The 115,343-nt window shown below is 60.3% G+C and carries 85 protein-coding genes and 2 pseudogenes (2 of these 87 cut by a window edge); 69 read left to right on the plus strand and 18 right to left on the minus strand.

Annotated features, from left to right (window positions below; genetic code table 11):
• The 4 genes from JQ566_RS22265 to fhuB all read left to right on the plus strand — a co-directional run.
• A protein-coding gene (locus JQ566_RS22265) for a non-ribosomal peptide synthetase (RefSeq protein ID WP_249139724.1) crosses the window boundary here: on the plus strand, positions 1 to 9,432 show its 3' portion. The gene continues 1,110 nt to the left of window position 1, outside the view; the window shows 9,432 of its 10,542 coding nt (coding positions 1,111-10,542); its start codon lies beyond the left edge, outside the window; its stop codon occupies positions 9,430 to 9,432.
• A 4-nt stretch (positions 9,433 to 9,436) separates the two neighbouring features.
• A complete protein-coding gene (locus JQ566_RS22270; protein ID WP_212375545.1) occupies positions 9,437 to 10,417 on the plus strand; it encodes an alpha/beta hydrolase in 981 nt (326 codons plus the stop codon).
• A gap of 84 nt (positions 10,418 to 10,501) precedes the next feature.
• A complete protein-coding gene (locus JQ566_RS22275) occupies positions 10,502 to 11,428 on the plus strand; it encodes an ABC transporter substrate-binding protein (protein ID WP_212375547.1) in 927 nt (308 codons plus the stop codon).
• The gene (gene fhuB / locus JQ566_RS22280) at positions 11,415 to 13,421 is read left to right on the plus strand and encodes a Fe(3+)-hydroxamate ABC transporter permease FhuB (RefSeq protein ID WP_249139725.1); all 2,007 of its coding nucleotides are present in this window, start codon (positions 11,415 to 11,417) and stop codon (positions 13,419 to 13,421) included. Before JQ566_RS22275 ends, fhuB begins: the two co-directional genes overlap by 14 nt.
• 6 nt (positions 13,422 to 13,427) lie before the next feature.
• Here fhuB and JQ566_RS22285 read toward each other — a convergent pair whose 3' ends face one another.
• Both JQ566_RS22285 and JQ566_RS22290 read right to left on the minus strand, forming a co-directional pair.
• A complete protein-coding gene (locus JQ566_RS22285) occupies positions 13,428 to 14,282 on the minus strand; it encodes an ATP-binding cassette domain-containing protein (RefSeq protein ID WP_212375549.1) in 855 nt (284 codons plus the stop codon).
• Positions 14,279 to 15,346, minus strand: a complete 1,068-nt coding sequence (locus tag JQ566_RS22290; RefSeq protein WP_212375551.1) for a siderophore-interacting protein — start codon at positions 15,344 to 15,346, stop codon at positions 14,279 to 14,281. Before JQ566_RS22290 ends, JQ566_RS22285 begins: the two co-directional genes overlap by 4 nt.
• Before the next feature lie 289 nt (positions 15,347 to 15,635).
• On the opposite strand from JQ566_RS22290, the gene JQ566_RS22295 reads away from it, so the two are divergent.
• The 4 genes from JQ566_RS22295 to JQ566_RS22310 all read left to right on the plus strand — a co-directional run bounded on the left by JQ566_RS22295 (position 15,636) and on the right by JQ566_RS22310 (position 21,158).
• Positions 15,636 to 17,333 (plus strand): cyclic peptide export ABC transporter, encoded by a 1,698-nt coding sequence (locus JQ566_RS22295; protein ID WP_212375553.1) that lies wholly within the window; start codon positions 15,636 to 15,638, stop codon positions 17,331 to 17,333.
• Positions 17,334 to 17,512: 179 nt separating this feature from the next.
• Complete coding sequence (locus JQ566_RS22300) at positions 17,513 to 18,574, plus strand: GNAT family N-acetyltransferase (protein ID WP_212375555.1); 1,062 nt, start codon at positions 17,513 to 17,515, stop codon at positions 18,572 to 18,574.
• 22 nt (positions 18,575 to 18,596) lie between these two features.
• Positions 18,597 to 19,895 (plus strand): lysine N(6)-hydroxylase/L-ornithine N(5)-oxygenase family protein, encoded by a 1,299-nt coding sequence (locus JQ566_RS22305; protein WP_212375557.1) that lies wholly within the window; start codon positions 18,597 to 18,599, stop codon positions 19,893 to 19,895.
• A 69-nt stretch (positions 19,896 to 19,964) separates the two neighbouring features.
• Positions 19,965 to 21,158, plus strand: a complete 1,194-nt coding sequence (locus JQ566_RS22310) for an MFS transporter (protein WP_212375559.1) — start codon at positions 19,965 to 19,967, stop codon at positions 21,156 to 21,158.
• A 42-nt stretch (positions 21,159 to 21,200) separates the two neighbouring features.
• Here JQ566_RS22310 and JQ566_RS22315 read toward each other — a convergent pair whose 3' ends face one another.
• Positions 21,201 to 21,995: a 4'-phosphopantetheinyl transferase family protein gene (locus JQ566_RS22315; RefSeq protein WP_249139743.1), complete on the minus strand. Its 795-nt coding sequence runs from the start codon at positions 21,993 to 21,995 to the stop codon at positions 21,201 to 21,203.
• A gap of 807 nt (positions 21,996 to 22,802) precedes the next feature.
• Between JQ566_RS22315 and JQ566_RS22320 the strand changes: the two genes are divergently transcribed.
• The 11 genes from JQ566_RS22320 to JQ566_RS22370 all read left to right on the plus strand — a co-directional run bounded on the left by JQ566_RS22320 (position 22,803) and on the right by JQ566_RS22370 (position 34,511).
• Entirely contained in the window at positions 22,803 to 23,147 is a 345-nt protein-coding gene (locus JQ566_RS22320) for an acyl-CoA dehydrogenase family protein (protein WP_212375563.1), read from the plus strand.
• Between the two features lie 243 nt (positions 23,148 to 23,390).
• Positions 23,391 to 24,677 carry a 3-oxo-tetronate kinase gene (gene otnK / locus JQ566_RS22325; RefSeq protein WP_212375565.1) on the plus strand — a complete coding sequence of 429 codons (1,287 nt, stop codon included), beginning with the start codon at positions 23,391 to 23,393 and terminating at the stop codon, positions 24,675 to 24,677.
• Positions 24,678 to 24,700: 23 nt separating this feature from the next.
• The gene (locus JQ566_RS22330; RefSeq protein ID WP_212375825.1) at positions 24,701 to 25,321 is read left to right on the plus strand and encodes a class II aldolase/adducin family protein; all 621 of its coding nucleotides are present in this window, start codon (positions 24,701 to 24,703) and stop codon (positions 25,319 to 25,321) included.
• A 13-nt stretch (positions 25,322 to 25,334) separates the two neighbouring features.
• Positions 25,335 to 26,123: a shikimate dehydrogenase family protein gene (locus JQ566_RS22335; RefSeq protein WP_212375567.1), complete on the plus strand. Its 789-nt coding sequence runs from the start codon at positions 25,335 to 25,337 to the stop codon at positions 26,121 to 26,123.
• 106 nt (positions 26,124 to 26,229) lie between these two features.
• Positions 26,230 to 27,339 carry an ABC transporter ATP-binding protein gene (locus JQ566_RS22340; RefSeq protein WP_212375828.1) on the plus strand — a complete coding sequence of 370 codons (1,110 nt, stop codon included), beginning with the start codon at positions 26,230 to 26,232 and terminating at the stop codon, positions 27,337 to 27,339.
• Positions 27,336 to 28,214, plus strand: a complete 879-nt coding sequence (locus JQ566_RS22345; protein ID WP_212375569.1) for an ABC transporter permease — start codon at positions 27,336 to 27,338, stop codon at positions 28,212 to 28,214. The genes JQ566_RS22340 and JQ566_RS22345 overlap by 4 nt, the downstream gene beginning before the upstream one ends.
• The gene (locus JQ566_RS22350; protein ID WP_212375571.1) at positions 28,211 to 29,002 is read left to right on the plus strand and encodes an ABC transporter permease; all 792 of its coding nucleotides are present in this window, start codon (positions 28,211 to 28,213) and stop codon (positions 29,000 to 29,002) included. The genes JQ566_RS22345 and JQ566_RS22350 overlap by 4 nt, the downstream gene beginning before the upstream one ends.
• Before the next feature lie 33 nt (positions 29,003 to 29,035).
• Entirely contained in the window at positions 29,036 to 30,103 is a 1,068-nt protein-coding gene (locus JQ566_RS22355; RefSeq protein WP_212375573.1) for an extracellular solute-binding protein, read from the plus strand.
• Between the two features lie 49 nt (positions 30,104 to 30,152).
• Positions 30,153 to 30,503, plus strand: a complete 351-nt coding sequence (locus JQ566_RS22360) for a N,N-dimethylformamidase alpha subunit family protein (protein ID WP_212375575.1) — start codon at positions 30,153 to 30,155, stop codon at positions 30,501 to 30,503.
• Positions 30,493 to 32,754 carry a N,N-dimethylformamidase beta subunit family domain-containing protein gene (locus JQ566_RS22365; protein ID WP_212375577.1) on the plus strand — a complete coding sequence of 754 codons (2,262 nt, stop codon included), beginning with the start codon at positions 30,493 to 30,495 and terminating at the stop codon, positions 32,752 to 32,754. The genes JQ566_RS22360 and JQ566_RS22365 overlap by 11 nt, the downstream gene beginning before the upstream one ends.
• A gap of 80 nt (positions 32,755 to 32,834) precedes the next feature.
• Positions 32,835 to 34,511 (plus strand): N,N-dimethylformamidase beta subunit family domain-containing protein, encoded by a 1,677-nt coding sequence (locus tag JQ566_RS22370; protein ID WP_212375578.1) that lies wholly within the window; start codon positions 32,835 to 32,837, stop codon positions 34,509 to 34,511.
• A gap of 109 nt (positions 34,512 to 34,620) precedes the next feature.
• Here JQ566_RS22370 and JQ566_RS22375 read toward each other — a convergent pair.
• Positions 34,621 to 35,325, minus strand: a pseudogene (locus JQ566_RS22375) (GntR family transcriptional regulator); the annotation flags it as partial.
• Positions 35,326 to 35,601: 276 nt separating this feature from the next.
• Between JQ566_RS22375 and JQ566_RS22380 the strand changes: the two are divergent.
• From JQ566_RS22380 to JQ566_RS22450, 15 genes are all read left to right on the plus strand, one after another.
• Positions 35,602 to 36,828: an aminotransferase class III-fold pyridoxal phosphate-dependent enzyme gene (locus JQ566_RS22380; RefSeq protein ID WP_212375580.1), complete on the plus strand. Its 1,227-nt coding sequence runs from the start codon at positions 35,602 to 35,604 to the stop codon at positions 36,826 to 36,828.
• 856 nt (positions 36,829 to 37,684) lie between these two features.
• Positions 37,685 to 37,894, plus strand: a complete 210-nt coding sequence (locus JQ566_RS22385; RefSeq protein ID WP_212375582.1) for a hypothetical protein — start codon at positions 37,685 to 37,687, stop codon at positions 37,892 to 37,894.
• Between the two features lie 98 nt (positions 37,895 to 37,992).
• Positions 37,993 to 38,499 carry an A24 family peptidase gene (locus JQ566_RS22390; RefSeq protein ID WP_212375584.1) on the plus strand — a complete coding sequence of 169 codons (507 nt, stop codon included), beginning with the start codon at positions 37,993 to 37,995 and terminating at the stop codon, positions 38,497 to 38,499.
• A 1-nt stretch (position 38,500) separates the two neighbouring features.
• Positions 38,501 to 39,469, plus strand: coding sequence for a Flp pilus assembly protein CpaB (gene cpaB / locus JQ566_RS22395; protein ID WP_212375586.1), 969 nt, complete (start codon positions 38,501 to 38,503; stop codon positions 39,467 to 39,469).
• On the plus strand, positions 39,469 to 40,671 hold the full coding sequence (locus tag JQ566_RS22400; protein ID WP_212375588.1) for a CpaE/TadZ family protein: 1,203 nt from the start codon (positions 39,469 to 39,471) through the stop codon (positions 40,669 to 40,671). Before cpaB ends, JQ566_RS22400 begins: the two co-directional genes overlap by 1 nt.
• Complete coding sequence (locus tag JQ566_RS22405; RefSeq protein WP_212375590.1) at positions 40,668 to 42,050, plus strand: TadA family conjugal transfer-associated ATPase; 1,383 nt, start codon at positions 40,668 to 40,670, stop codon at positions 42,048 to 42,050. The genes JQ566_RS22400 and JQ566_RS22405 overlap by 4 nt, the downstream gene beginning before the upstream one ends.
• Positions 42,047 to 42,979, plus strand: a complete 933-nt coding sequence (locus JQ566_RS22410; RefSeq protein WP_212375592.1) for a type II secretion system F family protein — start codon at positions 42,047 to 42,049, stop codon at positions 42,977 to 42,979. Before JQ566_RS22405 ends, JQ566_RS22410 begins: the two co-directional genes overlap by 4 nt.
• Complete coding sequence (locus tag JQ566_RS22415) at positions 42,976 to 43,884, plus strand: type II secretion system F family protein (RefSeq protein ID WP_212375594.1); 909 nt, start codon at positions 42,976 to 42,978, stop codon at positions 43,882 to 43,884. The genes JQ566_RS22410 and JQ566_RS22415 overlap by 4 nt, the downstream gene beginning before the upstream one ends.
• 2 nt (positions 43,885 to 43,886) lie before the next feature.
• A complete protein-coding gene (locus JQ566_RS22420) occupies positions 43,887 to 44,534 on the plus strand; it encodes a methyltransferase family protein (protein ID WP_212375596.1) in 648 nt (215 codons plus the stop codon).
• A 6-nt stretch (positions 44,535 to 44,540) separates the two neighbouring features.
• Positions 44,541 to 45,059 (plus strand): hypothetical protein, encoded by a 519-nt coding sequence (locus JQ566_RS22425; protein ID WP_249139726.1) that lies wholly within the window; start codon positions 44,541 to 44,543, stop codon positions 45,057 to 45,059.
• An 8-nt stretch (positions 45,060 to 45,067) separates the two neighbouring features.
• Positions 45,068 to 46,441 carry a pilus assembly protein TadG-related protein gene (locus JQ566_RS22430; RefSeq protein WP_212375605.1) on the plus strand — a complete coding sequence of 458 codons (1,374 nt, stop codon included), beginning with the start codon at positions 45,068 to 45,070 and terminating at the stop codon, positions 46,439 to 46,441.
• Positions 46,441 to 46,860 carry a TadE/TadG family type IV pilus assembly protein gene (locus tag JQ566_RS22435; protein ID WP_249139727.1) on the plus strand — a complete coding sequence of 140 codons (420 nt, stop codon included), beginning with the start codon at positions 46,441 to 46,443 and terminating at the stop codon, positions 46,858 to 46,860. Before JQ566_RS22430 ends, JQ566_RS22435 begins: the two co-directional genes overlap by 1 nt.
• 576 nt (positions 46,861 to 47,436) lie before the next feature.
• Positions 47,437 to 49,095 carry a type II and III secretion system protein family protein gene (locus tag JQ566_RS22440; RefSeq protein WP_212375609.1) on the plus strand — a complete coding sequence of 553 codons (1,659 nt, stop codon included), beginning with the start codon at positions 47,437 to 47,439 and terminating at the stop codon, positions 49,093 to 49,095.
• 20 nt (positions 49,096 to 49,115) lie between these two features.
• Entirely contained in the window at positions 49,116 to 49,508 is a 393-nt protein-coding gene (locus JQ566_RS22445; RefSeq protein ID WP_434057835.1) for a hypothetical protein, read from the plus strand.
• Between the two features lie 170 nt (positions 49,509 to 49,678).
• Positions 49,679 to 50,128 (plus strand): tetratricopeptide repeat protein, encoded by a 450-nt coding sequence (locus tag JQ566_RS22450; RefSeq protein WP_349643350.1) that lies wholly within the window; start codon positions 49,679 to 49,681, stop codon positions 50,126 to 50,128.
• Positions 50,129 to 50,227: 99 nt separating this feature from the next.
• Here the strand turns inward: JQ566_RS22450 and JQ566_RS22455 are convergent, their stop codons facing one another.
• On the minus strand, positions 50,228 to 50,974 hold the full coding sequence (locus tag JQ566_RS22455) for a hypothetical protein (protein ID WP_212375615.1): 747 nt from the start codon (positions 50,972 to 50,974) through the stop codon (positions 50,228 to 50,230).
• Positions 50,975 to 51,523: 549 nt separating this feature from the next.
• Between JQ566_RS22455 and JQ566_RS22460 the strand changes: the two genes are divergently transcribed.
• The 3 genes from JQ566_RS22460 (at position 51,524) to JQ566_RS34655 (ending at position 55,447) form a co-directional block, all read left to right on the plus strand.
• Positions 51,524 to 52,804 carry an HlyD family secretion protein gene (locus JQ566_RS22460; protein WP_349643351.1) on the plus strand — a complete coding sequence of 427 codons (1,281 nt, stop codon included), beginning with the start codon at positions 51,524 to 51,526 and terminating at the stop codon, positions 52,802 to 52,804.
• A gap of 12 nt (positions 52,805 to 52,816) precedes the next feature.
• Positions 52,817 to 54,967: a glycosyltransferase gene (locus JQ566_RS22465; RefSeq protein ID WP_212375617.1), complete on the plus strand. Its 2,151-nt coding sequence runs from the start codon at positions 52,817 to 52,819 to the stop codon at positions 54,965 to 54,967.
• 117 nt (positions 54,968 to 55,084) lie between these two features.
• Positions 55,085 to 55,447, plus strand: a complete 363-nt coding sequence (locus JQ566_RS34655) for a PAS domain-containing protein (protein ID WP_249139728.1) — start codon at positions 55,085 to 55,087, stop codon at positions 55,445 to 55,447.
• A gap of 829 nt (positions 55,448 to 56,276) precedes the next feature.
• Here the strand turns inward: JQ566_RS34655 and JQ566_RS22475 are convergent.
• A complete protein-coding gene (locus JQ566_RS22475) occupies positions 56,277 to 56,492 on the minus strand; it encodes a hypothetical protein (RefSeq protein WP_212375618.1) in 216 nt (71 codons plus the stop codon).
• Positions 56,493 to 57,187: 695 nt separating this feature from the next.
• Between JQ566_RS22475 and JQ566_RS22480 the strand changes: the two genes are divergently transcribed.
• The 3 genes from JQ566_RS22480 (at position 57,188) to JQ566_RS22490 (ending at position 59,821) form a co-directional block, all read left to right on the plus strand.
• Positions 57,188 to 57,433, plus strand: coding sequence for a hypothetical protein (locus JQ566_RS22480; RefSeq protein ID WP_212375620.1), 246 nt, complete (start codon positions 57,188 to 57,190; stop codon positions 57,431 to 57,433).
• A gap of 185 nt (positions 57,434 to 57,618) precedes the next feature.
• Positions 57,619 to 58,758: a serine/threonine protein kinase gene (locus JQ566_RS22485; RefSeq protein WP_249139729.1), complete on the plus strand. Its 1,140-nt coding sequence runs from the start codon at positions 57,619 to 57,621 to the stop codon at positions 58,756 to 58,758.
• Positions 58,745 to 59,821 (plus strand): nucleotidyltransferase family protein, encoded by a 1,077-nt coding sequence (locus JQ566_RS22490; RefSeq protein WP_249139730.1) that lies wholly within the window; start codon positions 58,745 to 58,747, stop codon positions 59,819 to 59,821. Before JQ566_RS22485 ends, JQ566_RS22490 begins: the two co-directional genes overlap by 14 nt.
• Before the next feature lie 137 nt (positions 59,822 to 59,958).
• On the opposite strand, the gene JQ566_RS22495 is transcribed toward JQ566_RS22490, so the two are convergent.
• Positions 59,959 to 60,342 (minus strand): H-NS histone family protein, encoded by a 384-nt coding sequence (locus JQ566_RS22495; RefSeq protein WP_212375622.1) that lies wholly within the window; start codon positions 60,340 to 60,342, stop codon positions 59,959 to 59,961.
• 726 nt (positions 60,343 to 61,068) lie between these two features.
• On the opposite strand from JQ566_RS22495, the gene JQ566_RS22500 reads away from it, so the two are divergent.
• On the plus strand, positions 61,069 to 61,437 hold the full coding sequence (locus JQ566_RS22500) for an H-NS histone family protein (RefSeq protein WP_212375624.1): 369 nt from the start codon (positions 61,069 to 61,071) through the stop codon (positions 61,435 to 61,437).
• Positions 61,438 to 61,500: 63 nt separating this feature from the next.
• On the opposite strand, the gene JQ566_RS22505 is transcribed toward JQ566_RS22500, so the two are convergent.
• The 3 genes from JQ566_RS22505 to JQ566_RS22515 form a co-directional block, all read right to left on the minus strand.
• Positions 61,501 to 62,967, minus strand: a complete 1,467-nt coding sequence (locus JQ566_RS22505) for an exopolysaccharide biosynthesis polyprenyl glycosylphosphotransferase (RefSeq protein ID WP_212375627.1) — start codon at positions 62,965 to 62,967, stop codon at positions 61,501 to 61,503.
• 175 nt (positions 62,968 to 63,142) lie between these two features.
• The gene (locus JQ566_RS22510; RefSeq protein ID WP_212375630.1) at positions 63,143 to 65,161 is read right to left on the minus strand and encodes a hypothetical protein; all 2,019 of its coding nucleotides are present in this window, start codon (positions 65,159 to 65,161) and stop codon (positions 63,143 to 63,145) included.
• Between the two features lie 96 nt (positions 65,162 to 65,257).
• Entirely contained in the window at positions 65,258 to 67,582 is a 2,325-nt protein-coding gene (locus tag JQ566_RS22515) for a polysaccharide biosynthesis tyrosine autokinase (protein ID WP_212375633.1), read from the minus strand.
• Positions 67,583 to 68,101: 519 nt separating this feature from the next.
• On the opposite strand from JQ566_RS22515, the gene rfbC (JQ566_RS22520) reads away from it, so the two are divergent.
• Genes rfbC (JQ566_RS22520) through JQ566_RS22540 form a run of 5 tightly spaced genes read left to right on the plus strand, consistent with a single transcriptional unit; the run spans position 68,102 to position 72,735 of the window.
• On the plus strand, positions 68,102 to 68,659 hold the full coding sequence (gene rfbC, locus JQ566_RS22520) for a dTDP-4-dehydrorhamnose 3,5-epimerase (RefSeq protein WP_212375636.1): 558 nt from the start codon (positions 68,102 to 68,104) through the stop codon (positions 68,657 to 68,659).
• Positions 68,660 to 68,673: 14 nt separating this feature from the next.
• Positions 68,674 to 69,732, plus strand: a complete 1,059-nt coding sequence (gene rfbB, locus JQ566_RS22525; RefSeq protein WP_212375639.1) for a dTDP-glucose 4,6-dehydratase — start codon at positions 68,674 to 68,676, stop codon at positions 69,730 to 69,732.
• Between the two features lie 8 nt (positions 69,733 to 69,740).
• Positions 69,741 to 70,727, plus strand: a complete 987-nt coding sequence (rfbD, locus tag JQ566_RS22530) for a dTDP-4-dehydrorhamnose reductase (RefSeq protein ID WP_212375642.1) — start codon at positions 69,741 to 69,743, stop codon at positions 70,725 to 70,727.
• Complete coding sequence (gene rfbA, locus JQ566_RS22535; protein WP_212375645.1) at positions 70,636 to 71,511, plus strand: glucose-1-phosphate thymidylyltransferase RfbA; 876 nt, start codon at positions 70,636 to 70,638, stop codon at positions 71,509 to 71,511. The genes rfbD and rfbA overlap by 92 nt, the downstream gene beginning before the upstream one ends.
• Positions 71,512 to 71,565: 54 nt before the next feature.
• Positions 71,566 to 72,735, plus strand: coding sequence for a hypothetical protein (locus JQ566_RS22540; RefSeq protein ID WP_249139731.1), 1,170 nt, complete (start codon positions 71,566 to 71,568; stop codon positions 72,733 to 72,735).
• A gap of 23 nt (positions 72,736 to 72,758) precedes the next feature.
• Here the strand turns inward: JQ566_RS22540 and JQ566_RS22545 are convergent, their stop codons facing one another.
• The gene (locus tag JQ566_RS22545) at positions 72,759 to 73,664 is read right to left on the minus strand and encodes a glycosyltransferase family 2 protein (RefSeq protein WP_212375648.1); all 906 of its coding nucleotides are present in this window, start codon (positions 73,662 to 73,664) and stop codon (positions 72,759 to 72,761) included.
• Between the two features lie 190 nt (positions 73,665 to 73,854).
• On the opposite strand from JQ566_RS22545, the gene JQ566_RS22550 reads away from it, so the two are divergent.
• From JQ566_RS22550 to JQ566_RS22580, 7 genes are all read left to right on the plus strand, one after another.
• Positions 73,855 to 74,649, plus strand: a complete 795-nt coding sequence (locus tag JQ566_RS22550; RefSeq protein WP_212375651.1) for a WecB/TagA/CpsF family glycosyltransferase — start codon at positions 73,855 to 73,857, stop codon at positions 74,647 to 74,649.
• Positions 74,650 to 74,652: 3 nt separating this feature from the next.
• Positions 74,653 to 75,777 (plus strand): non-hydrolyzing UDP-N-acetylglucosamine 2-epimerase, encoded by a 1,125-nt coding sequence (gene wecB, locus JQ566_RS22555; RefSeq protein ID WP_212375654.1) that lies wholly within the window; start codon positions 74,653 to 74,655, stop codon positions 75,775 to 75,777.
• A complete protein-coding gene (wecC, locus tag JQ566_RS22560; RefSeq protein ID WP_212375657.1) occupies positions 75,770 to 77,032 on the plus strand; it encodes a UDP-N-acetyl-D-mannosamine dehydrogenase in 1,263 nt (420 codons plus the stop codon). Before wecB ends, wecC begins: the two co-directional genes overlap by 8 nt.
• Before the next feature lie 34 nt (positions 77,033 to 77,066).
• The gene (locus tag JQ566_RS22565; protein WP_212375660.1) at positions 77,067 to 78,233 is read left to right on the plus strand and encodes a DegT/DnrJ/EryC1/StrS family aminotransferase; all 1,167 of its coding nucleotides are present in this window, start codon (positions 77,067 to 77,069) and stop codon (positions 78,231 to 78,233) included.
• Positions 78,234 to 78,252: 19 nt separating this feature from the next.
• The gene (locus JQ566_RS22570; protein WP_212375663.1) at positions 78,253 to 79,251 is read left to right on the plus strand and encodes an NAD-dependent epimerase/dehydratase family protein; all 999 of its coding nucleotides are present in this window, start codon (positions 78,253 to 78,255) and stop codon (positions 79,249 to 79,251) included.
• Between the two features lie 179 nt (positions 79,252 to 79,430).
• Complete coding sequence (locus tag JQ566_RS22575; RefSeq protein WP_212375666.1) at positions 79,431 to 80,483, plus strand: NAD-dependent epimerase/dehydratase family protein; 1,053 nt, start codon at positions 79,431 to 79,433, stop codon at positions 80,481 to 80,483.
• A gap of 391 nt (positions 80,484 to 80,874) precedes the next feature.
• Positions 80,875 to 81,498 (plus strand): acyltransferase family protein, encoded by a 624-nt coding sequence (locus JQ566_RS22580; protein ID WP_212375668.1) that lies wholly within the window; start codon positions 80,875 to 80,877, stop codon positions 81,496 to 81,498.
• Between the two features lie 113 nt (positions 81,499 to 81,611).
• Here the strand turns inward: JQ566_RS22580 and JQ566_RS22585 are convergent, their stop codons facing one another.
• Positions 81,612 to 82,955 carry an NAD(P)H-dependent oxidoreductase gene (locus JQ566_RS22585; RefSeq protein WP_212375671.1) on the minus strand — a complete coding sequence of 448 codons (1,344 nt, stop codon included), beginning with the start codon at positions 82,953 to 82,955 and terminating at the stop codon, positions 81,612 to 81,614.
• 58 nt (positions 82,956 to 83,013) lie between these two features.
• Complete coding sequence (gene rfbC / locus JQ566_RS22590; RefSeq protein ID WP_212375674.1) at positions 83,014 to 83,592, minus strand: dTDP-4-dehydrorhamnose 3,5-epimerase; 579 nt, start codon at positions 83,590 to 83,592, stop codon at positions 83,014 to 83,016.
• Between the two features lie 239 nt (positions 83,593 to 83,831).
• Here rfbC (JQ566_RS22590) and JQ566_RS22595 point away from each other — a divergent pair, with 239 nt between their 5' ends.
• The 5 genes from JQ566_RS22595 (at position 83,832) to JQ566_RS22615 (ending at position 89,175) form a co-directional block, all read left to right on the plus strand.
• Positions 83,832 to 84,629, plus strand: coding sequence for a sugar phosphate nucleotidyltransferase (locus JQ566_RS22595; RefSeq protein ID WP_212375677.1), 798 nt, complete (start codon positions 83,832 to 83,834; stop codon positions 84,627 to 84,629).
• Positions 84,626 to 85,279: a PIG-L deacetylase family protein gene (locus JQ566_RS22600; RefSeq protein ID WP_212375680.1), complete on the plus strand. Its 654-nt coding sequence runs from the start codon at positions 84,626 to 84,628 to the stop codon at positions 85,277 to 85,279. Before JQ566_RS22595 ends, JQ566_RS22600 begins: the two co-directional genes overlap by 4 nt.
• Positions 85,280 to 85,341: 62 nt before the next feature.
• Entirely contained in the window at positions 85,342 to 86,820 is a 1,479-nt protein-coding gene (locus tag JQ566_RS22605; protein ID WP_212375683.1) for a lipopolysaccharide biosynthesis protein, read from the plus strand.
• Between the two features lie 41 nt (positions 86,821 to 86,861).
• Entirely contained in the window at positions 86,862 to 88,022 is a 1,161-nt protein-coding gene (locus JQ566_RS22610) for a hypothetical protein (RefSeq protein WP_212375686.1), read from the plus strand.
• Positions 88,023 to 88,050: 28 nt separating this feature from the next.
• The gene (locus tag JQ566_RS22615) at positions 88,051 to 89,175 is read left to right on the plus strand and encodes a glycosyltransferase family 2 protein (RefSeq protein WP_212375688.1); all 1,125 of its coding nucleotides are present in this window, start codon (positions 88,051 to 88,053) and stop codon (positions 89,173 to 89,175) included.
• Between the two features lie 16 nt (positions 89,176 to 89,191).
• Here JQ566_RS22615 and JQ566_RS22620 read toward each other — a convergent pair whose 3' ends face one another.
• Both JQ566_RS22620 and JQ566_RS22625 read right to left on the minus strand, forming a co-directional pair.
• Positions 89,192 to 90,271: a hypothetical protein gene (locus JQ566_RS22620; protein WP_212375691.1), complete on the minus strand. Its 1,080-nt coding sequence runs from the start codon at positions 90,269 to 90,271 to the stop codon at positions 89,192 to 89,194.
• A 33-nt stretch (positions 90,272 to 90,304) separates the two neighbouring features.
• Positions 90,305 to 91,675 (minus strand): O-antigen ligase family protein, encoded by a 1,371-nt coding sequence (locus JQ566_RS22625; RefSeq protein ID WP_212375694.1) that lies wholly within the window; start codon positions 91,673 to 91,675, stop codon positions 90,305 to 90,307.
• A 140-nt stretch (positions 91,676 to 91,815) separates the two neighbouring features.
• Between JQ566_RS22625 and JQ566_RS22630 the strand changes: the two genes are divergently transcribed.
• The 7 genes from JQ566_RS22630 to JQ566_RS22660 all read left to right on the plus strand — a co-directional run bounded on the left by JQ566_RS22630 (position 91,816) and on the right by JQ566_RS22660 (position 98,779).
• Positions 91,816 to 92,622, plus strand: coding sequence for a hypothetical protein (locus JQ566_RS22630; protein ID WP_212375697.1), 807 nt, complete (start codon positions 91,816 to 91,818; stop codon positions 92,620 to 92,622).
• Between the two features lie 47 nt (positions 92,623 to 92,669).
• Positions 92,670 to 93,662 carry a glycosyltransferase family protein gene (locus tag JQ566_RS22635; RefSeq protein WP_212375700.1) on the plus strand — a complete coding sequence of 331 codons (993 nt, stop codon included), beginning with the start codon at positions 92,670 to 92,672 and terminating at the stop codon, positions 93,660 to 93,662.
• A gap of 109 nt (positions 93,663 to 93,771) precedes the next feature.
• Positions 93,772 to 94,740 (plus strand): class I SAM-dependent methyltransferase, encoded by a 969-nt coding sequence (locus JQ566_RS22640; RefSeq protein WP_212375703.1) that lies wholly within the window; start codon positions 93,772 to 93,774, stop codon positions 94,738 to 94,740.
• A 105-nt stretch (positions 94,741 to 94,845) separates the two neighbouring features.
• The gene (locus JQ566_RS22645; protein WP_249139732.1) at positions 94,846 to 95,601 is read left to right on the plus strand and encodes a class I SAM-dependent methyltransferase; all 756 of its coding nucleotides are present in this window, start codon (positions 94,846 to 94,848) and stop codon (positions 95,599 to 95,601) included.
• A 163-nt stretch (positions 95,602 to 95,764) separates the two neighbouring features.
• On the plus strand, positions 95,765 to 96,580 hold the full coding sequence (locus tag JQ566_RS22650) for an FkbM family methyltransferase (RefSeq protein WP_212375706.1): 816 nt from the start codon (positions 95,765 to 95,767) through the stop codon (positions 96,578 to 96,580).
• 23 nt (positions 96,581 to 96,603) lie between these two features.
• Positions 96,604 to 97,752 carry a glycosyltransferase family 4 protein gene (locus tag JQ566_RS22655; RefSeq protein WP_212375709.1) on the plus strand — a complete coding sequence of 383 codons (1,149 nt, stop codon included), beginning with the start codon at positions 96,604 to 96,606 and terminating at the stop codon, positions 97,750 to 97,752.
• On the plus strand, positions 97,742 to 98,779 hold the full coding sequence (locus tag JQ566_RS22660; protein ID WP_212375712.1) for a glycosyltransferase family 2 protein: 1,038 nt from the start codon (positions 97,742 to 97,744) through the stop codon (positions 98,777 to 98,779). The genes JQ566_RS22655 and JQ566_RS22660 overlap by 11 nt, the downstream gene beginning before the upstream one ends.
• A 264-nt stretch (positions 98,780 to 99,043) precedes the next feature.
• On the opposite strand, the gene JQ566_RS22665 is transcribed toward JQ566_RS22660, so the two are convergent.
• Complete coding sequence (locus tag JQ566_RS22665; protein WP_249139733.1) at positions 99,044 to 99,802, minus strand: phosphatase PAP2 family protein; 759 nt, start codon at positions 99,800 to 99,802, stop codon at positions 99,044 to 99,046.
• Between the two features lie 491 nt (positions 99,803 to 100,293).
• Here JQ566_RS22665 and JQ566_RS22670 point away from each other — a divergent pair.
• The 4 genes and pseudogenes from JQ566_RS22670 to JQ566_RS22685 all read left to right on the plus strand — a co-directional run.
• Positions 100,294 to 100,580 (plus strand): annotated as a pseudogene (locus JQ566_RS22670) (transposase domain-containing protein); the annotation flags it as partial.
• Positions 100,581 to 101,096: 516 nt separating this feature from the next.
• Positions 101,097 to 103,811 (plus strand): Ig-like domain-containing protein, encoded by a 2,715-nt coding sequence (locus tag JQ566_RS22675; protein WP_212375715.1) that lies wholly within the window; start codon positions 101,097 to 101,099, stop codon positions 103,809 to 103,811.
• Positions 103,812 to 104,696: 885 nt separating this feature from the next.
• Complete coding sequence (locus tag JQ566_RS22680; protein ID WP_249139734.1) at positions 104,697 to 106,631, plus strand: type I secretion system permease/ATPase; 1,935 nt, start codon at positions 104,697 to 104,699, stop codon at positions 106,629 to 106,631.
• Positions 106,628 to 107,941, plus strand: a complete 1,314-nt coding sequence (locus JQ566_RS22685) for an HlyD family type I secretion periplasmic adaptor subunit (protein WP_212375717.1) — start codon at positions 106,628 to 106,630, stop codon at positions 107,939 to 107,941. Before JQ566_RS22680 ends, JQ566_RS22685 begins: the two co-directional genes overlap by 4 nt.
• 1,047 nt (positions 107,942 to 108,988) lie before the next feature.
• On the opposite strand, the gene JQ566_RS22690 is transcribed toward JQ566_RS22685, so the two are convergent.
• Entirely contained in the window at positions 108,989 to 109,843 is an 855-nt protein-coding gene (locus JQ566_RS22690) for a hypothetical protein (RefSeq protein ID WP_212375720.1), read from the minus strand.
• Positions 109,844 to 110,101: 258 nt separating this feature from the next.
• A protein-coding gene (locus JQ566_RS22695) for a LamG-like jellyroll fold domain-containing protein (RefSeq protein ID WP_212375723.1) crosses the window boundary here: on the minus strand, positions 110,102 to 115,343 show its 3' portion. The gene runs 452 nt beyond the window's last position; only the last 5,242 of its 5,694 coding nucleotides appear in the window; its start codon lies off the right edge, out of view — the gene reads right to left on this strand; it ends in the stop codon at positions 110,102 to 110,104.

The following is a 115,343-nucleotide window of genomic DNA, read 5'->3' on the forward strand; positions in this document are numbered from 1 at the left end:
GAGCATACGCCGCTCTTTCAAGTCGTGTTCGCCTGGCAGAGCAACGAGGCTGGGACCCTCGAGCTGCCCGGCCTCAAGGCTGAGGCCGCCGATATCCCGCTCCAGCAGGTCAGGTTCGATCTAGAGCTTGGTCTCGGCGAGATGGACGGACGTATCGTCGGGTCCCTGAACTATGCGACGGCGCTGTTCGACGAGGCGACGATCAGGCGCCACCGGGACTATCTGCTGTCCTTGCTACGGGCCATGGTTGCTGACCCGGAGCAGGTGGTCGATCGGATCGGCATTGTTGGTGCGGAGGAGCGCAGGCGCGTTCTCGACACGTGGAACGAGACCACCACACCGTTTCCGTCCGAAAGCTGCATTCACGAATTGTTTGCGGAGCAGGTGAGAAAGGCGCCTGACGCCATCGCGCTGGTGTTTGAGGATGTTCGTCTGAGCTATGGCGAACTCGATGCCAAAGCGAGCCGGCTTGCGCGGCGCTTGACGACCTTGGGTTTGGTGCCGGACCAGCCCGTCGCAATCTGCCTGCCGCGCGGTCTCGCCATGGTGGTGAGCCTGCTGGCGGTGCTGAAGGCGGGCGGTGCCTATCTGCCGCTTGACCCCGCCTATCCGGCGGAGCGGCTGCGTCAGATTGTCGACGATGCCAAGCCGAAGGTGCTGATCGCCGACGGGGCGGGAAGCGCGATATTCCCGCGTGTGACCTGCGAGATCGTCGATCCCGACGCGGACGCATCGGTCGTTGTAGGGCAGGCGACGTCGGATCCGACCGACTGCGTCAAAGGACTGACCTCGCGGAGCCTCGCTTACATCATCTACACGTCCGGCTCGACGGGCCGGCCGAAGGGGGTGATGGTCGAGCATCGTGGCCTGGTGAATCTGGCGTTGGCGCAGCGGGCGCTGTTCGAGGTCTCGTCGCACAGTCGCGTCGTGCAGTTTGCCTCGTTCAGCTTCGATGCCAGCATTTGGGAAATCGTCATGGCGCTGTGCTCGGGCGCCGCGCTGTTTCTGGCCGGCTCGCGAGAGCATCAGGACACCTCGGAATTGCTCGGCTATCTCGCGGACAACGCGATCACGCATGCGACCTTGCCGCCGGCGATGCTGCACGGGCGTACCGATCTCGACCGGCTGGCCTCGCTGCGGGTCCTCGTCCTTGCCGGTGAATTGCCCAAGGCCGAGCTGATCAAGGGAGTGCCTGCCGGCGTTGCCGTCTTCAACGGTTACGGGCCGACGGAGGCAACAGTCTGCGCCACGAGCTGGGTGCGGCCACCGGACTTTGAGGGCGATGCTGCCCCGATCGGTCGCCCGCTGCCGAATGTGCGGATCTACCTGCTGGATCGATTTGGTGCGCCCGTTCCGCTCGGCGCGGTCGGTGAAATCTACATTGGCGGAGTCGGGGTTGCGCGCGGCTATCTCAATCGCGCCGACCTGACGGCGGAACGCTTCGTGCGTGATCCCTTCCATGGCGATGCTGCCGCGCGCATGTACCGCACCGGCGATCTCGGGCGCTATCTGCCGGACGGCAATATCGCGTTTCTCGGCCGCAATGACCACCAGGTCAAGATCCGCGGTTTCCGCATCGAGCTCGGCGAGATCGAGTTTCGGATCAACGAGCATGCCGACGTGACCGATTCAGTCGTGCTGATGCACCGGGATCACGGTGGCGACACGCGGCTGGTCGCCTATGTGGCCGCGCGTCGCGGCGACGGCGCGGGGGGCGACGCCGGTGAGTTTGCCGGCGCGATGCGCGATCACCTGCGTGCGTGCTTGCCGGACTACATGGTGCCGTCAGCCTTCGTGCGCCTCGATGCGCTGCCGCTCACCCCGAACGGCAAGGTCGACCGCAAGGCGCTGCCGGAGCCGGAGGACGATGCGTATGCGCGAGGCCGCTTCGAGCCGCCGCAAGGCGATGTCGAGCAGATCGTCGCGAAGGTCTGGGCCGAGCTTTTGGGCGTCGACCAGATTGGGCGTAGCGACCACTTCTTTGAGCTCGGCGGCCACTCGCTGCTCGCGGTCCGCATGCTGGAGCGGTTGCAGCGGTATGCACTGAGAACGGACGCGCGTACGTTGTTCGCAAAGCCGGTGTTGGCGGACTTTGCTGCCAGCCTCGATGGCGGTAGTGAAGTCGACGTTCCGGTCAACGGGATCGCCCGGCAGACGACGGCGATCACGCCCGAATTGTTGCCGCTGATCGCGTTGACGCAGTCAGACATCGACAGCATCGTGGCCGGAGTTCCCGGCGGCGTCGCCAACATCCAGGACATCTACGGCCTGTCGCCGCTTCAGGATGGTATCCTGTTTCACCACCTGCTGTCGAAGGAGGGCGATCCATATCTGCTGGTCGGCCGGATGGCATTTGCCAGTCGCGACCTGCTCGATCGCTATCTCGACGCGGTCCGGCAGGTGGTCGATCGCCACGACATTCTGCGAACGTCCATCGTGTGGAACGGCCTGTCCACGCCGGCACAGGTGGTTTGGCGGCAGGCGCCCCTGGTTGTCAGCGAGGTCGTGCTGGACGGCGACGGCCCCGCGGATGAGCAGCTCGCGCGACGATTCGATCCGCGTTGCCATCGGATCGATCTCGGTCAACCGCCGCTGCTGCAATTTGCAGTTGCCGCCGATCCCAAGGGAGAGCGCTGGCTGCTCCTTGTCCTGCTGCATCACCTGATCGGCGACCACTCCACGCTGGAGGTGATGAACGACGAGGTCGGGAAGATCTTGTCCGGGCTGGGGCAGGAGTTGCCGCCGCCATATCCGTTCCGGAAACTGGTGGCGCAGTCGCGCGCATCGGCGGCGACCGCGGATCATGAACGCTTCTTCCGCGCCATGCTCGCCGACATCGACGAGCCGACCACGCCGTTTGGGCTGGACCGGGTGCACGGGGACGGCGGCGGCATTGTGGAAGCCCGGCGGACCCTGCCCGAAGGCTTGAACGCAAGGCTTCGTGCGCAGGCGCGGCGGCTGGGCGTCAGCCTCGCCAGCCTTTGCCATCTCGCCTGGGGGCAGGTGGTGGCGCGAACCAGCGGGCGCGAGCGCGTCGTGTTCGGGACCGTCCTGTTCGGTCGCATGCAGGCCGGCGCTGGCGGCGATCGCACCATGGGCCTGTTCATCAACACCTTGCCGCTGCGGTTCGATCTCGACGACACCGCGGTCGAGGACAGTGTTCGCGATGCGCATAGGCGGCTGACCGAACTGATGGCGCACGAGCACGCCTCGCTGGCGCTTGCGCAGCGATGCAGCGGTGTCGCGGCGCCGGCGCCTCTGTTCAGCGCGATCCTGAACTATCGACACAATGCAATGCCAGCCGATCTGGCCTCCGATAGGGACGGCTCCGGCATCGAATGGCTTGGTGGCGAAGAACGCACCAATTATCCGCTGATGCTGGCCGTCGAGGATTATGGTCAGGCGCTTGGCCTGACCGCTCAGATCGTCCGTCCGCTCTCGGCCGATCACATCTGCGCCTTGATGCAGCAGGCGCTCGATCAATTGGCCGAGATGCTGGAACACGCGCCGCGCGTGCCGGTCCGGCAGCTCGACATTCTGCCGCCCGAGGAGCGCCAGCTCTTGCTCGAGGCGTGGAATCGGACGCAGGCGCATTATCTGCAGGACCAGTCGTTCGTCGCGCAGTTCGAGGCGCAGGTCCGGAAGTCGCCCGAAGCGATCGCGCTGGTGTTCGGCGAGACGGAGCTGAGTTACGCGGCACTGAACGCGCGTGCCAACCGGCTGGCGCGGCGATTGCGGGATCGCGGCGTCGGGACCGAAATCGTGGTCGGGCTGGCGCTCGAGCGGGGCGTCGGGATGCTGGTCGCACTGCTGGCCGTGCTGAAGGCCGGCGGGGCCTATCTGCCGCTCGATCCGGATTACCCGCCGGAGCGGCTGGCGCACATGCTGCGCGACAGCGGCGCAGCGCTGGTGCTGACGCAGACGGCGCTGCGCGATCAGTTCTCCGCCGCGCTGGAGGAGACCGGGGCCGAGGTTTGGCTGCTCGACGGAGAGGACGGCGAGGGCGGCGATGCCGGCAATCTCGACGTCGCCGTTCACGGCGAGAGCCTCGCCTATGTGATCTACACCTCGGGCTCGACCGGCCTGCCCAAGGGCGTGATGGTCCGCCACGATGCCGTGACGAACTTTCGGGCGACCATGGCGGAGCAGCCCGGCATGACGGCCGCCGACCGCGTGCTCGGGCTGACCTCGCTGTCCTTCGACATCGCGGTGCTGGAACTGTGGCTGCCGCTGACGATCGGCGCCCGCGTGGTGCTGGCGGATCGCGCGGCCGCGCACGATCCTCTCAGGCTCAAGGCGATCGTGGAGCGGCACGGCGTGTCCCTGATCCAGGCGACGCCATCGACCTGGCGGATGCTGCTCGATCACGAAGGTCCTTCGCTGCCGGCAAGCTGCCGGGTGCTGTGCGGCGGCGAGGCGCTGCCGCCGGATCTGGCGCGGCGGCTGGTGGCGCAGGCCGGCGAAGTCTGGAACCTGTACGGCCCGACCGAGACCACGGTGTGGTCGGCCCGCCATCGGCTCGATGCGATGGACGATCGTCCGCTGCTGGGCGGCCCGATCGGCAACACCACGCTGCACATTCTCGGTCGTGACCTCAACCTCGCGCCGGTTGGCGTCGCCGGCGAGCTCTATATCGGCGGGAGCGGGCTGGCGCGCGGCTATTGGCGGCGCGGCGCGCTGACCGCGGAGCGCTTCATCCCGGATCCGTTCGGTCCGCCGGGCGCGCGGCTCTATCGCACCGGCGACGTGGCGCGGTGGCGCTCGGACGGCGTGCTCGACTATGTCGGCCGAGCCGACCACCAGGTGAAGATTCGCGGCTTCCGCATCGAGCTCGGCGAGATCGAGGCGCGGCTGCTGGCACAGGATGGCGTCCGCACGGCCGTGGTGGTGGCGCACGAAGCCGGCGCCGGCCGCCAGCTGGTCGGCTATGTCAGCGGCGAAGCGTTGGATGGGGTTGTGCTGAGGGTGGCCTTGTCGTCGGTGCTGCCGGACTACATGGTCCCGGCGCGGATCGTGGTGCTGGAGCGTCTGCCGCTGACGCCGAACGGCAAGGTCGACCGCAAGGCGCTGCCGGCGCCGGATCAGCTCACGGCCTCCGCCGAGCATGTCGCGCCGCGCACGCCGGCGGAAGCCGCGTTGGCCGCGATCTGGGCCGATCTGCTGCGCCAGCCCAACATCGGCGTCACCGACAATTTCTTCGAGCTCGGCGGCGATTCGATCATCTCGCTGCAGATGGTGAGCCGCGCGCGGCGCCAAGGCGTGCTCATCGAGCCACGTGACGTGTTCCGGCATCAGACCATCGAGGCGCTGGCCGCGTCGTCCCGCGATATCGACTCCGGCAAGGGCGGTCCGGCATCGGAGCGCGGCTCGCTGGCGGGGCTCTCCAGTGAGCAGCTCGAACGGCTTGGTCTGGACTGGAGCCGCATCGAGGACGTCTATCCGCTCTCGCCGATGCAGCAGGGCATGCTGTTTCACAGCCTGCGCGATGCCGGCAGCGGCGTCTATGTCAACCAGGTCAGCGTCGAGATCCGGGGCCTCGATCCGGAACGCCTCGGAAGAGCGTGGCGCGAGGTGAGCGCGCGTCATCAGATAATGCGGACCGGCTTCCTGTGGCGCGAGCTCTCAGGCTCTCCGCTGCAAGTCGTCTATCGCGACGCCGTCGTGCCGTTCGCGCAGGACGACTGGCGCGGGCAGACGACCGACGACGAACGGATTGCGGTGGCCCTTGCCGATGAGCGCACCGCCGAGTTCGATCTCCAGGCGCCGCCGCTCCAGCGGGTGCGGCTGTTGCGCCTCCAGGACGACTTCTGTCGGCTGATCTGGACCTATCATCACATCCTCATGGACGGCTGGAGCTCGGCGAGGTTCGTCGGAGAGGTCCTGGAGTGCTACTACGGTGGCACGCTTGCTGCGAACGCGACGCGCTACCGCGACTACATCGCCTGGCTGATGGCACAGGACGCCAGGGCCGCCGAGGCCTTCTGGCGCGAGCAACTCGGGAGATTCGACCAGCCGACGCAGCTGGCCGATGCCTTCGGCGCGCACCGCCATCAGGCGTCCGGCCACGAACGCTGCTACACGCGTCTCGGTGAGACGGCGACCGCGGAGCTGAAGGCGTTCGCGCGCCGCGAACGGATCACGCTGAACACCATCGTCCAGGGCGTGTGGGCGCTGCTGCTGCAGCGCTATACGGGCCAGAACACCGTGACGTTCGGCGTGACGGTGGCCGGTCGTCCGGCCGGCCTCGATGGATCGCAGCAGATGCTCGGGCTCTTCATCAACACGCTGCCCGTGATCGAAACGCTCTCGCCCGCCAGCACCATCGGAGAATGGCTCCGCGCGCTGCAGGACCGGAATTCGGCGATGCGGGACTACGAGCACACGCCGCTCTATGACATCCAGGGCTGGGCCGGCCGCGCCGGCCAGACCATGTTCGACAGCATCATCGTGTTCGAGAACTATCCGATCGAACGCAGCATGCACCGCGGCGCAGGCGCGTTGCAGTTCAGCGGACTGAAGAATGTCGACGTGACGAACTATCCGATGGACCTGTCGGTGCTCGTCGAAGACACGCTTCAGGTCGAATACACCTATATGCCGAGCCATTTCACGGCAGCGCAGGCGGCGCAGATCAAGGTGCAGTTCGAGCATTTGCTGACGGCGCTGACGCGGGACGCCACGGCCCTGCTTGGCAGCATCGATCCTGTCACGGAGCTCGACGCTGCACTCGCAGATCGCTGCAATCGTAATGCCACGCCGAGCGTTCCGCTGCCGCCGGTGCACGAAGCGATCGCCAGCCACGCGCGGCGTCATCCGGAGCGGACGGCGCTGACCATCGGCAGCACGGTGCTCTCGTTCGGAGACCTCGAGCGCAGGGCCAACCGTCTGGCGCATCACCTGATCTCCCGTGGGCTCAAACCCGAGCAGCGCGTCGGCGTGGTGGTCGGGCGAACCGCAGTCACGATGATCGCGCTACTGGCCGTGCTCAAAGCGGGCGGAGCCTACGTTCCACTCGATCCCGAGTTGCCGTCGGAACGCCGCGCATTCGTCATGCGCGATGCCGCAATCGCGTTTCTATTGACCGGACGGCTCGAGATCGATGGCAGCCCGGATGGTGTCGAAACAATCTCGCTGTCCACGTTCGATTTCGACGAGGGAGCCGACCATCCGCCGCAACCTGAACTGCATCCGGAAAACCTCGCCTATCTGATCTACACCTCGGGCTCGACGGGGGTGCCGAAGGGCGTGGCCGTCGCCCACGGACCGCTGGCGATGCACTGTCACGTCACGGGCAGCCTCTACGAGATCGACGAAAGCTCCTGCGAGCTGCATTTCCTGTCGCTGGCCTTCGACGGCGCCCATGAGCGCTGGCTCACGGTTCTGTCGCATGGCGCGCGGCTGTTGATGCGTGACGCCGAGTTGTGGACGCCGGAGCAGACGGTCGAGAACCTGCACGCTCATGGCGTCAGCCATATCGGATTGCCGCCGGCCTACCTCCAGCAGGTCGCCGAATGTGTCGAGCAGAATGGCAATCCGCCGCCGGTCAAGCTCTACTCCTTCGGTGGCGAGGCGATGCCGAAGGCAGGCTTCGACAAGGTCAGGCGCGTTCTCAAGCCCCGCATTCTGATCAATGGTTATGGCCCGACCGAGACCGTCGTCACACCGCTGGTCTGGAAGGTCGATGGCGCGTCCGAATGCGACACACCCTATGCGCCCATTGGCGTGCCGGTCGGAGACCGCCGCGCCTACATTCTCGATGCCGCGCTCGACATCATTCCTGCCGGCGTCGCCGGCGAGCTCTATCTCGGAGGCTTTGGGCTGGCGCGGGGCTATCACGGCAAGGCCGGCATGACCGCAGAGCGCTTCGTGCCTGACCCGTTCTCGTCTGTGCCGGGAGCGCGGCTCTACCGCACTGGCGATCTGGCGCGGTGGCGCGAGGATGGCACCGTCGAATATCTCGGCCGCAGCGACGACCAGGTCAAGGTCAACGGCTTCCGCATCGAACTCGGGGAGATCCAGACCTCGCTGCTCCGTCACGAGGCGGTCGCGCAGGCGGCGGTGGTGGCAATGCCGAGCGCAGCCGGAAATCAGCTCATCGCCTATGTTGCACCGAAGGCGGCAGCTGACGCCGCGCCGGTCTCGGCCGAGGCGCTGGTCGAGCGTCTGACCGGCTTCCTGAAGCGGATCCTGCCGGCCTATATGGTGCCGGCTCGAATCGTGATGCTGGAGCGGTTGCCGACATTGTCGAGCGGCAAGATCGACCGGCGTGCATTGCCGGCGCCCGATGCGTCGATGCGGAGCTTCGTCGCGCCGCAAGGGTCGGCAGAGATCGCGTTGGCGCGTCTGTGGTCCGACATCCTGAAAGTGCCGCAGGTCGGCGTCACCGACAATTTCTTCGAGCTCGGCGGCAATTCGATCCTGTGCCTGAGGGTCGTGGCGCGGGTCCGCCAGGACAAGACATTCGGGATCGAGATCAAGCTGCGCGATCTGCTCCAGAAGCCGACGATCCGCGCCTTGCTCGCCGGCAGCGCGACCACTGCGTCTGCCGTCGCGCCATCGGCGCTGTTGCCGCTGAATGCCGCGGTTCGCGGCGTGAACCCGGTGTTTTGCGTGCATGGCGGCTTCGGCACGGTCTTCGACTACGGGCCGCTGGCGCGCCGCCTCGAAGGGCGCCGGCAGGTGATCGGCCTGCAATCGAGAATGCTGGTCGATCCGGCGTGGACCGACGCCTCCCTCGAGGCCATGGCCGTGGACTATGCGGCCGAGATCAGGCGGATGCAGCCGCGCGGTCCCTACAGCCTGGTCGGTTGGTCGCTGGGAGGGTTTTTGGTCAGTCTCGTCGCGGCTGAGCTCGAACGCGCCGGTGAGCGCGTCGATCGTCTCGTCATGGTCGACAGCTTCGTGCCGCGGCAGCCTGACGGATCGGGCCGGCAGGAGGCGATCGCCTACTGGGCCGATGATCTCGCCGGATTGCTGTCGGCCGTTCTTCCTAGCGCTACGGCCTCTCGCATCAAGGCGCAGGTCGACGCAGCGAAACGCGCGGACCTGCCCGAGACGCCGCAGAGCATCCGCGATCTGGTCGCCTCCGTTGTGGAGCAGGGCAGGAGCGTGAGTGCGGACGACGCCTCGCTCGGCGCGGACGATCTGTCCGCCGCCTTCGCAGTCGGACGGCATCTCAACAGGCTGGCGCAGCATACCGCGCTGCCGCGGGGCCTGGAAGCTGCGCCGCTCTGCTGGTGGACGTCGGTTCGTCTGGCGCAGCGCGATCGGCTGGAGACGCAGTTGCCGAAAGCGGTCGATCGCGGCCTCGTCGGCGACAACCATTTCAGGATCCTGAAGGATGCCGGCCTGCTCAATGAGATCTGCGGTCTGCTCATGCCGGAAGCGGCGTCGATGATCGCGCAGGATACGGTTCCGGAACCGGCGGAGTGAACCTTTGAGTCTTGATCCAGACATCGCAGCATTGCTCGAGATGGTGCAGGCCGGCACCGAAAGCGGCGCACGCATTCCGTTTCCGCAATTAACTGCCGCGCAAGCGCGGGCCGATTTCGATGCGTCCTCGCCGCTGCTCGACGTCGATCCGCCGGCGCTTGCCTACGAGCGACGTCTCGCGCTGCCGACGCGGGATGGCGCGATGATCGAGGCGCGGCTCTATGCGAGCGTGGCGCCCAGCGATCGCAATTCTCTTCCGGTTCTTCTCTACATGCACGGCGGCGGCTTCGTCGTCGGCAGCCTCGACTCGCACCAGCCGTTGTGCCGCGGTCTTGCCGAGGATTGTGGTGCGGCCGTGCTGTCGGTCGGCTACAGGCTCGCACCGGAGCACAAGTTTCCGACGGCCTTCGAGGACGCGGTCGATGCGCTGGCCTGGATCGGCCGCGAGGGCCGCGCGATTGGGCTCGATCCGTGCCGCGTTGCCGTCGGCGGCGACAGCGCCGGCGGGACGCTCGCCGCCGCTCTCGCGATCGAAGCGAGGACGAACGCGAGCCTTCCGCAGCCTGTGCTTCAGGTTCTCGCCTATCCAGGCCTCAGCTCGCGGCAGACCTCCGCGTCCTATGAACGATACGGTACCGGTCATCTCCTGGAGCACAGCACTGTCGATTGGTTCTTCCGGCAATATCTCCGTAACGAGTCAGATCGTGACGATTGGCGCTTTGCACCGCTTGTCGCGGATGATTTGTCGGGCTTGACTCCCGCCATCATCGTCCTAGCCGAGTTCGATCCCCTGGTGGATGAGGGGCGCGATTATGCGGCACGGTTAGTGGCCGCCGGCGTTCCCGTCGATCTGCAGGTCTATCCCGGCATGATCCATGAATTTCTGCGCATGGGGAATGTCGTGACCGATGCCCTGCAGGCGAGGGCAGCGATCGGGCAGGCGCTGGCCAGGGCCTTTCTTGCCGCTGGCGAAAAGGCGGCCTGATATGGAAATGCGGCGTGAACGAGGGTATGTCATGACCATCATTGTCCCGCGGCCTCTCTGCAAGGGCCTCCCGAACCGAATCCCATGAGCGCGTTCGTCCCAGACCACAGGCTATCCCGCCGCGCGCTCCTCGGCGCGGCGATCGGCGGCACGGCGCTTGCGGGTACATGGCCGATGGCATTTGCCCAAACCGGTGGATCGCGATCTGGGCCCCGCGTCGCCGCGCTCGGCTGGGCCTGCGCTCAGACGATATTGGCGCTCGGCGTCGTGCCGTTGGTGATTCCGGAGATCGAGCGCTATGGCCGGCTCGTCGTCGAGCCGGCTGTCCCATCCGGCGTGCAGGAGATCGGTCTGCGGTCGGAGCCAAATCTCGAGCTGCTACAGAGCTTCGCGCCCGATATCATCGTCATCGATCCCAGCATCGCGGCCGCCGTACCTCGGCTCAAGCTGATCGCGCCGGTCGAAATGTTCACGATCTTCAGACCCGGCCGGCATCCTCTCGACACGGCACGCCGCTCGACGATGGAGCTTGCCAAGCGCCTCGGGGTGCAGTCGGCGTGCGAAGCCTATTTCGCCCGCTTCGATGTCGCCATGGCCGGCTACCGTGAGCGGCTCCGCGACCGCGGCGGCAAGCCGCTTTATCTCGTCAGCGAGATCGCGCGCAACCGCGCGCTCGTGTTCGGTCCGAACAGCCTCTATCAGGAGGTGCTCGATCAGTGCGGATTGAGGAATGCCTGGACCGGACAGAGCGGCCCATGGGGCTATACCAGTGTTGGGCTCGAAGTGCTCGCTGCGGTTCCGGACGCGCGGCTGGTGCTGATGACCTCGCGGGTCGCCGACGTCGAGGCCTTGCTGAAGGCAAGCCCGGTGCTCCGGACCCTGCCGTCGCTTCGATCGCACCGGCTGACGATTCTGGACAATCAGTTCTTCTATGGCGGCGTGCCGGCGGCCGAACGTTTCGCCCGCCTTCTCGCCGAACGTCTGCCGCGGGAAAGCCATGAGCAAGGTTGAGGCGCTGCCGGCCCGGTCCGGCTTCGACATGCACCCGGCGGTGCTGATCGGGTTGCTGGTGGCGGCCGCGGCTGCGCTCACCTGGCGCAATCTGTCCGGATATCTCCCCGCCAGCGCATGGTTGCCGGTGTTGTGGCAGCCGGAGGTCACTGATCCGCAGCAGATGCTGGTGCATTACACCGTGTTTCCGCGCATTGCGGTGGCGCTGCTGGCCGGCGCCGCCCTCGGCCTTGCCGGCACTGTGTCTCAGCAGGTGTTGCGCAATCCGCTTGCGGAGCCGAGCACCATTGGCGTCTTGAACGGCGCCTATCTCGCGCTGGCCGTGACGACCCTGTGGGCGCCGTCGCTGCTGGCCTTCGGCCGCGAGTGGATTGCGCTGTTCGGCGGCTTCGCCGCGTTCCTTTGCGTGTTCGGGCTGACATGGAAGCGCGCGTTATCGCCCGTCGTCCTGGTGCTCGCCGGATTGATCGTCAGCTACTACTGCGCGGTGACAACTCAGGCGTTGGTGCTGCTGAACCACGAATATCTGATTGGTCTGTTCATCTGGGGCGCCGGCTTTCTCAATCAGCAGGACTGGAGCAACGTCACCTTCCTGGCGCCGCGGCTGCTGATTTCGATCGTCCTGATCGCGGCGATGGTTCGTCCGCTGACCTTGCTCGGGTTCGACGACGAGACCGCGCGCAATTTGGGCCTCGGATTGACGAGGGCCCGGGTCTTCGCGCTCGTCATCGCGATCGCGCTCAGCGCGTCGGTCGTCAGCGTGGTCGGCGTCATGGGATTTGTCGGTTTGTCCGCGCCGGCGATCGTCATGCTCTCGGGTGCGCGCCGCTTCCGCGACCGGCTGATCTGGGCACCTCTTTGCGGCGCTCTGCTGCTGTGGCTGACGGACCAGCTCGTGTTGTTGGTCCCGCCCGGTTATCGCGAAATGCCGGCCGGCGCAGTGACAGCCCTGATCGGTGCGCCGATGTTGCTGCTGTTGCTCCCACGGCTGCGGGCTGCCATGCCGATGGTAAACCTCACACCATCCGTTCCGCCACGTCTCGATCACCCCTGGCGCGTGATCCTGTTCGCTCTCGTCTTGCTGCTCCTCGCCGTCTGGATTGCACTCGCCCTCGGCGTCGGCTCCGACGGCTGGCGCTGGAGCGGTCTGTCCGGGCTGCAGGAATTCTGGCCGTGGCGCTGGCCGCGCGTGGTGTCGGCGCTGGCAGCAGGCGCCACGCTGGCGGTCGCCGGCACGCTGTTGCAACGGATGACCGGAAATCCGATGGCTGCGCCGGAGGTCATGGGCATCAGCTATGGCGCCGCGATGGGCGTGATCGTTCTGCTTTACCTCTTTCCTGCTCACACGCGGCTGGCACAGATTGCGGCGGCCGGAATTGGCGCCTTTATCGTGCTGGCGCTGGTGCTGCTGTTCAGCCGGCGGTCCGAGTTCAGTCCGGAGCGCGTGCTGCTGGCCGGCGTCGCCATGAGCGCGGCATTCGGTGCGATCATCGCGATGGCGCTGGCGACCGGTGATCCCCGCATCGGCACGCTGCTGTCGCTGCTGACAGGGTCGCTCTATCAGATCGGTCCGACCGAGGCCGCAATCCTCGCCGCCGCGGCGCTCGTTCTGCTGATCATGGTGCCGATGCTGTCCCGTTGGCTCGATATCCTGCCGCTGGGACCTGCGACCTCGCGTTCGATCGGCATCTCACTGGCGCGGAGCCGCGTCATCATCATGCTGCTGACGGCGTTGCTGACGGCCACGGCCACGCTGATGGTTGGTCTTCTGAGCCTGGTCGGCTTCATCGCGCCGCATATGGCACGGATGATGGGGGCGCATCGCGCGCTGCATCAGGCGGCGCTGGCCGCCTTGATCGGGGCGATCCTGATGGTCACGGCGGATTGGGCCGGACGTATGGTGATCTTTCCGTTCCAGATGCCCGCCGGCATCTTCGCCATGATGCTTGCCGGGCCTTATCTCATCTGGCTGTTGCGGCCGCAGCGCGGCTGACGTCGCTCACCGCGCGAAGCTGATGAGATGACCGTGATCCGGCGACGGCATCACGCCCATGGGGATGCCGTAGATGATTTCGAGCTCGACAGGCGTCATGATCTTGTCCGGCGTGCCGCGGGCGATCAGCTTCCCGGAATGCAGCGCGATGATCTCGTCGCAGAAACGGGCGGCCATGTTGACGTCGTGGAGCACGACGACTACGCCGAGGTTGCGCTCGCGGGCAAGCTGCTTGACCAGCGAGAGCACCTCGATCTGATGAGCGATGTCCAGCGCCGAGGTCGGCTCGTCGAGCAGCAGGCACTCGGCATCTTGCGCAACCAGCATGGCGATCCAGACCCGTTGGCGCTCGCCGCCGGACAACGTATCGACTAGGCGGTCCGCGAACGGCTCGATATGGGTCAACGCCATGGCGTTTGCGACCTTATCGCGGTCGATGTCGCCGAACCGTCCGAGCGCACCGTGCCAGGGATAGCGGCCGAGTGCGACCAACTCCTTGACCAGCATGCCGGCGGCGGGTGGTGTCTGCTGCGGCAGGTAGGCGACCTTGCGGGCATAGTCGCGATCGCTCCACGCCCGTAGCGCGCGGCCCTCGAAACGAATCGTTCCCGACGAGCTTGGCTGCTGGCGCGACAATAATTTCAGCAAGGTCGATTTGCCGGAGCCGTTATGCCCGATCAGCCCGACGACGCTGCGCGCGGGAAGGGACAAGGTTAGCGGCTCGAGTAGCGCGCGTCCCGCCACCGTGAAGCCGACCTGGTCGAGCTCGAACAAGGAGGCGGGCACGTCGGGCGAGGCCTGCGTGATGCTGGTTGGCAAGGCGAGCGTCCCTTCGCCCGTCTGCGCGTGTTGGAACGTCATGGTTGCCGCAGGCTCCAATAGGCGACGGCCAGATGCTGATCGCGGGAGAGCTTTCGCTCGTCGCGCAAATGGTTTCGCAGGGCCTTCAGCGCCTGCGCCTCACACGCGACCCAGGCGAAGACCTCCCGATGGTCGGGCCATCGCATCGCCTTGACGGCATCGACCAGGAGCTGCGTCGTCCCGGCCGGACGGCCCGCGCGATGCAGCCAGCGGATCGCCACACCGCTCGGCGCGACCAGCGGAACCTCCTCGCACCGATCGGCAACCTCGATGAAGGCCTCGCCCGTTGCCGTCGCCGGTAGCGTCTCGAGAATTCGTGCGATGGCGGGCAGGGCGGTTTCGTCGCCCGCCAGCAGCAACCAGCGTGCCGGACGAATGCCGCGGCCGAGCGGGCCGGCCATGCCGCAGATGGCGCCGGCCTTCGCGTTCACTGCGAATGCCGAACCCGGTCCGGCGTGATCATGGACCACGAAATCGATATCGATTTCGCGGGTCTGCAGGTCGATGCGGCGGATCGTGTAATAGCGGGTGACGGGTCTGCGGTCGGGCTCCGGCCACAGGATACGTCCGTCCGAGGCGGGCCACGGCCATTCGGGTTGGGCGATGCCTTCGGGTGGGAAGTACAGCCGCACGTGCAGGTCGTCGTCGTTCACGAAACGGGCGATATCGTCGCCGGTGAAGGTCAGCCGCCGCATGTGCGGCGTCAGGGTGATCGCGGCCTTCAGCCGCACCTCGCGGAAGTTGGCCAGCATGCCGCCGTCGGATTCATGACCGGACCAAACGATGGTCGGGGCCATGTCGCCCGCGAACTCGATCACATGCGAGGCGACGACCGAGCGCAGCATTTCCAGATTGCCCTTGTCGTTGGCCTCGACGCGGATCTTGAGCGCTTCGGCCTCGACGGCGAGGGAACTGGTGCCGAACGGCAGTTTCGCCACCATGAGACCGTCCCGGTCCTCGAAGGCGATGTCATGCTCGGCCAGATGATCGATCATCCGCGCGGCGAGGCCGGCGGCGTCGGGAAGCGCGATGCGGGTTTCGGAGATCAGCAAGTCCAAAGTCATTCTCCACCGGCCCTGTCCGATGCCGGCGCTGCAAGCGCTTCGATGTCCGGATGTCGCGGCCTGGCACGGCTCTGGATCATAAATCCTGCTCGCTCGCCGGCTGCGATGCAAAAGCGATACTACCCGCATCATATTAGAGGCATTGCCGATCCCAAATTAGAATCCATCGAAAGAGCAGCGAAAATAAGCGCTGGAGTTGCGGCGCCGCCATCATGTATTCGCATCACTTCGGCACGGCTTGTCCGTCCATATAGGTTCGCTTCAGGTCTCCTCCAGCGCGGCTCTCATCATGAACTCACGAAGCGGCCTGACGACGCAGATCCTGCAGCTCCTGCGGCCTTACTGGCCGCTCGTGCTCGGCGGCAGCGTTCTGGGAGTGGTCGGCGGCGCCAGCGTCGCGGCGTTGCTCGCGGTCGTGAATCACGGGCTTTATGCCACGCAGGCCGACGTGGTAACGCTGTTTTTCGCCTTCGCTGGCCTGTGCCTTCTGATCCTGATCGGTTCCATTGGCGCTGACATCAGCGCCAATTATGTCGGACAGCGGATCATCGCCGAGCTTCGCAAGTCGCTCGCCGCCAAAATCCTGGCCGCGCCGATCGATCAGCTCGAAATCTACCGGACGCATCGCCTGATCCCGGTTCTCACGCAGGACGTCGACACGATCAGCGATTTCGCATTCTTCTTTTCGTCCTTTTTCGTGTCACTCGTGATCGCGCTCGGCTGCATGGTTTACCTGGCGGTGCTGTCTTGGCCACTCTTCCTGATCACGGGAGCCGTCATCGTGCTGGGATCGCTGGCGCATGGATATGCGAGGACGCGCGGCGTTCGCGGCTTCAGCGCCGCGCGAGAGTCCGAAGACCAGCTGCACAAGCAGTATCGCGCGATCGCCGAAGGTGCCAAGGAGCTGCGCCTCAATCGCGTGCGCCGTCGGCGCGTCTATGTCGAGCAGCTCCAGCAGACCGTCGACCGGATCAGCTCGGTGCAGATCAGATCGATCAATCTGTTCGTGACGGCGCGGGCGTTCGGCACGATGCTGTTCTTTGTCGTGATCGGCGTGGCGCTGACCTTGCGTCCGTTCCTGTGGCCCGACAGCCCTGCCGCGGTGTCCAGTGGCTTTGTACTGGTGTTGCTCTATATGCGCGGCCCCATCGACCAGGTCATCGGTATCCTGCCGGCGCTTGGCCGCGCCCAGGTCGCGATGCGCCGCATTGCGGAACTCTCGGAGCAGTTCTCGAGCCCCGAGCACGAACTGCTGACCAGTGCGCCCGCTGCACCCGGCAAGACCGCCATCGAATCCATCGAGCTCCGCGGCGTAACCTATGCATTTCGCGCCGTGCCGGGCAGCGATCCCTTTGTCCTCGGGCCGGTTGATCTGCTCGTTCGGCACGGCGACATCGTCTTCATCGTGGGGCAGAACGGCAGCGGAAAGACGACCCTGATCAAGTTGTTGCTGGGCCTTTATGCTCCGCATGGCGGCGCCGTCCTGCGCGACGGTTCGCCGGTCCTGACGGAGACACGCGACGATTACCGCCAGCTCTTCACGACCATCTTCTCCGACTATTATCTGTTTGAGGATCTCATTCGTGGAGAAGGCGTGGTTCCTGATGTCGCGGAGCGCTACCTCCAGCGGTTGGAGGTTGCGCACAAGGTCTCCGTCGAGAACGGCGTGTTCACGACGACGGACCTGTCGACTGGACAGCGCAAGCGATTGGCCCTGATGAATGCATGGCTCGAGGAAAGACCCGTTCTCGTGTTCGACGAATGGGCCGCGGATCAGGATCCGGCGTTCCGGCACATCTTCTATACGGAGCTGCTGCCCGATCTGAAGCGTCTCGGAAAGACCATCATCGTGATTTCACACGATGATCGCTATTTCGGGATTGCGGATCATCTGGTGCGGCTGCGCGACGGCAAGATCGTCGCAAGCGAGGCAAAGGCCAGCAACGTCGCTGGGGCTTCCGCAGTTCCGACCGATGCACCGCTTTAGACACATTGTAGCGAGCCGCTGGTGCTATTTGTCGCACGCAAACGACAGCGTGCGATCCCGTTTTGCGACAGGCCGTCAGATTTGTAGAGAATCTAATCTGCGTGTGCGCGCATTCCTTGTCAGCCTGTAGGCGAGTGATCTACACCACGCGTCAGCGATGATCGAGATGCGAGGGCCGGATGAACAAGGCTTCGGATTCCGGGACCGGACCTCGTGCGTTTCCGGTCGGCCCATATTCCGCTCTGACCGTTTACCAGGAGGGCGATTGCCTCCGGGTCGTTGCCGACGACGTGACGGCATTGGAACTGCGTGTTCGGGAGCGGGGCGATTACCTCCAGGTCCTGAACGTATCGGGCGACCGTGAGCTTGCGACACGTGCCGTATCGGCGTCGGCCGAGGCGTTGCTTGGCTGGCGGCCGAGGACTGATCGGCTCGTTCTGGATTTCGCGGGTGAAGCATCGCTTGCACGGCAGCTGATGGAGGGTGGCCTCGCCACCATGTCCGAGGGCCAACTGGTGCTGCTGCCCGAACTGGTCATGCAGCGGCCCGACAATTGGCTGGTGAACCCCGGGCGACCGCCATGGCCGCAACTCCACGTCATGACGGACGGCAAGCGCCATCCGCGGCGCGCCGCAAAACCGGCGGGCAAGGTGTATGGCCGGTTCATTCCCTGGCTGTCGGAAGTCATCTCGTTTCGCGTGGCCGATCTCGAGAATGATCTCCATTTGTTGCACCGCTGGATGAACGACCCTCGCGTCGATGCATTCTGGAACGAGGCGGGCGGTCTCGACAAGCATCGGCGATATCTGGCCGGCATCCTGGCCGATCCTCATATGCTGCCGTTGATAGGCTGCTTCGGCGAGGAGCCGTTCGGCTATTTCGAGCTCTATTGGGCCAAGGAAAATCGCATCGCGCCGTTCTACGACGCCGACGACTATGACCGGGGATGGCACGTGGTCGTGGGCGAGGACGCTTTTCGCGGCGGTCGTTACGTCAGCGCGTGGCTGCCCTCGCTGATGCACTACATGTTCCTCGACGATTGCCGTACGCAGCGGATCGTTGGGGAGCCGGCGGCGGCGCACTCCCAGCAGATTCGCAATCTCGATCGCTCGGGGTTTGCGAAGATCAAGAATTTCGACTTTCCCCATAAGCGCGCGACCCTGGTCATGCTGTTGCGCGAGCGCTTCTTCGGCGATCGGCTCTGGCTTCCGGCAGCCGCCGGCCCGGCGGTCCCATCCTAGAGCGCGAGCGGAGCGCAGCTTCATGTCTCATCAACTTGCGATCGAGCACGACGTCATCGGCGTCGGATTCGGGCCCTCCAACCTCGCGCTTGCCATCGCATTGGACGAATGCGCGAAGCGATCGCGCCTGAAATGCGCGCCGTTGTTCGTTGAGAAGCAGCCGCACTTCACCTGGCACGGCGGCATGCTGCTTCCGGGCAGCGACATGCAGATATCGTTTCTCAAGGATCTGGTCTCCTTGCGCGATCCGACCAGTCCATTCACCTTCGTGAACTATCTGCACAAGCGCGGCCGCTTGCTGGACTTCATCAACTGCCGGACGTTCCATCCGAGCCGTGTCGAGTTCAATGATTACCTCCAGTGGGTGGCGAGCCATTTCCAGTCGCAGGCCGCTTACGGTGAAACCATCGTCGCGATCGAGCCGGTGGCCGCCGGGCAGACGGTGACGTCGTTGCGGGTGCATTCACGATCGCTCGCCGGCGGAGAGACTGTGCGCCTCGCACGAAATCTCGTTGTCGCGGTGGGAGGCCAGCCTTATGTCCCTCAGGTGTTTGCCAAGGCGGCTGATGATCGCAGGCTGCTGCATTCCAGCCGCTATCTCGACCTCATCGAGCAAATCGTCCCGCGCGGTCGGGCCGTGCGCGTGGCCGTCATCGGCGGCGGACAGAGCGCGACCGAGGTGACGGTCGATCTCCACGGCAGATGTTCAGAGGCGCACATCGATCTGATCTTTCGCGGCCATGCCCTGAAGCCATCCGACAGCAGCCCCTTCGTCAACGAGATCTTCAATCCGGACTATACCGACTTTGTCTACGCGCAGCCTAGCGAGCGGCGGGACGCGATCGTCCGCAACTTCCGGAATACGAACTATGCCGTGGTCGATTCCGACCTGCTGGACCAATTGTACCGGCTGCTCTACCAGCAGCGTGTCGGCGGCGACGAAAGGATCGTGTTGCGTCCGCGCAGCGAGATTACGAATGTGGACGCGGGACCGGACGGTATCGAAATCGGCCTGATCGACAAGTTCGGAAGCGGACACCGCCAGTCTGCCTACGATGCCGTCGTCTTGGCGACCGGATACGACAGGGAAGCGCCGCACGCGTTTCTCGAACCGATCCGCCGCTACATTCGCGATGCCGCACTGGATCGCAATTACAGGCTCGTCACCAGCCCAGCCTTCCGACCGCAAATTCATCTCCAGGGATATTCGGAAGCCTCGCATGGCTTGAGCGACACGCTGCTTTCGGTCCTTGCCACGCGCTCGCAGGAGATCGCTGAGTCCCTGCTTTCGACCATTTCGCGCCGGGAGCTCATCGCCTAGGCTCGGCTCTTCCAATCAAAGGGCAAGAAGCAAAAGAGTTGCCGCGAGCACATCTCCGGAAATTGACACATGAGCGCGTCGGTCGTTACCAACCGTCCAAACATTCCAGCGACCGTTTGGATGCTGGGCTTCGTCAGCCTACTGATGGACGTGTCCTCCGAGATGATCCAGACTTTGCTGCCCCTCTACCTTGCGGGCGGTCTTGGTGCCTCGGCTTTGGCAATCGGATTCATCGAGGGGCTGTCCGTGGCGATCGCCACCGCGACCAAGTTCGTTTCTGGCGCACTCGCCGACTGGACCCGGCACAGCAAGCCGCTTGCTGTTCTCGGGTACGGACTCGGTGCTCTATCGCGTCTGATTTTTCCTCTGGCGGCGACCGTCGATCAGATCGTACTCGCGAAGGCCATGGACCGGGTGGGGAAGGGGATCCGCGGCACGCCGCGCGATGCGATTGTCGCTGCGGTGACGCCGCCCGAGATCAGGGGAGCAAGCTTCGGGCTCCGGAAGTCGCTCGACACGGTGGGCGGCTTTCTGGGACCATTGGTCGCGGTGCTGGTGATGATCGTCACGGCTGGAGACATCGTGGCGGTGTTCTGGTTGGCGGCTATTCCGGCAGCGCTTGCCATGGTGGTGCTCATCCTCGGCGTTCGGGAGCCGGCCGGCAATCGCGCCACGAAACGCTCCGACTTCCAGTTGTCGCAGGCCTTCCGCCTTAACCCGGCTGTCTGGAGAGTCATCGGTTTAGCCGCGATCATCATGCTCGCGCGGTTCAGCGAGGCGTTTGTGCTGCTGAAGGCGCTGGAGGCGGGCTTCTCGCCGACATGGGTGCCGCTCTCGATGGTGATCATGCATGCAATCTATGGGCTTTCGGCGTATCCGGTCGGAAGGCTCTCTGACCGTATCGGGAGCAATGGACTTCTGCTCTGGAGTCTCGCCTTCCTGATTGCCGCGCATGTTACTCTCTCGTCCGCCGCGACGGTCTGGATCTACGTCCTCGGTACGGTTCTTTGGGGCCTGCATATGGGCTTTTCGCAGGGGCTTTTGGGTACGATGATTGCGACAGCCTCGCCGGATGCGCTGAAAGGCAGTGCCTTTGGCACGTTCAATCTGGTGACGGGCATTGTAGTGCTGATTGGCAACACCGCCGCGGGCTGGGCCTGGCAGCATCTCGGCTCAAAGATGCCGTTTCTGATTGGAGCAGGACTGTCTCTTCTGGCTATGCTGTTGCTCGCTCTTGGGATGCGCTGGAGAAGCAGAACCTGATGTTTGGGTTGGCCTGCGAGCGATGTGCCGTGCTTTGGGATTTCAGTTCGCCGAGGCGATCACGTGCCATTGCGCCGCGGATCCTAGTGCGGCTGGCACGGAGAGCACGGCAGCAGACGGGCCTGCATCGACGATCAATGTATTCGGCGGAATCGTGAAACCGACCCCGGCTGCCTTGAGGACGGCCTCCTTGATCGTCCAGTAGCGAAGAAAGAGGTGGGACTGCAGAGCAACGGCAGTTTTCGCCAGCACCCGACGCTCTTCTGACGCCAGGGCGATTTCACTCATCTCGTCTATATCGGCAATTGGCCGCAAGGGCTCGATATCCACCCCGATCGGCATGTACGCCGCTGCGACGGCGACCGCGCCTCTCGCGTGGCTCAGGCTGAAGTCGAGGCCTGGCGGTGCGTCAATGAGCACGGGTTTGCCTAACGCGGATCGTTCAAATTGCAACGCGTCGACCGGCCGCCCCGTGATGGCTCCCAGCAGGAGTCGCGCGCCAGCATGTGCAGCAAGATAGCTCAGTCGATCTTCCACATGGAGAAAACGCACAAGACGATTGGATTCTTCGGCGTCGAGCAGCATTGCGGCTTGTTCGACATTGAGTGTCTGATCGTCGTGGAATGTGTTGCTCCGAGCGTTAGGCGTTGCGCCGACCCACAGGAGAACTTCTTCCGGATCGCGGAATTCGGTTGCCTCGCGACTGCACCGACCGGGCAGGTGTCGCACGCGCAACCGATAATGCGGGGCCTTGCACTTGACGGCGATCGACCAAGCAAGGGTCCTGCTCACCAGTTCAAACGATCGCGAGCTCGCAAAGAATCCGTATCCGGGCATTTTCTGCACCGTTTCTGCTCATTCATGATCAACGGTGGAGTCAATCTGGACTGTGTGTCAACGTCGGTTTGCAGATCACCCGACCTAGAACCTGTCTAATGTATATCAACCAAAGCGTGTATTTTTACGACAAGACTGTGCGGCTCTGATAGAGCTGTTCTTAGAACAGTTTTGACATGTTGGCAGGTTCGAGGTGAAGCGGACCGTGAGGAAAGACGTCGCTCTCAAGCAAAGCGTCGGCCATTTGCCGGAGCGCATTGCAACCATATTGGTTCGGAGTTCACATGCGGCGCTCGTTAGCAGAGAGCCATCGACGCGGATGGACTATCTCCTCGAAATAGCGTCGCTACACACCAAGGCCGAACTACTTGGGCAGCCGGGCCTGGGACGTTCGGGTGTGCGCCGGATTGAGAAGTGGGTGGCCCTTCACGGCCGCCGCATTCGCGACGTGGATGAGAGTCTCGATAGCGTGATTTGCCATTTCGCGTTCCACCGCTCTTCAGTCCGGAAGGGCGCCCGTCGTTCCATTCCGTCGTCGGCGGTTCCGCCTCAGCGCCGGGAAAGGGTCTTGCGTGAAACGGCTCTGTAACGCCAGTGCATCCAAATCGACGGCTGCAATAGCCTTCCTTCGGAGTAGGTAATTGAGCGATTGTCTTGTCGGTGAGAGAAATTCGATGGGTATCCTCAGCCACGGACTGGAATCGCGAGGGCGCCGACGTCCTGTGCGTCGTGTGCCGAACCGACTCCGCAGCACCCCCTGGTGAAGCGATCTCGACCATTGCTGTCGAGGGACCGGTCAAGGGCCTTGTGTTCGAGCGCGCCATCGACACGATCGGCCATCGCAGGCATCTCGTGCCGCAGTTCGGCTTGCAGAATGTCGTGGCACCGCACCACAATCTGCTGGGCCAGGAAGGGGCGGGGCTCGCCCTGACAGCGGCCGCCTTCACGGGGACCGCGGCGCTCGTCGGCATCTTCGGCGTGGCGTTGATGCGCGCGGCCTTCGAGTTCGCGCTGCATTTTGCCCGGACCGAAAAACGCGGCGGCGTTCACCCGATCATCGAGCATCAGGCGGTCGGATACGCCCTGGCCGATGCCAAGACCACGATCGAAGCCGCACGCTTGCGCCTGATACTTTGCAGTCTGGCTGCATAGGCGGCATGTTCTCGTCGCCCATGGCGACGCATCCGACGGTCGGCGCGATCAAACCCAACTCATTTCGCGCGGGATTCGACCCGTTGGCTGTGGCCCGTCCCGATCTATTCGCTATGCGGGATTCAGATGTGGCGGACCTCCACGCAGGCTTCGGAGACCCCGAAAGTTGGCGGGCGGTATTGCAAATATTTGATATATCATGTATCGGAGTTCGCGAGTATTTGCACGAGATCTGCGGGACGCATGACGAAGCCCATCTTTGGAGTGGTGGCGGACGATCTGACGGGCGGCATGGAAACGGCCGCGATGCTGGTCGCTGCCGGGATCGAATGCGGATTTGTCACCGACCCCGATCTCGTCGGCAGCTGCGGCGATGTGCCGGCAATCGTGATCGCGCAGAAGACGCGGGTGATCCCCGCAAGCGAAGCCGTCAGCATGACGGCGAAGGCGGCACGGGCGCTGCTTGCGCGGGGCGCGAGGCAAATCTTCTTCAAATATTGTGCGACGTTCGATTCCACCGACCGGGGGAATATCGGCCCGGTCTCCGACCTGCTGATGCAGCTGACCGGCGCCGAATACACCGCCTTTTGCCCGGCTTCTCCTGCCCTTCGAAGGACCGTCTATAACGGTCATCTGTTTCTCGGCACCGAGCTGATCTCGGACTCGCCGAAACGCAATGATCCGCTGACACCGATGACTGATCCCGATCTGGTCCGGGTACTGCAGCGTCAAACGCGGGCCAGGGTCGGCCTTCTGGCGCATTCGCAGATCAATGCAGGCGCGGACTCGGCCGGTCGCGCGATCGCGGAAGCGGCGGCTCGGGGGATCCGCTACTTCATTGCGGACACGATCTACGATCGGGATCTCGATACGCTTGCCACGCTCACCTGCGATTGGAAGCTGATGACGGGCAATGCGACGATCGTACAGCACTATCCGGAAATCTGGAGGGCGCGGGGGCTCATCCCCACGGCCAGCAGACCACCCGGCTTGCGCGCGGTTGGCGGCGGCGGCGTCGTTCTCGCCGGGAGTTGCGCCGAGCGGACGTTGGAGCAAGTCGCTGAATTCGAGAAGATTCATCCAGTGCTTCGCATCAATCTCCTGCATGCTGAAGATGTGGCGGCGACGGTCGGCGACGCGCTCGATTGGGCGCGGCCGCGGCTGCGGAATGGTCCCGTCGGCTTCGCCACTTCGGACGCGCCCGAGGCCGTCAAGATGGCTCAGGAGCGATATGGCCGTGAAGGCGCGGCGCAACTCGCCGAAACCATTCTTGGTCGGCTCGCCGTCTCTCTTCGCAGCATCGGCGTGCGGCGCTTCGTCGTGGCCGGTGGCGAGACGTCCGGTGCGATCGTCGAGAACCTCGGCATTCGAGGTTTGCGGGTCGGTCCCTATGGCGGACCCGGCATCGGCACTGCGGTGACCGAAGACGAGGATCCGGTGGCCATTTGTCTGAAGTCCGGCAAGCTGGGCCCTGTCGACCTGTTCGCGACGACGCTCGAAGCAATGTTGAATCCGGAGGGAGTCAATTGAACGAACGCGAACTTAGGCAATCCATGCTGGAGACCGTAGCGCGCCTGGAAGCCAAGGGCTTCAACCACGGCAGCAGCGGAAATGTCAGCGCTCGCATCGGAGAAGACATTCTCATCACGCCGACCGGCGGCAATAGCGGCAACACGACCATCGACGGTCTCGTCCATTTGAAGCGCGACGGAACAGTGGTTCGAGGCGGCTTGCCCTCCAGCGAATGGCACATGCATCTGGCGATCCTCAACGCCTATCCGCATGTGAACGCGGTGGTGCACACCCATGCCGACTGCTGCGTCGCGCTGTCCTGCCTGGCAAAGCCAATTCCAGCATTCCACTACATGGTCGCCAGTTTTGGTGGAAACGATGTGCCTTGTGCACCCTACGCCACATTCGGCACCAGGGCTCTCGCCGATGGCGCCGTCGCGGCGCTGAAACAGCGCAAGGCCTGCCTGCTCGCGAACCACGGGATGATTGCCGTCGGCAAAGGGCTGCAGGCGGCCTTCGACCTCACCGTGAGGCTCGAAATCCTAGCCCGGCAGTATCTGCTCGCCTGTCAGGCCGGCGCACCCGCGATCCTTGCCGACGACGAAATGGCGCGGGTGGTCGAGCGCTATGGCAGTTACGGCCGCGCTGCCCTGCCGGCCTGAGAAGGACAGCTCCATGGAGATCACCGGGAAGACCAAGATCATGTTTGTGCTCGCCGACCCGGTCGATCATGTGCGGGCGAGTGCGGTCATGAATGCCTATTTCGGATCGATCGGCGACGATCTGGCGGTGTCGCCGATCCATGTCCTGCCCGGCGATCTCGGCCGGGTCGTCGCAAGCATCAGGCTCATGCGCAACGTCTTCGGCTTCGGCGTCACGATCCCGCACAAGACGTGCGTGATCGAGCATCTGGATGAGATTACGCCGACGGCGCGGCTGATTGGCGCGGTCAATTTCGTGAAGCGGACGGCGGAAGGGCGCCTCGTTGGCGACAATCTGGATGCGAGGGGATTTATCGCCAGCCTCGCGCAGCATGACGTTGCGGTGCGCGATCGGAAGGTGCTCCAGGTCGGTGCTGGTGGCGCGGGACGCGCCACTGCATTCGGCCTGGCGGAGGCCGGCGCACGCGAACTCACGATCATGAACCGGGATAACGAGAAAGCCCGCGCGCTTGCGGCTGCCGTGGCGGCGCATTATCCCGCCACGAAGGTCAGCGCCGGCCGCGCGGAGGCGCGCGCATTCGATCTCATCGTCAACACGACCTCGCTCGGCATGAAACCGGATGATCCGTTTCCGCTGGACATCGAAGGTGTCGGTCCCGGCGCCACCGTCAGCGACATTGTCGTCAATCCTGCAGTGACCCGGCTTCTTGCAAGGGCGGCTGCGCAGGGCGCAAAGGTCGTCGGCGGAAAGCCTATGCTTGATGCGCAGATGGCCCTTGTTGCCCGGTTCATCGCGCGATAGCCTGATATATCAAATATTATATCGAAGTCGGTGGTGGCGGCTTTGGATCGGGTGCAAGGGCCGCCCGCATCGAAGGCAGACGGAAGGGAAGCGAGGCTCCGTGAATATTGCATCGGCCAGGCAATCGGCGTCGGGCGCATCGATCCGCATCAGTCGCTTGGAGAAGCGCTTCGGTGCCGTCTCCGCCGTCGATGGCGTCGATATCGATATTGCTGCCGGTGAGTTTATCGCCCTGCTCGGACCAAGCGGCTCCGGAAAGACAACGATCCTGATGAGTGTTGCAGGATTCGAATTCCCGACCAGCGGCACCATTCACGTCGATTCCGAAGACCTGACCTATGTTCCCTCGAACAGGCGCAACCTCGGAATGGTGTTCCAGAACTATACGCTGTTCCCGCACATGTCGATTCTCGACAATGTCGCCTTTCCCTTGAAGATGCGCGGTCTCCGGACGGCTGAACGTCACGCGCGCGCCGAAGCCGCGCTCGCGACCGTGCGTCTGGCGGGCTATGGCCACCGTCGTCCGAATGAGCTTTCCGGCGGTCAGCAGCAGCGTGTGGCGCTCGCGCGTGCGATCGTCTATCAGCCGCGCGTCCTCCTGATGGACGAGCCGCTGAGTGCGCTCGACAAGAATCTGCGCGAAGACATGCAGCTCGAGATCAAGCGATTGCATGCCGAGCTTGGCATCACCGTCATCTTCGTCACCCACGATCAGAGCGAGGCGTTGACCATGGCCGATCGGATCGCCGTCCTGAGGGATGGCAAGATCCAGCAGATCGGGCCGGCGCGCCAGCTTTATGAAAGGCCCGCGAATCTCTTTACTGCCGGCTTCATCGGCGAGATGAATTTCGTCGACGTTCGGGACGAAAGCGTCGGCGACGACGTCGCGGTGGCGTTGCCATGGGGTGAAACATGGCGCCTGCCAGCCACAGCAGCGGTCGAGCCCCCTGCAGCCGGCGAGACAGCGGTGCTGGCCGTGAGGCCCGAGCGGCTGCAACTCGGCGCCAGCTCCCCCGGGCATGTCATCACTGTGACTCTGAGCGACATTGTCTATGCCGGGGCAGCCCTGCTCCTGATCGGACGTCTGCCTGACGGCACCGAGATGCGCGCGCGCATCCCCGGCGCCTCGCAGCTCAGCTCCTTGGCCCCGGGCGACGTCGCGTCCTTCACCATTCCGGCGGACGCGATGCTGCTCTACCGAGGGAAGCGACGATGATGAAGACGGGGCGGTCGCAGTTCTGGCATTCCGACGGCCGCCGGCTGAGCGGCCTGTCGACACTGCTGCTGCTCCTGCCATTCTTCGCCATCATCGCCTTCGTCTTCGTCTATCCGATCCTGCAGCTCCTGGTGATCAGCGTCCTCGAGCCGCATCCGAGCTTGGACAACTACGCGCGCGTCGTCGAAAATCCGGTTCACACACGCGTCCTGATGCGAACGCTCTGGATCGCCACGCTGGTGACGGCCCTGTCGGTGGTCCTCGGCTTCCCGGTGGCCTATTACATGAGCCGGGCCAAGGGGACAGTCGCCGCCCTTGTCGCAGTCTGCGTCATCCTGCCGCTCTGGTCGAGCGTCCTGGTCCGCACCGCGGCCTGGTCCTTCCTGTTCCAGCGCAACGGCCTGATCAATTCGGCGTTGATGGCTCTCGGTCTGACTTCAGAGCCGTTCAAGCTGCTCTATACCCAGAGCGCCGTGGTCATCGCCATGACCCACGTGCTTCTGCCATTCATGATCCTGCCGATCTATGGCGCATTGCGCAGCATTCCGAACGACTATGGACGAGCGGCCGCCGTGCTCGGCGCAACGCGCCTGCGGACCTTTCTGGAGGTGATCCTCCCCCTGAGCCTGCCGGGCGTCGTTTCCGGTTCGCTGCTCGTATTCCTCACGGCGCTCGGCTTTTTCATTACGCCCGCGTTGCTCGGCTCGCCGCAGGAGATGATGATCTCGACGCTCGTCTCGAAGCAGATCCGTGAGGTCCTCGATTGGCCCTTTGCTGCGGCGCTGGTCGGGGTGCTGACCGTATTCGTCACGTTGCTGGCGATCATCTTCAGCAAGACGCTTCGCTTCGACCGGCTGATGGGGAATGCCTCGTGAAACCGCCGACCGACCGATCGCTTGCGCTGGGGGCCTATGTCTATGCCGTGCTGGCCTTCATCATCGTGCCGTTGGTCATCGTCATTCCAATGTCGTTCAGCCAGAACGATTATCTGGCATTTCCGCCGTCCGGCTTCACGCTGAAATGGTACTCCGAATATTTTGACAGCAGGCAATGGCGCGCCGCCACCTGGCTCAGCGTACAGGTGGCCTTGCTGACCGCTCTTTTCGCGTCGGTCATCGGCACGGCCGCGACCTATGCAATGATCCGCGGCCGCAGCCGACTCGTAACCGCTTTCCAGATCCTTTTGATCGGGCCGATCATTGTGCCGCATATCGCGCTCGCCGTCGGCCTCTATCTGTTCTTTCAGACGATCGGTCTCTCCGGCACCATTCCGGGCTTCGTGCTGGCGCATACGGTGCTCACCTTGCCGTTCGTCGTTTTCACGATGGCCGCCGCCTTGGGAAAGGTCGATCCCAATCTGGAGGCGGCGGCCATGAGCTGCGGTGCGACGCGCTTCCAAGCCTTTCGCCTGGTCACGCTGCCGCTCGTTCTGCCGAGTCTCGCCAGCAGTGCGCTGTTCGCCTTCATCATCTCCTTCGACGAGCCGGTGGTGTCGTTCTTTCTGTCCGGTGTGCGCCAGAAGACGCTGCCGCGCCGAATGTTCGAGGACATCGAGCAGAACCTGACGCCGGTGATTCCCGCGATCGCGACACTGCTGATCGTCTTGTCCATTTTGATTCTGCTGGGGGCCCATGTCCTCAGATCCCGCAGCGTCACCCGGTAGCGAGCCAGTGAGAAGCCAGAGAGGAGATCGTCGATGCTGAAAACAGGTTGGATGGGGAACTCGGCAGCTGTCGTGCTTGCTTCGGTTCTTTGTGGAGCGCTGCCGGCTGCCGCTGAAAAACTGGAAGACCAATTGGTGATTGCAACGACCGGTGGCCTGATGGGCAACACCCTCGCGAAATATTTCTACGATCCCTTCAACAAGGCCAAGAATGTCGAAATCGTCCCGGTCGCGATCGAGGTCCCCGATCAGTGGGCGCGCGCCAAGGCGATGCAGCGAACCGGCAAGGTGGAGTTCGACATCGTCACGGCAACCGGTCCCGACCTCGTCGGGCGCACCGACATGCTCCAGAAGATCGACTGTGCGAAACTGCCCAGCGTCCAGAAGTTCGGTGTCTCCGACGCCTGTCAGCCCTACGGCGTCGCCCGGACGACCGGCGGCATGCTGATCACCTACAATACCGAAACGTTCAAGAACAAGGCGCCCAAGACATGGGCGGATTTTTGGGACGTCAAGCAGTTTCCCGGGCCGCGGGGGCTGCCCGACACCGGCGACAGCGATTGGTGGGTGCCGGTAGCCGCGCTCCTCGCCGACGGCGTCAAGCCGGAGCAGCTTTTCCCGCTGGACATCAATCGCGCCTACAAGAAGCTGGACGAGATCCGTCCCAATGTCGCGGTGTGGTGGAAGACCGGCGACCAGGTGCAGCAGATCATGCGCAGCCGCGAGGTCGTCATGGCCATGAGCTACTCAGGCCGCGCACTCGCCGTGGTGAAGGAGGGCGTACCGGTTGCCATGTCCTGGGACCAAGCGATTCGCGACACCGGTTACATGGCTGTCCTCAAGGGCGCACCTGATCTCAATGCCGCCATGGCCTATCTCGATTTCTTCTATGCGAGCTCCGACGCGCATGTGCCGTTCATGCGCGCCGTCAACTATGCGACGGCCAGCAAGTCGGCCATCGAGTTGTTGAAGCCGGAGGAGCGCAATCTCTACGCGACCTCGCCGGAGAACTACGAAAAGCTGGTCAAGCCCGATTTCGCCTGGATCGGCGAACATCGTAACGAGCTGCGTGAGCGGTGGATGGCCTGGCTGACCCGCTAAGCCGCATTAGCTTCTCCCGCCATTTCGCGCTTGTAAGAGAGGACCGACCATGGATCACACCAGTGACCCCGGCGCGCTGCGCTACGTGATCGATCCCGGAAGGCTCGATCTCGTGGAGGAGTTCCGCGCAAGTCCGCTCGGCGTGCATAGTCCGGAACTGCGCAAGCTGCTGGCGCGGATGCGATGGGGCAAGCCGGAAGGGCGATTGGTCCTGATCGTGCTTGAGCCCGGCAAGGCCTGGCGGCTGTCGCGCATCCCCAAGCGTCGGGGCGATCCCATGCCTTTCGTCGATGATCGCGTCTTCACATCTCTTGTTGAAGCGGAGTGGCATGTCTTCAAGCTGCGCTGGCAAGAGATGACGGGAACGACGCTGCCTGCGGAGGTTTCCGGTGATCTATAAGACCAACGAGTATCTCGGCTATCCGGATCGCATCAGCGTCCCGGCAGGCGAGGCCGTCAGATTCCAGCTCAGCAGCACGCGGCCGAGCGTGAAGGTCGAGGTGCTCAGGCTGCGCTGCGGCGATGTCGATACCAACGGCCCGGGCTTCAAATATGAGGTGATGACGAGCCCCATTGACGGTGAGCATGCCTGCCTCGATCAACCGATCCGCCCGGGATCCAACGCCGTCATTGACCACGACGGTGCACTGGTCCCGACCGGCGGGCACTGGTGTTTCGGAGCCTACGTATATCCGACGCGGATCGCGGATAATGCCAGGGCCGTGATGGGAAATTGGTGCGAGCGCTCGGCGCGTGGCTATGCGCTCGAGCTCGACGACGAGGGAAATCTGGTGCTGGTGCTGGGCCAGGCGAGCAAGACGCCAGCCCGCTTTGCCCTCGACGTCAAGCTGCGCCCGCGCGTCTGGGCGTTCGTATCGTGTGCGCTTGACCTTGCGCGGGGATCGGCCTCGTTGTCGCTGATCGTTCCGGCAGACGGCGTTCGGCCGGCCGCTGCCCATTCGAAATCGTTCGCCCTGCCGCAAGCGCCTGCGCTCGATTCCGGCCTGCCGTTCCTGATCGCGGCCCATCATGCGAATGGTGATCGCCAATATACCTCGCACTTCGACGGCAAGATCGAAGCTCCGCGCGTCTTTTCGTGTCCGTTGGACGCAGAGGCGCTGCGGGTATTCGACGGCCGGCTGCGAACGGGAGCAAGCGATGCAGGGCTTGTCGCCTTCTGGGATTTCTCGGATGGAATCTCGTCGCTGTCGATCAAGGACGTTTCGCCGAACAGCCTGCATGGCAGCCTCCGCCAGTTGCCCCGCAGGGGCGTGACCGGCTTTCATTGGTCTGGATCCGTCCACGACTGGCGGCTGTCGCCGGAGGAATATGCGGCGATTCATTTCCACAGCGACGACATCTACGATTGCGGGTGGCAGACAACTTGCACGCTCGATGTGCCGGCCCACTGGCGATCAGGCGTCTACGCGCTCCGGCTGACCTCGGGAGGCGACAATCCAGACAGGGACTGCGAAAGCTACGTCACTTTTTTCGTGACGCCCGGCAAGGCGTCCCGGCGGGCGGATCTGGTCGTGGTCGCTTCAGTTGCGACATATCTGGCTTATGCCAACAGCGCGTTGCGTCTCTATCAGGTTCACTTCGAAACGCTGATGGAGCACGTTCTGTGGTTGCCGCAAGATGACGTCTTCATGCAGGAGAACCCGGAGATCGGCCAGTCGACCTATGATTGCCATGTCGACGGCTCGGGGCGAGCGTACAGCTCCTGGCTGCGGCCCGTCCTCAACATGCGTCCGCGCGGCTACTGGTTCAATTTGATCAACGACACCCATATCCTCGACTGGCTCGAGGAGAAGGGGATCGCCTACGATCTGATCACCGATGTCGAGCTTGATCGGGAAGGAGCGCGGGCGCTTGCCCCTTACCGGGTCCTGATGACGCCGACCCATCCCGAGTATTATAGCTTCAGCATGATGAACGCGATCATGGCGTATCAGAACGCCGGCGGGCGGCACATCTCGATGGGAGGCAATGCATTCTACTGGCGCTGCGGCTTTCACCCGGCCGCGCCCGCCGCGCTGGAGGTTCGCCGCGGCATGGCAGGAACGCGCACCTGGGAATCGGAGCCGGGCGAAGTGCATCTTGCCGGCACCGGCGAGCCGGGCTCGCTGTGGCGGCATTCGGGCTTTGCGCCGCAGAAGCTGGTCGGCGTCGGGTTCTCGGCCATGATCAACGATACCTGCGGCTACTATCTGCGCACCGCCGAAAGCGAGGATGCGCGCGTCGCGTTTATCTTCGAGGGCACAGGCCGTCACGAAAAATTCGGTGATTTTGGATTTCGCTACAACGGTGCCGTCGGCAGCGAGATCGACCGGTACGATCTCGAGCTCGGAACGCCGCCGCATGCGCTGCGGATCGCGACGTCCGAAGGATTGGGCGCGGGCGCGCTGCCCACGCCGGAGGAGTTCCGCACCGTGGTCGACGGACTCGACGGCACACAGAATGCGCTGGTGCGCGCCGACATGGTGTTCTTCGAGGCGGCCCATGGCGGCGCCGTCTTTGCGACGGGATCGATCACCTACGGCATGTCGTTGGGTCACAACAACTACGACAACAACATCAGCACCATCACGTTGAACGTCGTGAATCGGTTTCTCGACCCAAGGCCGTTCGTCATGCCTGCCAAGACCTAGACTGCGGCCTCGATCTCCGCCCAACATGCAAAATCGCCATCTCGTCGCCAGAGATGGCTTCTCGAACCAGGGAGGCTGTCATGTCGGACATGCCTGAGTTTCAACCCCCGGAATTGGGGTCCGTCAACGTCGCTCCCCGCAAGGCGCGCCCGATGCATGCGGACGAGCACTGGGCCAGCCAGCCCTGGTATGAGGTTCCGCGCGGCGATCCCGCAATCGCGGAGGTCTACACCTATACCGACGCGATGTCTTACGACCCGGGAGACGAAGTTGTCTTTCGCTCCTCCGCGACCGCAAAGGCCTGGCGGTTGCAGATCTATCGCGACGGTCTCGAGCCCGAGATGGTGCATGAGGTCGATGCGCTTGATGGCGTGTTCGCGGCTACGCCGTCCGATGCCTATCGCAATGGCTGCAACTGGCCCGTCGCTCATCGCTGGACGTTGCCGCCGGATCTGCGCTCAGGCTTTTTTCGCGTGGTCTCGTCGTGCGAGCGAGCGAATGGGGCCCGCTTCATCCAGCATCATTTCTTCGTCGTGCGGCCGACGGAGAAAACGCGGCGCGCGAAGATACTGATGATCCTGCCGACGGGCACCTGGACCGCCTACAATGATTTTGGCGGTGCCAATCATTATTTCGGCGTCGAAGGTCCGAACCGCGACGAGCCGTCACCGGTATTGTCGCTGCAGCGGCCATGGACGCGCGGCGTGGTCTGGCTGCCGTCCGGCGCACCGCGCATCTGCGCCGATCCCGCGCCCGAGATGGGCGACGCGCCCCGCTATCAGATGAAGGAGTGGGCGTTCTCCAACGGCTTTGGCCAGTATTACGCGGCAGCGGGCTGGGCCCAGTTCGATCGGCATTTCGTGCTCTGGGCGCAGAAGGAAGGCTACGCCCTCGACATGATCACCCAGACTGATCTCCACTACCGGCCCGAGCTGCTCGACGCCTACCCTTGCGTCACCATCATCGGCCATGACGAGTACTGGACATGGGAGATGCGCGAGGCAATCGAGCGCTATGTGGAGGGCGGCGGGCGGCTCGCGCGCTTCGGCGCGAACTTCCTGTGGCAGATCCGGCTCGAGGAGGAGGGCAGGCGCCAAGTCTGCTACAAGTTCAAGGCCATCCACAAGGACCCCTTCGTCGGCACGGACCGCGCGCGTCTGATGACATCAGCCTGGGAAGATCGCAATGTCCGTTGGCCCGGCGCCTCGACGGTCGGCGTGAACGGTGCGCACGGCCTCTACGCGTCCTGGGGCGGATTCGCGCCGAACGGCCAACGAGGCTTTACCGTCTATCGCCCCGAGCATTGGGCATTTGCCGGCACAGGACTGCACTATGCCGATATCTTCGGCGACAAGCAGCACATCTTTGCCTACGAGGTCGACGGGCTGGACTACACGTTCCGTAACGGGCTTCCTTTTCCAGTCCCGGCCGAGGGGCAGCCCGAGACCATCCAGATTCTGGCGATGGCGCCGGCCGTCCTGGCCGAAGACGAGCCGCAGGGTGAGGGCTTCCGCTACTATGTCCGCAGCAGCGACCACGAAGGCCTGGTGGAGTGCATCACCGGCGAGGTCACGCCCGAGGGGCTGGCCCGCTACAAATACGGCTCCGGCATGATGGTGCACATGACCCGCGGCAAGGGCGAGGTGCTGACAGCCGCGACCTGCGAATGGGTGATGGGGTTGAAGCGCGGCGATCCGTTCACGCAGCGGATCACCCGCAACATCCTCGATCGCTTCACTGCGCCCCGTTCCGCGTGAGCAACCTTCAGCGACGCCTGGATTTCGCGCGTGCTGCCTTGGCAGGTGGTGCAGCGCGCGTCTGCGTCGCTTCAATCTCGACGTCTTCGTCGATGGCCGTCTCGGGAGTCATGAAGCGCGTACCGCCATGCTTTTCCAGCAACCGGACGAGATTCTGGCCGCCCTCCATCATGTCCGCCTGGATCGACTCGCGAACCTTGTCCGGCCGGCGCTGCCGCAGATTCTTGAGAACGGACAGGTGCTGGTGTTCGTTTGGATAGGTCGGGGGGGCGTGCGGGTAATGGAAATTCAACAAGGGTCCGTTGCGCATCCAGATATCGTCGAGGATGGCGAGCACTTCGGGAAGACCCGATCCATCATAGAGACCGCGGTGGAATTGCCAGTTGGCGCGAACCGCGTCGGACCATCTGTGCTCCTTCTCCGCGCTGATCAGTTCGCGGTGAGTGGCCTCCATCCTGTCGATATCGGCTTCGGAGATGCGCGTGGTTGCGTGCTCGGCGGCAAGTCCTTCGAGAAACAACCTGACAGTCCTCAGCTCGATATACTGCTTCGCCGTCATGTGGGCGACCATGATCGAGCGTCCCGCCTGCATCTCAAGCGCGCGGCCGCGCACGAGCTGCATCAGGGCTTCGCGAATCGGCGTCTCCGACACGTTCATGGTCGCGGCAAGGTCGCGAATCTTGAAGCGATGGCCCGGCCAGAACCGGCCTTCCATCAGCGCCTGGCGCAGATTGTTGTAGACCAGGCTTGTCAGGCTGTCGCGCGCGACCGGGCCTACGCCGCCGTCGCCATGTCTCTGTTCAACGTCAACCATTCTCGGTCCCCGAAAGGTCTGGGCTGTTTCGGCCATCCGCGCCGATACGGGTTCGAATCCATTTCATATATAATATAGGATGTCGTTGCTGCGCACTGACCGTCTGCGCTTCCTCTGCGACAGAACCTTCAAGGTTCGCCGCCTCCCGAAAGCCCAAATTCGTCAGCTCAGAATCGGACCGCGGCCTCACGAGGTCTACGGCCCGGGGCAGCAACAATTCCCTTGTAACCGAGAGTAGAATATATGATATATCAAAATTAGAGGAGAAGAGAGGGTATGCCGGAATTGATCAGGACAAGGGATGCTGCCCTGCGGGCGCGGGCCGAGAAGGTCGTGCCAGGCGGGATGTGGGGACATCTCCACGCGGCCAAGTTGCCGGAGACGTATCCGCAGTTCTTCAGCCGCGGCGAGGGCGGCGTGCTCTGGGACGCTGATGGTCACCGCTACGTGGACTTCATGTGCAGCTGGGGTCCCAACCTGCTCGGCCATCACCATCCCGAGGTGGAGGAAGCCGCCGAGCGTCAGCGGCGCGACGGCGACTGCCTCAATGGTCCGGCCGAAGTCATGGTCGAGTTGGCCGAGCTTGTCGTTGATATGGTGGGACATGCCGATTGGACGCAGTTTCAGAAGAACGGCACCGATGCGACGACGACGTGCGTCACGATCGCAAGGGCTGCAACGGGTCGACGCAAGATCCTCGTCGCCAAGGGCGCCTATCATGGTGCCGTGCCGTGGTGCTCACCGTCGCTTCTCGGTGTGACCGCGGAGGATCGCGCTCATCTCGGATATTTCACGTTCAATGATGTCGAGAGCCTTGAGGCGGCGGCAAAGGCGGCGGGCGATGATCTTGCCGGGATTCTGATTTCGGCATTCCGCCACGATCTCGGGTTCGACCAGGAACTTCCAACCGTAGAGTTCGCCCGTGCGGCGCGTCGCATCTGTGACAGCAAGGGGGCTGCACTGCTCATCGACGAAGTTCGCGCCGGCTTCCGCCTCAATGTCGCGGGTAGCTGGGAAGGGCTTGGTGTTCGGCCCGACTTGTCGGCCTGGAGCAAGGCGATCGCCAATGGTCATGCCCTGGCGGCTGTGACCGGAGCCGATTGGCTGCGCCGTGCTGCGTCTCAGGTCTTTGTCACGGGGTCATTCTGGGCCGGCGCCGTCGCCATGGCTGCTGCCGTCGCGACGTTGAAGATCGTGCGCAGGGACGATATTCCGGCCCGCCTTGCGCAGCTCGGCCAAACGCTGCGTGATGGCCTGGAGACGCGTTCCCGTCAGTTCGGTCTTTCAATCCGTCAATCGGGACCTGTGCAAATGCCGACCCTTTTGTTCGAGGGGGACCCCGACTATCGGAAAGGTTCGGCGTTCTGCCGCGCGATGCTTGCAAGGGGCGTCTACTTCCATCCCAAGCACAACATGTTCCTCTGCGCCGCCCATACCGAGGCCGACATCGCCGTGGCTCTCGAGGCAGCGGAGCACGGCTTTGCAACAGTGGCGGCACTTTGATGTCACGCGGTGCAAAGACCATGATGGTGCGACGAATGCCCATGTTCGGTCGGATAAGCCCAGTGGTGCGACCAGTAAGTGATTGATTGCTCTTTACCCGTCGCTATCTCTTGATCGGCGGGTCCCAGGTTCGAGCCCTGGTGCGCCCACCATTGGAAAGTTCTTATTTTCCAAGACCTTGCTCTTATCTTCCAGGACCTTTCGCGGAGGAGCGCCGAGAACCACAATTGGTCTCGTGCGACGTTCCTCATGGTCGGAGCAGCACGGCCACTCGTGCCATTCGTCGATGTGTGGCGAGTAGCGGGGGCCCCCGTCCCGTGCTGGCGAGAACCTCGAGAAGATCTCCGGATGCTTTCTTCTGAGCGCGCCGGGCAAGTGATCTCCGATAGCTCGCTCTAAGGCGTTCGTGAAGAACTCGGCCGCCTTGACCGCACCGGCGGACAAGCTGCGTGGCGCTGGACCGCACTTCGCTCAGATCGCGCACCGCGCCGCCGAGACCGGGCCCCGCTCGTTTGCGGTCGGCAAGCTGGCGTGCATGTGAATTAAATAAAGGCGCAGCATTAATGGAGGCTGGAGCGGAGAAATCGCGCGGCCTGCTGCGCAATTTGAATATCCGTATTATCACGGTAAATCTCGATCGATTTATGGTTAATGCAGGTAGGCTGTTGTAATGCTACGGATTTTATCGATTTTCCATCAAATTTAAATCTCCGTGGGCCGGCAATTTAAAATCGGCCACATATTAAATATTGACTAGGGATAATATTTAATAAAGAGTTTATGAGGTGGCGGGCGGTTATCGTCCGCAGCCGCCAAGGGTGTCTGAAGCTTCGTCTCGAAAGAAAGGTTTTCCCCTATGTTGCAATATTACATCAAGACCACCGACGCCTTGAAGCGCCTGCGTGCCGACCAGGATGGCGTGGTGTCGTTCGAGTACATCATCGTCGCGGTTTGCATCATCGGCGCAGTGTCGGCCGTGTTCGGCATTGGAGCTGGCGGTGCGATCGGAACGGCGCTGACAGGCGGGGTCACCGCGATCACCACCGCTTTTACTGCGGCGGTTTGATACGGCCGTTCGACGCCAGAGGGGGGCATCGGAATGTGTCCCCCTCTCGAACCTTCTCTCTCCATTTTTGGTGTGCCTTCCACCTCCTCGAGGCATGCATGAGCTGGCTTTCTTACATCGCCTCGATACTGGAAATCCCGTTGCTGCTGTATGTCGCAACGCTCGACGTCGCGACCCGCATGATCCGAAATGACGTCTGTCTCTTGCTGGCGCTGCTCGGGATCGCCGGTCAGCTTGCCAGCCCGATGCAGCTTGCCGAATCCCTCATCGCCGCGACGATCCTGTTCTTGCTGTTGTTCGCGCTTTACCAGCGTGGTGGGATTGGCGGGGGTGACGTCAAGTTGCTGGTAGCCTTGGCCATTGGTCTGCCGCCGACGGGCTTGATCCAGTTGTTGGCGGTGACCTCGCTGGCGGGGGGCGTTCTTGCCCTGGTGCATCTGGTGATGCGCGTCCTGCCACATCCGAGATTGGCGCCAGTCGGATCGTCGCTCGCACGCCGCGTCTACGCGATCGAGCGTTGGCGCCACATGCGACACGCGCCCCTCCCTTACGGCGTGGCCATAGCGTGCGGTGGCATCTGGACCATCTTGAGCAGAGGATTTTGACATGTCATCCGCGTTGCGCCTCTCAATCATCCTGGTGCTCTTGCTCGCAACCACCGCATTCGGGCTGATCGCCTACAACATGAACCTGCCGAAACAGGTTCCGGTAACGGTTACGGAGCAAGGACCGGCACCTCCTTCGACTGTCAGGTATTTCGTCGCGGCACGTCCGCTGGCGAAAGGTACATTGGCCCGCGAGGAAGATTTCACGGTGCGCTCGGTGTCGCCTGAACGCCTCCCTGCCGGGGCGATCCTGGAAACACCCGACTCGAAGGCCGGACTTCCCGGCTCACTGGTTCGCAAGTTCGTCGACGCTGGCAGTCCGATCACCTTGCAGGACGTATTGCGACCTCGAGATCGGGGTTTCCTGGCCAGCGTCCTGGCACCGGATAGCCGTGCAATCAGCATCAAGGTGGACGAGGAGTCTGGCGTGTCGGGGCTGATCAGGCCGGGTGATCACGTTGATGTCTTGTTGACCCAGGTGTTCGAGAAGGCAGATCCCGCGCGCCGGGCCCTGAGCGAGACCGTTCTAGCCAACGTTCGAGTCATCGCGATTGACCAGGAAATCATGCAGGGCGGCCGAACCGTAAACTCGGTGGCCGGCTCGGTGGCCGGCAAGCAAGCGCAGACTGTGTCGTTGGAGCTTGCCCCGGACCAGGTCAAGAAGATCACGGTCGCAAGGCAGCTCGGAACGCTTTCCCTGGCGGTACGGGCCGCAGTCGAGCAGTGGGATACGGCGGACACTGGCGCCATGTCCAGCTGCGACGTGTCGCCGGAAATCGCCCGCCAGAATGCGATTGCCGGCCGGACTGCAGCGGTCGTCGTTCATTCCGGCGGTCAGATAAAGCAGTACTCGGTCAGGAGACAGGATTCCGCCGACGGCGACGTTCTGATCAATTGCGACGGGTCGGAAGTGTCCCGCCGCGGGGCGACGATGGTGGTTCAGGCAGGCAAGTTGCTGGAGAAACGTTGATGAGTGTCAACATAGCGGCCGTCAGTTCGCCTGAAGAAGCGACGTCTGTCGTCGCGCGCAATCGAATCGTCTGCTTCGTCAATGACGAGCTGAGTGCTGCGGCTCTGCGCAAGGGCCTCGAAGGCAGCAACATTTCGATCAAGCGTGGCACGATCCGCAATGCCATACGGATGCTCGAAACGGACACCGAACTATTCGCGCTGGTGACGGACATCAGCGGAATCGATGATCCGTTTGCCGAACTGGAGCGGCTGGCCGGCGTCTGCCCGCCCGATGTCCGGGTGGCTCTGATCGGTGAAAGCAGGGAGATCACCTTCTACCGCGCGCTTATGGAGCTCGGCTTGACCGAGTACCTGCCGCGGCCGATCACGCGGGACATGGTGCTGGACCAGCTGCGCCCAAAGCTGCTTGGCGATCGTGCGCCGGGGCCGACCGACCGAGGCGGGCATGTGATCTCGATCTGTGGCGCGCAGGGCGGTGCCGGCGCAACGAGCATCGCCATCAATCTCGCGCTGCAACTGGCCGAGACCACCAAGGCCAAGGTCGCGCTGCTCGACCTTCATCTTCAAGGCGGCGAAACAGCCGTGATGCTGGGTGTTCAGCCCGGACCAGGCCTGCGCATCGCCCTGGAGAACCCGATGCGGGCGGACACGTTGTTCCTCGAGCGCGCCGCAATTGCGGTCAACGAGCGAGTTAGCCTGATTTCCGCCGATGAGGATCTGGATGCTCAGCTCGACATCACCGAGGCGGGCGTGCGGCACGTCCTTGGTCTGCTCCGCCAACGATTCAACTACATCATTGTCGATGTCCCGGTCCCGTTTCCGTCATCCATCCATCCGGTGATCTCTCTTTCTCGGCACGTGGTGGTGCTGCTGGAGGCCGAGGTGACCGGACTTCGCAATGCTCATGCACTGCGGACCGCCGTCACCAACATTGCCGGCAGGGATCGGGTCTTCACCTTGCTAAACCGTGCCAATCGCCCCGGCGGCCTTCCCAGGGCCGCGGTGGTCAAGGCGCTGGGGACAGAGCCAGACATGGTTGTACCCGATCTTGGGAAGGGCATGACCCAGGCGGTCAATCTCGGAATTCCCGCGCTGAAGCACGTATCAGGACTGCGACGCCATCTCGCGCCGATCGTACGGGAGATCACGGGGCTCGGCGTCGAGCGGAAGGGACGGCTGAGGAGGCTGCTCGGGCTATGAGAAAGTTTGGTAGGCGCGACGAGGAAACGTCGGTTCGCTTGCCTGCGTTGACGCCAGGCTTGGCTGCATCGACGCCAAGCGTGCCTGCATCAACGTCAAGGCGCGACGAACCTTCGATTGACCGGCCAGTGATGCCAGCCTCACTGCGCGAACGCGTCATCGAGCAGATTGAGCCATCGGTGGCCGCAACTGTTTCGCGTGACGTCCTTCGGCGGCAGATCGAGGAAATCATCCATGGAATCGCCAATGAGGAGCGGCTCGAGCTGTCGGGTCGCGAGCAGTTTCAACTGGCGGATGAGATTGCCGACGACATGACCGGCTACGGGCCGCTGCGTCCGCTTCTGCTCGATCAATCGATCAACGATATCATGATCAACGGGCCGAGCAGCGTTTACGTCGAACGAGCCGGCAAGCTGGAGCGGATCGCGGTGCGCTTCCGCGACAATGATCACATCGCATCGGTGGCCCAGAAAATTGCCGCGCAAGTCGGGCGGCGCATCGATGAATCCAGTCCGATGGTGGATTGCCGCTTGCCCGATGGCAGCCGCGTCAACATCATCTTCCCGCCGCTGGCGATCCATAGCCCCTGCATCTCGATTCGAAAATTCCCGAGCCGCCGTTTGGATATCGCCGCAATGGTCGAAAACGGCTCAATGACCGCAGCCGTCGGACAATTGCTGGAGATCGCCGCCCGGTGTCGGCTCAATGTTCTGGTCTCCGGCGGCACCGGGTCCGGCAAGACGACGCTGCTCAACGCCATGAGCCAGTTCATCGATCACAGCGAACGCGTCGTCACCATCGAGGATGCGGCAGAGTTGCAGCTTCAGCAGCCGCACGTGATCAGCCTGGAGACCCGGCCTCCCAGCCTTGAAGGCACGGGGCAGGTGACGCAGCGCGATCTCTTGTGGAATGCGCTGCGCATGCGTCCTGACCGGATCGTCGTGGGCGAGGTGCGCGGCGCCGAAGCGTTTGACATGCTGCAGGCGATGAACACCGGCCATGATGGTTCGATCTCCACGGTCCATGCCAATAGTGCCCGCGATGCCCTGACCCGCATCGAGAACATGGTTCAGATGGGGCAGGTGAATCTGCCGTCGCGAGCCATTCGAGCTCAGATCGTCGCTGCGCTGGATCTCATCGTGCAAGTCGAACGCATGCGCGATGGGCAACGTCGCATTGTCCAGATCAGCGAGGTCATGGGGCTGGAATCGGATGTGATCACCACCAATGACATCGCAACCTTCGAATACCAGGAGGAGGACGAGCATGGGCGGATCTCGGGCACCTACCGGACCACCTTGGCAGTCCCGAAATTCAAGAGCCGTCTCGTCTATTTCGGGCTCGATCGCGCCTGGGCCGAGGCCATGAGGCAAATATGATACCTGAGTCCGTGATCGTCGCTGTTCTGGTGCTTGCGATGTGCGCAGCCGTCGGCTCCCTGTGGCTCGACGGCCGGGAGCGACGCATGCACCGCCGGCTTGCGGTGGCTCTACCGGCGTCCCATCCGGCCAGCCTGCCATCCATTCGCCGGGCGGAGACCGGATCCCGGTATCTGCTTCTCCACCGTTTGGCCAATTACAGGCCCGAGATGGTTCACACCTGGCATCCGGCGTATGTGCTGCTCGCGGCCGCCGTCACGGTGGCAGCGATCTTTTATGCCAATCACCTGCTGGGATTTTCCATTTTCTACGTGTCTGCCGCGGCGGTAATTGCCGCCATCGTGGTCGTGCGAGGTCTGTTTGGATGGCAGCAACGTCGCTTCGCCAGTCAACTCTTCCGACAACTGCCTGACGCCATTCAGCTGGTGACGAGTACGGTTCGATCGGGTCTGCCTGTGCACGAGGCATTTCGCACCATCGCGCGCGAGATGCCGCAACCAACGTCTGGGCAGTTTGCAATCGTCTGCAGCGAAGTGAACCTGGGAAGGCCTCCGGAGGAAGCCGTCGAAGCCGTCTATCGGCGATCGCAAGTGGCAGAGTATGCGATGTTTGCGGTGACACTTGCAGTCCAGTTGAAGTCCGGCGGCAGCTTGGCCGAGACCTTGCAGACGCTGGGCGACACAGTGAGCCAGCGTGTCGCGCTCGCTGCTCGCGCCAAGGCGCTGGCGGGAGAAGTGATCTTTTCCTCGCGAGCACTCACGATCTCGCCCCTGATTGCCGGTGCGTTGCTATACGCGGCCAATCCGCAGAATGTCGATCTGTTGTTCACTGATCCGACTGGAAACAAGCTTCTGGCTTACGCGATAGTCTCGGTGCTCATCGGGCATCTGGTGATAAGTTGGATGGTCAGACGGGAAACGGAACTATGACTTTCGGTCTCGGTCTGATGGCCCTCGCAGTCGCAGCTGGGACTGCGGCCTTCATGTTGATCATCCGCGAACTGCACGTCCGTGCATTGGACACGCGGGTGTCGAACGCCGTGATGGGTATCCCTTACCGGTCGGCCCCCTTCAAAGACCTGACCGGTTGGTTTTCATGGCTGGGCATGCGGTATCGGCGCTTCTACGCCGAGGAGAATCTGGAGGAGCTGCGAACGATCCTCCACTCATCCGGTTTCAATCATCATAGGACCTTGCCGATCTGGATCGGCATCAAGGTCGTCAGCATGTTCGCGCTGCCGGTCATTGCGCTGCTTCTGGCGCAACTTTCGGGAAGGGGACCTGCCGACGTGCTGGTCTTCACGCTGATGGGTGTGGTGATCGGAATCTTGGGTCCGCGATTGGCTCTGTCGGTGATGAAGCGGCGCTTCGATGCTGCCATCCGGCTAGGCACGCCGGATATGATCGATCTGCTGATCGTATGCAGCGAGGCGGGAATGGGCCTGGAAAGCGGGCTGGGGCGTGTCGCCGAAGAAATGAAGTCGACCAATCCTGCCATGGCCTGGGTGCTGCACCGTCTTCTTGACGATCTCCGGATACTGCCAAGCCGCGTCGAAGCGTTCGAGAATTTGGCGTCCACTTCGGATGGTCTTCGCCGGTTCGGCACGATGATCAGCCAGAGCCTGCAATACGGAACGCCGTTGGGCCAGGCGCTACGCAGTATCGCGCTCGACCTGCGGCGGGAGCGTATTACCAAGCTGGAAGAAAGAGCGCACAAGTTGGGTGCCAAGCTGACCATCCCGATGGTGCTGTTCCTGCTTCCAGCCATGTTCGTCATCATGGGGGGGAGTCCAATTCTGCACCTCGTGCGTTCGTTCGCCAGCTTCGGAAAGTAGCCATGAGCACAATTGCCCTCTCGAAGAGCGGATCTTACGACCGGATCATGCGGCTGCTCGGCAGCATGTGGTTCTTGTTGCTGGCACTTTGCGTCGCCGTCAGAATTGGGGCGTCGCTGACCGATCCATGGCCCTCGCTCTTGTCGGGTTTTTGCCTCGGCATCTTCTACATGCTCCTGGCGCTGTTGATCATGACGCGCTCGCCGGCAAAGGCGCATGCAGACGGCCTGCTTCCAAGAATAACTGCCTTCGTCGGCAGCTATCTGCCATGGACGATCAGCTTCCTCGGCAAGACCGACGACACGCTGCCGAACCTGGCATCGACGGCCTGCGTGCTGGTCGGCACGATCATGATGCTCGTCACCATCCGACATCTGGGTCGGTCGTTCAGCCTGGTGCCGCAGGCGCGCTCGGTGGTCCAGACCGGTCCGTATCGATGGATCAAGCACCCGCTCTATGTCGCAGAAGAGATCGTGGTGCTGGGCGTCGTGCTGCAATACCTGACACCGGTTACGGTGATCGTACTGGTCCTGCATATGGGCATTCAGGTCTGCCGAATCCTTTACGAAGAAGACCTGCTTCGGCGCAATTGCCCTGAGTATTCGAGTTACGAAGCATCCCGTTGGCGAGTGATTCCTTACGTTTGGTGAGCGGCTATGCGTGGCCGGATTGTGGTGGACATGGTTCAAATCGCTGCGGCCCGGGCGCCGCGATCGCACGCGGTTTGCCCCGGTCGAGGCAGGCGCGAGTATCGTAGAGGGTCCTTCATCGCCGACCAGCGCGGCGCCGTCGCGTTCGAGACGGTCATCGTCTACATCTTCCTGGTGGCGAGCCTGCTGATGCCGCTCGCCGACGTCGCCGCCGCGGGCTTCCGGTTCATCTCCGCGTGGACGGCCTTGCGGTCTTTCGGGCAATACATTCAATACAATAATCCGCCCGACCCGGCGAACCCGGGGACCTGGGCGTCAGCGCTACAGACAACGGTCGCCGGGCATAGCATCGGTAATATCCAGGTCATGTGCGGAAGCACTGCTTGCAACTCCGGCAACCTTGGTTCGACTCCCAAGTACTTTACATTTTCGACAACTGTCACCTTGGCCCCGATTGTGTTGACGTCGGTGCTGTGTCCCAACAGTTGCACATACACACTGGCTTACTCAGAACGCTTCCAGTAGGTGTTTTCATGCATAGTCTGCTCCGTTCCAAACGAGGCTCGGCCGCATTCGCAACAGTCATCGCGCTGGTGCCGCTCATCGGCGTGGTCGCACTCGGGGCCGAGGCCGGATCGTGGTACGTCACCAGGCAGCACGCGCAGAATGCCGCCGATGCAGCGGCCTACTCGGGCGCCTTGCGACTTGCATGCGCGAATGCTGGTGTGCTCTGCGATACATCAGTGGATTATCGCGCCAAGCAATTCGCGGCACAGAACGGGTTCTGCAACTCCGGCGACACGGCCTATCCGGGCACCAACTGTGCGACCAGCCTTCCAACGGGAATCTCGCGGGCCGTGCAGATCGATATCGGCAGCTACAGTGCGGGTTCATTCACAACGCCGCCCGCAGGAGGCGGCGGTAACGCCGTTCGCGCCCTCGTCAGTCAGCAACAGCCGGCCTACTTGGCAGCAGTGCTGGGTTTGACGACCGTCAACATCCCCGCCCAAGCCATCGCTCTGGTCGAACTGCCGAGCAAGGTGTGCGCCTTGGCGCTTGGACCTGATCCGAACGGCGGCGGAGGGGCGCTTAAAATTGCCGGTAACGTCAGCAACAACGGCACGGGTTGCCCGATAATGTCGGATGCCAGTGTTCAGTTTGCCAGCACTGCCTCTTTCACCGGATCGGGATGGGCCGTCCTTGGTGTAACCGGCTGTAGTCCAACGAGCACCTGCACCAATCCGGGCGTTACGCACAACTACTTCATGCCGTACGCCAACAATCCGCTTAGCAAATTGGACAGCCAATCGTTCAACAGCTTGACCTCGAGCGGGAGGCCAAACGATTTGGCATGCACTGGTACGCTGGCGCCCAATACCCCGCCGAGCAGCACTAACCTGTACCGCAACCTAACGTGCACGACCGGGGACGTGGTAGATTTTAGTCCGGGCACGTACTTCTTCTACAATGGGACAATAAAGTTCAATGGCGGAACCATCACCTGCAGTGCCTGCACACCCTGGCCGCCTACTGGCACAGGTCTAGGCGTCACCCTCGTATTACTCGGAGATTCGAGCATTTCCATCTCTGGCGGCGCCAGCGTTGAGCTGTCCGCTCCGTACACCAACTCCTTCTCTTCCGATCTGAACGGCGTCCTGATTGATGATCAGGCACCGAGCAGGAGCAGTAATCAAGTCAACATCACCGGCGGTACGGTAAAGCTGGGCGGTGCGATGTATTTCCCGCACGTCGACGTTACGTGGAACGGAGCGACACAAAATACCAATACGACCTGTTCACAAGTGATCGCCAAAACACTCACCATGGGCGGTGGCGGCTTCCTGAGCACGGATGGATGTAATCCGGCCGCCGTCCCTTACACCCAAGTTGTCCGCTTGGTGCAGTGATGAGAAAGCTCGATCAGCGGGGCATCGCATCGTTCGAGTTCATCCTCGTCTTCGTGTCCCTCTTCATGTTGATTTTCGCCATCTTCGATCTCGGACGCTATGCGATCACCATGCAGTCCTTGCGGACGCTCGCGAGCGCCGGCGCCCGGGCGGCCATGATCAACTGCTACACACCCGCCGTAACGGGTCTCGTACCCAACGCATCGCCGTCAAGCTGCACGGGCGATCCCATGTCCACAACCGCAAAGCAGAACGCGGCGCCGTTCCTGTATTTCGGCGGTCTGACGCCGACGCTGAGCGTGGCATCCAGCGGCAGCAATTTGACCGTGACCGCTTCTCAAGCAGGCTTCACCATGCTGATGCCGATATGGGGTACGACCCTCAATGCGCCGAGCGCGTCAACGCAAATTCCCTTCTAGCGCACTCCCGAGCATCAGCCGATGAACACCCGACCGGCCCCTGACGATGGCGATCACGATGATGGTGGATGCGAAGCCAAGACATGCCATCACGCCAAGTTCCACACGCCAAGTTCCACCGTGCGGGCATCATCGGCGCAGGTCAAAAATATGGCAATATACCTTACGCATCTTGGTCGACATCGCCTTGGGTTGGCGCGTGTCGAACTGGACAGACGCTTGGGAATCGAACTGCGCCAGAGCAAGCTGCGCCTGGCCAAGTTCCTTTTGAAGACTGCAAGCCGACGCCGTTCGATCGTGAGCGGTTGTGCTGCAGCATAGTTCTGAACAGAGTTGCAGAGAGAAATGATGCTCGCCCGCAACATTGGAAAGTTTTCTTTGCTGTTTGCGGCAGGGCGGTAGGCGTCTCGTCTTGCAAGGAGGCAGCATCAAGGACGATGATCTTGGAAACGCAAAGTAACGGAATTGTAGTGGGACAACTTGTAAGCTCTGCGACGTGGTGCGCAGAGGGAACTGTTGGGGATATCGAGCACGTAGATTTGCGGGGGTGCCGCAGATCGCAGCGGGGGAACTCGAATGGGTGGCGGTCGCATTTCGGGCAAGAAGGCAGGGCGGCTTCTCGCCTTCAGCGTGATGGGTCTGGGCGCGGCGCTCGCCTCCTTTGCGTCTGCTGACCGCGCGACGGCTGCAGACCGGCGGGGTTCCTCCGGCGGCGTCTTCGTCAGCGAAATGAGCGACGTCCAGCGGGTCAAGGTGGTCGTCAACAAGTCACGCACCTTCAAGGTCGATACGGCTTTCGCGACTATCGTGGCCGGCTCGCCTGACATTGTGGACGTGAAGTCGCTCAGCGATCACCTGATCTACGTCCAGGGCAAGCAGACCGGCACCACCAACGTCATCCTGTTTGACTCGTCGATGAAGCAGATCGGGATCCTCGACGTCGAGGTCGTGATCGATACGGGCAATTTGCAGCAGAACATCCGGTCCAGCACCGGCGGGCACGGTATCCGCGTGTCGGCTTCCGAGGGCCAGGTGGTGCTTAGCGGAACTGCGGCCGACGCGGTGACTGCCGAGCGCGCCATGGCGATCGCCACCAGCACGGTCGCGAAAGGCGGAGTCGTCGTCAACGCGATGAGTGTCGCTGCGCCGCAGCAGGTGATGCTGGAGGTGCGGTTTCTCGAGGTCACCCGGGACGCCGGCCGCGACCTCGGCGTGAACCTGTACGCGGCGAACGCCAATGGAACCAATGTCGGGAACACGGGGCGTGGTGGTGCAACTGCCGCAACGGGCCGACGTCCGATCGGCGGTATTAATACGGTCCAAAACCCCGTTGGTAATACCGGCGGCACGCCTGTTGGTGCTTCGCCTACCGGCAGTCTTCCGATACTCGGAACGGCGGGGACGCTCTTGGGGACCGCGGGCGGCATAGCTCCGGCTCCGTTCGGGAGCTTGTTGACCAGCATCATCCGAACGAGCAATGGGGGCTCGGTCGACTTATTGATCTCGGCGCTGGAAACCAAAGGATTGGCCCGCAGATTAGCGGAGCCGAACTTGACCACGCTTTCCGGCGATGCGGCTCGCTTCCTGGCCGGCGGTGAATTTCCGGTGCCGATACCAAACACGACGACGAACGGATTTCCCACCGTTACGATCGACTACAAGAAGTTCGGTGTCGAACTGGCCTTTGTCCCCACCGTCCTCTCGCGGGGCGTGATCAACCTTCGGGTGGAGCCATCGGTCAGCGAGCTTGATTTCGCCAATGCGGTGACGATTCAGGGGACGACGGTTCCAGCATTGACCCGCCGCGACGCGCGCACGACGGTCGAGCTGCGCGACGGCCAAAGCTTTGCAATCGCCGGCCTGCTGCAAACCCGCAACCGTCAGGACGTTTCGCAATTGCCCTGGATCGGCTCGGTGCCCGTGCTGGGAGCCTTGTTCAGCAGCAAGTCGTACCAGCAGGAGGAAACCGATCTCGTCATCATCGTGACGCCGCGCCTGGTTGCGCCGGCCGCGCCCGGTCAGCAACTGGCGTCTCCGCTCGATTCCCGCCTTCCAGCCAACGACGTCGATTTCTTCCTCAATGGCCAGATGGAAGTCCGCAAGCGTTACAATGACTACGTCAACTCCGGAGGCGACGTTAAAGGACCCTATGGTCACATCATCGCTCCCGAGGTCACTGCGACCATTCCGGCACCGGCCGCTGCGAACCAGCCGGCCGTGAAAACGCTCAACTGAGAAGGAAGCGGGAGATGACCATGAGGTATCTGGCTCTGTTCGCACCGCTTCTGCTCGGGGGATGTTACGGGGTCGCCGGTCATGACGAGGTGGACCGGTACTTCCAGCGTTCCGACACCATCACGATGAGTGCCGGCAATGCCAAGGAGGTCAATGCCGTCACCCATACAATCCATCCATGGCCGCGAAACGTCGGTGATCGCAGGATCGCGTACGACGCCCGGCGCGTGGGCGCCGCCGTGACACGCTATGGCAACACGAAACAGCCGGTGGATCAGCTTCCCGACATTGGCGATGCGACGAAACAAATGGGCGTGCGGACTGCCCCAACCCAGAACGTCAACATAGAAGGATTGGGGGCGGGATCGACTGCTGGAGTATCAGTGCCGGTTGGTGGCGCGGCGAATAGGTAACTGGTTTTGGTAAGTAAAGTTAGCGGTGATGTTTTTACGAACGGTGCAGTGAGTCTGCTGGGCCGCGCGGGGGACTAGGGTTCATGCGGCGTCTCATTCTAATGCTGACCTGTTGCTGGTTGGGGACTGGCCTTGCGGCGTGCGACTACACGGTGAGGGAGGCCGCAATCGTGGCCCCCGTGGATCCGCCGGGCGGAGACCCCGTACAGGAACCGACCGACGTCAAATATTACCCCTCTGACGAGCCTGTGCGCTTGGGGCTGGAGCATTTCAACCGCGGCAGTTACGGAATCGCTAATCGCTATTTCAGGGATGCTGTCGAGAAATCGCCGAAGGACGTGACGGCCTGGATTGGACTCGCGGCGAGCTATGATCGGATACGTCGCTTTGATCTCGCCGATCAAGCCTATGCCCAGGCGATCCGGCTGGGCGGCGAAACCGTGCAGGTCCTGAATGACCAGGGATATTCGTACATGCTGCGCGGCAATCTGAATGCGGCGCGGCGAAAGTTTGAGAAGGCCTATTCGCTCGATCCAGGCAACCCGGTTATCGCCAATAACCTTGAACTTCTCAACGGCAGCCGGCGCTTCATTGAAAGGCCGCCAAACAATCAGCCGTAAGAAGAACCGACCACGGATCGGTCGAAGGCCGTTCGAGATCGGAGCGCCGTAGCCGACAGTTTAGGGCATCGAGGGCCTGCACCGCGCCAGCAGTTGAGCCTAGTTCGGTCCCAGCACAGCGTCCGCCCGACGGCTGTCCCGCTTGACGATGATGATCGCACCGTTGCGGATTGCAAATCTGGCCCCGATCAATCTGGGCACCTTCTCTGTGAGAGGAGAAGGAAGGGGGATGGTTGGGCCAACGATGGGATCACCCACGTTCGTGGGCGCAACTGCCGGACCCGCGGACTGAGCTGGCTTGATGTAGTCTCGTATGAGCCGAATCTCGTCGGCCGAGAGATTTAGCGCAGCTTCTTGCGCCAGATTGTCACCGGACTTGGTGTCTCCGGACTTGGTGTCTCCGGATTTGGCCCGCTCGGTGCTCGCTTTCTCGAGCTGCCTGGCCCTCTCGGCCTGATCGATGCGCGTCAACCGTTCCTTCAGCGATAGCACCTCACGTTGCAGGTAAGCGATCTCCGATGTCATGGACTTGAACTGCATCACGACGGCAGCGGCTCCGGCGCAGATGGCAAGCAGCATGAGGCTCAGGAGCGCGATGACGGCGCCGATCGCATTTCGGCTTCGATGCTGCATCTTCCTGTCCGGAAGCTCGTGTTCCAGGTGCTTGCGCCACAATGTACCGAGACGCCGGAAGGCGGCCGCGATGTCCGGAAATACGTTGCCTTTCCCTGAGCGGATCTCCGGCCGAACTTCAGCAGCAGATCCGAGCTGCTCTATTTCCTCTAAGCTCGCACGTCCTCGCGGGCGCATGGCGAGCAGAGCAAGAATTGAAAAATTGGACTTCACTGAGCTATCGCGGGTCCCTGGCGGCAGCTGCGTCGAATCTCCATGCTGCCGAAAACGAACTAGCCTCGAGACCGGCGATTAGCGGCTAGCCCGCAGCCCAAGTCAAGCGGCTCCCCTCACATGGGCTTGGGATCTCGTGCGTGCCGCCGTCACGCGAAATGGCACTATGATCCTCTCCGATTCCAGGAAGCCGGGGCGATGACCAGTCACGACCGATTAGAGGAGACAGCTTCGCGCGTCCAGGCGGAGGAGGTCGCCGCCAACGATGCGCCGGCTTCAAGCCGGCAAAAGTTGACATCTTGATTCCTGTTCGGGCCGTAGTCTCCCGGTTTTGCACAAATCGACCTGGTGTGGTGAAACCCAGATAAACTTCTCTTGGTTGCGAAGAGGAGTCTGCGATCGCGACGAACCCGATTTCGGCCAGCAGCAATGCTGCCGGATTGCCCAGTGCCTCACACGCAGACTTCATGACAACGCTGGGCGGGCCGCGGCGGTGGCCCACCTTCGCTGAGGCAGGTGCAGCGACCAAAGCCCAGTGGAGATCCCGTCGTGGTCCGCTTGCATGTCGAACGCTTCATTCGTAGCCGAATCGTCCGACGATCCCTGGCGCTCGGCATCATCGCTCTGAGCGGATGGGCCCTGTTGCCGTATGTGACCTACAGAATCGCGCCCTCCGCCTTTGTCAACGCCGAGCTGATGCGAGTGACTGCGCCGATCGCGGGTCAGCTCGCGCCTGACCTTCCACGCAAAGGCGAATATTTCCGGCGCACCCGGGTCGTTTCGCTGGTCGAGGCGCGCTCGCCGGATCGCCGGCACCTCATGGACCTCGATCAGCAGCTTGCCGTATCCACCAAACGCGCAGAGCTCGCACGTCGTCAACTCGAGGAAATCGCCGAACTCGATGGCAAGCTCCGCGAGCGCAGCGAGGACTATCGTTTGGGGGCGATGGCACGCCTGCGCCACGAGATCGGAGAAACGGAGGCTGAAAGAGGCGGCTGTCTCGCCGAGGCGCGGCAGCGGAACGACGTCGCCGGCCGGATGGAGAGGCTCGTCAAGCTCGGCATCAGTTCACAGATCCGTTCTGCCGAAGCCCAGGCGTCTCAGGAGGCAACCGCAACGCGGTGCCAGATGGCCGATGAGCGCCTGCAGCGCTTCAAGACCGAGTTGGCGGCGGCCGAGAAGGGCATCTATCTTCGTGGCGATGCCAATGATGTGCCCTATTCTCAGCAGCAGCGCGAGCGGCTTGTTCTCCGTCGCCAGGAGCTCGAGACGGACCTGTTGCAGAACAGCTCACGTTCCGCACAGCTGACTGCGGAGATCGCCGAGGAGCGCGCTCGACTCGATCGCCTTGATCACTACGATCTATCGTTGCCTGCGGCCCATGTGGTCTGGTCGGTCGCGGCCAGCCCGGGCTCGATGGTCACGGAAGGGCAATCGGTCTTTGATTTTGCAGATTGCGAACGCCGGTTCATCGTTGTTGAACTGCCCGAGCGCGATTTCGAGAAGATCAAGCCCGGAGATGCGGCGACTGTCCGCCTGATCGGCAGTCGGGAGTGGAAGACCGGCCAGATCCGGCAAGTTCGCGGCTCGGCGGCGTATGCCGATGATCGACTGCTCGCGGCTCGGGTGCCGCGGCCTGATCCGGGCAATATCACTGTCGAGATCTCGTTGCCGCCCAACGAGACGATGGCCGACCACAACGGCTCCTGCGATATCGGACGGTTAGCCGAAGTGCGCTTCGAGCGCAGCGCCGACGGCCTGCTTCGATTGGTCCGCTCGAAACTGAAATGGCTGACGGCTCGGCTGGACCTCGACCAGTCATCCCTGTGAGCGAGAAATTCCGTGCAGGTCGTGACTCTGTCCCTCTCTCAGCTGTTCGCGCCGATGCTGGGCGTCTTTGCAGCGATGTACCTGTTGGCGCCGACCTTTGCAGTCGCGCGCCTTTGGGCGCGTGTCGCGATTTTCATCGTGGTTTGGCTTGTCGTTGCCCGCTATCTGGAATGGCGTGTCTTCACCACGGTGCTGCCGGCAAGCGGGACCTGGTATCAGGTCGGCTGGATCTGGTTCTGTCTCTTCGTTGAGCTCCTGACCTTCACGGATCAGTTCATTCTCTATCTGACCTTCCTTCGCAGGACCGATCGCCGCAGCGAGGCAGATCAGCACGAACGTCGGCTTCGCGGCCTGCCGGATCATGAGCTGCCCTCGGTCGACGTCTTCATTCCAACCTATGACGAGTCGTTCGAGGTGCTGGAAAAGACGATCACGGGGGCACTATGCCTGGACTATCCGAATTTCCAGGTCTGGGTCCTGGATGATGGACGCAGGCCCTGGCTCAAGGAGCTCTGCGAACACAAGGGGGCGGGCTATCTCACCCGTTCCGACAATTTGAACGCGAAAGCAGGCAATATCAACCATGCGCTGACGATGACGCATGGCGAGTTCTTCGCGATCTTCGATGCGGACTTCGTGCCGCAGCGCAATTTCCTGATGCGCACGATGGGCTTCTTCGCTGATCCAAAGATCGGAATCGTTCAGATCCCGCACGCCTTCTACAATGAGGACCCGATGCAGGCGAATCTCGGCCTGCACCGAGGACTGCCGGACGAACAACGGTTCTTCTTCGATTCCATCATGCCCGCGCGCGACGGTTGGGATGGTGCCTTTTGTTGTGGATCCAACTCCGTCACACGTCGTGCAGCACTCCGCGCGATAGGCGATTCCTTGCCGACCCAGTCCATTACGGAAGACATCCTGCTGACGCTCGTCCTGCTGCGCAAGGGATACGTCACCCGTTATCTCTGCGAACCGCTGGCAATCGGATTGGCGCCGGAAAGCCTTGGCGCCTTCTTCGTGCAACGGCAACGCTGGGCGCGTGGCGCGATCCAGACCCTGTATCTCGCCGCCGGCCCGCTCGGCCCCGGACTGAGCGTGATGCATCGGCTCCTCTTCTTTCCGACGCATTGGCTCTCATTGGGCTTGCGGGCGCTCATGGTCGTGCTGGTTCCAATCGTGTTCATGTGGACCGGCCTCGCGCCTGTCGTCGACGTCACCCCAGAATCGGTCTTCTACTACCTGTTCCCCGCGATCGTGGCGCTCAACGGCGGTATCTCCTGGTTCGCGCCACACGCGCATTTTCCACTCGCTGCTCAGGTGTCGGCGACCATCCAGAGCTTCAAGATTCTGCCGACGGTGCTCGGGACTCTCGTCAAGCCGAAGGGACATGCCTTCAGGGTGACGCCCAAGGGAGCCGCCGCGCGGCGCGCAACCTATGCCGCGGAGATATTCTGGCCGTCTGCAGCCCTGATGGCGCTAACGGTTGTCGGTCTCGTTCTGAACACCATCCCGGAGTGGCGGGTCATCGATCATCCCGCCGCTTTACCGATGGTCGCCTTCTGGTCGGTGGTGAACATCGTCGTGCTCTTCTTCGTCTGCATGACCTCGCTGCAGGCGCGGATGAGACGTTCAGAGGAGCGCTTCGATGTCGACGAATCGGTCTTGATCCATGGTGAGGCCGGTGAGCTGCTTTCCGGGCGCATGAGCAACATCTCCCTTTCCGGCGCGGGCGTCCTGCTCGACCCCGGCATCGACTGTCCTCGCAGTGGAGAGCCGCTTCGCGTACACATCATGCAGGTGGGCTGGATCGACGCGATGGTCGTGCAACAAAGAGGTCAGTTCGTCGGGATGCAGTTCAAATTGCCGCAGTCGCTTGAACGAGACCTGTTGATCCGCAAGCTCTTCACCGTCGCCCGCCTGCGGGAAAACTGCGCTATCGCGTGGTCGGTGAACAGGACGATGCTCAAGAGCATCTGGTCAATGGCCGCGCCGCTGCCTCAAATTGAGACAAGTGGCGCCAAGCCCGCAGCACCTTCACCGGCTGAGCGTCTACCGGCCGAGAGCCTGGTCATCCGGCCTCAACGGCGGATCGCCGATCTGGCACATCTCGCCGGGGCTCGAAGCCTGCATCCGACAAGTTTTACCAGAACCCGGCCTTAGCCGTCGGCGGCGATGCGATGCGCCGCCTTCCACGTTCTGCCACAAACTTCAAACGACAATGGGCGAGCCCGTGATAGCCCGAGTCGTCTTCGGGTTTCAGGCTTGAGGGAACATCTCTTGTCCGATCACCGCAGCGATTTTCGCCAAGGGCATCTGACGTTCTGGGCATCCCTGTTGTGGCAGTCGCCTGCGTTGCGATTGTCGCAGTCAGCGGTTGGCGGGAGTGGTCTTCGCGACAGGCGACACCAGCGGCAGAAGATCGCCGCAGCCCTGGTCGCGAAGGAGGCGGATTTTCGCCTCCTCGCAGAGCAGTCGGGCGATATGGTGATGCGCATCGCGATCGATAGACAGATCCTGTATGCGTCGCCATCCAGCGCTCGGGTTCTCGGCTGGGCTCCGAACGCGTTGGTGAACACGTCAATTCTCGCCGGGATCAATCCCGCGGACCTGGCACGGTCGAGCAAACGATCTCGGCGCTGATGAACGGCGAAGCCGAAGAGGCGAGAATTGCCTATCGCAGCCGTCCTCGCGAAAAAAAGTGAGGTCTGGATCGAAACTGCGCTGCGCGTCACCAGGAATTCGCAGAGTTGAGACATCGACGGCTTGGTAGCGATCTCGCGCGGCATGACCGAGCATAAGGATCTGGAGGATAAGCTGTCGGCTCTCGCGATTTCGGATGGCCCTGACGGCACTGGCAAATCGCAGGCACTTCGGCTGGCGGCGGAATGGGATCGGACCAGGCGCGACGGAGCGCCTTTATCGCTGTTGCTGATCGACGTCGATCATTTCAAGAGCTTCGTACGGGCATCAGGCCGGCGACGCGTGTCTTCGCTCGATCGCCGGGGTCCTGACCGAGCACGCCAGACGCCCGGCAGACCTGAATGGCAGACTGGCTACACCCGCATGCGATACCGCTTTGTTCGGGGCCTTCGCGCGCGCGATGCCGACGCCGATCGCCGTCTTTCTCCCGAGCGCCGTACTTCCGCCCTTCGAACTTTCTCTCGGAGCCGCTGCAATTGGGCGAGCAGGCTAACGAGCTCGATCGCCGTGTGACGCAGAACAGCCAGGCTGCAAACCCCACTACTCACTACAACACCCCCAACGGCCCTTGCCGAATCCGTGACGGGAAGCCCGAATTTGTGATGACGTCCCAATAACGTCTAGGCGAAGGCTCCCCGGGCCGTCCGTTCGGTTTACGACGATACGCGGAAATATTTTCGAGCATTATTCCGATGCGTTGCAACAAGATGCGTGAACCGGAAAACGGGAAATTTGGGCGCACTCTCTGAAGGGGGACTCGTCATTTGCATCAGCACGAGGGAGCCGCACGAAGGGCCTCCGCCGTCCGGACGATTGGCTCTTCGACCCAGGCCTCGCGGGCGAACCAGTTGTGATTGGCCTGACAGATCGGACAACGAGTATTGCCGAAGAACACGATGCTCCGCAGGAAAGTCTCACGATCGGATTTGATGCCGGTAGGAATCGCGCGACCGGTTTGCGGACACTTGACCATGATCATGCCCATACGAGCCTCCCTGAAACATGTATTTGTCGAGTGAAAAGGGCCGGTCGGCTGGAGCGCGCTCTCGTCGGTGCGGGTGACTTGGGGGGCATCGCACCTGGGGTCGTTGTTCGAGCAAAGGGCAGCTTGCTCGTGACGACGCTTCTCCAACCGACCGGATTCCTGCTTGGCGGATTCTTGGGATACTGCCGGCTTTCGCGCGGCAACGCTGAATGATGTCCGACCTCAACCGAAAGCTTCTGGGAGGCCCCTAACAATTGTCGTGTCGAAATCCATGCGACTTCGTGCGGAATGTGCCCCCTGCAACGAAACCATTATTTCCCTCTCGACGGACAGATCAGCCAACCGGATCACTGGTGTCACTCCCCTCGGTGCAGTTCGTCAACTATTCTCTGTTTACATTTAATGTGCAAACTAAAATTTGCCTTGTCGGTCTGATTTGCGACTCTCGGCCGATTTATTTTTTTGCGCGGCGCGATGCATTGCCGAAAAATATCAGTCCTTCCTCGTAGGCTTAAGCAGCCTCGTTCTCGACGCCGGCTCGGCGCGTGCTTCGGTTTTTCCGTGGTATTGAATGGTCGCGCGAGGTTCAAATGTGAAACAAATTTTGATAATAAGCTAAATATGTAAATCTCGTTGTTAATTGCTGCCAATCACGTAAGCTAAACTCGTCCGGGTTTCTTCGGCTGGAGGAGACGATGTGGGAATTAATTCATAGCAAGTACAACTTCACCTCCGAGACACTGCAGTTGGCCCAGATGCGCGCGGAATTGGTAAGCATTGGCGAGAAGGAGCGCATCCTGAGAGAACGGAGTGCCGATCGCGAAGCTTATCGGTACCTATTGGATGCTCATCGGTTGATCATGAGAGCGAGCCTTCTTGGAGAGCAGGTGTTGAATATTTCTCCGCAGGAAGGGGGCAAGGACGGTCAGCTCGCGGCATGACCGGCCGGATTGTCATTTCGAAAGGACCCCGACCGGGTGGCCTGTGTTCGGCTGAACGGGAATCGCAACGCCGCGGGCTGGGCTAGATTGAATGTTGCTGGCGGCGGCCGTCCGCTTGTCGGGTGCCGCGACAACAGCGCATCCCGGACGCCGTCGCCGCCTCGCCGGTACAGGGCGAGGCAGATTTGTTCACATTGGTGGAAGCCGTGCTGGAAGGATCGTCGGCAGAGATGGTGTTGAGACCGGCTCCCGATGCAGTGTTCGCGCTGCTGGACGGTCGATCAATGCTGTTCAGCGAAGCTGGGCAGAAGATCTTTGAAGTCGACCGAGTAGGGGCATTCATTTGGTGCAAGTTGGCGCAAGGCGCCTCTCTGGAGGACATTTATCGGGAGCTTGGGGCGCTAGGCATTGACGAGCACGCGGCACGCCAGTTCACGCGACAGGTCGTAAATGTCTGGATCGATCGAGCGTTGCTCGAGGTCGATTGGCGAATGCCGACCGATTGCGCCTTCTCAGCCAATCTAGGTCGGCACAGAATAAGCGTCCGGGCCGCAAATCGGGACCTCTTGAGACGGCTGCTTTCGCCATTTTGTGTTTCGGACCAGGGCACCGGCGGCGACGGCGACATCGCGATCGAGGCAATGATGCTGGACGAGCAAGTGTTCTTGCGTGGAGAGGATTCCAGCATCTCCAGATGTGAAGTCGAAGCACTGGCCCCTACGATCAAAGCTCACGTCACCGATCGGCTTATTCGGAGCAATCGTTGGGTCTTCTCCCTTCATGCCGCTTCTCTCGTGAAAGACGGCATGGGCCTGCTGTTATGCGGCCAGCCGGGGGCTGGAAAGTCCACCCTCACGCTGCAACTGGTCGACGCCGGACTTCGGTACGCCGGCGATGACGTTGCGCTGGTTGGCGCTGACGGAACGATCTGCGGAATCCCGTTTGCTCTCACCCTCAAGGAGGGATCGTGGGACTTGCTGTCGCGACTACATGGCGACCGGTACGACGCGACGCATTGCCGCTCCGACGGCGTTCGGGTGCGGTACGTACCCATTCCGGATGCGCAGAACCAATGCGTTTCCGCAAGCTGGATCATCTTCTTGAACCGGGTCGCGAGCGGTCCGGCCGAACTAACCGCGGTAGATCCGTTGGATTCGATGAAGCGGCTCATCGAGAACGCATTTGCTGCTGACGGAAGACTGTCGCAGGCCGGCTTTTTCGCTTTGAAGCGGATTGTCGCGGGCGTGCGATCGCTTCAACTCACTTACGGCGAGGCTGTGGAGGCTCGGCGCTTGCTTATGGAATTGTGCAATGGCAAGGCATAGCAGCGCGCTCACGAGCCTCTGCAATTGCTTGCGAGGCATGCCGCCCGTCGATGTAGAATGGACATCCGTAATCGGGCTCGCAAATCAGACCCTGACGACGCCGGCGCTCATCGACTTTGTCGACAAATTTGCGTCGACGCTGCCGGACGACGTCTGCACATATATTCGTCATATCCACCGCCGAAACGTGCTGCGCAACAATCGCCTCGTCGCTCAACTGGAGGAGGCCGTCGTCGCGATGAACGGCCTGGGAATTACGCCGATCATGCTCAAGGGCGCATCGACGCTGGCGACCGCGCCCGAGGAGCGGCGAGGCGTTCGGCTGATGTCCGATCTGGACATTATGGTCATGCCAGACGAAGCCAGCATGGCAGTCGCCGCTCTATGTGCAATTGGCTACGATATCGACTATCAGACCCCGCCCGAAAGCCAGAGATGGCACGTCGAGTTGAATCGGTCGCACGATGTCGGGACCATCGACCTGCAGCAGGCACCTCCAGGCCCTGCGTACCTCTACCAGAGCTTCGGGCATGCGCTGAACCATTGCGTCCCAGCGGCGCTGGGACGGGGACACGTGTACATCCCGACGCCGACCTACCGAGCGCTCATGCTGATCATCCATGATCAATTTCAAGACTATGGTTATTGGCTCGGCGACCTCGACCTGCGGCACCTCGTTGAATTGCGCGATCTGAACAATTCCGCCGAGGGCCTTGATTGGGGAGAGCTTACCTCTCTCGTCTCGGGTGAATTGATGAAGAACGCTGTTGAAACCCAGCTGTTCGCTCTTGCTGAGCTGCTTGGCGTCGAGATTCCGCGCGCGTTGCACTCCCGACTGATTCCGCGCCTGCAGTTCATGCGACAGTTGATGCAAGCCCGCTTTCCGGCCACGCGCGTGCCCTTCCTCGCAATGATGGCGTTGGACCTCGGAAACTACCGGAAGGCGGCAGGTGGCGCCCCGCAAGCCGCTGTGCGTTCGCGTGGATTGTGGTCCTTGCCGAGGGTGGGCACCCTGCAGTTTCTGTTGAAGGCGGCCGTCGCGGTGCGGGCCGGGAAGGTCTGAACCACGAGTGCCTTCGGTGGGGCCGGCAGATCCCCGAGGCGGATGCCTTCAATCGGCTGCGTGCGGAGCGAACTGGTAGCTGCCGATCCGTCGAGCCAGCGATCTCGCGCATGCCGGCATTTGCAGCGGCGGGGCCATCAATGCTCGTGGCCACCAGCATTCCGGGTGGACGCTTCGCTGTTCTCGCGAATCCTGAACTCCTCCAGCGTGTGCCCTGATTGGAGCGCGGCGACCAGCCAGCGCGGCTGTTTGCCACGCCCGGACCACGTCTCTGTCGGTTTGAGGGGGTTGAAGTATTTCGGCACGACCTTTGGGTATTTGCGGCGGGGGGGCTGGCCTGGGCCCGTCACTGTCGCCCCGCCCTCCGCCCCGCCGAATTGATCCGGTTGATTGAGTTGTGCCAGGCGCTTCTCCAGCTCCCGCTTTTCGGCTGTGATCTTTTCGGCAAGAATCTTTGTCAGCTCCTCATGGAGGAGCCATAGTTCTTCAAAATCCATGGCTTCGAGATCCTGCCTGCGCATCGCATTCTCGTCACCGTTCGACCGACGCCCTGCCTCCCTGTCATCTCTCACGCCGAATATCGTTTTCGAGTGGCGAACAACAGATAGGGACCAAGGCTGGTCTTTTCAAATTGACGCGATAATAAATAAATAATATATTAATTAATATATATTGCGAGGATTATTTTTATCGATTTACTGGTGGTGAGGAAGCCTTGCTGCAGGCTCGAAGAGAAACGTTGGATATTATCGATTGCCCACTGGTGCGTCTTCAGGCGGCGATCAGTCGATTTATCGTTCCCTCAGCCGCATTGACCGACATCCAGGCTTTGAAGCTGCAAATCCAGCTGCGACGGCTCGCCCTGAGAGACATCGCAGTCATAAGCTCGCGGCTGCAGCGGGCCGACGGCCGCATTTCAGGAGGATTGCCAACGAAGAAAGGCGGCCTTGCGCGCCGGTCGTATTCGCCGAGGGTGCGGCGTCGCAGATGGATCTCGCGCCCCGCTTAAATTGCCATGTTTCGCTTGAGTCGACGCGCTGGTGCACGTAGGGCGCGTGTTGTTGCTCTGGCTGCTATTAAATTGAGCGGATAATACTTTTTTCAGTCTTGATTGGAACCGGCGACGCAGTTATGTGGAGCACGAACTTGCTGTTCGGTTCCACGTATTTTTTTGGGGGTAGACCCGCTCAGGATATTGATTGCTCGGCCGGGACAATATTAAATGGGCGCAACCACAGGATGCTAGCATGTCGACCAAGAAGCTCGAACTAGACGCGATGTCCCTCGATGATCTATGGGCGCTTCATGAGGAAATTAGCGGCATTTTGTCGGATCGGATCAAGGCTGAAAAACAGGAACTGGAGAAGCGCCTGGCGGTTCTCGGCGGCGGGATGGCTGTGTTGGCCGAAACAGGCGGGCCAAGCGTCTCTTCGACCGGCAAACCGAGGCGCAAATATCCGCGCGTACTGCCGAAATATCGTAACCCGCAGACTTCCGAGACCTGGTCGGGACGTGGCAAGCGGCCGCGTTGGTTGGTCGCTGCCATGAAGTCTGGCCGGAGAATTGAGGAGTTTCGTATTGGCGAAGCAAGTCCGAAGCTTCGTCAGCGGGCGTGACTAAATCGGTGGCTGGCAGGAGTGTAAGGGCCAATAAGAGGCGCTACTCGCATAATCTGTGCTCTAGTAGGCATTGCGCCCTCGCAAAACCTCTGCCGGAGTTCGCAGCAGGATTGCGAGATCCAGCCCGAGACTCCAGTTGTCGATGTACCAGAGATCGTACTCCACACGTCTCTCAACCATGGTCGCTGTAGGCGTTGGTCCACGACAGCCATGGATTTGAGCCCATCCGGTCAATCCGGGTCTCACTCGGCGCCGGAAGGCGTACTTCCGGACGACCTTTTCGAACTCTCCGTCGTGGGCCACGGCATGGGGGCGTGGGCCGACCAGTGACATGCTGCCGTCGAGGACGTTCAACAACTGCGGCAGCTCGTCGAAGCTCGTTCGTCGCAGCCATCTGCCGACCCTGGTGATGCGAGGGTCAAGATGCGTTGCCTGAACGACGACAGGTCCATTCTCAAGCACATGCATCGTCCGAAACTTTCGGATGGAAAATATTCGGCCATTGAACCCGCATCTTTGTTGCTTGAAGAGGATCGGACCGGGAGAATCCAGTCTGATCGCGACCGCAGCTATCGCGAGCAATGGTGCAAAGACTGTCAAAGCAAGTCCCGCACCGACAATATCAACCATTCGCTTGCTTGCGCGCTCGATTGCGGTGAGGGGGCCGGGCTGGATCTCTACACAAGCGGCACTTCCCAAGCTCCTCGTCGGATGTCGAAGCAGTTCGGACGCAGCACCAACCGGGACGAAGACGATAGGGAATGGCAGCACCCTCAGGTCGGAGATAAAGGCACGAAGGTCGGCCCATCGTTCCGGATTGGCCTCCAGCACGATTTTGTCGACCTCGGAATTGCGAACATGTTCGATGACGCGGGAGCTGAGCCGCTTTCTGGAACCAGGGTCTGAGCCCATCGCAGGCAAACCGAAGCGGCCCTTAACGCGATAGCCGAGGACCGCGAGAGTCTCCGACAGGCCAGCATGAGCCGAGGGCGACTGATCGGTGATCAGGACGAGATTCGTCCGAGCGAACCTCCTGCCACTGAAGCATTTTATCAGCAGTACCCTGGCAACGCACCGTTGCGCGATCAAAGATGCCAGGCCGAGTGCCGCAAACAGGACGCCGACACCTCGGAAGAACTTTGGATTGTCATCGAGCATCCCCACAGCGGCGGCCAGGACATGCAACAAAATCCACGTGAGGCAAATGGCGCGAACTTGGCTTCGGAGTACGAGGAGTTCGGTTGGCCGATACAGTCCCCTGCCTTTCAGAATGTAGACAAAAGATACTGATGCTGCTGCCGCGTAGGCGCATGCCTGGGCGAGGCCGGCTGGTGCCGGGCTGCCGTGTGAAAGAAGCGCGGAAAGGAAGCCGGCGAATAGAATGGTCGCGATATCGGCGCAGATCGCCACAAATTCGACAGAGTCGTACCGGACGAGCCATTTGCCTTCGTCAGCAATGGACGATTGTGGGTTGACGAGAGTTGGATCGCTCCCGTGGTCGCCGATATGCCGAGTGATAAAATTCATGGCTAATCAACAGAACGCACGCGGTTAATAATTAATATACTATAAATTTAAATACATTAATCAACTTGATTTCGTTGCGAGCTCGATAAATTTAATCTGAACCGTTGAAGTGGCTGCAATATCAATCAGGATCGATCTGGGCGCGATCGCCCAGAGGCAGACTGCTGAAAAGCGGCTATGGGGCTCGCGAGCGCAACTTCTGAACGTAACCTGGGTCGAGCTCCGCAATCGAGCTCTCGGCAAAGGCTCTGCCGTCTGCTGATGCCGACTGGTATGCGGCGGCGATGGCTGGCCGGAGTGCGATCCGGCTGGTAATGGCAACTTTAAGGTCGCGCCGGATAAGATCTCGAAGCTCAGGCTCCTTGACCGCGGCATCTGTGCCGAGAGCGACGGAAAGTCGTAGTGGAATAAGATCCAGTGCGTTTGGCGCAGTATAGTAGGACATCTTAAGTAGGCTTGTCGTGTCATAGGTCGCCGCGTGCTGCTTTGACAGCGCTGCGAGCATGAGCCAAACGTCGCCTCGAAGGGGTGAGTATTCCAGCACCGCGGAAAAAGTATTCAAGTCCGCGGATCGCCCGGTGTTCCGCGGGTCGGTAGCCTTGTCGGACTTCGGGCCCAGAGTTGCAGTGAATCCTGAGATAGTCGCGGCATTATCGCGCGTGGATTGGAGCGCTGAGGTCCAGGCTTCGTACGAGCCGGAAACGGATGTAGCTGAGAGGCGATCACCCAAAGGCCAGCTTTGCGAGACTATCCAAGCTGTTTGCGCAGCTAACAGCAATCCTATCATTGTCAGAGCACCGCGGGTCAGAGCCCATGGGGACGCGAAGATGATTGAAGGAGTTCGTCGCGCCGCCGTGGTTCGGCCGCCGGCTTCCTGCGTAAGCGGCCGCAGCTCGATGGACTCCGCGTCGCGGGCCGTACTGGACAGGCTTTGCGCAAAAGCAAGACCGTAGACCGCCGCCACCAACAGTGATGCCCCTAAATCGAAAAGGCCGTTCTCGGCAAAGGCCAGCATTGTCAACGATACGGAAGCGCCTGCGCCGACGGCTGGATATAGGTAAGCGTGATTGCGAGACAAGGCGCGCCCGAACAAGATGCAGGCGCTGATGGCAGTGACTATCAACAGGCCGCAGAGGAACGGACGTCCCATTTCGACCGCGACTGCCGCGGCAACGGTCGGCCGTTCGCGCATTGCGATCATGCCAACGTCCCCATAGATCGGCAGAAGCGCAGCAAACGTGCCGGCGCCGGTGCCGATCGGGTGAGTGTCCTGTAGCATCCGCTCAGTCGCCGCGCGGGTTTGCGTCGACAAGGCAATCGTCAGGTCAGCATTCCGATTAATCGGAACGAAAGTGAAGCTGGCGACGAACAGCATGGCGGCGGTCGCGAGAACACCAGCTCTGCCCCACAGGCCAAAGAACCATTTGCGAATAGCGACCGCCGTGAGGCTGGTTGTCACTCCGAGCAGAACGGCAATCAGCGCGGTCGAACCGCTACAAAGCGCGATTGCCGCAATAGAGACGATCAGTGACAGAATTGCGCAGCCAAGAATGGCGAGCGGTCCTATCGGCGAGCGAGGGGACCGTCCATGCCGCCGCAGCTGGTCGACCGCACGGATAGCCATTGCAGTGGAGAGAAGGACACCAAGAGCCGCCGCGGTCGAGCCAGTCCAAACTTGTTCGTGGAGCCATGAGCCACTCAGATTGTTGATTCTCCATATCGAAAATATGCAGCTGACGGCGGTGATCGATACAAGGATATGGAGGACCTGCGCCGCCCTCTGCTTGTCCAGGGTAACGACGGCGGTGACGAGGGCCACGGCGAGAACAAGGTTGTAATGTGATAGCGCCAGTATCGTCTCGCGTATATCAACCGAGAACCTCTGTGCGAGGGGTTGGTCTAGGGCTGCCGACGCTGTCGCCCAGATCTGATTTCCGAGGCCGCGGAGCGGGATCGGAATCGGAATCAGCTGCAAGGCGATCCAAAGCACGGGTGCGGCGAGAGCCAGAATGAAGAGGGGCCGCAGAAGCTTCGCGAAGGAGGCGAGGGTTGACGACGTGGAGAAGAGGCCGACGGCCAATATGGCGGCCGCAAGAACGCCCGATAGCACCCCTGGACCCAGTAGGTTCTCGACCACAGCAAAAGCCGCAGTAACGGCCGCAGGCACCGCGAGCATTGTAGACTGGACAACCATTTTACACCATCTCTGACTCTGGCCTGCTCAAAACGGAGAGCATGTTGCAAAAGGCGCTGACTCCATCGCTGGGCTGACGTATGTCAGAGGGTCATCCTAAGAGTCCGACAAGCCATATCTGACGTAGTGGCTGTCATCGTAGTAATCACTCCGGTGAGCGTCGTACCGTGCCATTGCCCTTATATTGGTCTTGTTGAGTACTACGCCGATCAAGGAATCGGAGATGGTCGGTGCAGTATGCAGGGCATGCTGAACCACATCGATTTTCGTCCGCCCCCATTCGACGACGAGAACGTAGCAGTCGACCAACGGCGCAGTGACGCGCACATCCACCAGAGGCGAGAGTGGCGGGAAATCCACTATGACGTAGTCATAGGTCTGCCGCAAACGATCGAATAACTTGCTTATGTTCTCGGCGGAAAGGATCTCGCTCGTATGAAGGAGGGGGCCACGCCGGACGACTGGCAAGAATGCGAGATTGGTTCTGGGGTCATGCCACAGCGCTTCTTCGAGCGAACGCTTTCCGTTCGCAACTTCTAGTAAGCCGAAATTTGCGTTCGGAGCCATAGCAGTAGAAAGTGAGGGATTTCTAAGGTCGCAATCGACTACAATAGCTCGCTTGCCGCTATGTGCGATGAGGTGAGCTAGAGAGGCTGCAATCGTTGTCTTGCCCTCATTTGGCAGAGCCGACGTGAGTCCGATCACCTGGTTCGACGCCTTTGCGGGGGTGTGGTCTATGGCAAGCTTGATCGAACGGATAGCTTCCGTGAAGCGGGAGAGGGGCATTCCGATGACGGCTCGGTGGAGCGTCGGTAGATTTGACATCGTGCGTGATCGCAGATCCTCATCCGATTGCTGCGATCGGACCGTTGACTTCTGCGCCTTCGGCGGCGACAGCAAGGGGACCAGCGACAAGCACGGTAGCTCCAGTGCGGCCTCCACCTGCGAGGACGTACGGAAAACTCTATCCAAAACATCTCTCAGAAGAGCCAAGCCGATCCCGAATGCGAGTCCGGCGGCCAGGCCGAAGCCGAGCACCAAGTTTGCCTTCGGCTTGCTCTTGCGCTCTGGCGGTGAGGCGGGAAAGACTACCCGTGCTTCCGAAATCGGATATGTCTCCTGCTGGGTCGCCCCCATGGAGTGCTGCAGAAACGCCTCATGCATGGCGCGCAGACTTTTCGCTCGGCTCTCCAACTCCCGTATGGTCAGTTCTGCTGAGTTCGTCAGGCGCGATTGCGAGACGGCTCGAGCAAGTTGCTTCTCGAGTTCCTGCTGCCGCTGCTGAGCAGCTTCCAATTCGTTTTTGCTGGTTTCGGCGAGCCTCTTAACTTCTTCGAGGATGGATGTGCGAATGTCGCGTATCCGAGTCCGCAGGTTGACAACCGCCAAATGGTCGCGGCCGAACCGGGCTGACCAATCGGCTTCGCGACGTGACAACTCGAGATATTGCTGGCGAAGCGCATTGATGATCGAGCTCTGGAGGACATCGGCACTCGCCGCGTCAGGAGCGCTGATGGTGGAGGAGCCGGCTGCATTGGCGCGTAGGACCGCGTCGTAGCGGTTGAACTTGACCTGTGCATCGGAGGTCTGGGTTCGGGCAGCTACCAATCGGGCGTTGAGATCGTTGACGGGCTGTTCGTCAATCGATTTTCCGCCAGTCGAGACGATATTGTTCTGAGACTTGTATGCGCTCACGGCGCGTTCGGCCGTCAGTGCTTGCTCATTGAGATTATGGAGACGTTCCTGCAACCAACTGGCTGCCGTTCGCGTGGCTTCGAATTTCGCATTCATCTGGTCGTTAATGAACGCGTTAGCCACGGCATTGGCGATCTCCGCTGCGCGTTCCGCGTTGCTCGAACTGTAGCTGACCTCGATGATCTTGCTGTATCCGATCCTGTACGCGGAGAGCCTATCCAGCAACGCGGCGATCGCGCCTTCGTTAGGCGTATCGGCCTTCGAAACGTGCTCCGGCTGCTGACCGCGGTTTCGAATGCGATGCAGTAGCGAGCTGAAGGACCACCGTGAACCAGTAAGGTCCGGATCGTTGGCGAGATCCAGCTGCGTCATGGCTGCTGCTGCAATGCCCCGCGACCTTATGATCTGCAGTTGCGTTTCGATTTGGGCCGCGTCGACAACGGGCTCTGGAAGGAGTGACTGTTGCTGAACGAACTGAGCTCGAGGATTCGACAGCAGGATTTGTACTTGAGCTGTGTAGGTGGGGGGAGCGAACCGCAGGTAGAGCATCGCGGCTGCGAATACGAGAGCCGCGGTGACGATGATCATAAGATATCGACGCCTTGCAAAGATGACGGCGAACTTGACGAGATCGCCGATTCCCCCGCCGCTGATCTGGTTCGACTGGGCTGGGCCGCCCAGAGGCAAGCGTGTTCTGTCGGTCTGTAGAAGATTGCTCTGAAGCATGGGGTACCTGTCTGGGTCGGGAGCACGTCGGTTTGGTCGCCCGCATGCGAGCGTTTGGTATATTATTCGTTAAATGAATATAACTCAGAAAAATATGATTGCCAAATTAAATGTTATTCGGATATTAATTGGATGGCGGGCGCGAAAAGGGCCTCTTGGGCCAATTTTGCGCGGTTTCGCTGTTGCGAACCCGACGATAATCGGCGGGGGGAATTAAATGAGATTTGAAGTCTGGTGGTTAATGTGTAACCCGGCGGGACTGATCGTGAAGGTAAGAAGTGTGTCGGGTCTCCCCGATCATTCAACGACAGTCGAACGACTTGAATGGGCCGATGCTGGTCGGCTCAAGGCCTCGAATCCCTCCCGCGCTGCAGACGCGTGGCATGTACGAGCGCGCATCATGACGGCTCGAATGACAACGGCGAGAGCAGTTTCGACGAGAGCAATGTCGATCGGTGCTTTGAAGACCTCGTTGCGCCTTCTGGCGGGACTGAGCACCACGTACCGGAGGACGTTTTCATGCTGGAAGTGCGGTGTTTAGAGATCCCAGATGTTAAGATCATCCAAACGGATCGAGTATCCGACGCGCGGGGTTATTTCTGTGAGACGTTTCAGCGATCTGCCTTCGCAGAGAAGGGGATTCACGTCGATTTCGTCCAGGACAATCAATCCAGCTCAGACAAGATTGGGACGGTCCGGGGCTTGCATTTCCAGCGACCGCCGTTCGCCCAGGCCAAGCTCATACGGGTGCTAAGCGGCGCTATTCTGGATGTCGTGGTCGATCTTCGGCGTTCCTCGGCGACCTTCGGAAAGCACATAGCGGTCAAGCTGGATAGCAAGACGGGTGAGCAATTGCTTGTCCCGAAAGGCTTTGCGCATGGTTTCTGCACCCTGCAACCTGAAACCGTCGTGTTCTACAAGGTCGACCAGGTCTACGCTCCAAGCCATGACGGAGGGCTCTATTGGGCCGATCCGGCACTGGCGATCGAGTGGCCGGTGACAACAGTCGAGGCCCAAGTATCGCCAAAAGACAGGTCCCTGCCCAGGCTGGACCAGCTTACGGCCATTTTCGAGTGATGGAGAGCGGTCAGATGCGCGTTCTGGTGACCGGGGGAGCGGGATTTATAGGCTCTGCAGTGTGCCGTAGCTTGGTGCTGCAGAAGGGCGCCGCAGTGATCAATGTCGACAAGCTGACCTATGCGGCCAACCCAGCCTCGTTGGCGTCTATCGAGGAGCTAAAGTCATACTTGTTCGAGCAGCAGGATATCTGCGACCGCGAGGCCATGGACTTCGTGTTCAGCAGCTACCAGCCTGACGCGATCATTCACCTCGCAGCTGAGAGTCACGTCGACCGCTCGATCACCGGCTCGGCCGCTTTCATTGCCACGAACATCGTGGGCACCTACACGCTATTGGAAGCAGCCAGAAAATACTATGAGGGCCTCTCGGTGCCACGACGAAAGCGGTTTCGCTTCGTTCACGTCTCGACGGACGAGGTCTACGGCTCACTCGGACTTGCCGACTACTTCCGGGAGGAAACGCCTTACCAGCCGAGCTCACCCTATTCAGCGAGCAAGGCAGCCTCGGATCATCTCGCTCTTGCATGGTTCAAGACCTACGGCCTGCCGGTCATTGTGTCGAATTGCTCGAACAACTACGGCCCGTTTCAATTTCCAGAGAAACTTATCCCTTTGATGATTCTTAATGCGATCGAGCGTAAGCCGCTGCCGGTGTACGGCGACGGCCGAAACGTACGCGACTGGCTACATGTTGAAGATCATGCGGCAGGTTTGATCACGCTTCTGTCGGGAGGCAAGCCCGGCGAGAAGTACAATTTCGGCGGCGATAGCGAACGCTCCAACCTCGACGTGGTCACCCAGATCTGCGACGTCGTCGACAGACTGTATCCAGGTCCGGCAACGAGACGATCGATGATTGCCTTTGTGCCGGATCGTCCGGGACACGATGTCCGCTACGCGATCGACGCATCGAAAGCTCGCCGTGAGCTCGGCTGGCGACCCACAAGGACGTTCGAGCAGGGGCTGACCGAAACAGTCGCATGGTATCTCAAGAGCCGCGCGTGGTGGGAGCGGGCCCGCAGCCGGGTTTATGACGGCTCGCGTCTAGGGCTCTTGGCTACACAACATTGAGGCTGCAAATGACGGAAAGGCCCATTTTGATTGCTGGTCGCAACGGTCAGTTGGCAAAGTGTCTTCATGACCTCGCGGTGCTGCACAGCATGCCCGTTGTCTCCCTTGGACGCAGCGAATGCAATCTGGAGGTTCATGGGGAGCTCCGTCGGGCGATCGAGCCATTCGCACCGTCCATGATCATCAACGCTGCCGCTTACACGGCGGTGGACCTAGCAGAATCGGAAGTAGCAAGAGCATTCAGCATTAATCGCGACGCGGCGGCCGCGTTGGCCAATGTCGCGTGGCAAATGAATATACCGTTCATCCACATCTCGACCGACTATGTCTTTGACGGCACAAAGCTGGATGCTTACGAGGAAAGCGATGCTCCCGCGCCGATGAATGTGTACGGCGCATCGAAGCTCGCTGGCGAAGCTGCCGTTCTGGCGGCTCACCCGCTCGCAACGGTAATTCGCACTTCATGGCTATATAGTCCCCATGGCAACAACTTTGTTCGGACGATGCTGCGGCTCTGTGAATCGCATCCCGTCGTCAGAGTCGTTCAGGATCAATGCGGAAATCCAACCTCCGCGCTCGACCTTGCGTCGGCGATCCTTCAGCTCTCGGGGCGGCTGCTAACCCACGATCGTAGAGCCATGGCCGGCATCTTTCATCTTGCCGGACAGGGTGAGACGACTTGGCATGGGTTTGCCCAAGCGATTTTCGACTTGCTTGCTCATCGCGGAATCCGAGTGCCGCAGCTCGAGGCGATTACGAGCGAACAGTACCAGACGGCCGCGCGACGGCCGCGGAATTCGCGCCTCGATTCATCCAAGGCCGAACGCATCTTGGGCATTCGACTGCCGTTATGGCGTTGCTCTCTCGAAACTTGTCTCGACCAAATTGCGGAAGGTAGAACCGATGCTGAAAGGAATTGTGCTGGCTGGGGGCAGCGGAACTCGACTGTATCCAATCACGAGAGCGGTCAGCAAGCAGCTACTGCCCATCTATGACAAGCCGATGATCTACTATCCCTTGTCAACGCTGATGCTGGCAGGCGTGCGTGAGATTCTTATCATAACCACGCCATCAGATCGGTGTCAGTTCGAGCGCTTGCTGGGGGACGGCAATCAATGGGGAGTCAGGCTCAGTTACGCGGAGCAGCCCCGACCCGCCGGTCTGGCGGATGCGTTCATTGTTGGCGCCGACTTCATCGGGAGCGATCGCGTTGCGATGGTGCTTGGAGACAACATCTTCTTTGGCGACGGCCTTAGCGAAATGCTCGCAAGGGCTGCCGAGCGTGAGGAAGGTGCAACTGTCTTCGCCTATCATGTACGAGATCCGGAGCGGTATGGCGTGGTTACGTTCGATGAGGGCGATCGCCCGCTGCGAATCGAGGAGAAGCCGAAGCAGCCGAGCTCGAACTGGGCGATCACGGGTCTCTATTTCTTCGACAATAACGTCGTGCGGTACGCACGGCGCATCGAGCCGTCGTCGCGCGGAGAACTCGAGATCACCGATCTGCAGATGCGGTATCTTTCGGCCAAGGCGCTCCATGTTGAGCGGATGGGACGGGGGTTCGCTTGGCTAGATACCGGAACAGTGGAGTCGCTGATCGATGCGGCTATGTTCGTGCAGACGCTCGAAAAGCGCCAGGGAATGAAGGTTGCTTGTCTTGAGGAAATTGCGTTGAGGCAGGGCTTCATCGAGCGCGACCGGATCGAAGAGTTGGCGCGACCGTTGGAGAAGAGTGGCTACGGTCAGTATTTGCGCGAGATCGGGTCTCTCCTGACTTGAGGCTCGGGTTGAATCATCCGCAGACATTGAAATGAGTCAACTCATGGTTCTTCGATGAACAGCAGCCCGATCAAGAGTGGGACTTTGACGCCCGAGTTCTCGCAAAATTCCCCGCTGGTGCGCTATGCGCTCAGAGGATTGGAGCGGTGTTGGCTACCTGAACACGGCTGCTGGTCGCACATCTACCATCTGGACGGGCGCGCTTCGCCCAACGAGTCGCTGCGGCGCAGCGATGTGTTCTACACGCTTAACGTTCTGCTCGGAATGTCGAGGATAAAGGAGGTTCCTAGCAGCATCAATCTATCGGAAACATTCTATCAGAATGCGGTCCAGCTCACGGTCCTTTCCGTACCAAAGTATGCACTCGGCATGGCGCTTTGGGTTTCCGCAGAACTCAGCCTCGAGTTGCCCGAGCAGGTTAGGCGTGAAGTGAAGGCGCTCTTGAGCGACCAGGCGGGCTGGAAGACGTTTCGGGCCCAGGATTTGGGTATGCTGTTGACGGGCGTGGTGGCTCAGGCCCGGGCCGGCGGCAAGGAGTGGGTGCCTTTCGCCGCTCCGCTGTATCGCTTTCTCCAGGAGCGGTTTTACACCGGATCAGGGCTGTTCTTCGACGCAGCATCGGGATTTCGGCGGCGCTTCGCTTCGTTCGCGACGCAGATCTATCTCTCAATTGCGTGCTATCACTACGGTGAATTCGCAGGCGAGTCATCCGCACTCGCCATGGCAGGAGCCTGCGTACGCAAGTTGATTGCGCTTCAGGGCCCCGACGGCGAGTGGCCCTGGTTCTTCGACGCGGCTGGTGGGCGCGTGCTTGATTTCTATGAAGTCTACTCGGTGCACCAGTATGGCATGGCTCCGGCGTTGCTCGAATGGGCAGAGCGCTATCGGATTCGGGGAGCGCGAGATGCCTTAATCAAGGGATTTAATTGGGTGCTGGGCCAGAACCAGCTTCGCCGCTCGATGCTGGTGCCTGATCTCGGGCTGACCATCCGATCTCAGGTTCGAAAGCAGGAGCTGACAACGAGGGCGCCCAGGATGCTGCGCGCAATCAAGAACGCCTACTCCGGACACGAGTCCGGGCTAATTGAAAATGCCGGTGTCGGACTTCGGCTGGAATGCCGTAGCTACGAACTGGGTTGGATATTGTGGTCGTTCGGTCAGCGAGGTGACTTGCTGGAACTGACCCACGCCTCGGCCTTTGGAAGGGTACTCATACCGGCCTGACGCCGTGGGCACGAATGCTTGTGCTAACGGTTCCAGGCGACGGCTCGCCGATTGCGCAACAGCGACAGCATTGTTATGACCCGATGCATTCTTACGGCACACATGACTGCGATAGCTTTGGTGCGGGCTCCGATACCGTAGAGCCGGTCACTCGTTAAGATCGTGATGATGCCCGGAGCGGGCGAGGCCAGGACAAGTAGGGCCTGTGCAATCCAGCGTAATCTCCACGCCGGCTTACCGTCGGCCATGTTGCGGTAGTGCAGAAGTTGTCGGTCCCACTTGACATAGAGCTCCTGGAGAGAGTTCCTGGCCGGGTGGAAGACGATCATTTCCGGGATATATTGAAATCGAAGCCCGGCACGCCGCGCACGTTGTCCCCACTCCATATCCTCCGCCACGTCGATCCCCGCGAACGGACCGACGCAATGGAAATCCCGGCGAAGCATCGCCATGTTGCCAGTGCCACAATAGCCATCGCGCTCGATATAGAGCTTGAATCGATAAGCGAAGACGCTCTCGTAGGCCGCGATGGCATCCAGGTGTGGCTGCGTGCCTCGCCAGATGCGGACGTCCCCTCCGAGCACTGTTCGAGGCGGCAACGAATGCAGTGAGCGCCACAGGCTGCTCAGCCAATCCGGATGTGCCCTGCAATCGGCATCAATGAAGGCAAGCACCTCGCCGCTCGCAGCAGCAACTCCGGTGTTGCGCGCCGGGCCAGGCCCGGGCCGCGCCTCGCACAACAGTCGTACGCCCGGATATTGAGCGAGGACGTCGGTTGGCAAAGTTGCGGAGCCGTTGTCAACGACAATGATCTCGAACGAATCCCGGGGAATGCTCTGCGCCTCGAGACTGGCCAGGCATGCCTTCAGCGCGCCTAGCTGATTCAAATGGGGAACAATCACCGAAATCGTCGGGTATTTAATAGTCATTTAATTTTCTCCACCGCCGGCGGCTACGATTTGGCTGCCGACGAGCGTTGCTGGCCTCGTATTTAAGGGCACAATATAATATCAATATAACTTGCAAATAAAATCGCTGCCATTATTATCTCGATATTATTTAAGTTCAATTGGAAAGCGGTCTTTCGCTCAAAGCGAATCTTGGCCGGCGGAGGAACCCATGCGTGCCAACTTTCTGGGGTGCCCCATCGATATCTTGACTATGGCAGAGACTGTCGACCTTGCGCGTAAGGCCATGCGAGACCGTCAGCGTCTGCAGCATGTTGCCCTCAACGTAGCGAAGTTCGTCAACATGCGCTCCGATCCGGTGCTTGCCGCCGATGTCGCCAACAGCGACATTGTCGGAATCGACGGCATGGGAATCCTTTGGGGGGCGCGGGCGCTTGGTCTACCGGCAACGTCGCGAGTCACCGGCGTAGATCTACTCAGCGAGTTGCTGAAAGTGTGCGCGCAAGAGGGCCTCCGACCGTATTTTCTGGGAGCCTCACCCGCCGTCGTGCAACAGGCGGCGCAGCGTGTTCGGGACGAGCACCCTTCGCTTGTCTTTGCTGGGTTGAGGCACGGGTATTTTTCCAGCGATCAGGAGAACGAGGTCGTTCGCGATATTCGGTCCAGTGGCGCTGATTGCCTGTTCATCGGCATGCCCACGCCGCGGAAGGAACGTTTTCTTGCGGCCCGCCGCGACGAGCTCGGCGTACCGTTCATCATGGGCGTGGGCGGCGGGTTCGACGTCCTCGCGGGCTCAGTTCTGCGAGCTCCCGCTCGCATGCAGCAACTCGGCCTCGAATGGCTGTACCGCATCTATCAGGAGCCCAGGCGGATGTGGTGGCGGTATGCCAGGACGAACACGCTGTTTGCGGGAATCTTGACGCAAGCCTTCATGTGGCAGGCACTTAGACGTGCGCCTGGCATGTACAGTGTGCTGCCCCCCGGGGCAGGTCGGATCGGAGGGTGAGGCGTGCGAAAGCATTTTCTCATTCTGTTAGGAACCAGGCCGGAAGCGATCAAGCTGTTTCCGGTCATCAACCGGCTCAAGGCAGAAAAGAACAAGGACGTCGCCCTCACGGTCTGCGCGACAGCGCAGCACAGGGAATTGCTCGACCAGGTTCTCAAGGTGGCCAAGGTGGTCCCGGATGTCGATCTCGACGTCATGACAGTGAATCAGACGCTCGATAGTCTAACCGGCCGGCTATTGGCGCAGATCGGAGAAGTGCTGGAGAGGGTGAAGCCCACCAGAGTGATCGTCCAGGGCGACACTGCGACTGCCATGGCAGGTGCGCTGGCGTCATACTATCACCGCGTTCCGGTCTCACATGTCGAGGCGGGACTGCGAAGCGGAGATATTTTCGCACCCTGGCCCGAGGAGGTGAACCGCAAGATTGTCGGCTCGATCGCCGATCAGCATTTCGCGCCGACCGAGCGTGCTGCGAGAGCGCTGCGGGCGGAGAACGTCTCCAAAGATCGCATTCATGTTACTGGAAATACGGTCGTTGATGCGCTGATCCTCGCGAAAGCCATGGTGGAGGCCGATCCGCAGCTCTCGTCCCGCTGGGACGGAATCAAGAAGCGCCACGGCAACCGCCGCATTATCCTAGTCACTTGCCATCGCCGCGAGAATTTCGGCGGGGGAGTTTTCAACGTCGTCAATGCGCTGGAGACAATCCTGAGCAGGGAGGACGTTGCCGTCGTACTTCCGGTTCACCCGAACCCGAACGTTCGCGACGTGTTCGCGAGCCGGCTCGCCGATCATCCGCGTGTCGCACTCATTTCTCCCCAGGAGTACACCGATTTCGTCAGCCTTCTGTCGCTATCGTATTTGGTGCTGACCGACTCAGGAGGCGTGCAAGAAGAGGCGCCGACGTTCGGAAAGCCTGTCCTAGTGATGCGCGAGACGACGGAACGTCCGGAGGGCGTCGAGGCCGGCACTGCACGACTGGTCGGCGCGAACTACGACAGGATCGTCCACGAAACATTCCGTCTTCTTGACGACGATGAGACTTACTCGGCTATGGCTCGCTCCCATAATCCCTTCGGTGACGGGCGGGCGAGCGAGCGGATCGTGAAGGTGCTTCTCGATGCCTGAATTCCAGAAAGTGGCTGTCATCGGACTTGGCTACATCGGTTTGCCGACAGCCGCGCTGATAGCCAGCCGCGGCCTCCAGGTGGTCGGGGTGGACACGAAGGAATATGTGGTCAGGACGGTTGGCTCGGGAGCCATTCACATTTCAGAGCCAGACCTCGATGGTCTCGTTTCCAAAGTGGTGTCGAGCGGGGCGTTGACGACATCAAGCGAACCGCAAGCCGCCGACGTCTTCATCATTGCGGTACCCACACCGATTGACGAAAACAATCGGCCGGATCTGTCGAACGTGAATGCCGCGGTCGAGACGATACTGGATCTGCTGCAACCCGGTAATCTCGTCATTCTCGAATCGACATCGCCGATCGGAACCACTGAAGGAATCGCCAAGCGGATTACCGAACACAGGCCCGACCTAAAAGTCGGTATCAACGGTCATGAGGACGGGGCCGTCTACGTCGCGTATTGCCCGGAGCGCGTATTGCCCGGGCGGATCTTGAGTGAACTCATCAACAATGACCGATGCATCGGGGGAGTGACCCCTGCCTGCACTCGGCGGGCTCAGCGCTTCTACAAGATGTTCGTTCGGGGTGCTTGCGTTGCAACCACCGCGCGCGCAGCCGAGTTGGTCAAGCTCACCGAGAATGCGTTCCGGGACACGAACATTGCATTTGCCAATGAGCTCTCATTGATCTGCGACAGGTTCGACATCAATGTCTGGGAGGTCATCGATATTGCCAACCGTCATCCGCGCGTGACCGTGTTGCGGCCGGGGCCAGGTGTAGGTGGTCATTGCATCGCCGTGGATCCGTGGTTCATCATCGACTCGGCGCCGGACCTCGCGCGTCTCATGCGGGCGAGCCGCGAGGTCAACATTGCCAAGACGGAAAGCATTATTGAGCGAGCCGAGGCGCTGATCGACGATCATCCATATGCAAACGTGGCTTGCTGCGGGCTGACATTCAAGGCAAATGTCGACGATTTGCGCGAAAGCCCGGCGATGGAAATCGCAGTGCACCTCGCGAAGAAGTACGGGGAGCGCATCAAGTTTGTCGAACCGAATCTGCGGCGGTTACCGCCCGAACTTGCCGACTACCGGCTCGGCTTCTTGAGCATCGACCAAGCATTGCGCACGTGTGAGATCGCTCTTCTCCTGGTCGACCACGACGAATTCAAGATGGTTCCGTTAGCCGAACGCCGTCATCTCGACGTCATCGACACTCGGGGCATATGGCAAGATATGCCTGCGCGGACCTGAAGCTGCCGAACTCTCCAGAGGCGAGACTACCGATTTGATACCTTTCTTGGACTTGAAAGCACAAGCTCAGTCACTCGGATCGCAAATCGACGTTGCGATCGCGCGTGCCATTCGCGACGAGCGGTCTACATGGAGGCCTGAAGCGGGCGCTTTCGAGGAACGCTTTGCGGATTACTGCAACGTCGCGAACTGCTGCGCCGTTAACAGTGGCATATCGGCGCTCCGTCTCGCCTTGCTGGCCGCTGGAGTGGGGCCGGACGATGAGGTGATCACGGTCTCGATGAACTTCGTCGCGGCGACGTCCGCCATTGTCGGGTGCGGTGCAACACCTGTCTTTGTGGACGTCGATCCAGTCACCTGGACGATGAACCCTGCCTTAATCGAGGCTGCGATTACGAGCAAAACGAGGGCGATCCTACCGGCCCATCTGCACGGACTCATGGCGGACATGGATCCAATCATGTCGATTGCCCGCCGCCATGGTATCTTTGTAATCGAGGATGCTGCGCAGGCGCATGGTGCAGTGTATAAGAGCAGGCGTGCCGGCTCGATCGGAGATTTCGGCTGCTTCAGCTTCTATCCCGACAAGAATCTCGGAGCCCATGGCGAGGCCGGAGCAGTTGTTACCGATCAGCCGGAACTTGCGCGACGGGTGTCCTTGCTCCTCGATCGGACGCAGGAGGACGAGCGCAATCATGTTTTCGCAAGATACGATGGCCGAATAGACGAAGTTCAGGCGGCAGTACTGAACGTGAAGATGGAGCACATCGAAGCCTGGACCGAGGCACGTCGATCGATCGCCGCGCAGTATGATCAGGAACTGTCCAATCTGGCACTCGCGCGCCCGCGGCCCCCCAGCCACAGCCGGCATGTCTATCATATCTACGCCCTTAGGCTTTGGCATCGCGATCAGGCTCTTGCCATGCTGGGTCGCGCGGGGATCGGCGTTGGCATTCATTACCCCGTTCCGGTCCATTTACAGCGGAGCTACGTAGAACTTGGATATCGCATCGGCGATCTGCCTGTAAGTGAGAGGCTTGCGCGTGAATTTCTATCGCTTCCCATTTATCCCGAACTATTGCCGGAGCGATCCGGCATTGTTGCCTCCGAAGTGAGAAGGATCGCGACACGAGAGGCGCGAATATTCCGAAGCAACTGGGCATTTCAGGACAAAATGCCTCGATATGGCCGATTAGCCTAGAACCAGGAGAGCGGTCAGGATGGATCTCAAGGGCAAACGCGTTCTCGTTACCGGAGGTGCCGGATTCATCGGTTCGCATATCGTAGATTTGTTGTGCGACGAAGGCTGCGTCGAGATCGTCGCGCTCGATAATATGACGACCGGCCGACCGGAGAATCTTAGGAAGTCGCTTAATCGAGGACCCGTGCGATTGGTCCGCGGCGATTTGCGCGACACCAAGTTGGTGGAAGCTCTTGTAAAGGGGGCCAACATCATCTTTCACCACGCTGCACCATGCAGCGCCCATTGCATGGCCGAACCGCGTCTTGCCATGGAGGTCATGGTGAACGGTACCTTCGACCTGCTTGAACTTTGCGTGAAGTATGACGTCGAGAAGTTCATCGCTGCGTCTTCCGCTTCGGTGTACGGCGCGGCGGAGGAATTTCCGACGACAGAGCATCAGAACCCATATGGAAACCGTACGGTCTATGGAACAGCGAAGGTCTGCAATGAAGGCCTGCTCCGCGCCTATAACGATATGCATGGCCTCGACTATATCGCTTTGAGATATTTTGACGTGTATGGCAGCCGAATGGACGTGCACGGTCGATACGCCGAGATGTTGATCCGCTGGATGGCGGAAGTGGAGGCTGGAACGCCGCCGGTGATAGTTGGGCACGACCAGCAGACCTTGGACTTAGTGCATGTCCGTGACGCAGCGCGCGCAACCATCCTTGCTGCGAGGGCAAAGGTCAGCGACGAGGTGTTCAACGTGGGGAGCGGTATCGAGACAAGCCTGGTGCAGCTCGCTTCGGCTTTGGCTTCCGTTATGGGCCATGACGGCGTGCTCCCGCAAATCGCGCCCGAGCACTCGTTCAATCCTGTACCGCGCCGAGTGGCGTCGACAGGCAAAACGGAACGCCTACTGGGCTTCCAAGCCACAGTGCCGCTCGAACTCGGACTGACGGAGTTTGTGAAGTGGTGGCGCTCCGAACGAGGACTTGCGACCGCGCGGCAACGGCAGGCTCTGGCTTCATGAGTCCCCTTGCTGTGCCACGACGTCCCGTGAAGAAGCCGCTTGTGCAGCCGTTCTGGCACTGCACTTTGCGCGCTCGAGGCGGTCTTCCCGATAGAAGGCCGGCACTTGACAGGACGCTGGACGAAACACGGAGCAGGGCAACGTTTCGTTCATGAAATTGAGTGCGATGGAGAATGGCAATGCGAGTTCTTGTAACAGGTCATCTTGGCTACATCGGCACGGTCTTGACGCCAATGCTGGTGGGCGCCGGTCACGAGGTGACTGGAATGGACAGCGATATCTACTCCCGGTGTACGTACGCTGCTGGCGGTAGCATTCTCGAGGTCCCGACGATTTGGAGGGACGTCAGAGACGCAGAGGTTGCGGATCTCGCTGGCTTCGACGCTGTGCTGCATCTAGCGGCGCTCTCCAACGATCCGCTCGGCAATCTGAGGCCTGATCTGACCGACGAGATCAATCATCGCGCAAGCGTTCGCATGGCCGAGATTGCGAAACATGCCGGCGTACGTCGTTTCGTGTTCGCCTCGTCCTGCAGCAACTATGGAAAAGCCGGCGAGGAAATGATCGATGAGACTGCAGCGCTCAATCCGGTGACGGCGTACGGAGAATCCAAGGTTGCCTCCGAACGTGATATTTCGGCGTTGGCCGGCGACGGGTTTTGCCCGGTGTATCTGAGGCCAGCGACAGCGTACGGAGTCTCACCGCGGCTGCGCTTCGACATTGTCCTGAATAACCTTGTTGCATGGGCGTTTACCACAGGACGAATTCACCTCAAATCGGACGGCTCGCCCTGGCGGCCGATCGTCCACATCGAGGATATTTCTCGAGCTTTCATCGCCGCATTGGAGGCGCCCGCCGAATCCGTTTTCAATGAGGCATTCAATGTCGGTCAGACTGCTCACAACTATCGAATTCGGGATCTAGCCGAGATCGTCGCGAGTGTGGTGCCGAATTCTGCCGTGGAGTTTGCCGAAGATGCGAGTCCAGATGAGCGATCCTACCGAGTGAGCTTCGAAAAGATTCGCTGCAAGTTGCCAGGGTTCCAGCCACGCTGGGACGCTCGAATGGGCGCCGAACAGCTCTACAGGGTCTATCGTTCGTCAAAGTTGACTTTGGAGGAATTCGAAGGGCCGCGATATCAACGCATCGGCCATATTCGGAAGCTGATGGCGAAGAAAATTCTCAGTAGCGACTTGCGCCGCACGGGACTGCAGCTTGCAGCGATGTCATGAATGGTCAGCTCACCGTAGGCGAAAACCGGTGAGCGGGAAGCCAGCGCGGGTATACTGCCGTCGCGCCCCGCGGTTCCGCTAGGGCGGGCCCGCGCTCGCTACCTGGATTCGGGCGTTGCTTCGGCCAGCACGACGCGTTGGCGATCGTCATGTAGAGGGCGTCATTCGCCGAATTTGCCGACAAATGTCGCGGGTAAGGCATTGCAAGGTCGCGTCCTCTTGAAAATCACCAAATGTCGGAATCTCTCGAGTAGTGGCCGGCTGAGCTTCACTAGGACTATAAGCCGAGCAGCAATCGCGCCTTGGGATTTGTCGCGATAGTCGTCACCATATTTTGAGCAGAAGCGAAAGATTTAGCTTTGTTAATGACCAGACGTCAAAATCCCGATAAATGGAAATAACATTCTCCGGACCAATGTTAGCGACAAGTGCCATCCAGTTCGATTTAACGGAAGTATGGAAAGGGTGTCGCGCTGAATTCTGGTTCAAGAGTCTTGCCGGCACCGTTCAGCCCGGAGCGCTGCCGCTCGCAACTAGCTACTTCGTGATGGGAATTCTCAGCCGATTGACCTACCCGTATGTGCAAGATCATAATTGGCTCGTTCCTGCCGCGGCTCTGGCGATCATCCTTTTTCCATTGCGCAGTGAACTGCGACCGTTCCTGATCTGGTTGTTTGTATTTTTTGGTCTTCCGCAGAAGTGCCATGAACGGCCGGGTCCTGCTGGCAATATATACACTTGCGCGCTCATGAATCCCGTGACGCAATATTTTGGTTCGCGCTCCTATTCCATCTTTCTCTGTCACTATCCGGTCATTTCAGCAATCGTTTGGCTCGTCTTCCGCTACTCCGGGACTGCTCCTGAGATGTTGCTGCTTTCATGCCTGAGCATACCCGCCACGATAACCGTTTCAGAACTCACGTATCGATACATTGAACTGCCGGGGATCAAGATGGGAAGACGCGCAGCGGCTTGGATGCAGCCGCCGATCGCGTCGGGTGTGGCTTCTGAATGAACATTCACGCGAAGATCCGGTCGCTCAGGACAACGCATAACGCGAGCGGGCAGACTCCTCGCGACGCTGACTCAAGCCTGCTTCACATGGCTCGGTAGCCGTCATCCGGCCCTTCACGCGGTGAGAGCGAACGAGGCATCCCGGGTGATCCGGTGCTCAAGCCAAGTGTCTCCGTTGAAGTGCTTATACTGTTCCGCACGCAGCTTGTCGGCCAAGCGCCCCGGCGGCAAATCAACATCCGCATAGGTCAGGACTGCATCCTTTTTGACTGCGTGCCGCAACTTGCAACCTTCCACGAGACCTTCAGGAAGGTATTGCATTTGGCTCATTTCCTCGGAGTTCACAGCCTCACCATAGGTCATGTACATCCCATATTCATCGAGGACCTCGCCCGCCTCCAAATCACGCTTGGCGACAGCACAGACCTCGACAACCGGACCGGCGATGGGTGGGGCGACCAAATCTTTGAAAAGAAACGCACGGGCTATCGAGTTCGGCACTTCGAAATGAACGAGGTGATATGGGGTGAAGAACGAGTACAAGGGGCCCTCACCCATTTTGTACAAGCTCAAATACTTCTGTTGCTTTGGATCGGTGTGCTCGGCCAGCACATAGACCTTAGTCAGCGGCGTGCCGACGAGATAGTCGATGATTCCGCCCAGGGCGCGGACCTCGTCTATGTCGTAGAGTGTGCCGATCTTCAAGACGTCGCCGCGATATTCCAGCCCGCGCGACATGCCGCGTGATCTGACCTTGAAGCCAGTAGCATTGGCCACGATCGTTTGCTCGAAGCTGATCTTGGATCCGTCGGCGAAGCTGGTGACCATGGCTGGGTTCTGTCCCCATTGCTCGGCAAATCCCTTCTGCGTGGTGGGGTTGCGATACGGATCTTGAAGTCCCTTGATGTTGCCGACAACGCGTGGGATCAGGCCTAGCCCCTTTACCCATCGAACCAGGTTCATTTGCACTCCCGGTTCGTCGCCATCGCATGCGGACAGGGTGCCGCCGTACTTCTTTGCATAGACCTGCAAGATCGGTCCGATCGTAGCGTCAATCTCGGCGTTCATGAGGACGGCGGTTTTCTGGTGTTTGAAGGCTTCCAGCGCGACTTGGGCGCCGAGCTCCACCGATCCGGTCACGTCGACGATCACGTCGACCAGGTCCGATCTGGCGAGTAGGAGCGCGTCCTCAGTGACCGCTGGAACGCCAGCGGCAATGGCTCTGTCCAGCTGCCCTTGGCTGTCCACGTCAACGACGTCGGTCTGGCCGGAATAGCCGAACACGTCACGCCCGCGCTGGGGCTTTCGGCTATAGATGGCAACGACCTGCATTCCGGGAACACTGTTGTTTATTTGATTGGTAAGCCCCTGAGCCATGAAGCCCGCGCCGAGAAGGCCGACGCGAATTGGCTTTCCCGCCGCATGCCGGGCGTTTAGGGCGTGGTCGACGAGTATCATCGTAGAGTCTTTCAGCTGGAAGGGGTCGGTAAGGGCTGCGGGCAACGTGCTTTGGGTGTCAACTTTCGGCGCCGGCGAGTTCCATTCGCCCTTTCAGTTCGGATTCGACCTCGCTGAGTAAGCGAAATTTCTGATCCTTATCCGAGATCACGGAAACGGGAAGCGGCCACGTCAGTCCGAGCCGAGGATCGTTATACATCAGCCCGCTCTCCGCCTCGGGGGTATAGAACTCTCCCACCTGGTAACTGGTCTCGGTGTTGTCGACGAGAGTCTGATAACCGTGAGCAAAGCGTTCCGGCACGTAGAGCGCCCGCTGGTTGCTCTCGTTCAGTTCGACAGCGACATGCTGCAGGTAGGTCGGGCTTTCGGGGCGCAGGTCGACGATAATGTCAAGGATGGCGCCACGCGTGCAACGAACCAGTTTCGTCTCCGACGCCGGGGGAAATTGAAAGTGCATGCCGCGCAGGGTTCCCCGCCGGATATTTGACGCGATATTCGCCTGCACGATGACAGGATTGAGGCCGAGGGTCCTGAATTCCCTCTGGCAAAAGGCTCGCGCAAAAAAGCCGCGCGGATCCGCGCGGCGTTCAATATCGATAATGTAAGCTCCTTTAAGCTTGGTTTCGATTATAATCACTCCGCTTCCTCCATAATTGCCCGGCCTGCGTTCAAGCGCATCGAAATGTCAACGATAATAATGCTTAAGAGTGGAATTTCAAAATTGTTTTCAAAAAAATATTGATTAATATAGCTCGCTATATAAAATGCCGATATTCAATTGTCGAGAGTTATGTATTTAAATCGAGACTTGCAGGATCCGCTTTTGGCGACCTGTAGCGACCGAAATGGTCGGCAGGAACATGGGAAGCGCTGGCCATGAAAGTTGTGCTGTTCTGTGGGGGGCTCGGGACCCGCATCCGAGAATATTCTGAAAGCATTCCGAAGCCCATGGTACCCGTCGGCCAATACCCGATGCTGTGGCATATTATGCAATACTATAGTCAGTATGGTCATCGCGATTTCATACTGTGCCTGGGCTACAAGGCCAATGTGATCAAGGAGTACTTCCTCAACTCGGATCGCTGGGCTCACAGCGATTGCGTTGTTTCCAACTTCGGTAGGAAGGTTGAGGTAATAGGCGAGCAGCCGCCGGATTGGCAGGTCGCGCTTGTTGACACCGGCATTTGGCGAAACATCGGTCAGCGCTTGATGGCGGTGCGTTCCCTCGTTGAGAACGAGGATGTCTTTCTCGCAAACTACAGTGATGGTCTGACTGACGCGCCGTTGCCTGAAATAGTCCAGCGGTTCAAGAAGAGCGGAATGGTCGGATGTTTTGTCGCCGTGCATCCTCCGTTCAATTTTCACCTGGCTGAATTCAATGGCGGAGACACAGTCAAGCGTTTCCGCTCCAGTCAGCAGTCCGAGATCTGGATCAATGGGGGCTACTTCATCTTCCGGAAGGAGATCTTCGACTACATCCGTGAGGGTGAGGAGCTTGTGCTCGAACCATTTAATCGCCTGATCGAGGCCGGAAAGCTCATGGCCTACAAGTACGAGGGTTTCTGGCGAGCGATGGATACGCTGCGGGACCGGCAGGTTCTTGAGGAGATGATTGAGCGGGGCGAAATGCCCTGGAAGGTTCTTCCGGAAGCACGCACGCAGGCGGCTTCATGAAGGCGTTTCAACTTGCCGCGCCCGGAGAGCGTCTCTCGATCCTTTGTCTTGGTGCGCACTCGGATGACATCGAGATAGGTGCTGGTGCGACGATTCTGAATTTGATGGCGCGTGGCGTTCGGCTTGACGTGCATTGGTGTGTACTTAGCGCGCCAGGCGAACGTGAGAGTGAGGCGAGGGCGTCTGCGGCTGAATTCGTGTCCGATGCAGCTCGTTCTCAAATTGAAGCAATGTCCTTTCGAGACGGCTTCTTTCCAGAGCAGGGTGACGAGATCAAGAAGTGGTTCGAGGCGTTGAAGCGACGCGTCGAGCCGGATCTGATCCTTACGCACCGCGGAGACGACGCCCATCAGGATCATCGTCAGGTGTCGCGTTTAACCTGGAATACATTCAGAGATCATTCCATTCTCGAGTACGAGATTCCCAAATGGGATGGAGACATCGGTCGACCGAATATGTATGCGCCCGTTTCAGCGGGAGCATTGCAACGAAAAATCGACCTGCTGATGTCGCACTTTGGCAGCCAGCGTTCCAAACAATGGTTCGATCCGGAGGTCTTCCGCGGCTTGGCGCGGCTGCGGGGCATGGAATGCCGGGCGCCGGATAAGTACGCTGAAGCATTTGTAGCGAACAAGCTTGCACTGTCGTGACAAGGCGTTGGTGAAGCGTCCAAGAGCGAGCCGATGCCGAACTCTGTTCTACGGGTATTGGAATGGACAATCTCAAGGGGATGATAATTCGCGGCGGCGTGGTCCGACTTGGCGGCCAGGCGGCGAATTTCGCTCTTCGACTTAGTGTCATGGCCGCCCTCGCGCGCTTGCTTGATCCGCAGGATTTCGGATTGGTTGCGATGACAACCGCCGTCACCGGGATTCTCCAACTCTTCACAACGGCAGGATTGTCCTCGGCCACAGTCCAGCAAGACACAGTCACCAACGAGCAGATGTCGACATTATTCTGGGTCAATCTAGGGCTCGGAATGGTGCTTGCCCTCCTCTGCGCGGCAACCGCGCCTGCTCTCGTGAAATTCTACCATGAGCCTCGTCTGTTCTGGCTGACTGTCGTGGCGGGGTTGGGATTTTTTCTGAGCGCCGTAGCGGTGCAACATTCAGCGCTGCTTCAGCGTCAACTGCGGTACACAACGTTGACAGTCATTGAAGTGCTCTCACAAGTGGCGAGCTTTGCGGCCGGAGTAGCTATGGCCGTTGGCGGCTTGGGATACTGGGCCATCCTAGGGATGACACTGATTTCGACCGTGGTCTACACCGTGTGCGTATGGGTGGCCACGGGGTGGATCCCCGGCCCACCGCGCCGGACGGCCGGAGTCCGCGGCATGTTGAGCTTTGGCGGGATAGTGACCCTGAATTCTCTTGTGGTGTACGTTGCCTATAACTTCGAGAAGTTGCTCCTTGGCCGATACTGGGGAGCCGATGCTCTTGGGATCTATGAACGGGGATATCGGCTGGTCAATCTGCCGACGGCAGAGCTTAACGCCGCGATTGGAGGCGTTGCGTTTTCGGGATTGTCGCGAATTCAGAACGATCTGCCTCGACTGAAGAGCTACTTCCTGAAGGGTTATACGGTCGTCCTGTCGTTGACGTTACCCATCACGGTCTTCTGCGCGGTGTTCGTGGATGACATCGTCGAGGTCGTGCTTGGGCCGAAGTGGAGAGATACGGAAATCATCTTTCGCCTGTTGACACCGACGATCTTGGTATTCGGCATTATCAATCCCCTTGCTTGGTTGTTGTATTCGGCGGGCCTACAAGTGCGAAGTCTGAAGATTGCATTAGTGATCGCTCCGCTGGTCATTGCGTCCTACCTCATCGGATTGCCCTACGGTCCGACGGGGGTCGCGTTCGCCTATTCCGCCGCGATGGTATTGTGGCTCATCCCACACATTTTCTGGTGCTTGCACGGAACTTTGATTTCTCCGCGAGATCTACTTTTCGCAGCAGGCCGGCCATTGATCGCAGGTGTGGCGGCGGCGGCAGTAGCTCTTGTAGTCCAACTCTATCTTGGTGGTTTGGAGTCGCATTTCTTGAGGCTCCTTCTTGGAGGCGGCATTATCGCCGCAATCTATCTCTGGATACTGCTGTTTCTAATGGGACAGAAGACAGTCTACTTCGATCTGTTCAAGGAACTACAGGGCGCACTTTCCATGAGAGCTCATGAAAAACGAACGGGCTAGGTTCGGAGAGTGGACGACGGCCACCGCATTTGGAGGGTAAGATGACTAAGCTGAGAGCGGGCGACTGGGTAGAGGTGCGGACCAAGGAGGAGATCCTCAGCACGCTCGACAGCAATGGCCGCTTCGACGGGCTGCCGTTCATGCCGCAAATGTTCAAGTATTGTGGTAAGCGGTTCAAGGTCTACAAGCGCTCCCACAAGACTTGCGACACCGTCACAAACACGGGTGGCAGATGGCTGCCGAATGGAATCCATCTTGAACTCCGATGCGACGGTGAGGCGTATGGTGGCTGCCAAGCTGCATGCCTCATTTTCTGGAAGGAGGCCTGGCTCAGGCCCATCAACGAAAGCGCAAACGCCGTGGTTAGTTCACCAGATCATCGGAGCGAATGCGTCGGACAATCCGCTGATAAAGGCCAATGTACAGAGGAAGACGTCCTTCGGGGGACGCGCATCGGCGATAGCGCCGCGGATGCAGAAATCCGCTACTCTTGCCAGGCAACCGAATTGCCCCGCTTTACGACGTTGGCGCGATGGTGGGACGCCAGGCAATACGTGGAGGATTACACCTCGAGGAACGCCAGCTTGGGGAGGATCGCATGCGGGTTCGTATACCTGGCCTACTGGCATCTTGCACTGGCCAAGAGGGCACGACTGGGTCACGTTTCCCGCCTAGCTTACGATTTTTTCCAGGAGTTGCGAGGCGGTATTCCGTTTCCGAGGTGGAAGGGAAAGATACCTCATCGGCATGAGACGCCCACTGTCACCTTAAACCTCCAGCCTGGTGAATTGGTGAGAGTGAAGACCTACAAGGAAATTCTTGCGACCGTCGATGCCGAAAACATAAATAGAGGCATGGCCTTTGATGCAGAGCTGGTTCCATATTGCGGCGGTCTCTACAGGGTCAAGACACGGATGACGAGATTCATCGATGAGAAGACCGGAAGGATGAGGTCACTCAAGACGCCGGCGGTGATCTTGGAGGACGTTTGGTGTAGATCTCGATACAGCAATTGTAAAATGTTCTGCCCGAGGAGCATCTATTCGTGGTGGCGTGAAGTGTGGCTTGAAAGGGTTACTGACACAACGCACGAGCAGGGACTCGCGGCTGATGGTCGTTTAAAAGAGAGATCGCGATTAGAGCTAGTTGATGGGCCCCACGCGGTCTCGGATGCCGGAAAAATAGGGGCGATGGAACATTGATCCGTCGTCGCCAATCGCGACCCGTGGAATGACACAGGTTTTCGAGTTCGCCATGCGAGCTTCAAGCGAGATCGAGAATTCAGCCCGTCCTGTCAGTCTGCAGCGGCCGGGAATTGAAGATGCCATAGCGGGACCGGATTCCGTCTCACGCTGGTCCGACCCTCTAGTGACCATTGCCATTCCTACGTTCAATCGAGCTGCGTGGTTGCAGGACTGTATTCGCCTGGCGCTGAGTCAGTCGTATCCACGTTTTGAAGTGCTCGTGTCGGACAATGCGTCGACCGATGAAACTGCCCTGGTTCTGAGCCAATTCAAGGACGAAAGACTACGCTTCGTGCGCCAGCCGAAGAACATAGGTGCGACCCCAAATTGGAATGCTTGCGTGGCACAGGCGAGGGGGGACTATATCGTATTTGTTCCAGACGACGACAGAATAGCGCCCTGGCTATTGGAGCGATGCATTTCCCTGATCCGAAGAGAGCCCGAAGTGCCGATCGTGATGGCATTGGGTGAGGCCCGGATCGTCGCGTCGGGGCGCATCTTGCCACCACAGGCTAGTCGAAATCTGAGAACTGGAATCTGGGACGGCGTGGATGTCCTCGATGAATATCTGCAACGGCGCATCATGGTGCAGGGTTGCACCACGATAATTCGTACCGAGAGACTTCGGGCCTGGGGAGGATTCCCGGCAGGATGGCCGTTCGCGAGTGATCTTGCAAGGCATCTCCCCCTACTGTTGGAGGGCAAGGCAGGCTTCATCAATGAAAGCTGTGGCTCCTATTCCATTCACGACGCCACGCAGACATCTCGTCTTGCGCTCGAGAGCCACCTAGAGGATCTCAAGAAACTGGTTGATCTTATAACAGTCACCGCCGAGCACAGAATCGGGAATGAACGAAGGCGCCATCAGTTGCAATTGCGAGCCAGACATTTCCTGGCCCGGGAGACCATCGGGATCATTACCTCGTATCGCAAGCGGGGCGCTCGGTTTCGCGAACTACTTCCAGTGCTGAGGCAATGGGGGCGCCACCTGGTAGCCTTGCGGGCACAAGACACGTTCGCCGCCACGGGACTGATCTGCTGGCTGGTTCTTCCTGCACCGGTTATTAGCGGGCTTCGCCGCTTCAAGAGGAAGTTCACTTTGAAAGCGTAACCAGCGATGCGCGAAGTCACGGACGTGACGGTTTCGGCTTCGGGCTGGTGGAGTCCTGGACGACCCGCCCGGTTACCATGTTTACGTTGTTTGTGAAAACGGTCTTTGAGTAGCGGTCGTTCGGCCCGGCTGCCGGATAGTTGAAGCCGAAGGCTCTTGTCACATCAAAATAGTTGTCGTGCGTGGAGAAGATGCCGGACAGATTGGCGGCGTTGGTCCCCGGACCGGATACGGACATCCAGTAGGTGACGCTGCCGATCAGGGTATTGCAGCCAAATTCGCCCGAATTTGTGTTATCGGCAATGAACCCTTGAGTACTGCCGCCATTCTGGACCGCGGTGTTGTAAAGGATCCGGGTGGCTTCCACGGTCGGTCCGTAAACCTGCAGATAGTCGCCGTGGGTCCCTGGGCCGCGCATTCCAGCCTGTTCCAGCACATTGTAGCGAATGATGATATTGCCGCCGTCTCGGCCATGGCGGCCAATGAGGTCGGAGTTGGAATTCTTCAGCCACGAATATTCGATCGTGAGGCCGGGCCCTTCCATCTCGATCAGGAATTCTGCACGTCCGCCCCCGCTCAGGCCGTCAATGATGCAATTGACGATGCGCAGATTGGAGGAGGACGGTGTACCGCTGATGACGCTATTCTGCGGGCCGCCTGGATTCAGACCATCGAATTTCGAGTTGATAAGGCTGGTGTTCGCTGCGGTAGTCACAACCGACCAGCCGCCGAAATCATAACCGTCGAGCGTAACGTTGTCGCCTGTCACCGTGATGCTCTTCTGAGCCACGTCGAGCGATACGCCAGCCATCGAGATCGTTGCCGGATCCTTGATAGGAGTATTCGTCGAATAGCCAACGCAATAGTCCACACCCGCTACGCTCCACTGCGGACGGAATCTGTACTTGGTCAGGAGAGATGGATACTGAATTGTACAAGTGGGCGCGTATGAGGAGCCGTCGTCGAGGGCGGATTTGTCGATTGCGGCGCGCTCCGGCGGGCGCATATCTCCAGACGGAACGTTCTGCGCCTGGCTAGCGACTATCGACCAAGGCAGCGCGAACGCGAGAAGAGGTTTAATATAGCGGGCTGTCATGTTGGAAGCGGGGGCCTTGCCCGGCGCGGTTCGTTACCTGGACGCATAGAATCCCCGCGTTGCGTGCCCGACGGTGAGGTCACGATCGGCGTTAGCCATCCTTTGGCGGTCGAGTAGGGGGCTCTCGGCTGCTGCGACGGATTCCTCCTTCAGCGATGCGCGGATGCCGATCCATATTCCCCAGAGTATCCAGCTGTTGTTCCAATAATGGACTGTCAATCCCACGAACATGAACATTGCGAGGCCCAATGTGAATGCCGTACGCATATTGCTCATGCAAGCATCGTAGTTGTGCGGAATGCTGACGGTCCGCCTGGACGGAAAGAATGCTGCAATATTCGCTAGCAGAATGAATATGACCAAGGGGATACCAAACCGGAGCGCCAAGGTCAGCCAAACGCTGTCGACTGAGGCATTGCCAAAGAAATCATCGGGGGAGGCGTACGAGCCAAATCCGTACCCCACATAAGGAGAGAGGTCGATATAGTAACTGGCGCTTTCCCAAGTCGCGACGCGGAAATATCCGGTAGCTGGGTCGAGCGTCAGATTTGCAACGATCCAAGAGATTGGCTTATTGGCGGCCAGAAATACGATTCCAAGGAACATGAAGAGGCTTGCCACCAAAGCGTGCCATCTCCAGCGGTACCCCAGCAGCATCTGATCGTAACAATAGACGGATAGCACAATCCCGAACGCTATCAGCGGTGCCGAAGACATTGATAGGACACATCCAAAAAGGCAAAGGCCGCAATACAAAGTTCGACCAAGGAAGCTGCGTTCGGAGTATAGAAAGATGGCGCCGGCAACGGCGCAGAACGAGCCGAATAGGATCGCGTGAGGAAATGTTGAGGTCGCTCGCAGCAAGCCGTAACGATATTCATAGCCCGTGCTCTGCAAGCCCATAAGGGCCGCGACGACATTGTGCCGGGTGAGATGCTCCAGGAACGCAACAGCAACGATCGCTGCGGTAACAGGCTTCAGGACTCGGACAAAAGTCTCCAATCCCTGGTGCCCAAAAAAGTAAGCGCGAGCTACGACGTAGCCGCCGGAAAATTCGAGGACCAGAGCGGCCGCGGAAGACCACCCTTCATCCGTCTGCAGTACCGCCACAAACATCCAAGCTGACGCGGCGCATACGAAGAAATCTGATGCGCATAGCCGTCGCCCTGTTTGAAACAGCTCGGCCAGGGCAGGAACCAGCAGCAAGGAGATTACAATCCGCGCCGGAATGAACTTGGCACCCCCCACGTACATCGTCATGTACGAGGGCATGGCGCACCCGAGCAATAGCAGCCATGCCACCCATCCATTTGAACCTGTCGCGGTTCTCCTTTCAAGCGTACCGGCCTGGAGTGGCGGTCCACTCTCCGCCAAGCCGGATCCATTGAGGCCGTAGAACGACATGAGCCCTTCTCGATCTGAAAACATTAACTGAGATCAGAATAAACGATATATTATTTAATGTCGGCCGCCAAATAATATGTTGATAATAAATCTTGCAGCAGTATATTTAATTTGGTTGGCCATGCGGCCAAAGGTGGGAAATGACCTGCTCGATAGAGGTTTATTGCGTCGCCAACGAGCAAGCGACACTTGCTCGAAATCTGAAACGATCTCCAGAACTCGCGGATAGCCGTATTAAGGTTTCCGTTATCTGGGGGGCCACGGCTGCATCAGCGGCATATCACCAGGCACTCGCGGCGGCCAGGTCGGATATCGTCGTGTTCGCCCATCAGGACGTCTATTTTCCCGAGGGCTGGTTTATGGCATTGCGGGCAGCTTGCGAGGGATTGAATTCGATTGACCCGTCCTGGGCTGTCGCCGGTATCTGCGGCATGACGCCCGACGGAGAATTCGTTGCGCATTTGTGGGATTCCGGCCTGGGCACCGTATGCGGCGGGCGATTTGACCGACCTCGCCCTGCTGCGAGTCTCGATGAGGTCGTTTTGATTGTGCGCCGCGCCGCGGGCACCCTGTTCGATCCGAGCCTGCCCTCCTTCCACCTGTACGGAACGGACATCGTGCTGGAGGCAAAGAGGGCCGGCATGAAATCCTATGTGATCGACCTGCCGATTATCCACAACAGCAAGGCAACTCTTCGTCTCGACCACTCCTACCTGACTGCCTACCGCTTCATGATTCGGAAGTGGAGGGCGCAACTTCCCTGGCCGACGGTGATCGTTCAGTTGACCCGGAATCCCCTGCCGCTGCTGCTTCGTCGTCTCCGGCTGAGGTACAGGGCCATACTGAGCGCGCCCACGCAAAACCCCAAGTTCGAGTGTCCTGAAGCGAAGGCGAGGGAGCTCGGATTTGCACAAGCAAGTGAGGATGCCATTTGGCCGATTGCCTGACTGGTGCCGTGCAGAAGCAGGACAATGCTGCTGGTAGGCAGCCTTCGATGACGATTGTGGTCTGCATCGAGTCAGGGATGCTGGAGCCCCTTACGCTGCGCATGGTGGAGAGCCTTCGGCGCTTCGGCGGCCGCTTTGCAAACCTGGAAGTTATTGCCGTCACGCCTCGGTTTACTCCGGCTCTCACGCGAGAGACGCATCGCCGAATGGAGGAGCTTGGGATCAAGCATGTACGCGTCTTTCCCGATAATCCGTATGTCTGGCACCATTATATGAATAAGGCGGAGGCGATTGCTGCCGTCGAGAGCAGAGTCACGACAGAGGCGATTGCGTGGATCGACAGTGATATCCTGTTCCTGCGTGAGCCCAACGGTCTTGAACTTCCCCCCGGGGTAGATTTCCTCGCGAGCGCTCCGGATGCCGGGGTGATCGGGTCGAGGGGGGTAACCGATACAAATGACCCGTTCTGGGAACGGTCCGCTGCACTCATCGGAAGAGTTGCTGACGACCTTCCATGGCTCCAGACGGGCGATGGACACCGGATTAGGTTCTACTGGAATGCGGGGCTCTACGTGTACCGGCGCAGCACGCGGTTCGGTAGAGAATTTCTCGCCGATTTCAAGACGTTTCTTGATCGGCAGGTGGCCAGAACACACTCGCAAGTGCACTTCATGGATCAAGTCGTGCTGGGTTTGACGGTGATCCGGCTTGGGCTGGCTTGGCGAGCGCTCCCGGATTCAAGCAACTTCCCCCTGTGTAGCTATCTGCCGAGAAACTATGACGGGGCAAAGATAACGGGAGTAAGTGTACTTCACTTTCACGACTCCATGGAGCCGAAGCTCTGGAACAAGCTTCTCGAGACGCTCGTACCCGGACATCCGCAAATCCGTGAATGGCTCGAGCCTCAGGGTCCGGTTGCCGTGCCATCTTCGATTCCATCCTCGCTTGTGCGTGAAGGTCTCCGAATGGTTCGAGGCGCACGTAGACGCGTCTACTATGCTCGGTCCGGCTTTATCAAAGCTTGGAGTCCGGCACGATGATGTCAACCGAATGCACAGATTTGTAGATTGAGAATTGTCATGGGCCGCGATACGACGTGACCTCGCAGGAGGCGCCACGTCATGGTCCAGCGTTCAGAGGGAGAGAGTTGTGGGCATCGATCTGACGGGCCTCCGTGCGCTCAGCTTCGCAAGCCGAGTCTATGGATTCGAATTTCGGAACACGGTCACTCTCGGAAGACACGAGATTCATTTCTGGAAGCAGGAATTTAATGCGGTTCAGAAGAATTCAAACTTCGCGTACGATCAGTCGATTGCAGTAGGGCTCTACTGCGAGCCGCTCCTTCGCAAGCTTGGTGCCGAGAACATCGTCTCGATTGACGCCTCAGCTTTCGAAGGTGCATCGCTTATACATGATTTCAATCTTCCGATACCGAACGATATGCACGAAAAGTTCGATACGTTCCTCGACTTCGGGTCGATCGAACACATCTTTGATGTCGCTCAGGTGGTCGACAACATAGTGAACCTGGTCAAGCCTGGCGGACGCGTCCTTATAGCGACAAATGCAAACGGCTTTCCCGCGCACGGCCTTTACCAGTACTCGCCCGAGTTCTTCTACAGTCTTTTCAGCAAACGAAATGGCTTCGAGGATACCGCTGTCTTTCTGATCAAGCCATCCCGCCCGAAGAGGTGGCATCTGATCAAGCCGCCCGTGGCGCTCAACCGCAGGAACCAGATCCCCTTTGAGGAGCAGACGGTGCTGGTGGTATTCTCGAGAAAGGTCCGCGGCGTTCCCGACTTAAGCGTACAACAGTCAGACTACGATGCGACGTGGACGAGCTTCGCTACCGGAAGCTGGGCCGCCTGGGATAGACAGAATATTCCGAGGTGGAAGAGCATGCTTCATGAGGTCATGAGTCCTTTCGTTTTTCGCAGCCTCTCATACCACTTCAAATCGTCTCTGGTTCGGCGCAAATACCGGGCCGATCATATTGTCATTGATCCGGATTCCGTGGACCCGAGCGACTTTGCGAGAATGATAGCGGACGCGGCATTGCCGAAGCCGCCCTCAAGGAGCGAACTGAAGCAGGCTGAAGGGGCAACGCAACTGCATTGACCGGCTGGGCAGGCCAACGCGTTACGCACTGGGTCACCAGCCGGAGTTCTCCGAGCGAAGGTTTGGCCGCTCTTGATGGACACGGCAACTGGAAGGGTTTGGAAGATGCGGAGCCTCGAACATGCGGTTGAAAGCCCCCGCGCTGCTCTGCTGAGCGATCTGAAGAAGCAACGCGCCTTGGCGCCCGAAGCAAACATGAGTCGCTACTTTCATCATGTACGTCACGAGATACGACCGTTGCTGCCGAAGACCGCAACCAACATCCTCGAGATTGGGGCCGCCTCCGGGCAGACGTTGAGCTGGATCAAGACGATCTACCCAAACGCCGTGACGACCGGCGTCGAGATAAATGACGCGGTCGCCGCGGAGCTGAGCCGCAATGCGGATGTTGCGATCATCGGCGGCATAGATGAATGTCTGCCTCAGCTTAAGAAATATGATCTCATATTGCTGCTCGACGTCCTGGAGCATCTTGTCGATTCGGCAACTGTTTTGCAGAAGGTACGAGGACTGCTCGAGCCGGGTGGTCATGTCGTGGTGTCCGTACCAAATGTCGCGCATCTCAGTGTTGCGATTCCACTTCTGTTCAAGCGCCAGTTTGACTATCAGGAGGCGGGTATTCTGGACCGCACCCATCTCAGGTTCTTTGTCGAGAATTCGGCGGTCGGGCTCATGAACGCCGCGGGTTTGAAGGTCTCCAAGGGGCTGATTTCCGGAATGCAGGGTTACAAGGCAAAGACGCTCCATCGTCTTTCTTTCGGCCTGTTGAAGCATCATCTGGCGAAGCAGTACATCATGCTTGGAGAGGCTATCGATAGCGAGGAACCTCAGAAGTCGGTTAGCTGGAAGATTGCCGAATGAGGCCGCTCGCCGAGCCCGACCGCGGACTATTGCATTCGATGCGCCGGGCCGCACGAAGGAGTGGAGCGGCACTTGATCGTCAATGTGGCAACCTCTTTCTGCTTCAGGTGTGGAGTTGTGACCGCTGCACAAAACATGTTTTCCAAGGATAGTGTCGAGCACTATGAACTTGAAGGCAGTAGCCCGCTATTTTTATGCCAACGTTCCCGGCGTTGCGGCGACGAGGTTTGCCGTCAAAGACAGTGTCGCGCCGTATCTTTTCAAGCGGGAGTTTCTCGGTGTCAGACTGCTCAAGATCGGAAGCGGCTTGATTGTGGACGTGGGCGCAAACCGGGGCCAAAGCACGGCGGCGTTCAAGAAGCTCGCGCCGAGTTCCCACATCGTGGCCGTCGAGCCCGAGCCGAGGTCGGCGAAGCGTCTTGCATTTCGTCATCGTCGAGATGACGCCGTGACCGTTCTCGATTGCGCGCTTGGCTGCAGTTCCGGAGTCATTGATTTCTTTCTTCCAAGATACGGCCGATGGGAGTGCGACGGAATGGCTGCGACTTCCTACGAGGAGGCGACGGAATGGTTAAAGAATCCGGGAAGGATGTACCGTTTTGACGCAAAGAAGCTAACGGTTCGGGAGCATCGGGTTACGTGCAAAGCTCTCGATTCTCTCGATCTGGCTCCGGCTCTCATCAAGCTTCATGCCCAGGGAGCGGAGCTGGATATCCTCAAGGGGGCGCTAGGAACGTTACAGCAGCAGAGACCTGCATTGATGTGTGCGTTTGCTTCGCCGGCGGTTACTGAATTCCTGTCTGACCTCGGCTATCGCCCCTACGTCTACGATCGGGGATGCTTTAGGTCGGGAACTGCACCGCTATCCGTAACCTTCACTTGGTACCTGACAGAGGCACACGTGAAGGCATCCAATCGAGCTAGGCGCAGGATGTCTGCGTTTTGGAAAACTGTGCGCCGGCGATGGTACCCGATCTAGACGGTCAGACTACAGAGGTTGCATTGAGTTTCTCGACGGGCGTTTTGATGCCATTGCCACTTACAGGCAAAGGAGTGGGCTACACCTGCGGCTCCCTCGCAGAGGCTATGGTCGATCAGAATTTCGACGTGACGATCGTCACTCCGCGGAGCCGATGGCCTCTGCCCCTGGTGGAAGTGATCGAGGCCTTGCCCGCTTGGAAGCGGTACGTCCCATATGGCTGGGTGAAGAACAGCGCCAGCCGAAGCATGGAGGCCGCGTTCCTCTCATATCTGGATCGCTGTCGGTCGCGCAGGTTGGCTGCCTATCTCTGGCCCAGCGCAAGCATGGAGTTGCTCCAGGAATTGAAACGGCGTGACGTCACGGTGTTTCGAGAGCAGTTCAATTGTCATACCAGGACCGCCAAGACAATTCTTGACGGAGCATATGGCCGGATTGGTGTGGCGCCTATGCATGGGATCACGGACGCAGTAGTTGATTGCGAGACCAGAGATCTTGAGGCCGTGGACTACATATTCTGCCCGAATCAACCGGTGGAAAGTTCGTTGCTTGAGAACGGTGTGTCGAAAAGCAAATGCTTAGAAACAGCATACGGGTGGGACCCAGTGCGCCTTTCGGGAAAGAATCGGCTTCTTCCCTCGAACCATGGTTTGACTGCGGTCTTCGTCGGGATCATTGGCGTGCGAAAGGGAGCCCATTTGATCCTCGATTATTGGGCGAGGAGCCGGGTGACTGGCAAGCTGGTTCTCGCTGGAAGAATGGAGCCGGTCATCAAGGAGAGATACTGCGACTTGCTCGCACGGGATGACGTGACGGTGCTTGACTATGTCGAGGATGTCGGGTCGCTTTATCGATCGGCGGATATCTTCGTTTTCCCATCTTTGGAGGAGGGCGGACCTCAAGTCACCTACGAGGCGTGCGCTTGCGGTCTACCGGTCATAACGACCGACATGGGCGCGGGACGGATCGTCCGAAATGAACGTGAGGGTCTTGTTCTGGATCCGTATGATGCAGTTGGTTGGATTGCGGCTATTCGTCGGCTGGCTGAGGATACTGAACTTCGACAACGGATGTCGGTTGCTGCGCTTGAACATGCGCAGCGCTTTACGTGGACCGCGGTCGCTAGCAGGCGCCGCGAGCAAATGATAGGGTGCCTAGGCTATGGCAACTGATCGCGCCAAACTTGCGGTGCTCATCGTCTCGTACTGCAATCCGGATGACGTTGATCGCTGTCTGAAGTCGTTGGTTCATTCTGATTGGAAGGATTTCGAGGTCTTCGTCTGTGAGAACGGTGGGAAGGAAGCGTTCGAGCGGCTGATGGCGGTAGTTGCCGGTCCAGAGCGAACGCTCCGGCAGCTGCACGGCGGCTCGGATCTTCTGGATCAAGCGGGAGGAAGACTAGCCGCCGTCGAAAAATGTCGATTTCCGAGCAGGACAAATATCGTTCGGCTTGGACTTGCGGTGGATAATCTGGGCTATGGCGGTGGTGTCAACGCCTGGCTCGAGCAATTCCTTGACAGCCCGGGCTGGGATGCGGTGCTCGTTCTCAATCCCGACACCGAAGTGGACAGTCATTGCTTGTCTGAACTAATGGCGAAGGCTGCCGCAGGATTCGGTATGGTTGGTGCGACCTTGGTGTTCGATCACGTGCCGGATAAAATCATCAACTACGGTCTTCACTGGTCTTCCATGACGGGCCGGGTCGTAGCAGTTGGTCGGAACGCTCCGGCGGGGAGTGCTCCGTCGCACGAGCAGATGTCTGAGATTGACGCGATCAGCGGTGCTTGCGTTCTGGTTACGCGCGACTTCGTTGAAGAGGTCGGTCTGATGACTGAAGACTACTTCCTCTACATGGAGGATCTGGACTGGGGGCGTCGCCGTGGCAAGCATCGGATCGGCTTTGCAGAAAGAGCGATCGTACGGCACATCGGGGGAACGGCTATCGGCTCTGCCGTAGATCCGAGGAAACGCTCCTACTTGTCGGTGTATCTGTCTGCCCGCAATAGCATTGTCTACGCTCGCCGGGAGGCAGGATGGCGATGGGGTCTCCATTTTGCTTTCGGCTTGTTGTACGCGACCAGGTACGTCGCCATCGGGGCTCCAACCGCCGCGAAGATCACGGTCAGGGGACTGATAGACGGAGTGCTGGGAAAGACCGGAAAGCCGGACGCTTCCCTGCGATTGCACATGTTCGGCTAGGTGCTCCTGTGTACCAGCGTCTTCTGGAGCGTCGGCCAGCGTACCTCTGGGAATCCCGACCGAACTAGGGAACGCGCGCGGCAGCGGCTGAAGAGGTCGTTCATGCTTAATCGTCTCGCAGATCGCTTCCAGCCGGGCCATGAAGGATGAGAGAAGGCCAGCGCCGCTAGCCTCCTTGAGGCCGCGGTCGTATTGGCCCGAGGATGCCGATCAGCAGACTCGATATGACTGCGAACAAGCTGTCGGAGCTCCACGCTAGTGCGGTCAGCCCAACAGCCGCACAAGAGCTTTTCCGAGTTTCTGTAAACTAACGAACAACATGGACGCGTCACTCAAGAAAATGAACAGAAGTGCATGGACAACATACATGCGATCCTGAAATCGGATCAGCATGCGCTCGAACAGCGCTCGCGGGTAAGGAATTGCGTAGAAGAGCAAGACGCATGCCGGTCCTAAGACCAGGGAGCCGGCCACGTCACTCGGATAGTGCCATCCGAAGATGACCCGCGGCAATGCTATAATGACGGCGACCCAGAGAAAGCAAAGTAGTCCGGCCAATCGATTTTCTATGAGGATCAGTGTGGCCAGTGCAAAGAATAGTGTCGAGGTGTCGCTGGGGAACGAGTTTCTGCGGTCCCAATCCAAACTCCATCGCGGATCGGCTACATTCAAAGGAAGCGCTGGGTCCAGAAGCGGACGATCGTGGGTGGCAAAATGAAATTGTATCCAAACGGAGAGAACGGTCGCGAGGCAAACCGCAATAAGTCCTGTGAGCATCCGGCTGCGCCGTTCTCGGTCATCGCCGGCGAACCACAACGCGAGTATTGAGAAGAATATCGGAAGTCCCCTGAACAAGGAATTGTTGGCAAGTTCCCATACGTATAGCGAGTCAGTTGCAGCGAACGAGTTGAGTCTGAGAAGGAGGTCCTGATCCCATGCGCCGCTTACCGTTCCGCTGAACCTTGCCGCAAGAAGCGGCAATCCGAAGGTTGCAGCGGCGAGAGCAATTACTGGCGCGGACAATGTGCTTTTCGACAGCCTATCCCAGGGGAACGCGCGCCCTCCGTGGGCACGATCGAGATCACAGATGACCTCGTCTGGTTCTTCCCGAACTGCCGTTTCATGCGTATGAACTCCATCGCTTCCAAGGCTATATTAATTCGCTAGCCAAATGAATGGGGAGATATTATTCAAACGACCTGGAGCGGTACCACTGAACCTGCTATCCACCCGGCTATCCCTGCTCGCTCCGTTAACCAGTCTCGCCCGACAACGGCAGTCCCCAAGCTTTTCAGGGTACAGCACGACGAACTGCTGCCGCTGGCGCAGGGCGCATTCCGGCGAGGTAAAGACGTCGGCGGAGAAGTGGTTAACGACCCACCCCTGAAAACGAGGGAGATACGGCACTCGCTCTTTAGTGGTATCGTTCGGACGTGACCGCCAAGACAGCCCCAATGCAGGCATCGGCCCCGGCTAGCTAGGCTAATCGAAAGGGGGCCGACGCCGGCCGGAACGGTCTGACGCGCTTCACCGAAGATGACCGCATCGCGATCGAGAACAACGCGGTCGAGCGTTTGATCTGTCCGACGGCGCTTTGGAAAAATGCGCTGTTCGCAGGCTCCGACCAAGGCGCCGAGCACCGGGCCATCATCGCCTCCGTGGTTGAGACCTGTACGCTGAACGACGTCGATCCGCTTGCCTGCTGGCTGACACTCACTGGAATCGTCAACGGCCAAGCAGCGACATCGATGAACTGCTTCCGTGGGCCTCTCGTCGCCAACACATCAAAGTTGTGGCCTGAAAAACGACGCATGAGACGCATCGAGACTGAGTGGTGTTGTTGCGAATAAAGGTGCGTGCCGCGCGTCACGTGTGATGAAGTTCAGATCTGCTTTGCCACAATATTTATTACAGCGTTGATTAAACCATGGTATGCAAATGAAAATATTAACTAGTGGATTCTGTGCATCGCCGTAAGTGTCGGGCCGCAAATGCGCAACGGCAACTATTCCACAGAAATCAATCGCGTCGGGCGATAATATTCCTTGTTTTGAATCGCAAACGATTCACAATCCAGTCGTCTAGGCATTTCCACAATTTGATTTGTATCCGAGTGAGTGTGGCAGGTGCGAGCCAAACATGACCCCGGCATAGCCTAGTTGTGGTCCCAAAAAAGCCCGCGGCACCCAGCCAATGGTCGCCTCGGCGATCATCGCGTGATGGTTTGTCCAATAAATCAAAATGAATGGCATGTTGCTCGGGGAAGGCCCTTCGGGGTCGAGCACATGCGGATGACATCAAATCAGGAGAACAGGTAATGGCAGTTAACGACGGTTCTGCGAACGCGCCAGTTGGATCAGCGCAGCTTTCGAGCTTACTGGACACCTATGGTGCGAACCGGCCGGCATGGAATGTCGCGGGGGTGGATTATCACGTCGGCGTGCCGACGGGGCTGACGCTCAAGGATCCTGCAACGATCTCGATGGCAGGCGTGTCCGTTGACGCGGCTCAGAAGAGCATCACGGTGACGGGCAGCGACGTCACACTCGACGGTTATGATTTCGGCGGCTGGGCTGTCGTAACCACGGCAGCGAACACCACCCTGACCAACTCGAACTTCAATGGTCTCAATCCGTCGGGTCCGCAGGATGCCGTTATTACAGGGACGTCGACGTCCTCAAATCTGCATATCGCCAACTGTACCATCGATGGCCTGAGTGGCGGTGGGCATGCCGAATTCCTCGTCGAAATGGAAGGGCCCGGCCTCACGATCGAATATTCATGGCTGAAGAATTCCAACTCCGACCTGATCGGCCGCCATGGTCAAGACGGTGGCGACATCACCATTCAATATAACCTGCTGCAGCAGGCCGGCATGGGCGGCTCAGGCACCCATGGCGACTATCTCCAAGTCTATGGCCCGACCATCGATTCGACCCACATTCTTTACAACACGGCGGTCCAGGATGGCGGTACGACCCAGGGCTTCATTGCAGACAACACCAAGTCGGGCGAGATTGCCGGCAACACCCTGATCGGCAGCGTCAGCTATTGGATGTCCGTCTCGGGTCCGGGGACGGATGCCGCAAATCTGAGCGGGACATTTTCGACGCACGACAACTATTTTGATGTGACCAAAGCCTTCGGCTTCAATTATCCGGCCGCCGGGCCGGACGACTCCTATTCCCAGACCTCCTTCGTCCACAATGTGAACATGGTAACCGGCGAGGTCGAGCAGGATGCCAATGCGCCTGCTTACACCGGGCCCACCTACACGGCGCCAAGCTCACCTGCTCCGAGCGCCCCCGCGGCGCCGGTTGTCGCCTCTTTTTCGACCGACAGCGGCGTCGCCGGTGACGGCGTGACGAACGACAACACCCTCGAGCTCAAAGGCACTGCTGCGGCCAACAGCACGGTGACCTTCTATGATGGTTCAACCAAGATCGGTACGACCACTGCGAGCTCAACGGGCAGCTGGGACTACATCACCCAGGTCCTGAGTGACGCAAAGCACACGCTGACGGCGACTGCGACCAACTCGTCGGGCCAGACCAGCGTGGCGTCGGCTGCAGTGGCTGTCACCGTCGACACCAAGGCACCAGCTGCACCGACGATCGCGAAGGATACCGTGAACAGCAGCAATCAGGCTGTCGTGTCAGGTACCGCCGAAGCGAGCAGCGCGATCAAGGTGTATGACGGCACGACGCAGGTCGGTACTACGACGACCGATTCGAGCGGAGCGTGGAGTCTGACGACCTCCGCTCTGTCGGCAGGCTCGCACGTGCTGACGGCGAAGGCCACGGACGCTGCGGGCAACGTGAGTGTCGCGTCAGCCGGCGTGGATCCGGTCATCGGTTCTGGAACGTCAGGCTCGACCGGCTCGGGCACGTCGGGCACGGGCACCACAGCGCCGGCCGCGCCGAAAATCGCCTCTTTTTCGACGGACAGCGGTGTCGCCGGTGATCACATCACCAACGACAAGACGCTGACCCTGGCGGGGACCGCGGCTGCCAACAGCACGGTCAAAGTGTTCGACGGCGCGACCCAGCTCGGCACCGCCACAGCGGACGCCAATGGAGCCTGGCACTACACGACTGTCGCGTTGCCCGATGGCAAGCATAGTCTCACTGCGACGGACACGGTCTCTGGCGTCACCAGCAAGGCATCGACCGTGCTGGATCTCACGGTGGATTCCGCTGCCCCCGATGCTCCGGTTCTGCTCAGCGATGTGACCAGTCATCATCGTGCGACCGTGACCGGAACGGCCGAGGCGGGCAGCACCATCAAGGTCTACGAGGGGACGACGCTGCTTGGCACGGCGGCAACAGGCGCCGATGGGCATTTCAGCGTGACGACTTCTGGCCTCAAAACCGGATCTCACTGGTTCGTCGCCTCGGCCACCGACGCAGCCGGCAACACCAGCACCTTGTCGCAGCCGATCGATCCGCCGATTGGCTCGCACGGCGGCAACGGCACTTCGACGGTGGAAGTCACCAATGTGCGCCCACACTGGGATCACACCGCGACGATCAAGGGCACTGCCGATCCAAACAGCCAGATCAAGCTGTTTGACGGCACGACGTCGGTCGGTTCGGTCACGGCGGGCGACAACGGCAAGTGGAGCTTCCACACCTCCGATCTGTCGGGCAAGACCCACGCCTTTACCGCGGAGCAGGTCGATACGACTGGCCACGTGGTCGCGACCAGTTCGGGCGAGGCGATCATCGGCACGGGCGGCAGCAATACGCTGACCGGCACCACGGGCAATGACATCATGGTCGGCAAAAGGGGGGCGGATACCTTCGAGTTTGCGTCGAACTTCGGTCACGACGTCATCAAGGACTTCGCTGCCCGCGGACCTGCGCACGACACGATCGAGTTCAGCAAGAGCGTGTTCGATAGTTTTGCGAGCGTTCTCTCCCATGCGGCCCAGTCAGGCCACGACGTCGTCATCGCGACGGGGAGCGACACGCTCACGTTAAAGAACACGCAGCTCGACAAGCTGAACAGCCATGACTTCCATTTCGCGTAGTCACGTGTTCAGCGACAAGGTGTAGCCACCAATCTGCGGTGCAGATCATGGAAGGCGGGGGATGGTCCCCCGCCTTCTTTTGTTCTGGCTGCCTCTATTGTGATCTACGCGTGAGCGACTTCGCGGCGTTTGCGGTATACAGCGCCCCGGATAGGATCGATACGCGCGACTTTAGCCGGTGATGCTTCGCGCGATGGTCATTCCCGGACCGGTCGCGACAAGCAACCGAGCGCCTCGTGTCGCTACACTTTCTTCGCTCCGATCAGACAGCCTTGCTCGGCTCCCATCGCATTAGGAAATACCGCGAGCACGTAGAAATAAATAAAATTAAACCGTGAAGCGGACGGTCTCGTGCTCGGATGAGCCGCCGGGCGTTTAAGTAAACGATTTCTGTGGGCTGAGGCCGTGCCGCAATGGAAGCGTGTTGAGTCTCGCTGTCTGGCATGACATCAGAGAAATGCGTGAATATTTAATCGAAAGAAAATCACGCGATTACTGCAGTGCCGTGAGTTGACCGCTGGTTAAAAAACCTCAGCCCGGCCCCCATCTGGTCCCAAAAAAGCCCATGGCGACCGGCACGTGAGACCGAGCATTAACCATGAGGTGGTGGATACAGATCGCCACGACATCGCGCTCTGCAAACGACTTCGTAGTGGAGTACGTGTCGAAGAAGCTGGGAGAGCAGATTAAATGGCGGGATGGTCATCATGTCACGCTGCTGCCGACAGGCGACACGCTCAAGTTGGTCAGGCTCGGTGCGTAAAATCGACCTGACTTCTACTTCGCGTAAACAGTAGCTCGACGACAGGGAAATCAAACTCGGGACCTGCCTTGGTGATCTTCTTGGGGATCGTCACATAAGGCGCGTTTTCAAGGGCGGGAATCATGACAAACTTTGAACGGTGGGGCGTAATCCCCTTGCCAGCAGGCCGTTATCGGATCCAACTTTCGCATTTGACGAGATTTGGGGCCGCCGCACGACAGTGGCTGGAAGATGCCGAACTGCGGACGCAAGGGCCGATCGCCTGGGCAAAGCACCTCGTCGAAGTCTTGCGGCGACGACTGTTCTCCGGTCTGCCGCGGCGGACCAGCGACTATGATGAGTCGCAGTCGGAGCTGTCGGCTTTCCTGCGGTCTTGCCGCCGGATCTTCTGGGCTCTCGCGGCCTTCAGCGGGATGAGCAATCTCCTCATGCTCACTGGCTCGTTCTTCATGCTGCAAGTCTACGATCGGGTGCTGCCCGGGCGCAGCATACCGACGCTGATCGCCCTGATGGTTCTTGCGACGGTGCTTTACCTGTTTCAGGGCGGGCTGGATCTCGTCAGGAACAGGATCAGCGCCCGGATTGGTCGGTATTTCGATGAAAGGCTCGGTGTTCGCATATTCGATGCGCTTGTTCGCCTTCCCTTGAAGACCAGGGCCGATGGAGACGGCTTGCAGCCGGTACGGGACCTTGATCAGGTCCGCAGCTTTCTGTCGAGCGGAGGGCCGACGGCGCTGTTCGATCTGCCCTGGATGCCGATCTATCTCGGCGTCTGTTTCCTCTTTCACTTCTGGATCGGCGTCACTGCGCTGGCCGGCGCGCTGGTGCTGGTCGGCATCACGATGCTTACGGAAACACGCACCCGAGGGCCGGCAAAGGCGTCCTCGCGTCTCGCAGTCTCGCGAACGGCACTCGCACTCGAGGGGCGGCGAAATGCCGAGGTTCTGCAAGCCATGGGCATGCGGCAACAGGCGGCCTTACGTTGGCGGGATGTGAACGCGAAGTATCTCGCGGCCCATGAGCGGGCCAGCGACGTCGCAAACGGCCTCGGGGGCGCCTCCAAGATCTTTCGAGCGATCCTGCAATCGCTGGTTCTTGCCGTTGGCGCAGTCCTCGTCATCAACCAGGAATCGACGGCAGGCATCATCATTGCGGGATCAATCCTCACCGCGCGGGCACTGGCACCCGTCGAAATGGCCATTGCGAACTGGAAAGGATTCGTCGCCGCGCGGCAATCGGGGCAACGGCTCGATCGTTTGCTGAAGCTTCTGCCCAGCGAGGAGGAGCGGCTGGCATTGCCTCCTCCTACCGAGACTCTCACCGTCGAGCATCTCTATATCGGTGCGCCAAACTCGGAGAGGCCCACCATCAGCGAAGTGTCGTTCCAACTGCGGAGCGGGCAGGCGGTTGGAATCATAGGTCCGAGCGGATGCGGGAAGTCGACGCTGGCACGTGCGCTGGTGGGGGTATGGCCGTGCATGCGAGGCCGGATCCGGCTCGACAACGCCGCGCTCGATCACTGGTCTTCGGACGCCCTGGGCAAGCACATCGGTTATCTGCCCCAGGACGTCGAATTGTTCGACGGAAGCATTGCAATGAACATCGCACGGTTCGATCCGCAGGCGACAGCCGCCGTTGTTCTGGAGGCCGCGCATGCCGCGGGCGCGCACGATCTCATCCTTTCGCTTCCGGATGGCTACAGCACGAAGATCGGCGAGGGAGGACTGGCGCTGTCCGCCGGGCAGCGGCAGCGCATCGGTCTCGCACGTGCCTTTTACGGAAAACCATTCCTGGTCGTGCTCGATGAGCCCTCTTCCAATCTCGACGCGGAGGGCGAGGAGGCGCTGACCGAGGCGATCCTGAACGTGCGCCGCCGCGGTGGGATTGTCGTCGTCGTCGCGCATCGTCCGAAGGCGCTTGAAGGTGTGGACCATGTCGTGTGCCTCGGGGAAGGCAGGGTTCAGTCCTTCGGCAAGAGAGAGGAGGTTCTCAGGAAAGTGTTGCGAAATCCGGTACCGCTCAAGGTCGTCGCGGAAGCTCAAGGAGGAGGCCGATGAACGGTCAGGTAGCGCCGGCGCTGCAATCCATCCAGCGTTACATGATCGTCGGAATGATCATGTTCGCTCTGGTGACCTTTGGGGTCGGCGGCTGGGCGACAACGACCCAACTGTCGGGCGCGGTGATCGCCCAAGGCGTGGTCGTGGTGGATTCGAGCGTAAAGAAGGTCCAGCACGCCACCGGCGGGATCGTGGGAGAGTTGCGCGTGCGCCAGGGCGACCGGGTCAATGCAGGCGACGTTTTGATCCGCCTCGACGAGACTCAGACGCTCGCAAATGCGACCATTGTCACCAACAGCATCGATGAGCTGCTCGCGCGGCAGGCTCGTCTCGAGGCCGAGCGCGATGGTGCCGAGGAGCTTAAGTTTCCCAAGCTGCTGCTCGACCGGGCCAAGGAGAGCAACTCCGAGGCGAGCCGTGCGATCACTGCGGAGCGGAAGCTGTTCGACCTTCGCCGTCAGGCAAGGAGCGGCCAAAAAGCCCAGTTGCAGGAGAAGAGCGCGCAGCTGGAGAACGAGATCAAGGGTTATATGGGGCAGACCGAGGCCAAGCAGAAGGAAGTCGAATTCATCCGCCAGGAGCTGGAAGGCGTGCGCAGCCTCTGGCAGAAGAATCTGGTGCCGATCACGCGGCTCAATTCGCTCGAGCGCGACTCCGCCCGCATCGAAGGGGAGCGCAGCCAGCTCGCGGGAATGATTGCTCAGTCGAAGGGCAAGATCTCCGAAATCGGACTCCAGATCATTCAGATCGACCAGGATCTGCGGACGGAGGTCGGCAAGGACCTGATCGAAACGCGCTCGAAGCTCTCCGAGCTGGGCGAGCGCAAAACCGCAGCGGTCGATCAATTGAATCGGGTCGATATCAGGGCACCGCAATCTGGCCGCGTCCACGAGCTCAGCGTCCACACGGTTGGGGGGGTAATCTCTCCCGGCGAGCAAATCATGCTGATCGTACCTGACGCGGATTCGCTTGCAATCGAGGTCAAGATCGCTCCGCGCGATATCGACCAGGTCTATGTGGGGCAGACCGCGACAATGCGCTTCGCAGCGTTCAACCAGAAGACCACCCCCGAAATCGATGGGGAGGTCAGCATGGTTTCGGCAGACATTACGCAGGATCAGCGTGCCGGCACGAGTTACTACACGGGGCGCGTCCTGCTGAAGCCCGAAGAGCTGGCGAAACTTGGATCGGCCAAGCTGCTGCCCGGCATGCCGGTGGAGGTCTTCATCAAGACAGCCGGTCGGACCGCGCTGTCCTACCTGCTTAAGCCGCTGCACGATCAGGCGGAGCGTGCATTCAAGGAGCGCTGAGTCTTCGTCTTCGCGCAGACTAGCAGCGCTCGACTTCACGCGATCGGGGCCGACGCCTATCGGGTTGAATCCGACCGCTGCTGTCCGTTCCTGCTCGCAAGCCGTACGCCAAGAGCAGGATTACGCGACTGTCGCGCTGTACAGAGGCCGATCAAGTCGCGCTTAGTCCGGTTTGCGTCGACGGCGCTTGATTATCCAATAGGCCGCATATGCAACTGCGGCGAAGGATAGTCCCGCCCCTGCGACCGGCCCGGGTGCGCCCTGTGCTGTCCCCGTCCCCTGACCGACGTAGGTGTAGCTTTGGTCAGGAGGAAAGAACAGAGTAGCCGTGAAGTAGACGCCGGCCGGCACCGCTGCGGCCATCGTGAGGAAGATTGCAAGGACCCACCCGGGCAAGGTCATATTTCTTCTCCCATTGCTTCCGCAGTCAAAAAATAAATAATTTAAGGCAGAATAATCATCAAAATTAAATGCCGTCAATATAAAATCGTGGGTGGACGCTGATGGATAATACGCGCGCGACGATTTGACGCCGGTGCATCAGAGCTCCGATGTCCGCACACGAAGATTTAGATCCGGGAGCCCGTTGTGAATCACGCGGGACGATCTTGAAGTTCGGTCCATGGGAGCCGTTCTGCATTGCAGCCCAAGCTCTCCGCCACGTCGATGACAGGGGCGATGTGCCGAACGAATCCAAGTTCGCGAAGAAATCTCGACCACAGATAATGAAACACCGTCCAGGCTATCGGTTGTTGCGTGTAAACGTCGCCCCGAAACACGACGAACGAGCGATCGGTTCCTGTTGCCAGATGTCGAACGAGATTTCGGTTCGATCCGTCGGGAGTAAGCTTTGCGACCTGCAACTGACATGACGCTCTGGTGGCTCGGATGATGAGAGTGCCAGTCGTAATTTCATTGGTCGCCACGACGCTGAAGTGATTTCGTTCGAGGAATCCAACAAGCTCCTCCGCTAGCTGGTCTGGATTTTCAAATGGTATCGCAATCTTCCATCCAATGGCCAGCAATAGCACGGCCGCGATAGCCCACTTAAATCGGGCGGAGGAGCTCACGCCTCACCCCCAGTACGCAGAAGCCGACCGTCAGGCCCAAAATGGCTGTGTTCGCGACCGCGCCTCCCCACCAACTGTGGAACATGGCGTAGTGCCATTGGCTCAAACCCATAAAGCTTATACGAGTGACATTCACCGTCACGACGGAGAAGCAAGCCATCAAACACCAGAATGGATCGTAAGCAGTTTTCTTGTGGCGGACTAACTGGTTCACCGTCACCCAGCAGAGAAACGCAAGCGATACGTTTGCGAGCGAGGAACAGCCTGGCAGAATGACCAGAACGCCGGAAGCGTCGGCAAATTCGACGACGTCTCCGGTTCGAGGGGTACCCAATATCCAACCAACGAGTGCGGCGTCGATCCGCAAAATTGGCTCAGCAAAGAAATGAAAGAACAACCGGCTCCAAAGCATGGGCACGGTAACGGCCAGAAGGATAAGAGCGCCGCGCCGCAATGATGAGGCATCGGACGTGTTGATGATATAGAGACTGAGCGCGGTTACTGCCAGCCAGCTGGCGGGACCTACCGGTAGAATGGCGAGCAGCACAAAGGCCGCTCCCAAGACGAGTTCTGAAGAACGAATCCCAATCGTTCGGTCCTGAAGAACGAGGGAAACTCCGGCGACACACGATATCCAAACGATTACACTGATCTCAAACGTGCCGAGAAGCGCATCTAGCCATCCAAGCCCGTGGACCGATTGAATGACACGGGATGCCAGCCCACTGGCGCATCCCAGGGCAAATAATCCTGCGAAAAATACACCACGAGGCAGGTCCTTCACCAGCGGCGAAGCGGAACTACCAACAATCGGTTCATCCGAAGCAGTCATAATGTAGCGCCTCGTGTCGCTTCAATTTAGCCGTGAGGGCTCCAACCGGAGCGCCATTGAGAGCCCTCTGAGGTCTCTCCAAGAGCCTTACGCAAGCCGCCGTCCTGCTCGATCCGGCACTTCGGTGCGTCGGTTCGACCAACCAGCCGTCAAACGACCGTGGCATGGCGCGGGGGCGTTGGCCATTCAGGGCATCGCTGCACACGAGGTTGCGCGCAACGGCGTTGCCGCATAAGCCTTGGGGACGCGGCATCCCGACTACCCCACTGCCTTGAAGGTCGCGACCTGCATCACCCATGCCGCAGAGCCCTGGAGAGATGCTGTCGCACTGTAGCTGCCCGTCGCGGTTACGAACCGGTCCTGGGCAATATCAAGGTCAGGCGTTGTAATGACACGCGTGGTAAAGCCGCTGCCGGCCGCAGTGAACCCACCCGTCGTCGTTCCGGCACCGAAGATGAGCTCATGCGCGGTGGAGGTTGTAACGGCCCCGGTGCTGGCTGAACTGGAGGTGCCCGACGCCGAGGTGCCGATATCAAAGGGATTGATGAGAGCGAGACCGCTGTACTCCAGAGCGCGAATGTCCACGTATTGAGTTGCAGTGTTGAAGGTCACTGTCACAGTGTTCGCGCTAGCGGCGGCTTGCTTGATATTCGGGGCGTAGTAGATGGCCTGGCTGATACCGCTGCCTCGCGCTGTCGGGACGGCGAGCTGATAGACATTGCCGGCCGAGTCCGTGACGGACGTAATATTCGATGTCGTGTTATTCCATCCGATCACCAGGATGTTCGTATTCCCTGTCGTCTGCGCGTTCGTGTAGGCGACCGATACCTGGGTCTGGTCGGTTTGCGGGGTGGCGGAATTCACCTGGACGAATGCTAACGGTGCCGGCGTCGTGACGGCATTATAAGTCGCAGTATAGGTCGCGCCGCCGACGGGGACTGTGATGATGTGATCTTGAGTGCCGCCATCCGACCACGAGGCGAAGTTGTAGGTCGTGGTTCCGACGGTCGCGTTGCGCGCTTCGATCTCATGATTGAAGCCGATCAACGTGTCGTAGGTGAACGGCGTCGTGCGCGCGATGCCGTCCAGATACAGTGTCAATCCGGCAGGCGCCGTGTTGAAATTGAGATTGACCTTATCGGGGAAGATCGTGACGGATTGGCTGGATTGCAGCCCGCTGGAATCGGTCGCGGTCAGCGTGATTCGATATCGGGTGAACCCGCTAAAGTCGTGCCCGGAGGTCGGGATCGTGAACGTGCCGCTGGTCACGCCGGTGATAGGAATACCCGGATGAACATGACCTTCGTGGAGGAAGTCGATATTCCAGGTATAGGCACTTGCGGGGAGTGTACCGTCTTCGGCATCGGTCGCGGTGCCGCTGAATGTGATCACGTCGCCCGCCCTGAAGGTCGCGCCATTGGTTGGCGCAAGGAGGCTGACAACGGGACTATTGCCGACGCTGATCGCGATCGGGGTCGATAGTGTGGAATTGACTCCGTCGGAGACCGTCAGCCGGGCCTGATACGGGCCGGAGACCGTGTATGTGTGCGACGGGTTGGCCGCGGTCGAAGTCGCGCCGTCACCGAAGTTCCACGAATAGGTGAGAGGCTTTCCTTCCGGATCAGATGAACCGCTACTGGAGAAGTTGACGGTGAGCGGGCTGGGTCCTGTCGTTGGTGATGCCGAAGCCGTCGCTACCGGGGGCAGATCCGATTGAATGAATTCGATGCGGCGGATTTTGCTTACGCCGAATGTGCCGCTGATATCGGAATAGCCGAGGTCGACATAGTAAAGCGCGCCATCGGGGCCTTCGGTCAAGTAGACAATGTCGCCGTAGGGGCCATCTACCGAGCCGTCGGCTGGCTCGAAGTTGAAGACGCCGGTCACGTTTCCGTTGGCGTCGAACGTCATGCGCTTGATCCAGTTCTGAGTGTAGTCCGCGAAGAAGAAGCTACCCTGATAGCTGCTTGGGAATTGCGTGCCGTGATAGACAAACCCGGCGACGATTGCGGCGTCGCGTCCATTGTGCGGATAGTAGTAAGCCGGTGCAGTGTAGGCGGGATTCCCGTTCGGAGTTTCCACGTTCGGCCAGCCGTAATTGGCGCCCTTCGCTCCGATGTCGATTTCCTCGATTGCAGTTGTATAGACGTTTCCGCCAACATCGCCAATGATAAGCCGCCCAGTGGGCGCGTCGTAGTAGGCGCGGAAGGGATTGCGCAGACCAAGCGCCCATACTGCATCGTAGTTCGGTCCGTTGCCATCGTAGAACGGATTGTCGGTGGGAACGGTGCCGTCCATGTTGTATCGCAGGATCTTGCCGCGCGGCTTCGTGAGATCCTGCGATTCGCCAGCCTGGAAATGCTCCCCGGTCGTGAGCAGGATCTTGCCGTCGTTGCTGAAGTTAATTGCCCCGCCGTGGTGCTCGGCATTGGCAATTTCAGTGTCCTGATAGATGACGAACTCGCTACCGGGCACGGTACCCGTCAGCGTTGCATTCGCCGTGAAGCGCGAGAAGCGATCCACGTTCGGTGTGCCCAGCGTATAGAAGATGTAATAGTAGTGATTGGTGTTGAAGTTTGGGTCGAGCGCTATGTCATAAATGCCTTGCTGCACTCCTGCCGAGCCGATGTTGGTGAGTTGCAGGAAAGGCGTGGGATCGGGCGTGGTATAGGGCGGGGGCAATATCTTGATTGTGCCCGCAAGTTCCACCACCAGCATGCGGCCGTCGGGAAGGAATTTGATCGCGGTCGGCAGATTGAATCCCGTCGCCAGGATTTCGTTCCGGAAGAAACTGCTGTTCGCGACGTTGACGGTTATCGGTGCTGACAATGTCGCGTGGCCATCTATGTCGGTCGCCTTCGCGGTGATAGTGTGCGCGCCATTACTGGCCGTACGCGTGTCCCACGCAAGCGCGTAAGGGTCGTTTGTATCGGGGGAGCCGGTTGCCACATTGTCGATATAGAACTGCACATTGGCGATGCCGGTATCGTCGGTTGCATCTGCAGTCACATTGACGATGCCGCTAACTTGCGCCCCATTGATTGGGGAAGCTATCAAGACCTGAGGTGCTCCGGCCGTCGGGTTGCCGACGGGCGTCGTCATGTCCGATTGCACTTGGGCCAACGTCAGCGCGCGGTTGTAGATGCGCAGGTCGTCGAGCGCTCCCTTGTAGAATTGCGCGGTCGAGGCATCCGTTCCGATGCGCATGGGATTGCCGCGCGCCGTGATAGTTGCTGACAGCACCTGCGTGTTGACGAGGGTTCCGTTGACGTAGGTCTTGACTTGCGCACCATCAAAAGTGATGGCGAGGTGGGACCACTGGTTGAATGGCAAAGTGGTCCCTCCGGCGGCGACGAGCGCGCCGCTGGGCGTACCAATATATAAATCGGTCTGATTGCCGCCGCGCAGTTCGAGTCCATACTGGTAGTAGGGCGACGACATTGTCGTGTTCCAGAACTTGCCGATGACGACAGAATCGCCGCTCGCGAGCGATTGGGGATTGATCCACATCGACAGTGTGAGGGCATTACCGGAGATGTTGGTCGAGGCAGAGTTTGGAATGGAAATGTAGTCGTTGACTCCGTCAAAGCTCGCGGCCCGGCCATTCCTGCCGGTTACCCAAGCAACGCCGTTGTTGAGCGTCGCTAGGTTTGACTGCCCTGAGGAATCGCCCGCAGTCGTTCCCGATCCTTCATCGAAGGAATAGGCAGCGACCAAACCCGGTGTTTGAGTGTTCGACACCGTGATGCTGACGGGCAGCGAATCGCCGGTGTTTCCGGAGGTATCCCGTGCGCGGGCCGTGATCGTGTGGACGCCATTCGCGACCGTCGTGGTGTCCCAGCTGACGCTGTAGGGTGATGTAGTGTCTTCGCCCCCGCCGACCGCGACATTGTCCACCAGGAAGGTCACGCCGGCCACCCCGGCATTATCGGACGCATTGGCACTGATCGTGATCGTACCCGAAACGGTCGCAGATCCCGTCGGTCCTGTGATCGTGGCCGTGGGCAGCGTCGTATCGGGCGTCAGCGTGGTGGCGCTGGCCGGTGTGGACTGTCCGGAGAGGTTCGCCGCCGCGTCCCGCGCCCGCACGGTATAAGTGTAGGATGTGCCTGGCGACAGACCGGTATCGCTGAACGTGGTCGTCGTCGGGGTGCCAACTTGCGCACCATTGCGGAAGACCTGATAGCCGGTGACCGCAACGTTGTCGGTCGAGGCATTCCACGAAAGATTGATCTGCGTTGTCGAAGCCGCGGTCGCCACCAGGCCTGTGGGAGTGGATGGCGGCGTGGTGTCCTGGGTGGCAGTCGTGGTGAATGTGGCGTTTGAGCCGATCCTTTCGTTCCCGGCAGCGTCGATCGAACGGACGCGGTAATTGTAGGTAGTGTTGGGAGCAAGGCCGGTTAGCGCAACGCTGTGTGCCGTCATCAGGGTCGCATCGAGCGTCGTCGACGATCCGTAACTGGTCGTCAGCCCATACTCGACCCGCGAAGTCGCGGGCTCGTTGGTGGTCCACGTGACTTGTGCCGAGTTCGCGGTCAGGTTCGTTGCTTTCTGCCCGGAGATCGTAGGTGCGGTTGTGTCGAGCACGATGGTATCTGTCGCCGCCGCGGACCAGTTGCCCGCGGCGTCCATGAACTGGACATAGACCGTCTTGGTGCCTGTTGCGTTCGACAACGTCCAAGCCTTGGTCGGGGCGAAGGCTTCCGCCGTCGAATACGAACTCCCGCTGTTGGAGAAGCGCATCTGCTTGACGGAAGTCACTGCATCGGTCGCAGTGAGCGTCAGCGTGACCGAGGTGCTGTTGGTTGCCGCGGCGCCGCCGTTGATCGTCACCGTACCGGTCGGCGCTTGATTGTCGACCGTAATGTTGACCGGCGTCGAAGTGGTCATGTTGTTGGCAGCATCGCGTGCCTGCGCGGTCAGCGCATGCGGGCCGTTCGATGCCGTGGTCGTGGTCCATGAGACACCGTATGGCGAGGTGGTATCCTCGGTGGCGATCAGGGTGTTGCCATCGAGCAGAAACTTGACTCCGGCAACGCCGATGTTGTCCGACGCGCTCGCTGCGAGACTCACGGTGCCGGATACGATCGAGGCCGGCGGCGCGAGGGACACGGTCGGGGCAATCGTGTCTGCCGTTCCGGCGAGGGGGGTCGCCATATCGGTTTGGATCTGATCGGGGGTGAGCGCATGATTGGCGATGCGCACGTCGTCGATAAGGCCAGGAAACTCGAATCCTGTACGGCCCGGCCGACTGCCGATATTCACGTTGGCCGTCGAATTCTGCTGGGAACTCGTGACTGTGCCGGTCAACTGTCCGTTGTCGAGGACGCCATTGAGATAGACGTTCAAAGTCTGGCCTGCGGCGTCATAGACGCCGGCGACGTGATACCAGGTGTTGGGTTGCAGCGCCGTCGCGCCATAGCGGAACATCTGTCCGCCAGAGCTGTTGGTGAGCTTGAACCCGATCGTGCGAGGTCCGGTGTCCGCGGTGATGTCAAGC

Origin of the sequence: Bradyrhizobium sp. SZCCT0231, assembly GCF_018130245.1 — a bacterium.
Classification (GTDB): Bacteria; Pseudomonadota; Alphaproteobacteria; order Rhizobiales; family Xanthobacteraceae; genus Bradyrhizobium; species Bradyrhizobium japonicum_F.

Excerpts from the sequence above, each read along its gene's own strand:
- JQ566_RS22680 (WP_249139734.1), top strand. The coding sequence starts at position 104,697 with ATGACAAACTTTGAACGGTGGGGCGTAATCCCCTTGCCAGCAGGCCGT.
- JQ566_RS22480 (WP_212375620.1), top strand. The coding sequence starts at position 57,188 with ATGTGGGAATTAATTCATAGCAAGTACAACTTCACCTCCGAGACACTG.
- JQ566_RS22290 (WP_212375551.1), bottom strand. The coding sequence starts at position 15,346 with ATGACTTTGGACTTGCTGATCTCCGAAACCCGCATCGCGCTTCCCGAC.
- JQ566_RS22385 (WP_212375582.1), top strand. The coding sequence starts at position 37,685 with ATGTTGCAATATTACATCAAGACCACCGACGCCTTGAAGCGCCTGCGT.
- JQ566_RS22685 (WP_212375717.1), top strand. The coding sequence starts at position 106,628 with ATGAACGGTCAGGTAGCGCCGGCGCTGCAATCCATCCAGCGTTACATG.
- JQ566_RS22650 (WP_212375706.1), top strand. The coding sequence starts at position 95,765 with ATGAACTTGAAGGCAGTAGCCCGCTATTTTTATGCCAACGTTCCCGGC.
- JQ566_RS22405 (WP_212375590.1), top strand. The coding sequence starts at position 40,668 with ATGAGAAAGTTTGGTAGGCGCGACGAGGAAACGTCGGTTCGCTTGCCT.
- JQ566_RS22515 (WP_212375633.1), bottom strand. The coding sequence starts at position 67,582 with ATGCTTCAGAGCAATCTTCTACAGACCGACAGAACACGCTTGCCTCTG.
- JQ566_RS22690 (WP_212375720.1), bottom strand. The coding sequence starts at position 109,843 with ATGACTGCTTCGGATGAACCGATTGTTGGTAGTTCCGCTTCGCCGCTG.
- JQ566_RS22360 (WP_212375575.1), top strand. The coding sequence starts at position 30,153 with ATGGATCACACCAGTGACCCCGGCGCGCTGCGCTACGTGATCGATCCC.
- JQ566_RS22575 (WP_212375666.1), top strand. The coding sequence starts at position 79,431 with ATGCGAGTTCTTGTAACAGGTCATCTTGGCTACATCGGCACGGTCTTG.
- rfbA (WP_212375645.1), top strand. The coding sequence starts at position 70,636 with ATGCTGAAAGGAATTGTGCTGGCTGGGGGCAGCGGAACTCGACTGTAT.
- wecC (WP_212375657.1), top strand. The coding sequence starts at position 75,770 with ATGCCTGAATTCCAGAAAGTGGCTGTCATCGGACTTGGCTACATCGGT.
- JQ566_RS22390 (WP_212375584.1), top strand. The coding sequence starts at position 37,993 with ATGAGCTGGCTTTCTTACATCGCCTCGATACTGGAAATCCCGTTGCTG.
- JQ566_RS22675 (WP_212375715.1), top strand. The coding sequence starts at position 101,097 with ATGGCAGTTAACGACGGTTCTGCGAACGCGCCAGTTGGATCAGCGCAG.
- JQ566_RS22510 (WP_212375630.1), bottom strand. The coding sequence starts at position 65,161 with ATGGTTGTCCAGTCTACAATGCTCGCGGTGCCTGCGGCCGTTACTGCG.
- JQ566_RS22600 (WP_212375680.1), top strand. The coding sequence starts at position 84,626 with ATGAAGGCGTTTCAACTTGCCGCGCCCGGAGAGCGTCTCTCGATCCTT.
- JQ566_RS22490 (WP_249139730.1), top strand. The coding sequence starts at position 58,745 with ATGGCAAGGCATAGCAGCGCGCTCACGAGCCTCTGCAATTGCTTGCGA.
- JQ566_RS22570 (WP_212375663.1), top strand. The coding sequence starts at position 78,253 with ATGGATCTCAAGGGCAAACGCGTTCTCGTTACCGGAGGTGCCGGATTC.
- fhuB (WP_249139725.1), top strand. The coding sequence starts at position 11,415 with ATGAGCAAGGTTGAGGCGCTGCCGGCCCGGTCCGGCTTCGACATGCAC.
- rfbC (WP_212375636.1), top strand. The coding sequence starts at position 68,102 with ATGCTGGAAGTGCGGTGTTTAGAGATCCCAGATGTTAAGATCATCCAA.
- JQ566_RS22550 (WP_212375651.1), top strand. The coding sequence starts at position 73,855 with ATGCGTGCCAACTTTCTGGGGTGCCCCATCGATATCTTGACTATGGCA.
- JQ566_RS22355 (WP_212375573.1), top strand. The coding sequence starts at position 29,036 with ATGCTGAAAACAGGTTGGATGGGGAACTCGGCAGCTGTCGTGCTTGCT.
- JQ566_RS22545 (WP_212375648.1), bottom strand. The coding sequence starts at position 73,664 with ATGACTATTAAATACCCGACGATTTCGGTGATTGTTCCCCATTTGAAT.
- JQ566_RS22620 (WP_212375691.1), bottom strand. The coding sequence starts at position 90,271 with ATGACAGCCCGCTATATTAAACCTCTTCTCGCGTTCGCGCTGCCTTGG.
- JQ566_RS22610 (WP_212375686.1), top strand. The coding sequence starts at position 86,862 with ATGACTAAGCTGAGAGCGGGCGACTGGGTAGAGGTGCGGACCAAGGAG.
- JQ566_RS22370 (WP_212375578.1), top strand. The coding sequence starts at position 32,835 with ATGTCGGACATGCCTGAGTTTCAACCCCCGGAATTGGGGTCCGTCAAC.
- JQ566_RS22630 (WP_212375697.1), top strand. The coding sequence starts at position 91,816 with ATGACCTGCTCGATAGAGGTTTATTGCGTCGCCAACGAGCAAGCGACA.
- JQ566_RS22625 (WP_212375694.1), bottom strand. The coding sequence starts at position 91,675 with ATGTCGTTCTACGGCCTCAATGGATCCGGCTTGGCGGAGAGTGGACCG.
- JQ566_RS22540 (WP_249139731.1), top strand. The coding sequence starts at position 71,566 with ATGAACAGCAGCCCGATCAAGAGTGGGACTTTGACGCCCGAGTTCTCG.
- JQ566_RS22430 (WP_212375605.1), top strand. The coding sequence starts at position 45,068 with ATGCATAGTCTGCTCCGTTCCAAACGAGGCTCGGCCGCATTCGCAACA.
- JQ566_RS22300 (WP_212375555.1), top strand. The coding sequence starts at position 17,513 with ATGAACAAGGCTTCGGATTCCGGGACCGGACCTCGTGCGTTTCCGGTC.
- JQ566_RS22585 (WP_212375671.1), bottom strand. The coding sequence starts at position 82,955 with ATGATACTCGTCGACCACGCCCTAAACGCCCGGCATGCGGCGGGAAAG.
- JQ566_RS22595 (WP_212375677.1), top strand. The coding sequence starts at position 83,832 with ATGAAAGTTGTGCTGTTCTGTGGGGGGCTCGGGACCCGCATCCGAGAA.
- JQ566_RS22380 (WP_212375580.1), top strand. The coding sequence starts at position 35,602 with ATGCCGGAATTGATCAGGACAAGGGATGCTGCCCTGCGGGCGCGGGCC.
- JQ566_RS22660 (WP_212375712.1), top strand. The coding sequence starts at position 97,742 with ATGGCAACTGATCGCGCCAAACTTGCGGTGCTCATCGTCTCGTACTGC.
- otnK (WP_212375565.1), top strand. The coding sequence starts at position 23,391 with ATGACGAAGCCCATCTTTGGAGTGGTGGCGGACGATCTGACGGGCGGC.
- cpaB (WP_212375586.1), top strand. The coding sequence starts at position 38,501 with ATGTCATCCGCGTTGCGCCTCTCAATCATCCTGGTGCTCTTGCTCGCA.
- JQ566_RS22635 (WP_212375700.1), top strand. The coding sequence starts at position 92,670 with ATGACGATTGTGGTCTGCATCGAGTCAGGGATGCTGGAGCCCCTTACG.
- JQ566_RS22330 (WP_212375825.1), top strand. The coding sequence starts at position 24,701 with ATGCTGGAGACCGTAGCGCGCCTGGAAGCCAAGGGCTTCAACCACGGC.
- JQ566_RS22440 (WP_212375609.1), top strand. The coding sequence starts at position 47,437 with ATGGGTGGCGGTCGCATTTCGGGCAAGAAGGCAGGGCGGCTTCTCGCC.
- rfbB (WP_212375639.1), top strand. The coding sequence starts at position 68,674 with ATGCGCGTTCTGGTGACCGGGGGAGCGGGATTTATAGGCTCTGCAGTG.
- JQ566_RS22295 (WP_212375553.1), top strand. The coding sequence starts at position 15,636 with ATGAACTCACGAAGCGGCCTGACGACGCAGATCCTGCAGCTCCTGCGG.
- JQ566_RS22475 (WP_212375618.1), bottom strand. The coding sequence starts at position 56,492 with ATGGGCATGATCATGGTCAAGTGTCCGCAAACCGGTCGCGCGATTCCT.
- JQ566_RS22495 (WP_212375622.1), bottom strand. The coding sequence starts at position 60,342 with ATGCGCAGGCAGGATCTCGAAGCCATGGATTTTGAAGAACTATGGCTC.
- rfbD (WP_212375642.1), top strand. The coding sequence starts at position 69,741 with ATGACGGAAAGGCCCATTTTGATTGCTGGTCGCAACGGTCAGTTGGCA.
- JQ566_RS22415 (WP_212375594.1), top strand. The coding sequence starts at position 42,976 with ATGACTTTCGGTCTCGGTCTGATGGCCCTCGCAGTCGCAGCTGGGACT.
- JQ566_RS22500 (WP_212375624.1), top strand. The coding sequence starts at position 61,069 with ATGTCGACCAAGAAGCTCGAACTAGACGCGATGTCCCTCGATGATCTA.
- JQ566_RS22410 (WP_212375592.1), top strand. The coding sequence starts at position 42,047 with ATGATACCTGAGTCCGTGATCGTCGCTGTTCTGGTGCTTGCGATGTGC.
- JQ566_RS22400 (WP_212375588.1), top strand. The coding sequence starts at position 39,469 with ATGAGTGTCAACATAGCGGCCGTCAGTTCGCCTGAAGAAGCGACGTCT.
- JQ566_RS22420 (WP_212375596.1), top strand. The coding sequence starts at position 43,887 with ATGAGCACAATTGCCCTCTCGAAGAGCGGATCTTACGACCGGATCATG.
- JQ566_RS22275 (WP_212375547.1), top strand. The coding sequence starts at position 10,502 with ATGAGCGCGTTCGTCCCAGACCACAGGCTATCCCGCCGCGCGCTCCTC.
- JQ566_RS22310 (WP_212375559.1), top strand. The coding sequence starts at position 19,965 with ATGAGCGCGTCGGTCGTTACCAACCGTCCAAACATTCCAGCGACCGTT.
- JQ566_RS22425 (WP_249139726.1), top strand. The coding sequence starts at position 44,541 with ATGCGTGGCCGGATTGTGGTGGACATGGTTCAAATCGCTGCGGCCCGG.
- JQ566_RS22580 (WP_212375668.1), top strand. The coding sequence starts at position 80,875 with ATGGAAATAACATTCTCCGGACCAATGTTAGCGACAAGTGCCATCCAG.
- JQ566_RS22305 (WP_212375557.1), top strand. The coding sequence starts at position 18,597 with ATGTCTCATCAACTTGCGATCGAGCACGACGTCATCGGCGTCGGATTC.
- JQ566_RS22335 (WP_212375567.1), top strand. The coding sequence starts at position 25,335 with ATGGAGATCACCGGGAAGACCAAGATCATGTTTGTGCTCGCCGACCCG.
- JQ566_RS22615 (WP_212375688.1), top strand. The coding sequence starts at position 88,051 with ATGACACAGGTTTTCGAGTTCGCCATGCGAGCTTCAAGCGAGATCGAG.
- JQ566_RS22285 (WP_212375549.1), bottom strand. The coding sequence starts at position 14,282 with ATGACGTTCCAACACGCGCAGACGGGCGAAGGGACGCTCGCCTTGCCA.
- JQ566_RS22345 (WP_212375569.1), top strand. The coding sequence starts at position 27,336 with ATGATGAAGACGGGGCGGTCGCAGTTCTGGCATTCCGACGGCCGCCGG.
- JQ566_RS22435 (WP_249139727.1), top strand. The coding sequence starts at position 46,441 with ATGAGAAAGCTCGATCAGCGGGGCATCGCATCGTTCGAGTTCATCCTC.
- JQ566_RS22645 (WP_249139732.1), top strand. The coding sequence starts at position 94,846 with ATGCGGAGCCTCGAACATGCGGTTGAAAGCCCCCGCGCTGCTCTGCTG.
- JQ566_RS22315 (WP_249139743.1), bottom strand. The coding sequence starts at position 21,995 with ATGCCCGGATACGGATTCTTTGCGAGCTCGCGATCGTTTGAACTGGTG.
- JQ566_RS22445 (WP_434057835.1), top strand. The coding sequence starts at position 49,116 with ATGAGGTATCTGGCTCTGTTCGCACCGCTTCTGCTCGGGGGATGTTAC.
- JQ566_RS22605 (WP_212375683.1), top strand. The coding sequence starts at position 85,342 with ATGGACAATCTCAAGGGGATGATAATTCGCGGCGGCGTGGTCCGACTT.
- JQ566_RS22505 (WP_212375627.1), bottom strand. The coding sequence starts at position 62,967 with ATGAATTTTATCACTCGGCATATCGGCGACCACGGGAGCGATCCAACT.